A 115,343-nucleotide genomic window follows, 5' to 3' on the forward strand; every position below is an offset into this window, starting at 1 on the left:
AGCGTTGAAGAAGTGGAAAAAGGGATACGTGTTGTAGATGAAACCGGCCATGCTTTCAAAAGTATCAATACATTTTCAAGAACAGTGGAGGAGCAAATACAAGCGGTTATTGAAGCCATCAATACAATTTCTGAAGCAACTACTCAATCAATAAATTCATTTAATCCAATAGCTGAACTTGCAGTTAGTACATCTGCCTATTCACAAAGTGTATCTGCAGCAACTGAAGAACAACTCGCTGCGATGGAAGAAGTTGCAAGTAATGCAGAAAATCTATCAAAAATAGCTGATGAACTTCAACGATCCATTTCTAAATTTAAAATTGATTAAGAATGAAAAAAATCCCTCCAAATCAGGCTAGCCTGCTTAGAGGGATTTCTTCTAATATGATGATTACCCAATTGACCCTTCCATCTCGAACTTGATAAGTCGGTTCATTTCAACGGCATATTCCATTGGGAGTTCTTTCGTAAATGGCTCGATAAAGCCCATAACGATCATTTCAGTTGCTTCTTGTTCAGTTACACCACGGCTCATGAGGTAGAAGAGCTGTTCTTCTGAAACTTTGGATACTTTTGCTTCATGTTCAAGTGAAACATAAGGGTTCAAAATTTCATTGAATGGAATCGTATCTGATGTCGATTGATTATCCAAGATCAACGTATCACATTCGATATTGGAACGTGAATTGGTAGCTTTTTTACCAAAGTGAACAATACCACGGTAAGTTACTTTTCCACCATGTTTAGAAATTGATTTCGATACGATGGTCGATGACGTATTTGGAGCTAAATGAATCATTTTAGCACCGGCATCTTGGTGTTGGCCTTTACCAGCGATCGCGATCGACAAGGTATTACCTCGTGCGCCTTCACCTTTAAGGATAACGGCAGGGTATTTCATCGTTAATTTAGATCCGATGTTTCCATCAATCCATTCCATCGTGGCATTTTCATAAGCGACGGCACGTTTTGTTACAAGGTTATAAACATTATTTGCCCAGTTTTGAATGGTCGTATAACGGCAATAAGCGTCTTTCTTAATGATAATTTCAACAACCGCACTGTGTAGTGAGTTTGTTGTATAGACGGGAGCTGTACATCCTTCAACGTAGTGAACAGATGCCCCTTCGTCAACAACGATCAACGTCCGCTCGAATTGTCCCATGTTTTCAGAGTTAATTCGGAAGTACGCTTGGAGTGGGGTTTCACATTTAACTCCTTTAGGTACATAGATGAAAGATCCACCAGACCATACGGCTGAGTTGAGTGCCGCAAACTTGTTGTCTGAATAAGGAATAACGGTACCGAAATACTCTTTAAAGAGCTCTTCATTTTCACGTAGAGCGGAATCTGTATCTTTAAATACAATTCCCATTTCTTCAAGATCTTTTTTCATGCTATGGTAGACCACTTCTGATTCATATTGAGCTGATACACCAGCAAGGTATTTTTGTTCAGCTTCTGGAATTCCTAATTTATCAAATGTTCGTTTGATTTCTTCTGGTACCTCATCCCATGTTTTACCTTGACCTTCTGATGGCTTAACATAATAGGTGATATCGTCAAATTTGAGTTCATTTAGATTTCCACCCCATTGCGGCATGGGTCTTTTGTAAAATTGCTCTAATGATTTCAAACGATATTCTAGCATCCATTCAGGCTCATTTTTTCTTTTTGAAATATCTTCTACGATTTCTTTCGTCAAGCCACGTTCTGCACGGTATACTGACACGTCTTTATCGACAAAGCCATATTTGTAATCGCCAATTTCAGGCATTTGTTTCGCCATAGTGCAAATCCCTCCTTATGAGATGTGTATTATTTATGATTAACGCTTTTCTCCATTGCCTTCCATGCGAGTGTTGCACATTTGATCCGTGCTGGAAACTTACATACACCTTGAAGTGCTTCAATATCACCAAGGTCGAGTCCAAGCTCCTCTTCATCCACATCTTTTCCGAGCATCATATCCGAGAAATAATGGGACATTTTAAGAGCTTCTTCAACAGATAAGCCTTTGATCGCTTCAGTCATCATGGAAGCTGATGACATGCTGATGGAACAACCTTCACCTGTGAACTTAGCATCCGTAATTTTATCATTTTCCACTTGAAGATTTAATTGAATGCGGTCACCACAAGTGGGGTTATTCATATTAATGACAAGCTTATTCTCACTGTCCAATTCACCGCGATTTCGAGGATTCTTATAATGATCCATAATCACACTTCGATAGAGTTGATCGAGATTATTAAAAGACATGTCCAAAGAACTCCTTCGTTTTCTTAATCCCTTCTACGAGTCTGTCTATATCATCTTTTGTATTATACAAATAGAAGCTTGCACGAACCGTAGCAGATACATTCAAACATTTCATCAGCGGCTGCGCACAATGGTGACCAGCTCTTACAGCAATCCCTTCTGCGTCAAGCACCGTAGATACATCATGCGGATGAACCCCTTCGATATTAAAGGTTACGAGGCCGCCCCGTTTTTTTGGTCCGTAGATTGAAATACCTTCAACTTCCGATAAAACATCAAGAGCATAAGCTGCAATTTCATCTTCATGAGCATGAATCTTATCCATTCCGACTTGATTTAAAAAGTCAATGGCCGCTCCAAGTCCTATTGCCCCTGCAATTGTTGGTGTACCTGCTTCAAATTTCCAAGGGAGTTCTTTCCAAGTTGAGTCATATAAACCCACAAACTCAATCATATCTCCACCTGTTTCCACAGGCTCCATGTTTTCCAGGAGTTCTTTTTTCCCATATAAGACGCCAATGCCTGTTGGGCCGAGCATTTTATGACCCGAAAATGCAAAGAAATCCACATCGAGGTCTTGAACATCTACAGGCATGTGAGGTGTGCTTTGTGCACCGTCCACGACCACCACCGCGTGATGTGCGTGAGCTATTTTAGCTATTTCTTTGACAGGATTAATGGTACCCAGAACGTTTGAAACTTGTGTTACAGCCACAATTTTCGTTTGAGCTGTAATCGTTGCTTTAATATCTTCCAAGGTCAGTGTACCATCTTCTTGCATCGGAATATACTTAAGTGTTGCCCCTGTCAGTTTAGCCACTTGTTGCCATGGAATGAGGTTCGCATGGTGTTCCATCGGTGTGATCACAATTTCGTCACCCTCATGGACATTAGCTCTGCCATAACTTTGAGCCACTAGATTGAGTGATGTCGTTGTTCCCCGTGTAAAGATAACCTCTTCTGTCGATTCCGCATTGATAAACTGACGGACCTTTTCTCTCGCATTTTCATAACCTTCAGTCGCCATAGTACCTAGTGTATGAACACCGCGATGAACATTAGAATTATATTCTTTATAATATTTTGAAATAGCATCAATGACTGTATTCGGTTTTTGAGAGGTAGCCCCACTATCTAAATAGACGAGAGGATGTCCATTGACTTCCTGATCGAGTATCGGAAAGTGGCGTTTAATGAGCGCTTCGTCCATTAGCGAACTTTCCTTTCAATAGCTGCTGTGAGTTGTGCTTTGACACTTTCTATTTGGAGTTGTTCAACAACAGGTTCAAGGAACCCATGAATAATGAGACGTTCAGCTTCGGTTCGTGAAATCCCACGGCTCATCAAATAATAGAGCTGAACAGGATCGATACGACCTACAGAAGCTGCGTGACCTGCCATAACATCATCTTCGTCAATTAAAAGGATTGGGTTAGCATCCCCACGTGCCCCTTCACTTAACATCAAGACGCGCTGCGTTTGATCTCCATTTGATTTAGAAGCACCGTGTTCAATTTTCGTACGACCATTGAATATGGCTTTTGCTTGATCCTTTTGGACACCATGAATCAAAATATTGCTTTCGGTATTTGTCCCTATATGAACAATATAGTTATCAAAACTTTGTTTTTGATCGCCACGGCCAATGCTAACAGCTTTTGTATGAGATACTGCTCCTTCACCAATAAGCTCGGTGACATTCTCGGAGACCGTATTTCCATCATTCATTTGACCAAAGGCCCATTCAAGTTGTCCATAGCGCCCTACTCGACCTTGTCTATTCACATAAACAGTTACATCTTTTGAGAAGTAATCGACAGCCCCAAATTTCACTTGGGCATTGTCTTCAACGTATACTTCAGTTAAAAGATTAGCTACTCCTTCAATCGTTTCATGATCAGATACATAATTTTCAACATAAGTTAATGCACTTCCTTGATCTGCCACAAGGATTGAGTGATTAATTAACCCGAAATTCTCTGCATCTTGAAAATAAACCGTCTGTAAAGGCTTTTCTATAACAACGTTTTTAGGAATATAAATAAAAGTTCCAGAGTTTAAAAGTGCTGCATTCAATGCTGAAAGACGATGTTTGTCGACTTTACCCGCTTTGAAATAATATTTTTGAACGAGATCGCCATGTTCCCTGATCGCCGTTTGCAAATCCGTTATGATAACCCCTTTGTCTTGCAATTCTTTAGAGACCGAGTGGTAGGCTTTATGTCCATTGTGTTGAACAAGGATGGCTGCATATTGATCTTCAGCACCGACAACCTTTGCTGCCTCAGAAGGTAAATCATTGAGATTTGTGACCTCTCTGCCTTGCGTTTTATAATTAAAATCTGTAAAGTTCCATCCGATAATTCTTGTTTTTTCCGTTTTTGGTAAAGGCAACGTTTGAACAAGTTCGTATGCACGCATGCGGACATCCGTTAACCATTGTGGTTCATTTTGTTCTTTGGAAAAACTCTCAATATCGTTTGCATTATATTGTAGGGTTTTTAATTCGGTTGACATACTATTCCTCCTACCTCATCATTTATCCGTTTCAAACATCAGCATCATCTAAATATGAAAAAAGTTGGCTTTGAAAGTTCCCAAAGCCAGGTCTTTATTTATACTTTAAGAAAGTACAAAGATTCAAGGTATAAAGTATAAGTGCAACTAGGCCTCTGTATGCGCCTTAAGCCCCGCAATCGGCAAGTTTTCTTTATGCTTCTACCGTTTCGTCTTCAATACCCAATTCTTCTTTAATCCAGTCGTAGCCGTGGGCTTCAAGTTTTTCAGCTAATTCTGGACCACCCGATTTTACAATTCGTCCTTGCATCATCACGTGGACTTTATCTGGTGTAATGTAATTTAATAATCTTTGGTAGTGGGTAATGATGAGGCAGCCAAAATCGGGAGAACGCATGTCATTGACCCCTCTAGCCACAAATTTCAATGCATCAATATCAAGTCCGGAATCAATTTCATCTAATATGGCAAAATGTGGTTGTAACATCATCAATTGTAAGATTTCGTTCCTTTTTTTCTCCCCACCAGAGAAACCCTCATTTAAATAACGTTGAGCAAACTCTTGATCCATATCTAGAAGGTCCATGCGTTTATCTAATTGTTTGATAAACTTCATAAGTGGGATTTCATTACCTTCTTCACGTCTTGCATTAATGGCCGTTCTAAGGAAGTCTGCATTCGTCACTCCACTTACTTCGCTTGGATATTGCATGGCTAAAAATAGACCAGCACGAGCGCGTTCATCGACTTCCATATCAAGCAAATCTTTACCATCAAGCGTCACTTTTCCTTGTGTGACTTCATATTTTGGGTGACCCATTAGAGCAGAGGCAAGTGTTGATTTTCCTGTTCCGTTTGGTCCCATAACAGCGTGGATTTCTCCACCATTTATTTCAAGGTTAAAACCTTTAACAATATGTTTATCCTCAATGGATACATGTAAATCTTCAATTTTTAAATTAGGTACAGGCATTTTCTATAACCTCCATTTTATCTTCGTTCTTGGAATTATAATTTCATTCTCAATCTATTCTCATTATCATCTTATATCAAATCCAAAAACTTATCAACTGTTACCCATTACTATTTTAATATTAAAAAAAGGGTAAAAAACATCTCAAAGATGCATTCTGTTTTTTTGTTTTCGTTCATAAATAAGCAGCTAAACCACCTTTAATCTAGCTTTTCCTCAATAGAATTTTTCATCCACCTTCGATTAGTGAAATCTCTTCCTCTACTTAAAAAAAATCACCTTCAGAACCATGTTCTAAAGGTGATTTTCTTCTATTATTTAACAGGCAAGACTGCGCCTTTGTATTTTTCATTAATAAAGTTTTGTATGTCTTTTGAATGAAGAACATTGATGAGTTCTTTAATGGCTTTTTTCTTTTCATCGCCTTTATTAACAGCCACGATATTGGCATAAGGTGATTCAGAACCTTCAAGTATTAATGCGTCCTTATTTGGTGTAAGGTTGGCTTGTAAGGCAAAGTTTGTATTAATCGCAAATAAATCTGCTGTATTATTTTGATAGGCTTTTGGCATTAATGCAGGTGCAATGGGTGATAAGAATTTCAAGTGTTTGAAGTTATCAATATCTTTTAACGTGGCGGTTACTTTATCGACACCAGGTTTAATTTTTACAAGACCTTTTGACTCAAGTAACAAAAGAATTCGACCTTGTTCTGATTGGTTATTACTTATTTGAACGGTTGCGCCATTTTTAATGTCGCTTACGTTTTTATATTTTTTCGAATAAATACCAAATGGTTCAATGTGAATTTTACCAGCGTTCACCAAATTAGTTTTGTGTTGTTTGTTATATAGGTCTAAATAAGGGACATGTTGAAAATAATTGGCATCAATTTGTTTCGATGCTAAAGCTTTATTCGGTAGAACATAATCTTGAAATACTTTAACTTTCAAGTTAATCCCTTTTTTCTTAAGTAACGGTTGTGCCTTTTTCAAAATTTCAGCGTGTGGAACAGCTGATGCTCCAACAGTGAGTGTTGTTTCTTTTGATGATGATGATGAAGATTTTCCGCATGCAGCCATAACAAAAATTAAAGATAGGGATAATAGCACTAACGATATTTTTTTCAATGTAATCTTCTCCTTCTGTCTGTTTCGTTTTCTCTGTTTTTAAGTATTCGGTTAGTTATTCCTTAAATAACCTATTAACAACACATGATGAACACTCCCTTCAATCAGTAAGTTTTTCTTAAAAATACTATCTTTTATCTACTTGGCGGGTAATGATATCACCAATAAATTGAATGATAAATACGATAATCAATATAATAATCGTGGCAACTAACGTAATATCATTTTGATTCGCTTGAAATCCATCATTAAAGGCAAGCGTTCCAAGCCCCCCAGCGCCAACTACACCTGCCATCGCTGTATTACCGATTAAAGCAATCAGCGTTACCGTAATACCTGAAAGAAGAGCCGGAAGCGCTTCTGGTAACAAAACTTTCCAAATGATTTGCCATTTACTTGCTCCACCAGCTTGGGCGGCCTCTATGACGCCCTTATCAATTTCACGAAGTCCAATCTCAACTAAACGACCGTAAAATGGAGCAGCACCAATAATAATAGAAGGGAGTGCCGCAGAAGCACCGATCATGGTTCCAATAATCACCACGGTTAAAGGAATTAACAAAATGATGAGAATGATAAATGGAATCGCTCTAAATATGTTGACGATGGCCGATACAATCCGGTAGATAAAGACATTTTCATATAAACTTCCTTTGGCTGTTACATACAATAAAAGTCCTAATAAAAGTCCAAGGATAAACGTAAACACACCAGAAATGAGCGTCATATAAAGTGTTTCGCCTGTCGCTACCCACATGGCATTCCAATCAACATTAGGAAATAGCTGCGTCATGTTCAATCACCTCCACAAGCACACCTTTCGATTCAACAAAATCAATGGCTTTTTCGATATTTTGTTCTTGATCACTGTCAATATGAAGCACAAGTGTACCTAATGCTCCCTCTTGAGTATGTGAAATTTTCCCCCAGACAATGTTAATCGTTAAGGATGTATCTCGATAAATGTCATTGACAATCGGTTGTTCAGCTATGTCACCATTAAACGTTAATTTCACAACTTTTCCTGAACGATGAGTAGATATAATCTCTTCTATTAAAGAAGCCCATTCATCACTTTCATTTACTTGTTTAACGAATTCTTTTGTGATGTCTTCTTTAGGATGATTAAAAACATCCTTGACACGACCTTCTTCGACAATATGGCCATTGTCCAAAACACCCACACGATGACATATACTCTGAATGACATGCATTTCGTGAGTGATTAAAACAATGGTTAGCCCGAGATTCCGATTAATTTCAACAAGTAATTTGAGGATTGAATTCGTCGTCTTCGGATCGAGAGCAGAAGTCGCTTCGTCACAAAGCAGCACTTTTGGATTATTGGCTAGCGCTCTGGCAATGCCTACTCTTTGTTTTTGGCCGCCACTTAATTGTGATGGATAAGACTTTCCTCTTCCATCTAATCCAACTAATGTGATCAGCTCTTTCACGCGTTCCTTGCGAACTTTCTTAGGAACTCCCGCAATCTCAAGGGGAAACTCAATGTTTTCAGCTACGGTGCGTGACCAAAGGAGGTTAAAATGTTGAAAAATCATGCCTATTTTCTGCCGCTCTTTTCTAAGCTTTTTACCTGTTAGTTGAGAGAGGTCTTGATTATGAACCTTTATGGAACCAGATGTTGGCTGTTCGAGTAGGTTAATCAATCGAATTAAGGTACTTTTACCTGCACCGCTGTAACCAATGATGCCAAAAATCTCGCCTTCTTTGACATCAAGGCTGATGTCTTTCAAAGCTTCCACAGGACCATTACTTGTTTGATATATTTTGGTTATATTATCAAGTCTAATCATGGTGTCCTCCAATACATAACAAAAACGTATTAACGCTATTTTATCTAAATGGGCATGAAGCAGGATAAGACCTGATCCGCCTTAAACATGCCTTCATATGCTAGTTGAATTATATCTTAACTAATTAAATTAATAAACATACTCGGATTATTTCAAAATTTTTTTAAAACTACAAAAACAAACAATCTAAATTCATAATACTAATTTTGGATGCTTATCTTTACTTTTTTCTAATGCTTGATCAATGTCTTTCAATAAATCATTCACGTTTTCAATACCTACAGACAACCGAATAAGATCTTCCGTAACTCCCGCTTTGTTTAAATCATCATCATTTAATTGTTGATGGGTTGTTGATGCTGGATGGATAACGAGTGATTTAGCATCCCCGACATTAGCTAATTGTGACCAAAGGGACAACTGATCGATAAATGTTTTTCCAGCTTCTAAACCGCCTTTAATACCAAACACAACAATCGATCCATATCCATTTGAAAAATAACGGTTAGCCAGTTTATGGCTTGGATGATTTTTAAGTCCTGGATAGTTAACCCAACTCACCAGTGGATGTTGGCTTAAATGCTCCGCTATCTTTTTTGCATTATCATTATGTGCTTTAATTCTTAGATGGAGCGTTTCAAAACCCTGTAAAATTAAGAATGCGTTAAAAGGGCTCAATGCAGCACCAAAGTCTCTTAATAATTGTGTCCTAGCTTTCGTAATATATCCTGCTCTGCCTAGATCAAGTCCATATCTTAAACCGTGATAACCAGTAGGTTTTTTTATCATTCAAACGTGAACCCTCTTCGAATGACGTACGCTACCAAACAATAAAACTTTTAAAGGTGAAGACAAAACATCAAAGACTGTGAGAATTCTAGGCTCTAAAGAAATTTATGAATTCTTTAGGAGGAGAGGTGCCCTCACTTATCTTCGGCATTCTAAATAACGAGATGTGTTTAAAATGCTTTATATAAGTGAAAAAACCCCTCTGTTAAGAGGGGTTTTATGTATATAAACCGCACTCTTATCTGCCAAAAGTCTTCACTTTTGCAGGAATTAGCACCTTCCCAAATTACTTGAAGTAATAAGGGGGTTGCCGGGCATCACAGGGCCAGTCCCTCCGCCTCTCTGGATAAGAGATCTATTCTTTTTTGTTTGTTAATGTAGTATGAATACTAACACGGTTGTGACTCACTGTCAATTAGTATATTATTAAAATTACTAAAATTTAAAGGAGATGTGAGCTAGCATGTTTGCACCACAGTTTACTCTATTTGAACTACAATCAAGACAAAACGTCTCACTTTCTGACTTTCGAGGCATGCCAGTTATGTTAACTTTTTGGGTTTCATGGTGTCCTGACTGCCAAAGAGATATGCCAAATAAGGTTCAGTTTTATCAATCGTTAGATAAAAATACATTAGCATTTCTCACTGTCAATGTAACAGGTCGTGAACATTCTCCGGAATCAGGTCCACAATTTGTTTATGATCATCAGCTTCCCTTTCCAGTTTTAATCGATCAAGGAAGAGAGCTATATGATGCATTTGGGTGCACTGGCGTTCCAACGACCATCATCTTGGATAAAAACCATGAAATTGCTTATCAATTTGGTGATAAGGCCTCTTTTTATGATATATTACAAGCCCTATCTTCGGTCTTAAATCAGTAAAACAACCCATTGGTTTTTACAGCCTGACCTATCCATGTCCCTTATTAAGCAGCACACTTTACAAACAAGACACGTGTTAAAAATTAACTCGTCTCTTGTTTGTATGGTATTTTGTGCTTTGAATCAGAATGATTTATCCTACTACAAATAAAGTTATAAAAATAATAATAGCTAATACATAGGATTTTCTTATTGAGCTAACGAATAGTTCATCCCATTCTTTTGATCTAATTTGAAACTAGAAGAATCATCTTTCTCTTTTATTTGGAGATTTTCTTGATTCTTTTCTAACGGAGTTCCCATGCTTCTTAATTGTTGAAGCGGGATATTTTTGGCTTGATCAATCGTTATAGTATGATGATTACGCAAGGCATCTAAGTAAAACACATATTTTCCAGTGGAAAGGTGCTGACCTATCGCTTTTTTTCTCTCCTCTAATGATGCATCGTGCATTTGATAGTCATCATAGCCCAGTTTTACGAGTTTTTGTCGATTCGTTTCAAGTATATAAAGTAAATGAGTCTTTATTTTACTTATATCTGATTTACTCGCTGCCTGAGTTAATGTTGTTGTCACCATGAACATCGGATCTTTTTCCAAAGGATTAGATTTCCCCATCTGTGATATAAGCTCAGGAAAAAATGTTTTTAGAGACACATCTTTATCGCTCATATGATTGAGTAAATGTTCTGCTTCCTTATTAAAGGTTCGTGTTTGAATGACATTCAAATTTTTATTTAAACTAATTTCAAGACTCGGAAAAGCATCGATACTAATATAGGCCACCGTATCCTCACGCGTATTCATTCGATTCACCATCATTAATGAAAGACAAACAATCATCGCACTTATAATAAAAAGCGCCATAAGACGTTTCATGTTAATGAGTGAAAGATCATCGTGCAATACCCTTTGACCCACTGATAGATCCACAGTCTTTTTTAATTTAACAGATTTAAAACTTCCATCCTTTGTCAATACGACTGCACATCGTCCATCCTTCGATACAACAATACCTTGATCCAGGGTTCTTCCCCCCTCTCTTTAGGACACTGTTTCCGGTTCGATATAAGATTGCAATGCAGCAAATCCACCGATATAGATTAGCGCTAATGCTATAATATACTTTCGATTCCTCTCAATGGTTTTACGACTGCATCTGACATAAGTTAATAACTCCTGTATTGGTAATCGTTTCTTTTTTTGTAGAAATTGAACCATTTTATCATTGTTAACAAGTATTCTAGCCACAACTTTTGCATTTTCCCTGGCATCAACATGTTTCGGACAATGTTTACTCAATACATTGAATGTAATGCCATATTGTAATAACATTTGCTCATATTCTTCGATTTGAACCATACGTTCTTCAATCTGCTGCTGCTCTTCATAATGACTGATGGCTACTTGTTGTTCAATAAAGCTTTCTTCAAGTCCATTCTCGTCATTACTATCAACGTAATCTAGAAAAATGTGTTTTGCTTGTCTTGTCTCTTTTCTAATAAAGTCAATAATCCGACGTCTTATGACCATATCAGCAAAAGTCAAAAACTTACTTCCTTGACCTTTGCGGTATTGATTCATCGCTTCATTAAATGCGACAAGCCCAATACTAAATTCATCCATTGAACGGTCTATAAAGCGATTGCAGACTTTTGATACTACTTTTTTTATAAAAGGTTGATAGGCTTTAAGAATACGATTTCTAAGTGACTCATCACCTTGTTGGATTTTATATATATTATTTTCAAGTGTTAGGGTTTGACCGCCCTCAACAGTTAATTGATTTTTATTTAATGTATTTAAAGTATTCATGTATACGATTCACCTCTCGCATTTCGTTCTAACTTTGTTATATCACGAATGATGACGTTCTTTAATATTGTGAAATTTTTTTGTTAAGATGACCAAAATTGGGTCATAAAAAGTCATCACGATATCCGCCTATTCCTTTATAACACGAAATAAGAGATTAAAAAGATACAGTTACATAAAAATACAGGTCAAACGTTTAACAAATAAAGCAAAACGATAACAATATTACAGATATTGAATTTTTTATACACATGAATAAATAAGCTGCAATATAGTTGCAACCTTTTTAATGTCAGTTTTGTTGATAAAACTATTTTGACTCTTCGTATAAGGAAGCTCGTGTTTATTAACTTAGACTATTTTTACAAGTGACCGACTTTAGTAATTCATGTAGTTTTGTCACAGATTCAAAAGAGTAGATGACATTTTGAACTTTACGATGATGAAGGATAATTAAACAGGGGACACTTGATACTTTTTCATTCATAACAAAATGTGTCCATTCATTTACACGGCAATAATAAAGTTCTGGTGGCGTTTTTATCGCTTCCATAGCAATCAGAAGCATCCGTTCAGCTAATTGACATGTACCACAAAGTGGTGAAGTAAAAAAAAGGAGGATCAGCTGACCGTGATTAATATTCGGCAATGACTGTTCGTTTAATTCAATCATTCGATGCTCCTTTCCAATTTATAAGGATAAGTTATTACATTTAATTTTATCCAAATTATGGTCGTGATTCAAAATCAAGAAAAGACCATCAGTGGGGGTTTTCTTCATCCCCCACTGATGGTTAGCTGAACCAATTGGACCTTTACGGGCAGTTGATCCCCCTCCTATCTTCTTTGACTACTCAGAATCTTGAGCTGGGGGTCTTTACTTGCCGATAAGACGGGATAAAGCCTGTTAGTTGTCCTAACAGGCATAGAAAGACTTTCTTTATTCTTCACTGATCATTTTCTCATAAGCTTCTGCGTCTAACAATTTTTCCAACTCGGATGGATCTGATGGTTCGAGAATGATCATCCATGCCTTATCATACGGAGATTCATTAACAAATTCGGGTGAATCTTCAAGTTCCTCATTGATTTCAACTACTTTTCCACTTACTGGAGCATAGAGTTCAGAAACCGTTTTAACTGATTCAACACTACCAAATGGTTCATCAGCCTCAAGTTCATCGCCAACTTCTGGTAGTTCAACAAATACAATGTCACCTAACTCATCTTGAGCGAAATCAGTAATTCCGATTCTAACTTTTCCATCTTCTTTTTTTACCCATTCATGCTCTTCTGAATAGATTAACTCTTTAGGTACACCCATCCTTCATTCCTCCGTTTATATGTATTTACATTGTTATCTTATTATAACCATCCGTGTTCATCAAGGCGAATCGTATGATTATTCTTTTTCCCAAGTATGTTTAAATGTCTCCTCATTAAATCCTACAGTCACATGATTTTCATCTGTAACTAAAGGACGTTTGATTAACATCCCATCCGAAGCAAGTATGGATAACAGTTCGTCTTGCGTTGCCTCATTAATTTTATCTTTCAATCCTAACTCACGATATTTCTTCCCACTGGTATTGAAAAACTTTTTAATGGGTAGCCCGCTTCGCTCAACATAAACTTTTAATTCTTCTTTTGAAGGCGGTGAGTCAACGATATGGATATCGTGGTACTCCACTTTCCTGTCATCTAACCATTTCTTTGCTTTTCTTGATGTCCCGCATTTTGGATAGCCATAAAACGTGATCATGACGGTATCCCCTCCCCATTTTCATTCATCTTATAGTATAGACGATTATTTACATGAATACACACATCGTGATTTTCGTCTGATCACCTGTGTGCTTGTTATCTCATCCATTCCTAATCATTACAGAAACATATATAAAACCAATCTAATTCTAAATATTTTTAATATTGTTTTACCGGTGCTATGATTAATAGAAGAAAACGCCCGGATTAGGCAGGCATCTATTTGCCATTACCTATCTTACAAAATTTGAAATCAGATCAATCGAGAGGGGACTTCTCATGACGAAACGTACCATAACGACAAAAGATCTATATTCCTTTAAATATTCAGGTTCACCACGTTTTTCACCTGATGGAAATCATATCGTATATGTTGTCACAACGACTTCAGAAGAGAAGAACGGATACTCTTCTTCTCTCTATCTGTCTCTTAAACAACAACGTCCTATCGCCCTTACCCGCCCATACGCTGATAGGAACATTCAAGATCATTCTCCATTCTGGTCAAAAGACGGCAAATGGATCTATTTTCTCTCTGATCGAGATGAAAATCAGCAAGTATGGCGCATCGCCCCTTCAGGAGGAGAAGCAGAGAAAGTGACCACCTTTGAACATTCAGTTCAAAATTTTGCCTTATCACACGATGGGCATAAATTAGTTTGCCAACTATCTATTCCACACGAAGAGAAGACAGATAATGACGATGTCACGATCGTAACACAACTTCGCTACTTAGCTAATGGAACAGGAATAATACGAAAAAGCCCACAGTTATTTCTTCTCCAATTGACTAAGCCGACTGAAAAGCCAAAAGCTTTAACAAAGGTGGGCGAGCGACTCCATTCAGCCATTTTTTCGGCTGATGATAACGCCATTTTTTACTGCAAAGGGAAATCAAATCCCGAAAAACACGATTATCCATATTCACTCTATGAATATGATCTTCTGACCGATCAAGAAAACACATTATATGATGGAAAAGGCTCAATCTATAATGTCCAACCCTCACCTGATGGACAATATGTGGCTTTTTGTGGGCATGATGATGGTGAGGTGAGTCCACAAAATAATGGAATATGGCTATACTCTCTAACTAAACGAACATGCTCATGTATTACTCAAGAGGAGAAATTCTCCATTGGTCAGTATATTAGTACAGATGCTCGATTTGATAAAGGAAATCCAGATTTTGTTTGGAACGCTAAGAGTGATTCTCTAACGTATCTTGTCACCGTTCATGGAGGGACGTCTTTAAGAACCGTTGATCTTCATGGAAGGATTAGGTCAAATTATGAATCACCGGACGAAGTCATCACATCGTTTGATAGAGTTGGATCGGCTTTTACCTTTATTGCTGAGACTCGTACAACCATAGGCGATCTGTATTTCTTAAAAGATCATCATAAATCACAATTATCCGACCATAATAAACCCCTTTTTGATCAATTAATTATCTCAGAGCCTAAAGCCTTTCATTATAAGAGTGAAGATAATTGGGAAATAGATGGTTGGATGATTTCTCCTCCTCTACTGGATAAAAACAAAAAAGTGCCTGTTGTACTTGAAATTCATGGTGGTCCTGCTTCTGCGTATGGAAATACGTTTTCTCATGAATTTCAATGTCTTGCTTCAGAAGGTTACGCTGTTGTCTATACAAACCCACGGGGCAGCCAAGGTCGTGGTTCAGAATTTACAAGCGCTTGTTATGGAGATTGGGGTAAAAAAGATCGACTAGATATTTTAAATGGGCTAGATTATGCACTAGAACACTTTTCTTGGTGTGATAGAGAGAAGTTGTTTGTAACCGGAGGAAGTTATGGAGGATTTATGACAAATACCATTATTGGACAAACATCTCGTTTCAAGGCTGCTGTAACTCAACGTTGCATTAGCAACCTCTATAGTTTTTTTGGCACGAGTGATATAGGTTACTATTTTGGTTCCCGTGAACTAGGTAACGTTGATTTATGGGAAGATGAGGACAAAATTATGTCATTTTCACCCATTCGCTATGCCAAACAGGTCACCACCCCAACCTGTATAATTCATAGTGAAGAAGATTATCGTTGCCCAATCGAACAAGCAGAGCAATGGTATGTTGCACTTAAACGCCTCGGTGTAGAGACTCGATTTGTTCGAATAAAAGGTGAAAACCATGAATTATCAAGAAGCGGAAAACCAAAAAATCGAATCAGTCGATTACATGAAATCATTAATTGGTTTAATCGTTATGCATAATCTGTCTAAGCGACTTATTAATTAAGTCGCTTATTTCTATGGGTAACCTATTTATGCTTCGGATCATTTACACCACTCTAATGAACCGGGGTGAAAGTCGTATAATACTTGTTTAACCTACTTGACGGTCGATAAAAAAACTTATTGAAGCTTATTTTATACGAATGGGAAAAAATAGGTTAGGTCTTAATCTCTTACATAGCCTTTCTATTATATAGATACTCTTTCAATCTAATTTACATTTGTTTTTTTGGTTAATTAATCCACTTTTTCTAGTAAAATCAGGTAACTTTATTTTTACCCCTATTAACCCTCAAAAACTCCGAAACTTATGAGCACAAGGAGGGGGAAAGACAACATGAATAAAAAACTATTAAGTATCGCATTAACAGCAGGACTTATTTTACCAGGAGTAGCAGCAACACATGCCAACGCAGAAACTAAGCCGGTGAATTATAAAGTTTGTACAGCTTCTGACAAAGTTGTAAAATTCGAAAAGGTCAATCTCCAAGAATTGGTCAAAAAATACAACTTACCTGAGATTGAAAAACTTATCAAAGAACAGCAATCTAAAAAACAAGTAAATAATAATAAAGAAACAGCAACAAACAACAAACAAGCGTCTAACTCAAATTCTACTAATAAAAAACCTGCTGATTCAAATACAGAAAAACCAGCTAAGGTAGCAGAACAACCAACAAACCAAGAGAAGGTAGCACAGCCAACAAATCCAGAGAAGCCAGCAAACTCAGAAAATGTAAGTAAGCCTTCTACTCAGGCACCAGCAGCACCTGAACAACCAGCTTCAAATAATGAAAATAATCCAGCTTCAAATAGTGAAAATAAACCAGCAGAAAATCAAAGTAATTCAGCGCTCAATGCATATGAAAATAAAGTTGTTGAACTTACGAACCAAGAACGTGCGAAGCAAGGTTTAAAACCACTTCAAATTGATACAAAATTATCTAAAATGGCTCGTGACAAATCACAAGACATGAAAGATAAAAATTACTTTGATCACCAATCACCAACATACGGATCACCTTTTGACATGATGAAATCTTATGGTATTTCTTACTCTACAGCAGGAGAAAATATCGCAGCAGGACAAAAAACACCACAAGATGTCGTTAATGCTTGGATGAATAGTGAAGGTCACCGTAAAAATATCATGAACAGTAATTTTACGCATATCGGTGTAGGATATGTTGATGGCGGGGCTAAAGGAAGCTATTGGACACAAGAGTTTATTGGTAAATAAATAAGAATCTTATTTTAAACCTCACATTTTGTGAGGTTTTTTTATTGTTCACACTTATCCTATTTCATAAAGAAATGCCGTAGCAATCTCTTACCGATTGTTACGGCATTCTTTTTAGTGGGTAATTTCTGTTAAGTCCCTTACTAATACTTCTGCTTTGTTTTCTGGATGGTCAAGATAATTAACAATAACCGTGTCTTTCTTTTCGTGAATTTTTTCAAGAAAGACCTTTTCACCATTATATGTTACCGTAATCATTTCGGGCGAAGCAATAATCTTCTTAGCACGTTCAACACTAATCAAAGGGCATCCTCCTTTCCAAGTATCATTCCTATTATTTCTCTTTTTAAAAAAGCGTATACACACACCATTTTCAAATAGAGTAAAAACTTCCATCAGTGGGGATTCTCTTCATCCCCACTGATGGTTAATTGAACCAATCGGACCTTTACGGGCAGTTGATTACCCACCTATCTTCTTTGAATACTCAAAATCTTGGGTGGGGGTCTTTACTTGCCGTTAAGGTGGGGTAAATAAAAATGATAACCTTCGCATAGGATGTAAGTGTAAAGGGGGGACGGACTGCCATGAACAAATCTCGTCGCATTTCTTTTTTGTTTTTGGTCATTTTCCTCATAACCCTTAGTATTCTCATTTTTTATCTCATTAAAACTACTGCAAAGCATGAAGCAATTAATACTGTTAAAGAATTTTATCGAGAAGAGCAAAAAGGAAATTTTGGAACGTCTTGGGATCTGTTTCATCGTTCGATGCACCAGCATTTTACTAAAGATCAATATATTCAAAAACGGGCGCATGTTTTCATGCAAGATTTTGGCTCAAAAAGCTTTGATTTTACAATTGGAGAAGTCGTACATTTAAAGGAATGGTCGTATGATAAAGACGAAAGTCCTATAAAAGATGTATATCAAATATCCGTTAGTTTAACTTTTCATAGCGTTTTTGGTGTTTTTTCATTAGAACAAGACGTCTATGTCGCAAAACAGAAGGATGAGTGGCGTATTCTTTGGGAGTACAAATAGTGGCCCTGACACCTTCCCTACTTCATCCCCATATACTTATAGTGAGTATTCAAAAAGGTGACAAATTAGAAGCAAGAAGATAAGAGCGCGCAGTTCCTGAGGACCGGAATGTAGGTTCTTGCTACATGAGGACCGGCCTTCCACAGGATGTGGTGGCTTTAGGCGCCAGCCACAGGACGTGAGCGATTTTAGTTGAAGATCCTCTTGGCGGGCGCCGAGATTCGTAGCTTATCATTTGGTGACTTTTTGAACAACCACTATAATCGTGTTCAAAAAGGTGACAAATTAGAAGCAAGAAGGTCAAGGCGGCGCTGTTTTGAGGACCGGAATGTAGGTTTTTGCTACATGAGGACCGGAAAAACAAGCCAACGACGAGATTCGTAGCTTATCATTTGGTGACTTTTTGAACAACCTCTAATAGAAATGGGTATGTGGAGGTGAAACCCTATGGTCACGTTACCCTCTTCTCCGCTAAATTATGTTGCCATCGGTGATTCTTTAACTGTTGGTGTTGGTTCTACTATTTTTACTCCAGGTTTTGTGGAACGCTATAAAAAACTAACTGAACAAGCATTAAATAGGCCTCTAGTTGTCGATACTTTTGCCAAAAAAGGGGCCACTTCCTCTCAAATCTATCAAACGTTCGACTTTCCTCCTTTGCAATATGCCTTGCAGCATGCTGAACTTATTACGCTGACCGCTGGAGGTAATGATTTCATTCAAGCAGGTAAACAATTTTTAAGAACGAGGAATATTGGTTTCTTACACCATGCCTTAAACACAAGCATTGCAAATATTAACCGTATGATAATCGTTATTCATCAAATGAAACAGAATCAATATCATCCTGTTATTATTCGAATCTTAAATTTATATAATCCCTTTCCACAAATTCCAGAAATTAATGACTGGATCACTCGATTCAATCAACAGTTATTACTACTTACTAATCCACCCTATATACAAATTGCCGATATCTATCATGCTTTCTTAGGGCATGAACGCGAGCTTTTATTTATTGATCATATTCATCCTAACCCACGCGGTTACGAAGTTATGGCTCAAACGGTTGCCCAACTTGGATTTGGACCGCTTTTGTAAAGTAAAGCAGCCTTTTTAAAAAAGACTGCTTTTTCAATAGAATTTTAGGCTCTATGCTAGCTACACCATAACAGAAAGAAGAGCCCATAGTTAAAATGAAGTTTACAAAATACTAAATCTTACATAAAAAAATTCACCCAGTGCTTACCTGAACACTGGATGAAACTCTGTTAATCAAATCGTTTTTCTTTAGCAACTAGCAAAGTTGTGAAATACTTTCTTGCATCGGCAGATAGAACATGTAAAATTTGTGTTTCGACATTACGATTATCATGATCAATATAATCGAAATGAACATACGCACCACTTAGGTTTTCTTCTATCCCTGTGATTTTGTAGCCTTGTTCTACTAAATTATCGATTCTTTCTTTCTCTTCCATAAACAATTGATGTTCATGCAACTGACCATCACCTCACATAACATTAGGATAAAGTTGTTGGAACGGTATCGATTTCGACTTCGCCTTGGTTAAATTTTTTCCGTTTTAGATATTTTCCGCTTCCTTGTTTACCCACAAATTGTTTGTCTTTAATAACATATTCTCCGCGAACAAGAACAGAAATAGGTTCCCCAACAACCTTCATGCCTTCTAAAGCACTATAGTCCACATTCATATGGTGAGTTTCGGCCGAAATGACTCTCTCTTTATTAGGGTCAAAAAGAACTATATCGGCGTCGCTTCCTACCGCAATGGTTCCTTTTTGTGGGAATAGTCCAAATAACTTAGCCGCTTGAGTCGAAACAATATCCACAAATTGATTTAGTGTAATTCGCCCCTTTTTAACTCCTTCAGAATATAAAACACTAAAGCGATCTTCTATAAACGGTCCACCATTTGGGATTTTTGAAAAGTCGTTTCGACCCAGTTGTTTTTTTCCATTAAAATTAAAGGAACATTGATCGGAACCGAGTGTTTGCAATTGGCCTGCTTTAAGAGCATTCCAAAGGACATCTTGGTTCCATTTTTCACGTAGGGGCGGGGACCAAACATATTTTGCTCCTTCAAAATCAGGTTTCTCGAGATCGGTTTGATCAAGGAGCAAGTATTGCGGGCATGTTTCACCCCAAACTTTATAGCCTTTAGCCCGGGCTTCGGCAATTTTGTTTGCTGCTTCTGCACATGTTACGTGCACCACATACAATTGCGAGTCAGCCATTGCGGCAAGTTCTATCGCACGTCCCGTTGCCTCTCCTTCCGCTTGTGGTGGACGGGTTAACGCATGGTAGATTGGTTCTGTGTGACCTTCAGCAAGAGCTTTTGTGACAAGATAATCGATCACATCTCCATTCTCACAGTGGACCATGACGAGGGCGCCACTTTCTTTTGCTGTAACAAAGGTTTTAAAAAGTGTTTTATCATCGGCCTGGAATTCTTTTTTGTAAGCGAGGAATATTTTCAAAGATGTAATCCCTTCAGAGTCGATAATTTGTGGAAGTTCTTCTAATACAGCATCATTCGCGTCATTGATCATTAAGTGAAAGCCATAATCAATAACCGCTTTATCATCGGCTTTCTCATGCCACGTTTGTACGGCTTCTTTTAATGTTTTATCTGGAGTCGATAGACAAAAATCAACAATGGACGTTGTGCCACCATAGGCCGCTGCAATTGTTCCAGTTTCAAAATCATCGTCCGTCACCGTGTTATTGAAAGGCATATCAAGGTGTGTATGTGGATCTACGCCTCCTGGAAAGACATACATTCCTGTGGCATCGATAACTTCCGCCCCATCACTATTAAGATCGTATCCGATTTGAACAATTTTTTCATCTTCAATTAAAATATCCGCCTCAAATTTATCCGTAGCTGTAACGATTGTTCCATTTGTGATTATTTTCTTCATTTTCTTTCCTCCCTAATTTATAGATCTACTTATCTAAAATTAACGATTGACTTCCTCAACTCACTGTTTCTTCGCCAATGGTCATTTTCCCCAATAAGCTTTGACGCTCATTCCAAGTCATTTCAACTTCGCTCGGATATTCGATCATATCAATGGCTCCATCAACTGGACAAACGATGGAACAAAGATTACATCCCACACAATCATCTTCACGTACTTTTAAATAACTTTTTCCATTTGCATCAAGAAGTCGATCGATACACTGATGGGACGTATCCTCACAGGAAATATAGCACTTATTACAGTTAATACATTTATCAGGATTGATGCGTGCAGCGACTTTATAATTCAAATCAAGATCTCCCCAGTTTTGATACTTACTAACTGTTTGACCTACTAGATCCATCGCTCGCGCTAATCCTTTTTCATCTAAGTAATTGTTTAATCCGTCAATCATATCTTCAACAATTCGGAATCCATGATGCATCGCTGCTGTACAAACTTGTACGTTTGTCGAACCCATTAGCATGAACTCTATGGCATCTTGCCAATTCGATATACCACCAATTCCAGATATCGGAACGTTTATTTCTGGATGCCGAGCACATTCAGCGACCATATTCAATGCAATGGGTTTCACTGCTGGGCCGCAATATCCTCCATGTGTCCCCTTTCCACTGACATGTGGGATGGTATTCCAAGAATGGATATCCACTCCCATTAAACTATTAATGGTATTAATGAGACTGATAGAGTCAGCTCCGCCCTGCACTGCTGCATAAGCCGTTGCGGTGACGTCCGTTATATTTGGCGTTAATTTTACAATAACAGGCGTCTCCGCCACTTCTTTCACCCAATGGGTTTGTTTTTCCACAAGCTCTGGAACCTGACCAGATGCTGACCCCATACCTCTTTCAGCCATACCATGAGGACAACCAAAGTTAAGTTCTAAACCATCTACTCCAATGGCTTCTACCTTTTTCACTATTTCGTGCCATTTTTCTTGTTTTGGTTCAACCATTAAAGAGGCAACAATGGCATGATTGGGAAACTTCTTCTTCGTTTCATAGATTTCTTTTAAGTTCACTTCGAGCGGTCGATCCGTAATCAATTCAATATTATTAAAACCGGCTACTTTTTGACCATTAAAGGTACTTGCTGAAAAACGAGATGATACATTAATGACAGGATCCCCTAGTGTTTTCCATACAGCTCCACCCCAACCCGCTTCAAAAGCCCGTTGAACTTGATAACCCGAGTTTGTAGGCGGAGCAGATGCTAACCAGAATGGATTCGGTGACTTTATGCCTGCGAGATTAACTGATAAATCTGCCATCAGCATGCCTCCTCTATTTAGATTGCACAGGTACTTAAATAACTTATTTCCAACGTTTCACTTTGTTATCTACTAAGGCGACCTGTACATACAACAACCTCCTATAATAACAACTAAAATGATAGAGTCGGCTAAAAAACATTAGCAAGATAATTTTTTGTCTATGGCATACGCTGCACGTTTTCCTTGTTCAGCAGCACTGACAACCATGGCATCCCCATACTCTGTACTACCATATACCACATCACCCGCTGCAAAAATTTGAGCACTCGATGTTTGGTAGGTATCAGCATTTAGTTGTAAGACTCCTGAATCATGATTCAAGCCGAATGCGTTAAGAAGGTCAAGATGCCTTGACTGTCCAATCGCTCTCACTACAATATCAACATCCATTAAAAATGAAGAATCTTCAATAGGGACAGGTCGCCTTCTTCCAGATTGATCCGGTTGACCCAACATCATCTGAACACACTCTAATTGCCTAACATGTCCAGACTCATCTCCAATGATTTTCGTTGGTTGAGTTAACCATCTAAATTCAACGCCGTCTTGTTTGGCAAATTCAAATTCAAATGGATAAGCCGTCATCTCTTCTTCTGTTCTTCGATAGATAATCTTGACGTTACGTGCACCTGACCGAATGAGACACGTCGCAGCATCAATGGCCGTATTCCCTGCTCCAATGACAACGGCGCGTTTTCCAATAAACTGTTCTGTTAAGGCTTTTGTTTTTGTGTTTTCAACAAATTGAATAGCATCATAGACACCTGTTAGATCCTCACCCTCTATTCCTAGTTTAGGAACTTGACCCATACCTACCGTAACAAGAACGGCATCAAAGTCATTCTTTAATGTTTCAGGAGAAATATCTTTACCAACCGTACAGTTTGTCCGTATGTCAACCCCTAACTTTTCTACTTGCTCAACTTCCCAAAGCGAGACGGATTGAGGTAGTCGAAAGGATACGATGCCATATGTATCTAAACCACCTGCTTTTTCCTTAGCTTCAAAAATCGTTACTTCATGTCCTAATCTTCTTAGCTCCCGTGCTGCAGAAAGACCCGCTGGTCCACCACCTACAATGGCTACTTTTGTATTTTTAGGAACACCTGGTTCAAAAAGATCCACTTCATGTTCCATTGCCCAATTTGTCGCATGACGCTGTAAGTCACCAATACGAATCGGCATGGACACATCATTTAACACACAGGCACCTTCGCATAACTCACTAGTAGGGCAAACACGTGAACAGGTCGCTCCAACAGGGTTTGCATCCAAGATATCACGTGCGGAGCCTTTTAAATTTCCAGTCGCTATTTTTTTAATAAAAGAAGGGACATCAATACCTGTCGGACAAGCATTCATACAAGGTGCATCATAGCAATATAAGCAGCGATTAGCCTCATCAATGGCTTCTTTCGGTTTCATGTCCTCTTTTACTTCAAAAAAGTTACGCTTTAAATCGACAGCTGTTAATTGTTCGCTTTCCGCACTTTTCAAATAATCTCCTCCCACTACCTAAAATGACTTATTTTAATGAGGTGGTGGATGAAGCAGCCACCACCTTGTGACTAGACGACTAGACCTTTTCTTAACTACAGAGTAGCTGCACTTTCATCTTTGCTCTTTGGATCTGTAAACATGGTGATGGACTCGTACTCTCCTGGTTTCAATAAACTACTATCATTTCGCATGAGATACGTATAAACAGCGATGGCAATAAATAAACCAAAGGTCCAAGCATTATCCCATAGGAACCGAAGTCCAGGAGTGAAGTAACCAATAACAGGGATTAATATGCCAACAACTAAAGCAATAATACTATTCTTATTGAATCCTGATGAGTAATTGTACCGTCCATTGGGTTGATACAACTCTTGAAGAGCTAAATGTCTGCGTCTTACAATCCAATAATCAGCTATAGCGATACCATCAATCGGCCCAAGCAAAGCACCGTAGACCCCTAACCAACCAAAGATGTAGTTACCAAAGTTAGACATGATATACCAAGGTTGCATCAAGATGGCAAATAGTCCAGTAATAATCACACCGATCCCAAACGTAATGCGGCGAGGATAAATATTTTCAGCCGCCCTTGCTGGGGCAACTAAGTTAGCACCTACATTGATCGTCACTGACGCAATAACAATAATGATGGTTCCTAATAAAATCACAAACGGTGGAAATTTAGCTAATAAAGTCACGGGATCCCATAAAGCTTCACCGAAAATAACCACAGTCGCTGAAGTTACGAAAATACTAATAAAAGAGAAGAGTGTCATGGTCAAAGGCAGAGCAACACTTTGTCCAATCATTTGTGATTTTTGACTTTTCGCTTGACGAGCAAAATCCGGAATATTTAAGGCGAGAGTTGCCCAAAATGCAATAACCCCCGTTAAAGATGGGAAGAAGATTTTAAGGAATTCCCCTGCACTATGAAATTTACTTGGCTCAGTAACAATAGGACCAAATCCACCGCTAACATGCGTCATCGCCCAAATAAAAAGAATAATAGCTGAAATTCCAACAATCGGGCTTGCAATAATTCCGAGGACTTTAATAGCTTCTGGACCTCTATAGCCAATGGCTACATTAAGTAACCAGAAAAAAGCAAAAACAATAGCCGTATGTCCCGGTACATTTTCCCAACCCATTGAAGAAGAAAGTAACGTATCTATCGCCGTTGTTCCAATCCATGTATTAATACCAAACCATCCAGCGGATACAATTGCACGCGCCATGGTAGGAATATGGGCTCCTTTAGAACCAAACCACATTCTTGCAAATACAGGATATGGAATACCAAACTTCGTTCCTGCATGAGAGTTTAATAGAATAGGAATAAGAACAATAATATTACCAAGAAAAATGGTTAGAATGGCCTGCCACCAGTTCATGCCTAAGGAGATCATGCCACTCGCCATGGTATAAGAAGGGATACACAAACACATTCCAATCCAAAGCGTTGAAAAGTTCATGCCTGACCAAGAATGTTCTTTCTTCGTTGTCGGTCTCAAGTCTTCATTCCACATTTTACTTGACTCCAACTGGGCTGCAGCTTGGTTAGTTAACGTTACAATCCCATTTTCCTCAATTTGTGTTTTCATACGCAGACCTTCCTTCTCCAATTTACTTTGTTATAAAAATAAACGTGCACCTAAACTCAAGGTGTTCCCAAAATGGCGGTTTGTTCATCGTTTAACATAAATACATGTCATATTATCTTACTTTCTTCTAAAACATTATCAAGTATGAACCGAATCCCTTCCTTTCCGTTACTATTTTGTTTCTATGTACGTTACATTTTATAACATGAGAATTGGAATAGCATTTTACAAAATGTAAGTTTTTATCTTAGTTAATTTTATGTTTTGTAAAATTATAATATTTAGAATTTATTTATTATTGTAACTTCTATTAAGAGTATTTGTCAAAAAAACAGCATAGAACCCTCCATTCTATACCGTTTCTCTATTTCAATTTATTTGTGCCATAATTTGTGACAGCTGATGGGCGCGAATTGCAAATTCAATGGAAAGTCGCCTTTCCGTATTCATAAAGTCTCCTCCAAGTAATTCTTCAATCTTCTGAAGACGATGATAGAGCGTTTGTCTTACAACATAAAGTCGCTTAGCAGCTTCTTGTTTTGAACCCCCACAGTCTAAGTAAACCTTTAATGTTTGCAGAAGATTAGAACCCTTATCTTCATCATAAGCAAGGATGGCTCCTATGTAGTCATTAATAAAACTATCCATTTTATGTTCGCCTTGCATCATAAACAATAACCGAGCGACTCCAATGTCATCGTAGAAATAAGAATGTTCTCGCGTCTCTTCTCTTAACTTGAGTTTTTCCATATTGATAACAATCTGTGATTCCTTAAATCCAAGATGACTATCTAATAATTGATGTCTTTCTCTCCCAATACCAATAATAAGCGTTGTTCTATCTCTTCGCTTGCGCAAAAATCGTTCTATTATCTGATCGAGTGTACTCTTTAGGTGGTGTTTAAAATCGACATTTGAATTCTTTGTCATCACAATAACTATGATCTGGTTATTTTCCGTTGTTATGAGAAGTTGAAAACCATTTTCTTCAAATATCGTTCGTGTTAATAAGGAGATATAAATACGAAGCGATTCCTCTTCCTCCATGACTTTACCTTTTTTAAGATCGACCATCTCAATTACGCACACGCGAAAGCGAACACGCCCTTTTATGTCTAACCCGAGTCTTGCTTCCATTTGTCTTTGATCAATGGGCCGCTCATGAATGAGATCTTTTATCCACAATTGTTCATTGTGCAACTGTTTTTCTTCTACATATTTAATCCGAATGTTCTCTTGAGCAATACATAAAACAGCCCGTCCCATCACCAAAGTATCAAACTCAGAGGGTTTTTGCTGACCTACATTCATGCAAAGATAAGCCCATGTTTGTCCCATCGCTACAATGGCTTGTAAAATAAAAGTATTCTTATCCTCAGTCCATATAATAGGCTCACCATGTTTTAATTTTTGTCTATTCGTAGATAAAGCGATTTGCTTTCCTATCTGTTCTGTCATCTTATGACAAACGCTTTGTTTAAGTAATGGAATACTTGTCTCTCTTCCTTCATATGGAAGATAAAAAATTTGATGATTCAACCGTTTTTGAAGCAATTTCAAGATATTGTAAAGACCTGTGGTAGAGGAAAGGGTGAGTTGATGGAATTCTTTTGAGATTAATTCAAGTTGTTGCAACGTACGATAATGCGTATTGATTAAAAAAGTATGCAAATCCTGTGTAATTTCGATAAATTTGACTCTTTCTTCAAAAACAATGATGGGAAAATCGTTTTCATCAGCAATAGATATCAGATCTTCAGACACACGTGGAAATGAAGGACCCAATTCTATGCATAGACAGCTGGCCCCATGCTGAATGAGTGTTCGTAAAAAGTCTAATCGTTCCGAGTCCTTGTTGAACCCCACTCCGGTTGTCAAAATCAATTCTTCGCCGTTAATCAGTTGATCCATATCTAGAGTTTCAAGAACATGTGCCCAACGAACCCGACGACATACCCCATTCTCACTTGTCACTAATTTTGCCTTAGAAAAACAGGGTCTATTTAGAGCAGCTCTAACCGTTAAATTTACATCTGCATTCATTAATCCCACCACCCTTATCGTTTTCTATGTACTTTGGTAAAAGAATCTACCTCTTTTTAACGTAGAGTTTCTCTGAGTAATTTTACATTTTGTCTATTTCCTTAATAATAAACTTTATATTAACTAAATTAAAGAATTTTCTCAATATATTCAATACTTATTATACCAATGTATATTCGTTTCACTACATTCATATAACACACAAAAACCACAGCTTATAAAAGCTGTGGTAGATTTCATTAAATATTTACCCCGCCTTAACGGCAAGTAAAGACCCCCACCTCAAGATTCTGAGTATTCAAAGAAGATAGGTGGGGGATCAACTGCCCGTAAAGGCCCGATTGGTTCAGCTAACCATCAGTGGGGATGAAGAAAACCCCCACTGATGGAAGTTTCACTTTATTTTATGACCATGTTCTCAATCTATTATTTATGATTAGGCTCTATTGAAGCCGCAACTTTGTCATTTGCTCTATCGATCTCTTCATGTGATTTTTTCTTTCCAAGGATATTAAAAACCACATTTAAAATGACTGCTGTTAAACTCCCCGCAACAATACCATTGCTCGTTATGATCTGAATACTTACAGGCAGTTTTGCAAAAAGAGCAGGTTGAACCGTTACTCCAAGACCGAGACCAATCGAACAAGCAATTATAAGCAAGTTTTCATTTTTAGTAAAATCGACCCTACTTAACATACGAACGCCAGAAGCCACAACCATACCAAACATGGCAATCATAGCCCCGCCAATAACAGCACTTGGAATTAAGATGGTTAAGGCACTAATTTTAGGAATAAACCCTAAAATAATCAGAATAAAACCACAAACATAAATGACACGTCTTGATTTGACTTTTGTCATTTGAACTAACCCAACGTTTTGAGAGAATGTCGTATAGGGGAAGGCATTGAATAGACCACCAACAACAACGGCTAAGCCTTCGGAACGGTACCCTCTCGATAAGGCTTTTTTATCAATAGGTTCCTCGCAGATTTCGCTTAGTGCAAAGAAAACACCCGTTGATTCAATTAAACTAACAATGGCAACAATCGTCATTGTAATAATGGCATCCACATGAAAGGTTGGATAACCAAAACCAAATGGTTTTAACCCTTGAATCCACTGGGCTTGGGTTACGGAATTCAAATCAACCATACCCATAAACGCTGCAACAACAGTTCCAATAATGATCCCCAATAATATCGAAATGGAACGCATAAATCCAGTGAATAATCGATTAAGAATAATAATGATTGCTAAAACACCAAAAGATAAAATTAGATTTTTTACACTTCCAAATTCGGGTGAACCTTGTCCCCCGCCCATATTATTAATAGCAACTGGAATGAGTGTCACGCCGATAACGGTAACAACCGTCCCCATAACAACGGGTGGAAATATTTTAACCACGCGACTAAAGAACGGAGCAATAATAAGAACAATGAGACCCGATACAAGAATAGCTCCACAAATTCCAGCCATGCCATAGTGTTTACCAATAGCAATCATCGGCGAAACGGCCGTGAATGTACATCCCAAGACAACGGGTAATCCAATTCCAAAATAGCGAGTTTTCCATACTTGTAATAACGTCGCAATACCACTAGCCGCTAAATCAATCGATACAAGATAAGCCAAGTGTTTCTGATCCATCCCCATCGCAGCGCCAACAATTAACGGAATAAGTACGGCTCCCGCATACATCGCAAGAACATGCTGTATACCAAGTGACAGTGTTTTACCTGCTGTTTGTTTTCCTTGCACTTTTAAAAACCTCATTTCGTAGTTTTATCCCGCCTTAACGGCAAGTAAAGACCCCCACCTCAGGATTCTGAGTATTCAAAGAAGATAGGTGGGATCAACTGCCCGTAAAGGTCCGATTGGTTTGAATTTTGTACTTCCTCAAAGTATTGTCTGAGTAATTTTTAGAACAATATCAAAGGTGTTTTCCCTTCTTATTCTTGTAAAAATTCGACTCCCGTCTCGCTTAAAGAGGCAATTCGTGCAAGAGAATAAATAGGATAATCTAGTTGATCGAGTCGTTTTCTTCCATCTTGAAATGATTTTTCGATCACAATTCCGATCCCAGAAATCGTGGCATCTGCTTGTTTAACAAGATCGATGAGACCCATAACAGCTTCTCCCTTAGCTAAGAAGTCATCAATAATAAGTATGCGATCATCCGCATTAATGAAATCAGCCGACAGGTAGATCTTATTTGTCTCCTCTTTTGTATAAGAATGGACGACAGCCGTATAAGATCCTTTTCCAAGTGTTAACGATGGTTTCTTCCGAGCAAAGATAACAGGAACACCAAGTTTAAGTCCAGTCATGACGGCTGGTGCAATACCAGAAGATTCAAGAGTCACGATTTTTGTTATCCCCGCTTCTTTAAATCGTTCAGTAAATGCCTCACCGATCGCATCCATTAATACGGGATCAATTTGATGGTTAAGAAATCGATCAACTTTCAAAACGTGCCCATCTATGATGATGCCTTCTTCTCTAATTCGTTGCTCTAGTAATTCCATAAAATAAAAACCCTTTCCCTGCTTAGATACACAAAAACACTCCCATTCTATGAGTGAGAGTGTTCGTGCATGAAACAACACATATACATATGCAATCTCACTCGTAGTCGAATGTTTTTCGGTCATTTGGTAGAAACTTGCAGGCCGTATTCCTGCAATTATACGAGTAGCTATAATTTTTTTACAATTGTTAACAAACCAAGTATAATATAAAACTAGCAAAGAGCCAATATGAAATATCTGTAAAATAGTGCAAATTATATTTTTAATTATCTCAATTTCTTTTTTATGTCTCTTTTCGCTCGAATAAAGGCAACAAATTCATCACATTCTTCCTGATCCAAAACCATATGATCGATTGAAATCTTTTGTTTTCCTTGGAGTAACCGATCCGTTATATCGATGGTATGTTCTCTTGCTAGTAGATAATCTATTGAAACATCAAATAGGTTTGCGATTTGAATGAGGGCATGCAGGGGAGGTCGGCGATATCCAGATTCGTAGCCAGCATAAGTACTTTTGGCTATTCCTAATTTATCGGCTATATCTTGCAATGACCAGTCACGAGACTTTCTGAGTTCTTCCAAATTCTTAAGCACTTTTTGGCCTCCTATGAACTGTATTATAACATGATTTATTTACTCCTAAACTAAAAATTGTGCTCAATACGCGAACGATTATTGATTACTTATCGATAATGAGCGTATAATTAATAAAATAAAGACACAATTTGCGAACAACGAAGTGAGGTTAATCATGAAAAAAATTCTTTTACTAGCTACAGGCGGTACCATTGCTTCGGTCACAAGTGATGAGGGTCTAGTTCCCGGGTTATCCGCAGAAGAACTTCTTCATTACTCTCAATCTCCCCTGGATGTGACATGCCACATTCTAATGAACCGAGATAGTACGAATATGCAGCCAGAAAACTGGATCCAAATCGCTGATGCTATCACTAAGCATTATAACGAGTTTGATAGTTTCATTGTGACGCATGGAACAGATACTCTGGCCTTTACAGCAGCAGCCTTGTCTTATATGCTTCAAGGATTAGATAAGCCTGTTATTTTGACTGGTTCACAGGTGCCGATTAGTTTTAAGAAGACAGATGCCAAGAAGAATGTTCAGGACGCACTTCGTTTTTCACAGGAAGATATCGGCGGCGTCTTTGTGGTATTCGATGGCCGTGTCATTATCGGTACACGGGCCGTGAAAATGAGAACGAAAAGCTATGATGCTTTTGAAAGCATTAACCATCCTTATGTTGCTGAGATTAAGGGACAATCTATCGAATACTATTGGACTCCTGAAAAACCAACGGAAGCTTTCCATCCTGTGACAAATCTATGTACAGACATATTTTTAATCAAACTTTTCCCTGGAATGAATCCAGACATTTTTGATTTTATAAAAGAACATTATAAAGGGGTCATCATTGAAAGCTTTGGTAATGGGGGATTGCCTTTTGAAGGACGAAATCTTCTTCCTAAGATAAAAGAATTAACTGAAGCGGGCATTGTCGTTTTAATATCGACACAGTGTCTGGAGGAAGGCCAAGATATTTACCTATATGAAGTTGGAAGAAAAGTCACAAATTATAACATTCTTGTTTCTGGAGATATGAATACAGAGGCTATTGTTCCCAAACTCATGTGGACACTTGGACAAACCGATGATTTTAAAAAAGTGAAGGAAATCATAGAAAAACCAATCTGTTGGGATCTTTCTCCAGATTGGGAAGGGTAAAATAGTTAAAAACCTAGTACATTCTTGTACTAGGTTTTTTCGATTGGTTATATTGATGACTATTTTTTATCCAAGATACGCTTGAAGCATCCAAACATGTTTCTCTAAACTACCTTTAAGACCAATAAATAAATCTTGAGTAACATCATCCCCAGCTTCTGCAGCCGAGTTAATAGATTCTCCAAGTTCTCTACTTAGTAAAGTATAATCATTGATCAATTCTTTAACGAATTCATCCGCCTCTCGATTAACATCTGTCGATTCTTGCAAGCTAGCGTGTTCAAGATATTCTTTTAATGTAGAGTATGGAGAACCTCCGATCGTTAACAGACGTTCCGCTAAGTCATCAAATGCTGCTGTTGTTTCATCATACAATTCTTCAAATTTTGCATGTAACGTAAAGAATTGAGGACCTTTCACATACCAATGAAATTGATGCAATTTGATATAAAGCACGCCGAAATTGGCCACTTGTTTGTTCAATAATTCTTTAACATCTACCGTTTGTGTTGTTGCCATAATGATCGCCCCTTTTTTAAAAAAAATATATGTTATCTCCACTTATTATTATACGGGAATCCCACATTAAATCAAGTATTATTTTATAATAATTATAATTTATTTTTTAAAATTAAAAAGTAAACCGTGACATATATCACTAATTTTTTAGGTTTTTGTTTTTATACTGGTTAATTATTATCAATTAAAATTTATAAATGATAATAAATATTGGCTTTGATAATAAATTATGTTGATAAACACTATTTTTGACATAGCCAAAATAAAAAACTGTGCATCAAAGACTAGATTAATAATCTTTGACACACAGTTTGGTTATTTCGATATTAAGTTTTTTATTGAGGTTAATACAATCCTTCTTTTTCTTCTTTTAAACTAATGTAAATACTTTTCGTTTGTGTATAGGCGTCTAGCACGCTTTTATATGTTTCACGTCCTATACCAGATTTTTTATATCCACCAAAAGGAACACCAGCTGGCAGTTGATTATACGTATTTACCCACATACGTCCCGTTTCAACCGCACGTGCGACGCGAAGGGCTGTATTGATGTCGCGTGACCAAACCGCCCCACCTAATCCGTACTCTGAATCATTGGCTAACTTGATGACTTCTTCTTCTGTTTTGAATTTAATAACCGTAGCCACTGGACCAAAGATTTCTTCTTGAGCAATACGCATGTCATTTGTCGCATCTGCTAGAATGGTAGGTTCCATAAATACGCCGTCTGCCAAATCTTTTGTTTTCAATTGGCAGCCACCTGTAACGAGTGTTGCTCCTTCTTCTTGACCAATGGTGACGTATTCCAAGATTTTCTCAAGTTGTCGTTTGTTCACTTGAGCACCCATTTGTACGCCATCTTCCCAAGGAAGGCCCACTTTAACTTTTTGGAAGGCTTGTTTTAATTCGCTTACAAATTTATCATAAATACCTTCTTGAACGAAAATTCGTGATCCTGCACAGCAAACTTGACCTTGGTTAAACAAAATACCTAATTGAGCTCCTTCGATCGCTCTCTCCCATGGAGCGTCATCGAAGAAGATGTTTGCTGATTTTCCACCAAGTTCCAAGGTTGAAGGGATAATGCGTTTAGCCGCTTCAATACCTACTTCACGGCCAATGGCTGTTGATCCTGTAAAAGCAAGTTTACTAAATCCTTCATGTTTCAACATGTAATCACCAGAATCAGAACCTCGACCAGTGATAACGTTTACAACTCCAGCTGGTAAAACTTGATCTAAAAGTTTCGCTAATTCTAAAATACTGAGTGATGTAGCTGAAGATGGATGTATAACAACCGTATTACCAGCAGCGATAGCAGGAGCTATTTTCCAAGCTGCCATAAGTAAAGGAAAGTTCCAAGGAACGATTTGTCCAACGACTCCAAGAGGTTCTTTTAATGTAAGGGTCAACGTATCATCATCAAGATCTTTTGCAGTGCCTTCTTCAGATCGAATAACACCTGCAAAATAGCGGAAATGGTCACTGCTAGCAGGAACATCTACATTCATTGTTTCTCGAAGCGATTTCCCGTTGTCTAATGTTTCTACCAATGCCAAGTGTTCTGCATTTTCATCGATCAAGTCTGCAATTTTAAGAAGGAGACGGCTTTTTTCTTGAACACTGACTTTTTTCCAAGATTGGAATGCTTTTGTCGCTGCTTCCACAGCCGCGTCAACATCAGCATGACTTGCGTCGACGAATTCGGAAAGTTTTTCACCTGTACTAGGATTGTAGCTAGCTAATTTTTTACCTTCTGAACCTTCAACCCATTTACCGTTGATATAAAGTTTGTACTCTGTATCCACGGCATTTTCAATCGTATCGACAAGTTTGCTCATTGTAAAACCTACCCTTCGGATTATAATTATTTGGAAAAATTGACTACATATATATTGTAGTACTTAAAATTAAAAACAGAAATGAAAACGCTTTATTTTTTTATAAAATTTTTTTGGAAATGCTTAGCCAGTCGTTTTAGTCAACTTGATCATGACATTCATCACTTCCTTTCAAAACACTCTATACCCATGGTAGTCAGAACTAAAACAACTATATCTATAAAGTGGTAGAAAATCAGTGGGGATTTTCTCATCACCTACTGATTGAAAGCCTGAACTAATCGTGTGCGGGCTTTGTCCCCCACCTTATACCCTGAGGCGGGGTCAATACTCGCTGTTAATGAGGGTTATTGAGCTGATTCCTTTGCTTATTGAGCCGCTTCCTTTGGTTATTGAGGCACTTCCTTTGCTTATTGCCGCTTCCTTTGCTTATTGAGGCACTTCCCTTGGTAATTGAGCCGCTTCCCTTGGTAATTGAGCCGCTTACTCTGGTTATTGAGCCCCTTTCTTCGGTAATTGAGGCGCTCCCTTTGGAAGTAGTAAAAAGACGTCCATGGTTTGTTAAACCATGAACGCCTTTATTTAGTACACTTTATTTATTTCTTATAAACTTTCAAGATTTCTTCCCCAGAATTTTTTCCATCTAATTCTGGTACGATTGCTTCATACTCGTTTGTATTGGTGACAATGACCATCGTTGTTGTGTCATACCCAGCATTCTTAATTTCATCTCGATCAAATGTTGCGAGCAGATCACCTTTACGAACCTTTTGACCATTTTCAACTTTAGGTTCAAAGTGTTTTCCATTTAATTCAACCGTATTGATACCGATATGAATCAAAACTTCCACGCCATTTTCTGATTTAATACCATAGGCATGACCAGTAGGGTAGGCCACGATGATTTCTCCATCAACTGGAGAAACAACTTGATTTGATGAAGGTTCAATACCAAGTCCTTTCCCCATCGCTTCTGAACTAAAGACTGGATCATTCACAGATTTTAGCGGAACAGCTCGTCCACTAAGCGGGCTGAAAATGGTATCACTTAATGATAGGCCTGTTGTATCAATTTCTGGTTCAACAATTGTATCACTCGTCGTTGTCTCTTTCGAATCCATGCTTTTCTCGAGTTTTGCCGTTTTTTGTTCCGTTAGACTCTTTTTACCCGAGGTTACTTTGGCAAATAATTTCTCTGTATTACTTTCGTTGAAGCCCAATAGTAAAACAAGAATGAATGATAAGAGAAACGCCACAATTCCCGCAATGGCTGCCCAGACGATACTTGAGTTCTTACCAATAAATAACGGCATTTCAAAAACATTCATGATCGGTGTGTATTGGAAGCATTTAACACCTGCGGTACCAACAATCCCACCACCGACTGCCCCACCAATGAGGCCGAAGATAAATCCTTTTTTGTATTTTAAATTAATCCCGTATAAAGCCGGTTCGGTGATACCGAAAAACCCACTTATTGCAGCTGAAGCAGCTATTTCTTTATTTTTTACTTTTTTCGCCTTAAAGATAGAAGCAGTTACAGCACCAAATTGCCCAGCTACCGCACAAAACATCACAGCTAACAAGGTATCATAACCATATGTTTGAATGTTAATCAAAGAGATAGGAAGAATACCCCAGTGTAAACCGAAGATAACAAAGACCTGGAATGCCCCACCTAAAATAGCTCCAGCAATTAATGGACTTAAACCATATAAGAAGCTATAACCATAAGCAAGACCTGTACCTAATGCCGTACCAAGTGGTCCGATAACGACAAAAGTGAGAATTCCAGCCACAATCAATGTTAAAAATGGAACGAAAACCAATTGGGCGACAGCAGGTAGATGATTTTTAAACCATCTTTCAATATAACTTTCAAGCCAAATGGCGAGAATCGTCGGAATAACTGCACCACCATAGGTTTTAAAATTTATACCATAGTCACCTAAATGAGCAATATTGGGTATTGTATTGTCTGTTAATGGATAAATCATGGCCGCTGCTAATGCTACAGCAATAAATCGATTGGTATTAAATTTATCCGCAGCTGTAATTGCAATGAAGATAGGCAAGAGTGTAAAGACCCCGCTTGCGAGTGCATTTAAAATGATATAAATGGGCGATGATTCAGGTAATAAGTGCAAACTTGAAATTAAAATTGCAACCCCTTTTAAGACACCTGCCCCAGCCAAAACCGAAATAAAAGGAGTAAAAATACCAGATAAAACAGAAACAAATTTTTCAAACCAATTTTCTTTCTTCTTCTCTCCATCTGAATGATCGTCATCGGATGCAATTCCTGATTTCGTACCACTGTCACCCGCACTAAAGTGGTACTGATTCATAATGGATTCGAACACGGGTACAACTTCGTCTCCAATAACAACTTGATATTGACCACCTGCACTTACTGCGGTGAGAACTTTAGGTAGATCTTCTAAAACTTCTTTATTTGCTTTACTCGGATCTTTAAGTCTGAAACGAAGTCTTGTTGCACAATGAAGGAGAGAATTTACATTTTCTTTACCTCCGACATTAGCAACAATGTCTTGAGCTAACTGAGTATAATCTTTCTTAGCCATTCTTAAACCCCCTACTAAATCGTTTACCTACCTTTATATAACTTGTGTCATCACTAATAAATTTATAACGGTACATGGTATTTTAAGATAGTACACTTGCAATGTAAACGATTAAATTTAATCGAATAGTGCTTACCTTATCATCAGATTTATCTTAAATATCAGCCCATTATTAAGTAAACTATCTTATTCTCAATTATTATAGTGAGAAAGCGTTATCACTAGAGTTATGTTATACCAAAATAGAGTAAAAAGGAATAGTTTTTTATTAATTGACACATTTTTTTCTCATTTCTTCCCTTTACTCTCAAAAGTAAACCATTATAAAAAAGAAGGGCCATTATTGGCACCTTCTTTACCTTACTTACTCGTATAACTGACAATCGCATCCCTTAAAAACTCGGCCGCACCTTTTCCTGACTTATCATCATAATATTTCGTAAATCGATCGTCATCAACATACATTTGAGCAAGCCCCGCGTGAGCTTCTTTTGAATAGGACTCCCACCAATACGTAAGCCATTGTTTATGCATGGCTGCTACTTCTTGTGCTTCATTACTTTCTGGATCACCTGTCTCCATCGCTTTTTCCAACTTCGTCAATATATCCTGACCTAAACTTTCAACTAGTTGGTAGTCTTCTTGACTCATGCCTTTTAATTTTTGATTCGAACGGTTAACCGTATCATCACCGTATTTTTTGCGAATTTCTTTACCGTACTTCTTTTCATTTTCTTCTATCATTTTATCTTTAAAACCTTCGAACTTTTCTTTATCTGTCATCACTATCCGCCCTTTCTCTGAATCCATGGTTTTTTCCACGTTTTCAATGAGTTTGTCAAGTTTAGCTCTTTTCCTTAGAAGCTTTGTATGATGGTCCTTTAACGTTTCATAGCGATCAAAGTCAGGTGTCGATATCAGCTTTTGTATCGTATCTAAGTTCAAGCCGAGTTCACGGTAGAAGAGAATATGCTGCAGCTTATTAACCTCTTTTTGACTATAAATTCGATAACCAGATGAATTGACTCTTGCCGGCTTTAAGAGACCAATTTCATCGTAATATCTAAGCGTTCTCCCGCTTACACCTGCCATTTGAGCTAATTTCTGTACTGTGTATTCCATAGGACCCCTCCTGACAAAACTCATCTTACACCTTGACGTAACGTAAGGCTCAAGGGTTTACCCGAAAAAAATCGGAAAAAGGACGTTAAAACTTAAAGAGGTTGTGATCGCCCGCATATCTTAATCTCATATTTTATTGGTTAGGAAATTCCTTTTCTTATATCGATCCAGTCTTTTATAAATAATCGGATTCATATTGGCTAAGATCTTTCTATAAATCTTCCTCTAAATCCCTTGTAAATTAAGGCTATACTTAAACTCACAATAAAATACACAAGTAAAATGAGCACATCTTGAACAACAATATGTGCCACGATACCTCCTACCGATTCCCGAACCATGCTAATCGCATAGGTGAAAGGCAAAAATGGACTTAGTGTTTGAAAGAAGGACGGTGTCATGCTGACTGGAAAGGTTCCGCTTGATGCTGATATTTGTAGGACAAGGATAATAACCGATAATCCTTTTCCGATATTTCCAAATAATGAACATAGCGTATAGGTGATCGTAGTGAATACCAAACTGCTGAGAAGACAAAGTAAAAAGAATAAACCTTTATTAACAATGTAAGTTTTGATTAAAAAGATATCTCCTAAAGACACAACGGCTGCTTGGGCTAAACCAATACTTAAGAATGACAAAAGTCGTCCTAAATAGATTTGCCTAGGCGTGTACAGGTGCTTTTGATCTTCCAACCTCGTTGGTAAAGTGGAAATTAATATTGTCGCTCCAACCCAAAGCGCTAACACGGTATAAAAAGGAGACATAGCCGATCCATAATTAGGAATGGGGAATACCCTCTCCGTTTTCATTTTAATAGGATTCGATAAGAAATCACTTTGTGTTTGGGGATTATGTATGAGCATATTTATGACATCATTCAAATTCACTTTGTTTGAAAATTGGTTGATTTTATTAGATGCTGTGTGAACGTCTTTTTCAAATGTTGGCAAGTCATTTCTTGCAAAATTGGCCGCCTTTTTGATCACCTGTTCCACTTGTGGAAGCTTTGTTCGTACTAAATCTGATGCTCGACGTACATCCTGTTCAAATTTTGGTAAATCGTTCCTTACAAAGTAGGCCGCATGATGTATTTTCTGTTCCATCGTAGGAAGATCCTGCTTAATGAATTGTGAAGTTGATTGTAGCATACTTGCAGCATTTGTAAGTCGTTGGTCTAAGCCTTGATTGACCGATTGAATTTCATTTTTGATGTCTTGTAGTTCTGAGTATTGGCTTTCTAATTCCTGTTGATTTCCGATTATTTCTTGATTCGATTCTGTTATTTGTTGTAAACGACGAATTTCTTCATTTAGAGCTTCCGAGATTTCAGACAGGTTACCACTAACTTGATTGACTAAGCCAGCTGCACGATCCATGCTATCCACTTTGTTTTGGATCGCCATAATTTGATCTCCAGCTTCATGTATTAAAGGTAATTTATCTTCAACTTTTAAAATTGCATCTCCTGCTCTATCAATATCTGATAGTCGACTCTCTAATAAGATGACCTTTTGACCTTTCGCCTTGATTTCAGGTAACTTTTTTTCTAACAAAATGGCTTCTTGTCCCATTTTTTTAATTTGAGGAAGGGCATCTTCCAATTGATTTATTTGCTTTTTAGTACGTAAAAACAACGGCATATCTTGCTTTAACTCAAGCCCAACTTTGTTGAATTCCGTAAACAAGGCTCTTCCCACCATCTTGACAAAAGCTTGTCTAATTTCGGTCGTAATCGTCGTAGCGCCTGAAGTGGCCACTTTAGGTGTAATCGAATTGATTTTTTCATTCACGGCAAATTTTAGTTCTGGTTTATGTGGATGATTCTTAAGAATACTCGAGATATCTGTTGAGAAATTTTTTGGAATGAGAATGCTTGCATAATATGACCCTTCTTTAAGACCTTCTTCCCCCGTTTCACGATCTACAAATTCCCAGCCTAGTTTACGGTTATGTTTTAACTTATTGATGACTTCATCACCAACGTGGATGGTCTTGCCTTGAATCTTTGCCCCTTGATCTTCATTTATCACAGCTACTTTTATCCCAGATGTATGACTATAAGGATCCCATAAGGCTTTTATATTAATCCAGGCATAGGCGGATGGAAGAAAGATCAGTCCAAGGACCAAGACTAATACCGAGGGCGTATGACACATTTTTAACCAATCTGATCGATAAATATGTAAAATCTTACTCATTATAGTCTCCTAACGTCTTTTAGACTGCATCAATTTCTTATCGTTAGGGTTTGAAAATCATGGATAAATATACAAGAAGAAAATTAAAAATAGCTTACCTTTTAATTGATAAACTATTTTTGAATTTCTTCTATTATAAATTTGTTGATTCACCTCCATCTACATGAGGAATCTGGCCTGTGACAAACCTAGAATCATCCGAAACTAAATATACATATGTAGTGGCAAGTTCGGCTTCCTAGAAAACTCCTATAATTGGAGCCTTTTGTTTATTCTTTTATTACTAATGGCTCTTGTCATATCATCCAATAAACAGAGAGTGTAAAATATTTTGTGTAAATGAATAAAACAATGAAAAAGGAAGACCTTTTCCTGGTAGTATAAAGTCACCACAACTCATCCATAGAAAAGAGGTCTTCCCTATGAACCAGTTTACAACAGAAATCGTCGATACCCCTTATCCTTTTTACGGTGTCAGAGCTTCGCTTGTTATACGAGATCTTTATCCCAACCAGCCTAAATCATGTTTATTTAAAACAGGAAATGTATTATGGAAAAGCAATCTGTTCATTTGAAGTATTAAAAAAGAAATTGGAAGAGTATATCAACTATTATAATAACAAGCGTATAATGCAAAAATTGGCAAGCATGAGTCCGGTTCAATACCGTATCCACACCAGCCAATTAGCTGCTTAATATAAAACTCTAACTTTTGTGGGTCACCACATACTTAGCGTGTTTTTGTTTGTAGATATTCATAGCAAATTTTATTAACTTCATTTACTTTGAAATGACATATCGTAGTTTACGTCTGTCGAAGTTTATTATTTAGTAGTTCAATGACTATTGAAGTTACTTTTAATAGAATTTAATGCCACAGTTTAGTGACTCTGAATTTTATGTCTATTCTTTACAAAAATCTACAAATTTTTTTGCTTGTATTAAGGACATGCCTGTTTGTTCTCTCACAAACTTCACCGCTTTAATTTCACCGACGGACTTTATTTTTTCTTTTACTAAGGCAATCAGTTCCTCAGTATATATTTTAGTATAATCCATTTTTTCCAACCTCCTCTAATCTATAATATCTTATACGAATACTTTAATCTTTTTGGTTTCAAATATAAATTAATACAACTTAAAATTCGTCATATGTAAAACAACAATACCTACGAAAACAAGCTTTTGTAAAAATCGCTTTGAGGTGCCTGTCACCACCCGAAGTTTGTCGAATAATGTCGAATTACTAGGTGACTATATTAGGAGGGCGAACTAATGAAGTCTTTTAAAATAATTAAAGGTGATATTACAACTGTTAAAGTTGACGCTATTGTCAATGCTGCAAATACATCGCTGCTTGGTGGTGGAGGAGTAGACGGTGCGATACATCGAGCTGCGGGACCAGAATTGTTAGATGAATGTCGAACTTTGAATGGATGTGCTACCGGTGAAGCGAAGATCACAAAAGGCTATAAACTGCCAGCGAAATTTGTCATTCATACTCCTGGACCTATTTGGCAAGGTGGCCATCATCATGAGACTAGATTACTAAGAAATTGTTATGAAAACTGCTTGGAACTGGCTGAAGAATATAAATGTCAGACAGTGGCTTTCCCTTCAATAAGTACGGGGATCTATCATTTCCCGCTGGATCAAGCTGCTAGCATTGCCGTCCGTTGTATTCACAAATTCCTTTCCCGATCAGAGCAAGTGAAACAGATAATCATGGTCTGTTTTGATGATCGAACAAAAGAGGCTTATGAAAAAGCCAATGCAGTGCGATAATTATATATACTTACTAGTAAAAATTTATTTGCTATAAATAGCTGGTGATGCCAAAAATCAACATAAATTTCTTCCCGATCTTTTCTCATCCGTTAATGCCTTCTTTTGAGCTAAGAATAATGACCGTTTTACTTATCCATAATCTAAACTAGTCAGAATGAAATTTAATAAGTCGAACGATACCTTTTTCCTCAAATTCCGTCCCATCCGATAACTCAGTTTCTGTTCTGACTAGCCACCTTTCACTATTCTAAAATCAATATATTTCATACATTCCACCTTCTTTTCATCCTCTAATCGTTTGCTATTTCATAAAGCAATACCGTCATATTATGGAGCGATGGAGCGATTAAGTTATTGTTTGATTCCTCCACCTGTTAAGCTGTTATTCTACTTCAACAACAAACGTATAAGAAGCATTTCCATTTGGCCAATCTGCCGTAATTTCGATAACATGTTTCCCGGTTTCATTTGGTAATGTTAATGCATTGTTCTTAACAGATAATTCGTGTCTTTGGTCATCACTAACCCATTCATAAGCGCTGAGCTTGGGTTTTGAATGATCTTTAACCTGGATAGATGCTGCCGTATGATGTTTGATTTTGACTCTCTTCATATGCCCGGCTATGTCATAAGGCCCGGATGAATCTGCTACTACGCCCGTTTATTGAACCATCCACCTGTTTCCCACTCATAAGTCCCCAAATTTGTTTTAATCGCTTCATGATTTACACTTACTGATAGTTCGGGAGGTTTTTTTTCATTTGTACAGCCAAAGATTATGAACATAAAAAAATTAAAGGCTGCTGCTTTGTTTTCAAGTTTGTAGTCCCCTTAAATTTAAATAATGCATGCTATTTCTTCCACTTTTATAATAAACTAATAACTTTTCCAAGAATCGAAACCCTTCTATTTTATTAATCTATTAAATACTTTTTGCCATTTAATATTTTTATATCCCATGTCAAGATAAAATTGATGCGCTTTTTCTCGAATACCATTAGAACGAACTCTAATCTCTGAATATCCATGTTCCATGGCCCAAGATTCGCATTTTTTCATTAACATCTTCCCAATACCTTGTCGTCTGTGTTTACAGTCTACAACTAATCCTCCGATTTCGGCAAAAACACCTTCTAACAAATGTTTCCCAAAAATATGTACCCATCCAGAAACCAGTCCATTTTGATTCTCATATACAAAAAGGGCTTGATCCCTTTTTTCTATAATGAATGACAATCGTTCCTTAATATCCGTTTCGGTTTCTGCATAGCCCAATTGTAAGCATAGATTCGTAAGATCTTTGACATCAGACATTTCTGCACTTCTAATCATTATCTAATTACTCCTTTCTATTCAAAGAATAGTAGATATCTATTCAACAACACTGATTCTGATACATTTTATCTTGTCATTGTCAAGCTATTGATGTATTATAAGAACAAATATTCCTTTGGTTTGGAGGATGACCATGTCAAAAAAAAGGCATACTCATTATTGATGTACAAAAGATCGTTCAGTATGGGTTATGATGTAACTCTTGTTAAAGATGCGCATAGCACTTGGGATACAGTAGAATTAACAGCACAACAAATCATTCACCATCATAACCAATTGTTACAATGGTTTGCTGAGACAAAAGATTCAAATGAAATAGATTTTTAAGAAGGGAGCTTAATTGCTGCCTTTTTTCTTCATTATCGATATTTTTCGTTTTTAATGCATCTCTTTTAATAATCAAAAGTAAAACACAGAATTGGTTTTTAGTTATACTTGTATGTATTAAAAGCCATCGAATCTTTTGATATACTCATAAAAAAAATTACAAAAAAGAGGTTATTAGCTTGATAGAAGTGGTGTTTCTTTATCTTATCATTTTGAATATTATTGGTTTATTTGTAATGTATCTAGACAAGTACAAAGCCAAACATAGACAGTATCGAATTAGTGAATCAAAATTGTGGTTAGTAGCTTTCTTTGGGGGAGCTCTCGGTTCTACTTTAGGTATGCACTTATTTAGGCACAAAACAAAGCATATCAATTTTAAATTAGGATTTCCAATCTTAGCGATTCTTCATATTGCGATTGTTTTTTTCCTATTTTTAGGCTGAAATGATTATCTGTTGGATGTCTCTCTAGATAGTCCATCATGCCAACCGGCGTCCCGATGTCTTCTAAAGTTATACTTTTGTCTTCCCGGTGTCATCTTTGCCATTAACCAGTCTCGTTGACCTGATATTTTAGCAAATCACGAAAAGGAAATTCATTCAAAATGTCGAAAATTATAGTTAATGGAAAACAGAATAAATACTTGTACAAAATCATCACAGAATGAGTTACGATGATTTTTTAAGTTGGTTAGTTTCAAGACTTGGAGGAATAAATGTCAAAAGAAAATAAAGAACTCCGTATTAGACCTATCGTTGAATCAGATTTACAAAGACTATGGGAGTTAGCATACAAAGAAGAATCACCCGAATGGAAAAAATGGGATGCACCTTACTATCCGCATCATGTATTAACACTCGAAGAATTTTTGGAAAATAAAGAGCAATACATCAGCCAGAATTCTCGTTGGGCAATAGATATTAATAACACGATTGAAGGAACGGTAAGTTACTATTGGGAACATAAACCCTCTTTATGGTTAGAGATGGGCATCTGTATATACAATCCCAACTATTGGAATGGTGGATATGGAACAAAAGCCTTAAAACGATGGATTGACCATTTGTTCCAAACCCTCCCCCTTGTTAGAGTAGGGTTTACCACTTGGTCTGGTAATCATCGCATGATGAAGTTAGGGAAAAAATTGGGTATGACTTTAGAAGCTCGGCTGAGAAAATGCCGATATTATAACGGAAAATACTATGATTCGATTCGAATGGGGCTGCTTCGTGAAGAATGGGAGGACATGAATGAATGCCTTTAAAGGAAGTTATCATTCTATCTACATGCAAAAAGGAAAGAAGCACAGAAACTTAATTCCACGCATCTTTCCTTTTGAAAATTAAAACCTTCACTTGTTAAGCCTCTTGGTTTTCAATCTCCTTCTTCAAATCCTTCATTCGTTTTTTGCCCCATTCAAACATCATCTCTACAATAGGGAGAATAGTCATTCCTAACTCTGTCATAGAGTACTCCACTTTTGGCGGGACTTCTGGGTAAACTTCGCGATGGACGATGCCATCTTCCATCAGTTCACGCAATTGATTAGTTAACATTTTATGGGAGATCTTTGGAAAAAGTCTTTGGAGATCACTAAATCGATGAGGACCCTCCACTCCTAAATGCCATAGAATAACCACTTTCCATTTTCCACTCAAGATCGATAATGTTAGTTCTTTTTCACAATTAAAATCGCCATTGATGATTTTCTCTTTAATTTCTTTACGAAGTGTATCTGTCAAAACGCCCCATCTCCTTTCAAAAGTTACTCTTTGGTAACCTCCTTACAAAAAAGTGCATTCTTCACAGAACGATAGACCAAGAGTAAACTTAGTTGTGTGATAAAAAATATCCAGGAGGTTATATAGATATGAGTAAAAAAGCATTACTAATTATCCCCCCAGAACGATTTAACGAAGATGAATTATTCAAACCAAAAGCAGCTTTAGAAGAAGCTGGTATTGATGTCACCATTGCTAGTACGAAAACAGGTGAAATCACTGGAGATTTCGAAGGGAAAGCAACAGCTGAGGTTGTATTTACTGATGTAAATCCAAGTGATTTCGATGTTATCTCAGTCATTGGTGGATCTGGTACAAACGATTACCTTTGGGGAAATGAAGAATTACTCAGCTTTATTAAAAAAGCCTACGATCAAAAAATTCTTGTATCTGGAATCTGTGCAGGATCTGTTACCGTTGCTAAAACAGGACTTCTCACTGACCGAGATGCAACATGCTACCCGGTTGATGTTCAAATAGATCAACTCAAAGCAAATAATGTAAAATATGTTGGTGGTCATGTTGTCGCTTCAGAAGATATCATCACAGGCGACGGCCCAGATGGTGCTGAAGAATTTGGTAAAAGTCTCGTTAAAGCCCTAAACTAAATCTAATCCTATACTTAAGAGCCTTAGAATTTTCTAGGGCTCTTTTATTATAGTCGATAGAAATTCAGCATACAAAGAAAGGGCTTGCTGAATCAAGGAAGGGCTTATAGTGAATGAATTTATAATCTTGTTCAAACAGTGGGGTTTTCATCACCCAGACAGATTGAAAACCTGAACTATTCGGTCTTTTACTCGGCAATTATCCTCTACCTAGGTAGGCTCGTTTTCACTTGAGGTTGGGGTCTTACTGCCCGTTAATACAGGATAAAAATTCAAATATGAAAAAGTTAAAAAGCCAATTCTCTTTAATCTCTAATTTTCAAATACATCCCACACGGTAATTATCCCCAACAATTCTTCCGCTGGATCACCATGTTCCGTGATAAGTAACGCACTAATGTAGTTATGATTGTGTCTTGTTGTTAAAAGTCCAGAAGCAGAATAGACATCCATATCCTGACTTATAAATAGATAATTAATTTGATCCTCTTCAACAGCCAGAATATCCTTTAATGTTGTCTCACTCAGTGAAATAATGTCCTCATGAACATTTTGAGAAAGCCACATGGCAATCCCGCTGTCTGTGACCATTCCTTTAAACTCTTGTTGGTCATAAACGGGGAATTGGGTAAATCCAGTATCCCGTATGGTTTCAAGCATCAAGGCAAGCGAATCATTGACATCGAAGGTCGTAACTGGCCATTGAAACTTTGGAATCACTTTCGGTGGTGAAATAAGTTCCGTGGCCACTCGTTTAATGTGCAAATAAAGATCGTCAATAGGCTCAGATGTAATTTCTTCAATATCTACTTTTCCTATATTAATAGCATTATATATTTTAGAAAAATATAATAGATCACTTTCAAAATAATTGATAATGGCATTAATTTGTTTTTTTGCTCGAATGGTCTCTGCAAAAGTTTGGTAATTTGGATCCTTTATGTAAGATTCAATTTGTTTAAATTGTTGGTTGAAATCTTCCATTGTGATGTCCATTTTAGGAATTCCCCTTTATGCTGCTAATCTAGTGTATTATTTAGAGGTGTAATTCACACTTACTAAGTAGGATTTATTATAAACGATGGTCTAAGAACGTGTCAATTCACTTTAAAATACTTTAAATTATCTCTATTAACAATTTATTAAAAAAGTCAAAAAGTGAAAGATTCCGTTAATTTGATTTCAAAAATTAAAATATATAACTTAAAACTTTTTATTTTGCATATTGATATTTAAGAAAAGCTTCAACTTAATTTTCTTAACTTTCAATCTAGGTTGACTTTTGTTTTTCGAGGTGTTAGACTCAGTTCAATCCAATTTTACAAAAACAACACGACGATAAGGAATAGTACATTTCCGATAGAATCCAAGAGAGCTGCTGGCTGGTGTAAAGCAGCATTCCAAGGAAATCGAACTCGCCTTTGAGTGCCTTACTGAAATTAATGAGTAGGTAAAGCTGGCAGTCAGCCATTATCTTGACGAGATATTTTCATATCTCACTAAGTGATCCTTATCATTATGATAAGGGTAATTAGAGTGGTACCACGGAAGTTAATCCAACCTTTCGTCTCTTAAAAATTATTTAAGAGGTGGAAGGTTTTTTATATTCCTAAATTTAATACACACCCTTAATAAACAAAGATAAAAGGTGGCGTTTTACATGAACTATCAAAAATATAGACCCTATAAAAAAATCAAAAAGGCAAACCGTAGATGGCCTGATAATGAAATTACAAAGGCGCCGATATGGTGCAGTGTGGATCTAAGAGATGGTAACCAAGCTTTAGAAACACCCATGAACCTTGAGCAGAAAATTAACTTTTTTAACTACTTAGTGAAATTAGGTTTTAAAGAAATTGAAGTAGGTTTCCCTGCTGCTTCCGATACAGAATACACGTTTACAAGAACGTTAATTGACAATAAGATGATTCCGAAAGATGTGACCATTCAAGTCTTAACTCAGCTTAGATCACATATCCTAGAGCGTACCTTCGCAAGTTTAGAAGGTGTGCATAAAGCGATTGTTCATCTCTATAATTCAGTTTCTACTATTCAACGTGACGTTGTCTTCCGAAAAAGTAAGGAAGAAATAAAAGCCCTTGCTGTCGATGGAGCTAGACAGGCAAAGAAACTAGCAAAAAAGTATGGAGAAGAACGCTTCATCTTCGAGTACAGCCCGGAAAGTTTTCCAGGAGCTGAAGTCGATTATGTTGTAGAGGTTTGTAACGCCGTTCTCGATGAACTCAAACCTACATCTGAAAATAAAGTCATTATTAATCTACCAAATACCGTTGAATTATGCACGGCTAACGTCTTTGCCGATCTTGTTGAATACATTTGTGATCATCTAAAATACAGAGAAAATGTCATTGTCAGCCTTCATTCACACAACGACCGTGGAACTGGCATTGCAGCTTCAGAACTTGGCTTAATGGCCGGTGCTGATCGAATCGAAGGTACGTTATTTGGTAATGGTGAACGAACAGGCAATATGGATATTGTTAATTTTGCTTTAAACTTGCTTACACAGGGTGTGGATCCACAGCTTGATTTTAGCAACATGGATGAAATGATCAAAGTCTATGAAGAATCAACGAAGATGAGTATTCACCCTAGACATCCCTATGCGGGAAAATTAGTTTTTACCGCCTTCTCAGGTTCGCACCAAGATGCAATTAATAAAGGCATGACCCATATGGAAAAAGAAAAGTTAAATTATTGGGATGTCCCTTACTTACCGATTGATCCGAAAGATGTTGGGCGAAATTATGACGCCATTATTCGGATTAACAGTCAATCGGGTAAAGGCGGCGTAAGCTACATCTTAAAAACACATTATGACCTTCAACTTCCAAAAGCCATGCAGCAAGACTTTGGTCCAATTATTACACAGATTTCTGATCAAGGTAACAAAGAACTCACACCTACGGAGATTTATCAGGCTTTCATAAATGAGTACGTTGATATCGAGTCACCGCTTCAATTGATTAACTATGTAGAACAAGTAGATGATGACCATCAATCGGCTGTTCGTGCTAACTTCATCTTTGAAGGAAAAAAAGTGGCTATTGCTGGACATGGAAATGGTGTCATTGACGCCTTCTGCAAAGGATTGAGTGACTTAGTTGGACAAAAAATTGATATTGCTAGCTATAATGAACATGCACTAGAAAATGGTTCAACATCAAAAGCGATAACCTATATCCAAATCCATACAGAACAAGGCACCTATTCTTATGGATCTGGTATATCACCGAGTGTTACCCGATCATCTTTGCAAGCGATTGTGAGTGCTACAAATCGTGTCTTGAAAAAAGCCGTTGTTATGCAATAAAAATATTTCATGATTTTCTAATATAAAAAGGAGATGGATCGTAATGGTAGAAATCAAATGTCCACATTGTGAAGTTGTAGGAAAAGAGCATATCGTATCAACGGAAAGTATAGAAAAATGCAAAAACGGAGATGCTTGGTTTCACATAGCCTATTGTGATAAGTGCGGTCATGTCTATGGTACATTTACAAAAACGGTTAAACATCCCTCTCATAATTTGTATCCGATATTCTAAATAAAAGAGTAAAATTAAGATACTATTTAGTACCCTTTTCCGAATTGGAGAAGGGGCTTTTTTTCAATCATTTATACCTTTCTAAGACATCAATAATTTCATATGATATGTTGACTGACGACAAAGGAGGTGTATATAGATGGGATACGAAGATAACTCTTATGATTCTAATAACAAAAACAGTTTTGCTTTAATCGTCGTTCTTTTCATTTTGTTAATCATTGTTGGTGCCTTTTACTTCTAAGCTTTGAGTCAACCTACCCCCCAATTAAAATCAATTATTGCCAACGTCTTTTAGGGTACCAACTTTTGGTGCCCCTTTTTCCTTTTTCCTCTAATTCAAGAATCACCATTGCTAAGGGAACCTCATACAATATTCAAAAAAATGGAGTTGAACAAAATGGTGCAATGGATTGATGTATCAACCTCTCAACATAAATTAAAACTCATGGACGATAATACTCTGATAAAAGAGTACCCAATTGCTGTTGGAAAAATATTAACGCCAACACCAATCGGTTCATATACCATAATCAACAAACAACCTAACCCAGGCGGACCATTTGGAGTGTTTTGGATGGGCTTATCGAAACCTCATTACGGGATTCATGGAACAAATAATCCAGCTTCAATCGGTAAGGATGTCTCTCTAGGTTGTATTAGAATGTATAATCAAGATGTTCTAGAACTATCAACGAGAGTTCCTATTGGGACAAAGGTTGAAATCCATAAATGACATGGTGTTCAAGCTCTTTTAAAAACAAACTCAAAATTGAGCTGTTTTAGATATTTTGGAACATTAATATTTATATTGTCCTCTCACTCTTTAACCCCTCCACCTAGTACCTTTTTTGTTACATTAAGTTTTAATCATCTTAAAGAGATTGACTAATACTCTGGTATGAATAGTTAAATTCTATTATCATCATTCAATTTGTAGTGTGACGCCATTTGGATCTAGGGACTTTTTCAATTCTATATGACTGAATGTGGCTCTTGTGATGGTTGTTTTGTTTCCAACTGTTGAAATGATCTGGGGGATATCTACTTCGAATAGATTCATTAGGAATTGCGAAAGATTAGATGATTTTGTGGCGATTTCTAACTTGTTTATTTTAGTAGGACTATTTACTGATTCTACAGCATCCTTATGAGTTTGGAGTTCAATTCGAAAACCAAAAGGCGTCCCGATAAAGGTTCTTCTTTCATTCACTTGTACATTTAGATTCATTTTACGTGCCTTGTTAATGATCTTTTGATTGTCGTTATCTGACACCAAAAAGCCAATATGATCAAACATAACTTTCTTTCCATAACCAAAGGTAATATTAATGGAACCCTTTTTCATTTCAATAATTCGAAAGATAATAGTCTTATTTCTAAATTCATCCCAGTTTTGTGGGGGATTAAATGTTTGAAAATTGCCGTGATATCTTCCAATTCTTTGAAAAACACGAAAACCATTAGCTTTGTAGAAAGCTTCAGTTTCTTCAACAAAAGGTGTCCAAAAATGATAGTGAAATAGCATTTCAAAAACCGCCTTTTTAGTTAATCATACATTAATCTTGCAGACGATTGAAATGGTAGACACTTAACTATAACTGTTCACTCTTTATGCTTAATAATCCGCACTAGAAGTTCATTATTCATTTCTTTTTAGCATAATTTTTCACGTTCTTTTGAAATAAAGCACTTATACAAAATAGAAATCCAATGACCAATGTAATGAGACTATAATGAAATTTGTCGTTAATCATATAGGCAATCGAACTTGCTATAAAAATAACTGATGCAATTGCTTTAAACGTTCTTTTTTGATTTGGTGACATTTCTACTCACTCCATTCTTTGTCCTTAATGGGATAGTCATTTTATTAATAGACTTATTTTACCATATGTATACTTGGTTCAATCTATTGATTTGTGACAGATTCATGGAGTAAACTTGTCTTCTTTTTGAATTTATCGCGTAAAGACCTGCTAATTGAACACTTTATATGAATGGACATCCACACTTTAGGTTAGATTGCATACATACGTCATACCTTAATTGCACTTCCTCACACCTCTATTGCATCACCTCAGCAGCGAATTGCACCACCTGACTACCTAATTGCACCACCTCAGCAGCGAATTGCACCACCTCAGCACCGAATTGCACCACTTCAGCAGCGAATTGCACCGCCTCAGCAGCGAATTGCACCGCCTCAGCAGCGAATTGCACCGCCTCATCAGCGAATTGCACCGCCTCAGCAGCGAATTGCACCGCCTCAGTATCGAATTGCACCGCCTCATCAGCGAATTGCACCACCTCAGCAGCGAATTGCACCACCTCAGCATCGAATTGCACCACCTCAGCAGCAAATTGCACCACTTCAGCACCGAATTGCATCACTTCAGCATCGAATTGCACCACTTCAGCAGCGAATTGCACCACCTGTCATCCTATTTGCACAACCGTATAGACTTCCTACTAAAACAAAAACTGTGCACCTCATATTAAAGGGTGCACAGTCCTACTTATATTATTTTTGCAATTCTACATCAGAGAAGTCAAAGTCATCATCAGTTAATGGCTCAATGTTTAATGGTACAACATAATCCCCTTTAGTTGAGAAGAAATCGTGATTGACTGTACTTGTATCAATTCCATTTAATACGATCTGGCTGACAGGATCATGTTCATAGCGATCATCTTTTCCAAGGTTTTGTAATGCTCGGTTGGCATTGTATTTAACATAATCATAAACGTCTTTTTCTAGATTGATTTTTTTATAGATTTTTTCTGTATATGTTTTTTCAAGTTCAAGCAGTTGATCAAGTAGCTTGTAAGTTTCTTTATCCGCTTGTTCTTGTTCAGCTACAGTTAAGTCTTCGTTGTATAGGCGCTGGGCTACCATTCCTGTGAAACTTCCGTGAATCGATTCATCTTGAATGATTTTGCGAATGATTTCTCCACTTGCAATCATGCGACCTTGTCCTGATAGATAAACTGGATAGAAGAAGCCGCTATAGAATGAGAAACTTTCAAGAAAGACGGAAGCAACCATCGCCATATATCGATCAAACGACGTCACTTTAGGTGCTAAAAGTTTATGATACCAATAAGAGATAAGACGATATTTTTCTTGGAGTTCTGGCTGCTCATCTACCCATACGCCAAGATAATAATCCGTTTTACTCGAGGGAATCAGAGTTGAGAAAATATGTGAATAACTTTTTGCGTGAACATGCTCCATCATGGCCATCCATGAAAAGACGGCTTGTTCATGCATATTATCGTGGTGGTATCCGATTAAAGGCATGCCTTCATCGCCTTGTTCACGGTCAAGACCCGTTAATCCAGACAGCACTTCAACATAAGTGGTTTGTTCATCTTCAAGCATGTTATCCCAATCAGACAAGTCACGGGATACTTTGAATGCTTCCTCTGTCCAGAATTGATTTAAGTTTTGTTTCCAGTAAATTTTTGCGACTTGATTCGCATTTGTATTCCAATTGATAGCTTTCATCTATTGTAACTCCCCTCACACTGAGCAAGACGTACATTCTTCAGGTGATAATAGTTGCGTTCTTGTGTAGTAAAGTGATTTCAACCCTTTTTTATGGGCATAAGCGTACAGACGGGCAAGTTCACGTGTACTCGTCATGCTATCGACATAAAGGATGGTCGAAATCCCTTGGTCGACATGCTGCTGCGCTTCAGCAATCAAATCAATCACACGGTATTGATTCGTTTGAAAAGCTGATTTATAGTACCACATCGTCTGTGGAGATAAGAAAGGCATTGGATAGAACGTTTCACTATTGCCATATTTTCTGCGTTCAATAATATTAACGACAGGCATCACGGAACTTGTTGCATTTTGAACATAGCTAATAGACTGTGTTGGTGCGATAGCCAAACGATAGGCATTGTATAAGCCATTTTCCTTTACTTCGTCACTAAGATTGTTCCAGTCTTCTGGTGTAGGAATGGCAATACCTTTAAATAGCTCTTTGACTTTCTCAGTTCGTGGAGCAAAAGATTCCACTCGATATTTATTAAAATATGTGCCATCCGCATAGCTTGATTTTTCAAAACCATCGAAGGGTTTACCACGTTCTTTGGCAATCTCCATCGATTTTTCGATCGAGTAATAATTAACAATAGAGAAGAAGGTTCTGACAAAATCACGGGCTTCTTCTGACTCATAAGCGATTTGATTTTTCGCTAGATAGCCATTAAGATTCATGGCGCCAAGTCCGACGGAGTGAAGTTCATTATTTGCTTTTCGAACACCTGGAGCATTTGTTATGTCCGTCATATCACTGACTTGAGTTAATGCATCGATACCATCGTGAATGGATTCTTGTAGCTTCCCGCTTTCCATAACATTAACGATATTTAATGAGCCAAGATTACAAGAAATGTCACGTCGTATGATATCCTCTACGCCATAATCATTAATCGTAGACGTTTCTTGAAGTTGAAAGATTTCAGTACAAAGATTGGACATTTTGACTTGTCCAAGGCTACTTAGAGCGTGGTTTTTATTTGCATTGTCTTTAAAGAAAATATAAGGATAACCTGATTGCATTTGCATTTGGGCAATAATATTTAAAAACTCGCGAGCGTCCGCACTTTTCTTTTTAACGGCATCGTTTTGTACCAATTCATCGTACATCTCTTCGATATCCATATCATCAAGATGACGTCCATAGGCTTTATACACCGTGTAGGGTGCGAACATATAAAATGGTTCACCTTTCTCCGCGAGTTCGAAAAATTTCCCAGGTACGATAAGACCAATTGATAAGGTCGACAAGCGGATGTCTTCGTCAGCATTCTCTTTCTTTGTATCTAGAAATTCAGGTGCATCCCAGTGGAAAATGTTTAAATAAGCTGCCCCGGCACCTGGACGTTGACCAAGCTGATCAGCATAGGAGAAACCTAGTTGCAATTTACGTGCAACAGGAACAACTCCCTTTGCCACACCTTCAACGCCTTTGATCGATTCTCCACGCGCACGAATTTTAGAAAGGTTGATAGCCACGCCTCCACCGATTTTTGAGAGTTGTTGGGCTGTGCTCTCTATGTAGTTAATCGAGTTTAAGGAGTCATCCACTTCAAGTAGAAAACAAGACACCAATTCACCACGACGGGCTTTACCTGCATTTAGAAAAGTAGGCGTTGCTGGTTGATAACGTTGTTCCATCATCGAACGTGTAAAGGCCTCAGCTTTCAAGGCATTTCCGCGTGCAAGATAGAGAGCGACAATCGCCACACGATCGGCATAATGCTCAAGATAACGCTTTTTATCGTCTGTTTTCATCGCATAATCACGATAGAATTTGCTTGCTGCCATGTACGATTGAAACTTAAAGTTAAAGCTATTAGCCAATTCGTGGATATGTTGAACTTGTTCTTCTGTATATTCAGCAAAAACATCATAATAAAAATGTTCATTAACTAAATAATGAATCCGTTCTAATACACTTGAAAATTTGACCATTTTTTGATCCACTTCAACCATAAAAGCTTCAATCGCTTCTTTATCCTTCTCAAGACGATAAAACCCGTCTTCTCCTCTTTGCATCATTTCATTATTTAATTCAATGTGCGACTTTGTCATTGCTTCGATCAAATGCGTTCACCCTTTCACGAAATGTCATTACGTCTTGAAGCGTTCCACCCAACTCGAACTTATACAGAATAGGCACGTTGTATTTTGCCGAAATAACATCAGCAGAGTGTGCAAAATTTGGTCCCCAATTGCGGTTTCCACTTGCAGCAACGGCTCTTATAAAGTGACCATTATAAGATAAAAATTCAGTTACCGATTCAGGGGGCTGGCCGAATCCTATCGTATTTGTCACTAATATAAAAGGTTCATCAATGTGGGATTGACGATCAATCGGTTGATGCTCTAATCCTACTTTGTTCAAAAATCGTTTGACGTTTCCCGTCATAGTTTCATAGAGAATAAGCATGAAACGGTCACCTTTTCCTTGCTAATATTTCAGATTCATTGTTTTTTAGAGAGAACACGTTAAAAGAAGTGAGGTTATCACTTTCCTTAGTGTTTTTACTTCTATGTCTTGTAGTACTGATATACCCGTTTCCCGAACCAAATACTACATCTTGTTGTTAATATTAAACTTACCACAATATATTGTATTATTCAAGATAAAAGCAACGATATAACATTATCATTAATCAGTTTTAAATTGGATTGATAAAGACTCTCGAAATGGTTAAAAAGAGCAGAATTTCGAATTACAAATGAGGGAAAAAAAAGAATTGGTTAGAATTAAGACCCAAGGTAAAATAATAACATTCTATAAGCGGTTAATCAAATCGTGATTCATCAAACACCGACAATTTTCTTCACAAAAAGTACATATATTATATCAAAAATCTACATAAAAAGTGATAAAGAATTTTTTAGGACAGTTATTTTTTTACTAGATTGACACTCTTTTAATACCCTATTGAGGCAATCAGGTAAACTCCCGTATGGCGATTGTAGAAGAATGTACGGAAATTATCGCTTTGAACGTTTCTAACTCACTATTATTAGAAGCTTTGATTAGAAATAGCCTGGCCATTAAAATAATCCATATGTGTCTCTATATTTCTATTATTAATTATAAAACAAGAAACTGTAAACATCATCCATAAATGGACGTCGTCTACAGTCTGGGACTAGTTGCCTAGTCTAGTGTAGACCGCAGACTTAAGTCCACGGTCTTGCAAAACTCTTGATTGCTTAATATGGGTTCTCTTACATTTAGGTCATCAAGATTTAGGGATAGGACGCTTTGTATACATTAACTTTTGTTTAAAGTATGCCTTTAGAGTACTTCACTAATTCCACTTTTATATCTCTCATTTCTCCACTAACTTTAATTTTCCCAAAGTAGGGTGCATTAATTTTTAAAATCAAACGGTCAAGAGTAGGTTTTTTATGCCCTTCATTAACAAAAGTATAAACATCCATTTGATACCAACTTTGGAGTTGTTCACCTTTGCCAGCACCATTAGTCATTGAAGTAATGAAATCCACTTTAAATGGACTAACAGTCATCTTCTTACCATATTGTTCATCAACAATTCTCTGGATATCAGGTTCTAGTAATGCAATTAAAAGCTTTTCTGAAGTTGTGTATTGGGATAAAGATTGCTCATTTGCATTTATTTCAGGTATATTTTCCTTAGCAAACGCTTTGGGATTACTAGAAAACATTAATAGTACAACAAAGAATAGCAAACAGGTCTTTTTCAATTATAAATCCACCTCTATTACTTATTTGTTATTAGTTTGTGAATAGCGTCTTCTTTTATTCAATATATTTCAAAAAAGTATCCACTCAATTCTCATTCAAATTGGGAAAATTTCACTTAAAAATGAGCGATAAAATAAATAACTAAACAGTCGTTTTTGTTATGAAATGAACCTTCACCCTATACCCTAAAAAGAACTAAATTTTTTAAGGCTCTTTGTCATATGTGGTAGTGGTTACCACAAGTGACGAAAGAGCCAAAATTCAACCCCCCCCTCACCACTTTTAAATAGATCGTGAGGGGTTATCGTTATTTAAACAGAATGACCATGTAGATCCGTGAGCGCCTACATAAAAAAAGGATTTTGCTTCATCAATTTGTCATTTTCAACCTAATTCAAAGAAAATCTCTAGGATTAGTTTAGATTCACCTTTGATTTTGCTATTATTAACTTATAACAAATTATTGAGAGGTGAAGGATATGAACGTATTAGAAGCCATCCAGAATAGAAGAGAAGTCACAAATTTTCAAGATAAGAAGATTCCGGAAGAAACATTGGAAAAGGTATTGGAAGCAGCATTTCTATCTCCATCAGGGAATCATTTGCCTTCTAGGGAATTTATACTAACCGTAAAGCGTGAGACGATGGATCAGTTAGTCCATACTACCCCGTTCGTCCCGTGGTTACGAGAGGCGGCCGCTGCGATTGTCGTGACAGGACGCCCTGAGATCAGTAAATATTGGCTACAAGATGCATCCATTGCTTGCGGGTTCATTTGGTTGTCCGCAGTAGAACAGGGATTAGGTGCTGCGTTTGGAGCGGTCTATCATTCGGAAGACCCGAATGAATCAAAAAAACGTGAAAGTTTTGTAAGAAAACAACTGTTAATTCTTGATGACCGAAGAATTGTAGCAATTATGGGATTAGGATATCCCAAAGGAGAACCAAAGCCAAAGAAACTTTTGTCAAGGAACGAAATCATTCGTTACGACCATTTTTAAAAAGTAAGCAACTAATTACAGTCGAACAATGATGCCTCTTTCATTTGCTCTTTTAATTGGCTATTTTTACAAAAAAAATGAGCAAGCTCTGATATGTGATTATCAGGCTTACTCTTCTAGAAATCTTGCTTTAATTATTATTTTTGAACATGTGTGATGCGATTTTTAATTTCTTCTAAGAGACTTGCTTTAAAGTCTTCATATGAGACAGTATTAGACGCTTTTTCGCCGTATTTACGGACATTAACAGCGTTATTCGCAATTTCGTCATCCCCAATAACAAGCATGTATGGGATTTTGTGTGTTTGGGCTTCACGAATTTTGTAGCCCAATTTTTCTGTACGGTCATCCACATGGACACGAACGCCTTGTGCCTTAAGATCGTTTTGTAATTTGTAGATATAATCTAAATGAACATCGGCAACTGGAATAAGTTCAACTTGCACCGGAGCAAGCCAAGTTGGGAAAGCCCCACCAAAGTGTTCGATCAAGATTCCAAAGAAACGATCAACTGATCCATAGATCGCGCGGTGGATAACCACTGGACGAACCTTTTCATTATTTTCATCGATATAGGAGAGATCGAACTTCTCTGGCATTTGGAAATCGAGCTGAATCGTTGCACATTGATGGCTACGTCTTAAGGCATCTTTGATATGGAAGTCGATTTTCGGTCCGTAGAAAGCACCATCGCCTTCGTTCAAATGAAATGGCATATTAAGATCCTTAAGTACTTGAGTCAGTGATGCTTCCGCTTGTTCCCAAAGCTCATCACTCCCCATTGAATCTTCTGGGCGCGTTGATAGTTCAACCGTATAATCAAATCCGAATGTGTTATAGATCTTATCAATTAACGTAAAGATCTTTTTGATCTCGTCTTCAATCTGATCAGGTCTTACAAAGAGGTGAGCATCATCTTGGGTGAACGTACGGACACGAAGCATCCCATTTAAAGCTCCGCTAAATTCATGACGGTGGACTTGACCAAATTCCGCCATGCGAATGGGAAGATCTCTGTATGAATGTAGCGTATTTTTAAAGACGAGCATATGTCCCGGACAGTTCATGGGTTTCAATGCAAAACTCGTTTGATCCACTTCAGAGAAGTACATGTTCTCATGGTAATGATCCCAGTGTCCTGATTGTTCCCATAAACGTTGATTCATCATAAGCGGCGTACGAACTTCCTCATAGTCGGCTTGACGTTGAAGTTCACGAGAGAAATTTTCTAGCTCTGTACGGATCACTTGACCGTTTGGAAGGTAGAAAGGCATCCCTGGAGCTTCCTCAGAGAACATAAACAATTCAAGTTGTTTTCCTAGTTTACGGTGATCTCTTTTCTTTGCTTCTTCAAGAAAATGTAGGTGTTCATCAAGTTCTTTTTTATTTAGAAAAGCGACGCCATAAATTCTTTGCAACATTTGGTTATCACTATTTCCACGCCAATAAGCACCAGACACACTCATTAATTTGAATGCTTTAATTTTACCTGTTGATGGGATGTGTGGGCCACGGCAAAGATCAAAAAAGTCTCCTTGTTCATAAATCGTGATAACTGCATCTTCTGGAAGATCGCGGATCAATTCTAATTTTAAATGATCGTTAATTTCTGTAAAGATCGCGATGGCTTCTTCTCGACTGACTTGTTTACGAACAATAGGGATGTTCTCATTGACGATTTTTTTCATTTCTTTTTCAATGGCAGGAAAATCTTCCTTCGTTAACGTATGTTCCATATCTACGTCATAGTAGAAGCCATTTTCAATGACTGGTCCAATGCCTAATTTAACATCAGGATAAAGTCGTTTTAAGGCTTGTGCAAGCAAGTGGGCACAACTATGACGCATCATCTCTAATCCCTCATCTGAATTCTGCGGCACAATTTCAATTGAGGCACTGGCTTCAATAGGACGATTTAAGTCGACTAAGTGTCCATCGATTTTACCTGCAACTGATTTTTTCTTTAAGCTTGGACTGATAGATTGGGCCACTTGTTCTGATGTAATGCCTTTATCATATTCACGAACTGAACCATCAGGGAAAGTTAATTGAATGTTTGACATCTTTTATTTCTCCTTTTTAAAAATAAAATTTCAAATTCGACTTTTGGCTTCGCTTACCAAGTCATTGAAACAATCGGACAGATTCGCCGTTATGCGGAAAAAATAAAAAACACCCGTCTCAATAAAGAGACGAGTGTTGTATACTCGTGGTTCCACCCTTGTTCCATCGCTCGTAGCGATAGCACTTTAATTGAGATAACGGCGTTCTGCCGTCAGCGACTACTGATCGTTCACCGCTGAAGTTCCAAGGTGGTAAGATATCTTTCCGTACTAGGAAGCTTTCACCTTTATCTTCCCTCTCTAAAAGTCGTGTAGGATACCTCATGTCCTTTTCCTAACTGATCAACATTATTTATATACACTTATTATAGAGACTTAAAAACAGAATAGCAAGGGGGAATCTATTGGTTATAGATATTAATATTCTTATTATTTTTTGACTCAGAATAAGTCACTACATAAAATCCATTTTCCTTTGACCATTCTGCACAATAGATATCATCTAACTTCTCATATCCCTCTTTCTTCAAACTTGATATTAACCATTCTTTATTTTTACCCTTTGTCTTCAATTCCGTTTCCTCTATTTCCCCTTCATCAACAAAAAGACTTGACGGTTCGGCAAATTTATCTCCATGTTTCATGACACTAAGTGTCCCGTTTGTTTCTAATAACGCATAACGAACTTCTTTTATTGAGAAGATCCCTTTACTACGCAGCATCTCACGGAATTGTTCAACTTCTAATAGATTTTTTCGGAAAGACTCTACGAGCAGTTGTCCATCCCAAACAAGAGGCGATGGAACACCGTTCAACACTCTTCTTGATTTATCATTTTTTTGTACAAGGATTTGAATAACATAAATCAGGACACCCCAAACAGCCAGAGACAATAACATATCAATGATACTAATTGAACTACTGTAAACCGCATTTCCTATTATTTCACTTAAGATAATGGCATATATGAAATCAAATGGAGTAACTTGTACCATTTCTTTTTTCCCTAGCAATCGAACAAGAATCAGTAATCCGATTAATCCCAAGAAAAGCTTTAAAGCAATTATTCCTATGCCCATGCCTCTCATCACCTTTCTAATTTGGTTCCTTACAGACCAATTCCCATGGCTTCTTTTAATAAAACAACCACATTTTTACAAAATAAAAACTCGTATCGTTTAGTTAATTAACTAACGATACGAGTTTGTTTTTTTGTTCTCTTATTACTGAATTAATAGTATAAAACTTTAGTGGCCACTAGCTGCCAATTTTTTATCCAGATAAAGATCAACGGCACACGCTGCTTTTCTTCCTTCTTGGATAGCCCAAACAATAAGGCTTGCTCCACGTCTAGCATCACCACAAGCAAAGACGCCATCTGTACTTGTTTGATACGTTTTGTTGTCTGCTTTTATGGTTCCACCGAGTTTTTCAACTCCCATGTCTTCAAAGACTGCATCTTCAACGCCTTCAAAACCAATGGCAATTAAAACCAAGTCGGCATCCCAAGTTCGCATTTCTGACTTTTCACCTTGTTTAAAGGTATCTGTTGTGAGAGAAACCACATGTCCATCTTCGTTGCCGATAAATGCGTTTGTTGCAACATAGTATTCACGAGGATCTCTTCCTAAGACTTCTTTTGCTTCTTCATAAGCATAATCTAAAGAGAAAATTCGTGGATTCTCAGGCCAAGGATTAGAAGTTGCCCGTTCTTTTGGAAGTTCACCATGTTTACCAAATTGAACAACACTTGTGCAACCTTGTCTAAGTGCTGTTGCAACACAATCCGCTCCTGTATCTCCACCGCCAATAACAATGACATTTTTGCCTTTTGCATTCAAGTCATCATCAAGGGTAAACGATGGATCAAGAAGATGTTTTGTGCTCGCTGTTAAATAAGACATAGCTGGATGAATCCCTTTAAGCTGTCTTCCTTCAATCGAAAGTTCACGATGTTTTCCAGCACCTGTTGCAAGTACAACCGCATCAAAGGTCTGATGCAATTCTTCCATTGTTACATCTTTTCCAACATTAACATTGGTTTTAAATTGGATACCTTCTGCTTGAAGCAGCTTAACACGACGTTCTACAGCATATTTTTCAATTTTCATATTTGGTATACCGTACATGAGTAGGCCGCCGATGCGGTCGTCACGTTCATATACAGTGACAGAATGTCCAATTTTGTTTAACTGGTCAGCTGCTGCTAAGCCAGCAGGACCAGACCCAATAACTGCAACGTGTTTTCCTGTGCGTCTAAGAGGAGGTTCAGGTTTAACCCAACCCTCATCGAACGCTTTATCAATAATTGCTTTTTCGATAGACTTAATTGATACCGGATCACTCACTAGACCTGCGGTACATGAACCTTCACACGGTGCTGGACAGGCTTTTGATGTGAATTCTGGGAAGTTGTTTGTTTTTATTAAACGTTGATAAGCTTCCTGCCATAAGCCTCGATAGACAAGGTCATTCCATTCAGGAATAAGATTGTATAATGGGCACCCACTCGTTGAGCGATTAATTTCCACACCCATTTGACAATACGGTGTCCCGCAGTCCATACACCTAGCCGCTTGATCTTTCAATTCTTGTTCTGGAAACGGTAGTTTATATTCATTCCAGTCATTAACACGTTCAGAGCCTTTTCTTTCTTTTTGTTTCTGTTTATCTATAGTTACAAAACCCATTAATTGCCCCACGGTAGTAATCCTCCTCCTTCAGTTTCACTGTCCCTTTACGCCGGTTGATAGTTTGGGTCTCCATGATCTACTGTGATGTGTCCACTTTTTTTTAGTTCAAAAGCTTTTTGAGCGGCTTCATCATGTGATAATCCTTGTGATTCAAGTTTCTTAATTGTCGACAACATGAGCTCATAATCACTCGGTATGATTTTCACAAACTGAGTAACAGATTCTTCCCAATGAAGAAGGATTTTTTCTGCTTTCGGACTTCCCGTATAATGAGCATATTTCTCTATGAGCTCTTTCACTTCTTTTTGTTCATCGAGATCAATAATGGTTTCAATATTCACCATTTCTTGGTTAACTTTATTTGCAATTTGGGAAATGTCCCCGGATTCATTGAATAGGTATGCCGTGCCACCTGACATTCCAGCAGCAAAGTTCTTTCCAATATGCCCAAGAACAATGGCTGTACCACCGGTCATGTATTCACAACCGTTGTCACCGATCCCTTCAATGACCACTTTGGCACCGCTATTTCGAACACAGAATCTTCCGCCTGCTGTTCCTCGAACGTAAGCTTCACCACTTGTCGCACCAAAGAAAGCCACATTCCCTATAATCGCTTGATTATCATCTGGGGTACCCTCATTTTCATTTGGTTTAATAATGAGTTTTCCTCCAGAAAGTCCTTTACCGACATAGTCGTTGGCATCTCCGGTAAGTGTCATGGTGATCCCTTTTGGTACAAATGCACCAAAGCTTTGACCTGCATAACCATTGAATTGGAGTTCTAGTGCATCCTCTTCAAATCCTACACCATTTGTAGATGTCGTAACCGTATAGCCAAGTGTTGTTCCTGCAGAACGATCAGAGTTTTTAATATTAAAGTTAAATTGTCCTGTTTCCCCACGCTCAACAACCGCTTTTGTTTGAGGCAATACCTCACGGAAATCAAATGTTTTATCTAATTCGTGATTTTGAGGTGTAGTAAAGTTACACTTCTCGCCTTGTTCAGCTGTTTGAACTAACATTTTTGATAGATCTAAGTGGCTCGCTTTTGAATGATTTTGTACGCTATCTCTGACTTTTAACAATTCAGCGTGTCCAACGACTTCTTCTAATGAACGAAATCCATTTTGAGATAAGGTTTCACGAATGTCTTCAGCAATAAAATGCATATAGTTGACAATGTGATCAGGGCTTCCCGTGAAATTCTTACGCAATTCGGGATTTTGTGTCGCAATCCCCACTGGACATGTATCTAAGTGACATGCTCTCATCATGACACAGCCCAATATAGCAAGTGGAGCCGTTGCGAAACCAAACTCTTCCGCACCAAGACAAGCAGCTACTATAACATCTTTACCTGACATTAATTTACCGTCAACTTCTAACGATACGCGATTACGAAGACCATTTAACAGTAAAGTCTGATGTGCTTCAGCTAGACCGATTTCCCAAGGAATTCCGGCATGAGCAATACTCGATTTTGAAGCTGCTCCTGTTCCGCCATCATGACCACTGATTAAGATGACATCAGCTAACCCTTTAGCTACTCCAGCTGCAATGGTTCCAACGCCTGCTTTTGCTACAAGCTTCACACTGATTCGAGCCGTTGGATTTGCACGTTTCAAGTCATAAATAAGTTGAGCTAAGTCTTCGATCGAATAAATATCATGGTGTGGAGGAGGTGAAATTAATCCAACGCCAGGCGTAGCACCACGGACTTCGGCAATCCAAGGATAGACCTTGTGTGCTGGTAATTGACCGCCTTCACCAGGTTTTGCGCCTTGTGCCATTTTGATTTGAATTTCATTAGCTTCGGATAAATAATGGCTCGTTACGCCAAACCGGCCTGATGCCACCTGTTTGATTGCACTTCTTCTATTATCACCATTCGAATCTAGTGTAAAGCGTTCAACTTCTTCTCCGCCTTCACCACTATTACTCTTACCGCCGATTCGGTTCATGGCAATGGCTAATGCTTCATGTGCTTCCTTACTAATCGATCCATAAGACATCGCACCTGTTTTAAATCGTTTAAATATCGATTCAACTGGCTCTACTTCGTCTAATGGTACAGGCTGACGATTACTTTTAATTTCTAAAAGACTTCTAATCGTTGAGTAAGGTGAATCATCTACTAACGTTTTATATTCTTGGTATAATCCATAGTCATTTTTACGTGCTGCTTGTTGAAGCTTGTAAATAGCCATTGGGTTAAATTTATGAAACTCGCCTTCTTGACGCCATTGAAGATCACTCCCTGGATCAAGAGGGGATACACGCTTAGATACCCATTCTTTCGTAGCAGTGGTATGGCGTTTCAAGGTTTCATCTGCAATTTCTTCAAGGCCGATCCCATCAATTTGAGAAAATGTTCCTGTAAAGTATTGATCGATGACTTCTTTTGAAAGACCAAGTGCTTCAAATGTTTGGGCCCCGCGATAACTTTGGATGGCCGATATTCCAACCTTAGACATTACTTTAACAATACCGCCAACGAGGGCTTTAATATATTTCTGACTTGCTTCAGCTTCTGATTTATTTAGGTGTCCATCCTTAATCAAATCTTTGATTGCTTCAAAAGCCATATATGGATAAATGGCATCAGCACCAAATCCAAGTAAAGCAGACATATGATGACTATCTCTAGGTTCAGCTGAATCAACAACGATACTAGCAGACGTCCTTAAGCCTTTTTTGATGAGGTCATGGTGAAGCCCGCTAACAGCAAGAAGCGATGGGATTGGGGCATGCTCAGCATCCACATCACGATCAGACAGAATGATCAATTGATGTCCGTTTTGAATGGCAGCTTCTGCTTCTTGGAATAAGGCATCCAAAGCTTGTTTTAATCCGGCTTTTCCATCATTTACATTAAATGTTAAACTTAATGTCGCTACAGGTAGTAAGCCATTTTGAATCGTTTCAAATTGACTTTCATCCAATATTGGATGTTCTAACTTAATTTGTTTCGTATCACTGTTTGTCGGTTCCAAAATATTTGGCTGCTTACCTAACCATGTCACTTTGGAAATAACATGTTCTTCACGAATCGCATCAATTGGTGGATTCGTAACTTGAGAAAACCATTGTTTAAAATAGTTAAAAAGTAATTGTGGACGTTCCGACAAAACCGCAAGTGGTGCGTCGTATCCCATTGATCCAACAGGTTCTTTTCCTGTTTCCGACATCACTTGAATCCCTTTAACAACTTCTTCGTACGTATAGCCATTCACTTTTTGTAGATAAAGTCGATCTAATCGATCACGATAAGATGTCGACTGATGTTTATCTAATGAAGATTTCACAAAAGTTATCGACTTTTCTAATAACTTAGCGTATTCGTTTGTCTCGCTTATCTCTTTTTTCAACTGGTCGCTTGGAATGATTTGGCCTTTTTCCGTATCAACAAGAAGAACATGACCTGGTTTTAAATGACGCTTTTCCTTGATTTGTGAAGGATCAAGGTCCACCACACCGACTTCTGATGAATAGATTAATCGGTCATCATGTGTGACATAATAACGTGCAGGTCTTAATCCATTACGGTCCATAATCGCTCCTGCTTGTTTTCCATTTGAGAATCCAAGTGCCATTGGTCCATCCCATGGCTCCATAAAGCGACTGTTATATTCGTAGAATGCTTTCAATGAATCTGGCATATCTTGGTCTTTTTCCCATGGTTCAGGAACCATGAGCATAATAGCATGAGCTAAAGGAACACCATTCATTGTTAAAAATTCTAATACATTATCAAATATTGCCGAGTCACTGCCGTCACGGTCAATAATTTGGTTACTATAGTCTTTATCTAATGTTTTTGCACGCGCATTAAACCAGTTTGCATTTCCACGTATCGTATTAATTTCACCATTATGAACGATCATACGGTTTGGGTGAGCACGTTCCCAACTTGGGAACGTATTCGTACTAAATCTTGAATGGACAAGAGCGATAGCTGAAACAAACTGCTCATCCTTAAGATCTGTGTAATAACCAGACACTTCTTCAGCACAAAGCATCCCTTTAAATACGATGGTCTTACTAGATAAACTAGCGATGTAAAGTTCTTTTCCTATACGTTGTTCAAGTGTTTTTCTCAATGTATAAAGTTGATAGTCTAAACTATCAGAAAGCTGATCGTTACCACCAACAAATAATTGAACAATATGAGGAGCCTCTTGTCTAGCTATAGGTTCTATAGATTCAGCTAAAACTGGCACTTCACGGATGCCGTAAAACGTATAGTTCTTTTCTTTAATAATATTTTTAACAGTTTCTATAATATTCTGACGTTTTGAATGATCTTGTGGTAAGAATAACATACCAACGCCATATTGACCTGCTTCTGGAAGTGAGAACGAGCATACAGAGTTAAAAAAGTCATGTGGAATCTGAACTAAAAGTCCAGCTCCATCTCCCGTTCCATCACTGCCTTTACCGGCACGGTGATCAAGTCTTGCTAACATTTCAAGTGCCGTTTTCACGATGTCATGTGAGGGTCTGCCTTTGATATCAGCGTAAAGACCTATACCACAAGCGTCATGTTCAAATTCCGATTGATATAGCCCGTTTTGTCTTAAAAGATCCTTCATTACAGCATCCTTCCTTCTGTCGTATATTTAAGAAAATCTCTACCTTCGTAAGTTAATGGAATTGCAAAACAGATAAGTGGATTTTACGCTCGCCTCTTCTTATATGTTTAAGACTGCGAATCCTTTTTTAAAAGCCATTGTTTTTATTTATATATATGGTCCACTTATATAAATTTGTCCTGTTTTTTCCGAAAAGTATGGTAATTAGATTTTACTCTTTATTCATTTATCTATACAATATATAGTTAAGAATGAATTGTTCTCAATATTAGAACGTTAGGGTGACGACAAAATGGAATTTAGACAAATTCTTTATTTTATAGAGGTAGCTAAGCGTGAACATGTCACGAAAACAGCTGAAGCTCTTCATGTTGCGCAATCAGCGATTAGCAGGCAGATTTCGTTACTGGAAGCAGAACTTGGCGTTTCATTATTTACTCGTGAAGGTCGAAATGTAAAGTTAACTCACATGGGGAGACTATTTTTGAAGCATGCTGAACGAGGATTGAAAGAGTTTGATAAAGCTAAACAAAAAATCCAGGAACACCTTAATCCTGAAATTGGAAAAATCCATCTCGGCTTGTCAACAAGTTTAGCCATTCACACTTTGCCGATCGTCCTTTCACAATTTAATATGGATCATCCAACCATTCAGTTTCAGCTGCACCAAGGGACTCTTTCTTACCTCACTCAATTAATTGAAAATGATGGTATAGATATCGCCTTTGCCTCTCCTCTTCCAAAGGAACATTCTCTTGTTGATAGCCATGTTTTATTTAAGGAAAAAATGGTAGCTGTTCTTCATTCCGAACATCATCTAGCCAATCAAACATCTATATTATTAAACCAACTCGCTGAGGAGCGATTTATTACCTTTCGACGTGGAATGGCTTTGCAAGAGTTATTTCGTGATGCGTGCCAGCAAGCTGGATTTAACCCGAGCATTTCATTTGAGGGTGAGGATATGGATACAATCAAACAACTTGTTTCAGCTGGATTTGGTGTGGCTATATTACCGGAAAATACGGTGACTTATAATTTGCCTCCAGACGTGGTCACTGTTTCCCTCGAGGATCCTAAAGTGGTTCGTACTGTCGGTCTTTTAATGCCCAAATCGAGAGAACTTGCGCCTTCCGAACAGCTTTTCTTTAACTTTGTTATTGAGTTCTATGAGCGTTTCACTTGATTTAAACACGCATTAAAAGTAAAAGCCACTCTAAAATTAGAGTGGCTTTTATTATTTCATGGAAATGTACGTCATGTAAATGGTAGATTTAAGTATTCTTATTTAAATTCTGGATGTTGTTTTTGTTTACTTTTGGCTGCTTCATTTACTTGTTCATCGGCGTGATAAGATGAGCGGACAAGAGGACCTGCCTCACAATGACGGAAGCCTTTTGCTAGAGCTATTTCTTTTAGCTCTGCAAATTCATCTGGGTGATAGTAGCGAACCACATCAAGATGTTTTCGTGTTGGCTGGAGATATTGCCCGATCGTTAATATATCTACGTTATGCTTAAGAAGATCGTCCATCGCTTCCATTAATTCTTCTTTGGTTTCACCAAGACCAACCATAATACTAGACTTCGTTGGCGTATTTGGGCTCAATTCCTTAACACGCTTTAATAAATTTAGAGAGCGGTCATAGGTCGCAATCGCACGAACACGCTTCGTCAAACGACGGACTGTTTCAATATTATGATTAAAAATATCTGGTTTAGCATCCATTAGGGTTGTTAAACTTTCGTCGTCGCCTTTCATATCTGAAGGTAGTACTTCAATCGTACAGAAAGGTACTTTTCGGCGTATCGCTCTAACCGTTTCTGCAAAAACACCTGCCCCACCATCATTTAAGTCATCACGTGCAACAGCCGTAACCACCACGTGGCGCAATTGCATTTGCTCTACGGAAGTTGCCACGCGTTCAGGTTCAAGTAAGTCAAGTTCAGTCGGACGACCCGTCTTCACCGCACAAAAACGGCATCCCCGGGTACAAGTATCACCAAGTATCATAAATGTCGCTGTTTTACGTTCAGCCCAGCATTCATGAATATTCGGACATCGTGCTTCTTCGCATACGGTGTGTAAATTACGACTACGCATCATTTTCTTTAAGCCTGTATATTCTTTGTTTGTATTTAATTTTATTTTTAACCAATCAGGTTTTCTAAGGACTTCTTTTTCTTTTTTAGCCATGTCTTCACTTCCTTTTAGCGGGTATAGTTCCAGGCATCTGTCTTATATTTGTTATCAGCGAGATCTTCAATTTTTTCTAACTGTTCTTTAGTTAATTTATAGGGTTGTAATTGAATATGTAAGCCATCCTCGAACCCACGGTAAAAGGCTGATTTCACTTCATCCAATGTCACCTTTTTATCCATCAGGTGGTTGATCGCAATCGCTTTATCTTTAAACGTGCGTTTCGCTCGTTCTTTGACTCGATCATTTGGGTAAAGAAAGCATGAAAAGAGTTCATTTTCGTTAATGGAGAGCGGAATAGATCCATGCTGCAAGATGACCCCTTTTTGACGTGTTTGGGCACTGCCTGCGGCTTTCCTGCCATCAACAATAAGTTCATACCATGATGGCTCTTCAAAACATACTGCGGAAGACGTTTGGCCTGTTTTCCCTTCAGGAATAGCAAAGTCAGCCTGTAAGCCGAGATTTCTAAATCCCTTAAGTAATCCTTCAGAAATGACACGATAAGCTTGCGTTACAGACTTAGGCATCTCTGGATGGTCTTCTGAAACAATCACACTATAAGTTAATTCATCATCATGTAAGACAGCTCTTCCACCCGTAGGACGCCGCACAAGCCTAAATCCATTCTGCTCTACCGCTTCCTTGTCTATCCGTTTTTCTACTTTTTGAAAATAACCGACCGATAAGCCAGGTGGATTCCATCCATAAAATCGGATGATAGGAGGCAATTCACCTTTACTATGCCATTCTAACAAGCATTCATCCATAGCCATATTATATTCGGGTGTATTTATTCCTGAGTCAATAAATGCCCATGTCTCGCGACTCATTCATTCCTCCCCCTTCTTATATATATCTATTAATCTTATGTATATTGTATGCGAAATCAAAAAGAATTAAAGCGCTTTATTAAGTTACATTCTATCGTTGTTAGACTTAAAAATCAAATGTTAATGGAAACAATCCACCTATTACTCTTGAAATTTTTATAAAAAGAGAGATTAAGGGAGGAATATGAACACATTTCTTCTTAATCTCATTCTTTAGTTTAGATTGTTGTATGTGTCATTTCTTGTAGGTTGAATGAGCAAGCCCGGTTCGTAAAATCTGAATGGTACGCCGAGCGGCACGTTCTAAGTAACGAGGCGCTTCTTTCATGGCATGGTCAAGAGTCGTTACTTCATCGATAATAGGTATTATTGATGAAATACCTTCTTTGTATGCTTCTGATAAATCCCCTTCTGCTTGTCCTGTAAAGACAAAGACAGGGACATGATATTTTTTAGCGATCCTGCTTACACCAATTGGTACCTTTCCGTATAAAGATTGCGAGTCGATTTTTCCTTCTCCAGTAATGACGAGATCAGCCTTTGATATCTTTTCTTCTAAGTTGGCTTTCTGACAAATAAGATCAAAACCGCTTCGAAAGGTACCTCCAAAGAAGGCATACAAAGCAAAACCAAGTCCTCCAGCCGCACCGGCACCTAAAGTTTCTGATTCGTCGCGTCCGAGTGTTTCCTTCACTAGACGTTGATAATGATCCATGGCTTGATCAAAAGATTCCCTATGTTGGCTTTTTAAGCCCTTTTGAGCACCAAAGACGTAAACCGCTCCTTTTGGTCCGACTAACGGATTTGTTACATCAGAAGCAATAAACAAATGTTTGTCTTTAAGTCGCCTATCCATACGATCTATATTAATAGAAGAAATTTTTTCCAAGTGGATATCTCCTAAAGGAAGTGCCGTACCATCTTCAAGGTAAAAAACAACACCTAATGCTTGAAGAAAGCCAACACCACCATCGATCGTTGCACTACCACCTAATCCAATAATGATGTCTGTGGCACCTTGATCAAGGGCATCTTTAACTAATTGGCCTGTTCCATACGTTGACGTTCGATACGGGTCACGCTCTTCATCAACGAGGAGCGGAAGTCCAGATGCCGCAGCCGTTTCAATAATAGCTAACTTAGACTCTTCTATCCAACCGTAATCTGCCTGTATTGGACGATGAAGGGGGTCTAGAACCTCGACTCTCTTACGAACTCCACCTAAAATATGTAGAAAAGCATCAACTGTTCCTTCGCCACCATCAGCCAGCGGCAACATGACAACATCTTCTATATTTTGCTGCTTACATACAGTCTCAATCACTTTACCGCCCTCGATGCTCGATAGCGATCCCTTAAACGAATCAATAGCAATAACGACTTTCATCGATTTCCCTCCAATAACGGTTACTTTTGGTATTACCCGATAGACATTTCCTTTTCATTGTACTCTTATTTTGAACGTGATAGGATATAGTTTACAGAACACATTGATTAGTCCGATCAGCGATTTCAGATTGACACTTAAGGGAGGCGATTTGTAATGGACGAAAAAAACAAAAGTAAATTTGATATCTATCTTATAGCCACACTTCAGTGGACCTTGAATACCCTCTTAATTATTTTATCCGTTATTTTAGCTATTTCCCTTATTAAAGAAACATTTAATTTTATTCATTATTTATTTATAGACGAAAATCAATCCTACTACTATTTACTAGAAGGGATCTTGGTTTACTTTCTCTATTTCGAATTCATTGCCCTTATCGTTAAATACTTTCAGGCAAAATACCATTTTCCACTGCGATATTTTATTTATATAGGCATAACGGCGATTATAAGACTGATTGTAGTCGACCATGAAAATCCCATCGACACCCTTATTTATACAGGAGCCATCCTCGTCCTCGTTGTGGCCTTATTCCTTGCCAATACTAAACTACTTAAACGTGAATAGAAATCCTCTGTTCGTAAAATAGTTAGAGTGCTTGTTCAAAAAGGCGACAAATTAAAAGCAAGAAGGTCAAGGCGGCGCCGTTTTGAGGCATTCCACAGGATGTGGTAGCTTCAACGCCAGCCACAGGACGTGAGCGATTTTAGTTGAAGATCTTCTTATTTTTACTACATGAGGACCGGCCTTCCACAGGATGTGGTGGCTTCAACGCCAGCCACAGGACGTGAGCGGCTTTAGTTGAAGATCCTCTTGGCGGGCGCCCGAGATTCGCAGCTTATCATTTGGTGACTTTTTGAACTTCCTCTTATAATTCCCTCATTAGACATGGGGGTTTTCTTTATTAACCTTTTCTCTTCAACTTTTTAATATGATATAATAATTTATTAACACTTTTTATTAAACTGTCTAATCTGTCATACATCAGGTGTGATGACACTTTTTTAAAGGAGTTCCTATGACAACACATATTCAAATGACTTTCGTTCCAAATGCAAATCAAGATCAACGTTTTTTCATGTTTTTAACTGATGAAGAAGATAACATTGCGACCAATTTTCGATTACTTAATGTCATTGAATATCATCCATTATTGAATGAGTCTCTTAATAACTATACTCAAGAAGCTGATTTATCCATTCAGTTAAATCAAAGGAATCAAACAGTTCATGGCTGTTATGTTCCCATGGATTCCGTATTCAACTTGATGATAGATCCTCGAATAAACCAACAAGTGCCCCCTTTCCGTTTGGGGTCAACCTTATTATTTCTAAAAGAAATCTCTGCTGCTTTGCACATTTTAGCCGAAAATGGACAGTTTTTTCCCTTTATGTATCACGTAGACAAATATGAAGAAACTTATTATTTTAGTCATTGGCTACCTAATATGAAACTCATAATTGAAAGTAAGTTACTAGAAAAATGGAAACAAGAACTGCCAAATTTAGTCTTAACGCTTGGAACAGAGTGGAACACAGACCAAGGGTTGAACCTACTCATAACCCTTTGGATGGATCATCTCGTTCGGAGCCAGATTCATGTTTCCAATTTACCTTTTTTAGATAACTGGTCTCAATTTGATCATGAGACTCCTTTAGCTCACTGGTACGAAAATTTAAGTCATTTCAATGACAGACCCTTTTTTATTGCCAATCATGAGAGTGATGTAAGAAAACTGGAGCAATATGAACACGATATACATGATTGGACAGAAGATTTACTTCATGCCCAGTCACCTGACATGATTCATGATCTTATTTCTTTTCGTTCTTATTATATTGAGCCTAAATATACGCCTGAAAAGATCGAACTCCATTTAGATCCGATGAATCCTGATCAACCTTTTCATTCTGAAACACGTTGGTCTTGTCAGATTATGATTTCCGGATATCAACAGAATGAGCGAAAAAAGATAAGTATCATCGACTTTATAAATAAAAGTCATCAAGCCTTAGAATGGTTTGGATCCAAATTATATCGAGTATCAGATCTCATTCCATATTCCTTATTTAATATTCACCAAACAACGTCAAGTTCTATTGTGGTATCGCCGGATGAAGTGATTCAACTCTATCAAGGAACATCCTTCCTTTTAAGTCATGATATCGCTATTCACTTACCCGAATGGCTTAATATAACCGAATCGAATTCTGATATAGATGTTCAGTTGGAACTGGAAGCTGGAGATTCATTATTTGGCCTCTCATCTTTAATCAATTACAATTGGCGCATATCAGTTGGAAACATTAATTTAACGGCTGCTGAATTCAAACAACTTGTAAAACAAAAACAACCCTTTATTAAGCGAGGAAATGAATGGATCCATCTTCCTCTAGATAAATTGATCAATGCTTATGATTCATTTGATGAAACGAGTTCTGTTCTAGGACAACAACCAAAGTTGGCAGATGCTTTAAGACTTCAAACGATCGCTAAGCGAAAATCAAAGAAAAACCCAATGTCGATTAATACGACTCAAAGTTTGGATGAGTACTTCGCTGGATTACTGAAGAAACCAAACAAAAACATACCTATACCCAAGGGGTTTACTGGAAAACTTCGTCCTTATCAAAAGAGGGGGTATACTTGGCTTTCGAATCTGCGTGATAAACAAGTAGGTGGGTGTCTAGCCGATGACATGGGGTTAGGTAAAACCATTCAAGCCATTTCTTATATCACTCATACTCTTGAATTGAAACAAAAGGACCATAATACAACCTTAATCATTTGTCCGACGTCTCTTCTTGCCAACTGGAAGCGAGAATTTCAAAACTTCGCACCTGACTTGACGATTTACGTCCACCATGGCCCCAATCGTTATCCTGCCAAATCGATTGATCGTTATTTGAAAGATGTCGATGTTTTGATCACGAGCTATACCATTTTTACACGTGAAAGTGAAGAACTTGAACACTACACTTGGGCAAGTGTTATTTTAGATGAAGGCCAAGCTATCAAAAATCCCAATACAAAAAAAAGCCGCGCCATGCGTCGTATAAAAGCAGACCATCGGATTATATTAACTGGAACACCAATGGAAAATAGATTAGAGGAATTGTGGTCAATCATGGAATTCTTGAACCCTGGTTACCTTGGGCCTCTGCAAAAGTTTCGTGAAGCTTTTGTTCGCCCAATCGAAAAACGTCAAGACAAACAGAAATCAAAAATGCTAACAAAAATGATTCAGCCGTTCCTACTAAGACGAGAAAAAACCGACCAATCCATTATTCAAGACTTGCCTGATAAAATTGAAACGAAGGAAACGTGCCTTTTAAATAAAACTCAAGCCTCTTTATACCAATCCATTGTCGATGAACTGGCTCATCGAGTCATAACGACAGAAGGGATTGAGAGAAAAGGTCTCATCTTGTCTACATTAACGAAACTTAAGCAAGTTTGCGACCATCCACTTCTTCTATCTAATGAAGATCTAAATCTAGATGAGTCAGGTAAAATAAAACGATTTCTAGACATTCTTGAGCCAATTTTTGAACACCGTGAAAAAACACTTGTTTTTACGCAATACGTTCGAATGGGTCATATCTTAGAAAATTGCATTAAGAAACATTACTCGGATGCAACGGTCCTTTTCTTGCATGGAAGTCTTACAGCAGAAAAACGTCAGGCTTTAATTGAGTCATTTCGTTCAGATCAATCCGGTAAAACTGTCTTTATCTTATCCTTAAAAGCTGGCGGTGTAGGACTTAACTTGACAGAAGCCACCCATGTTATCCACTTTGATCGATGGTGGAACCCAGCCGTAGAAGAACAAGCCACGGATCGTGCTTATCGAATTGGTCAACATAAAAATGTTCATGTCTATAAATTAATGTGTGAAGGGACACTCGAACAACGGATTGATGAGCTTATCGAGAAAAAGAAAAATCTGACCAATCAAATCATTGGTAATGGTGAAGGCTGGTTGACGGAACTTGATGATAAAGAAATTTACGAGCTTGTTCGTTTAAGAGAGAGGGTATTCTGATGCGAGATGGATTATTAGTAAAAGATGCACAACTAAAGGATTGGCTAGACGAATTCTTCAGTTATACGCATCATTTGCGTCTAAATAGAGGAAAGGATTTGTTCCGCAGGCACGCCGTTAACCAATTTCATATCCATGAAGATGGTTTTACGGCAGAGGTTGAGGGAACCAGGCCAAAGCCCTATCATGTCGAAGCTACATTTGATCCTGAAATGGCAGGCGATTTACCGGATCCAGCGGAAATTTGGTTAAACTGCACTTGTCCAGATAACACCGAACTATGCAAACATGCGATCTGTGCAACAATCTATTGGATCACACGATTGGATCGTGCTCGTCTTCCTCTTGGACATGATCTACAAGAGCAGCAAATTTTTGACCTACTTAAGACTAATGAGACAACAACGATTCCTGACGCCCCAAGTCTTGAGAAATTAAATCAACTTAGCAGACGATCTTTGCCTGCTTATTTACAATTTAAACCTCAACACTTTTGGAATCTTAAACCAAATCTCGATCGACTTATGGAACGAAATTATAGTCTTATACAAGAACGAATGACAAAAGAAAGGAAACGATTTAGATAAATCATTGCGCAGTATCCAAAAAAAGTGTACGGAGTTAACCGTACACCTTTTTTGGTCTTGAATGCTTTGCAATAGTGCTAAAGTAAGGTAAGCGATCTAAATCGACGTTTCCCCCACTTACAACTAAACCAATATGTTGACCAATATGCTGTATCTTCCCTGAAAGAACCGCCGCAATAGCTGCCGCACCAGCTCCTTCAACAAACATTTTTTGTCTCTCTAACATCAAAATAATGGTTGAAGCAATTTCTTCATCTGATACGGTTACGATTTCATCAACACAGCATCTTATAATTGGGAACGTATTGACTCCCGTCTTCTTCACTAAGATACCATCTGCGATGCCTTCTACGTGTTTTAATACAGCATCACCCTTTTGATAAAATCGATTGTAGGCTGCACTTGCCCCTTCCGATTGAACGCCAATAACTTTTATCTTTGGGTTTAATTGTTTTATAGCTGACGCAACCCCAGCAATTAATCCGCCACCACCGATTGGAATAACCACAGCATCAAGGACAGAACATTGTTGAAGCATTTCTAAGCCAATGGTTCCTTGTCCAGCCATAACGACCGGATCATCATAAGCATGAACAAATGTTGCTCCAAATTCTTTCTGATAGTCACACGCTGCTTCATAAGATTCTTGATAAGATTCACCAGTCAAGACGACTTTAGCGCCATAGGCTTCTGTCGCATTAACTTTGGCCTTCGGTGTATGAACAGGCATAAATATGGTTGACGGTATACCTTTTTTCGATGCCGAGTAGGCGACGCCTTGAGCATGATTTCCAGCAGAAGCGGCAACCACACCTTTATCTTCCTCTTGAGCTGACAAATGAGAAATTTTATTTAAGGCGCCTCGTAATTTAAAAGATCCCGTTCGTTGCAGGTTCTCCATCTTAAAATATAATTGCTTTCCAGCTAGTCGATTGAACGTCGACGATTGATAGACGGGTGTTCGATGAATGAACGGAGCGATATGCTCTTGTGCTTCTGTCATTTGATTTATTTGCAAGTAATCCCCAAGGGGTTCACCTTCCTATTTTTAAATATTTTTTATTGCCTATTACGAGTGGTAAAGTATCCCTTTTTCATTAACGCGTTTGTTCATATGCTCTTATTTCATCTTCTAACTTTAATGTAACAGCGATCTCATCAAGACCCTCTAAAAGCATTTTCTTTTGATATGCATCGATGTCAAATGGTATCGAAAGCCCATCACTGACAACCACTTGATTAACTAAATCAACATCTAAATAGAAGGATTCTTGTTGAGCTTTTTGCATTAATAACTTTACATTATCTTCATCAAGTTTTATGAGCAATAAGCCATTCTTTTGACAGTTATTATAGAAAATGTCGGCAAAGCTTGGTGCTATGATCACTTTAAAACCGTAATCTCCTAAAGCCCATGGTGCATGTTCTCTTGAAGACCCGCAGCCAAAATTTTCACCGGCAATTAAAATCGAAGCCCCTTTATACTTTTCTTTATTTAGTACAAAGTCTTGTTTTTTATTCCCTTCATCATCAAAACGCCAATGATAAAATAGACATTCTCCAAACCCTTGTCTTTCGATTCGTTTCAAAAACTGTTTTGGGATAATTTGATCTGTATCGACATTCCTTCGATCAAGTGGACAAACTAACCCACGATGCTTTTTAAATGGTTCCATATCGATCACTCCTTTATTTACATCAAATTCTGTGTTAGTGATGAACCGTTTCAAGTTCACGAATATCAACAAAATGTCCATTGATCGCTGCAGCTGCGGCCATGGCTGGACTTACGAGGTGCGTCCTAGATCCATTACCTTGTCTGCCTTCAAAGTTACGATTTGATGTTGATGCACAGCGTTTACCCGCAGGGACCACATCATCGTTCATGGCAAGACACATACTGCAACCTGACTGACGCCATTCAAACCCGGCTTCCATAAAAATTTTATCCAATCCAAGTTCTTCTGCTTGAAGTTTAACCAATTGCGAACCAGGCACAATAAGAGCCCGAACGCCTTCTTTCACTTTCTTTCCTTTTACAATACTAGCTGCTTCCTGCAAATCACTTAATCTAGCATTCGTACATGAACCAATAAAGACATAATCGACTTTAATGTCTGCTATCGGCATTCCTGGCTCAAGTCCCATATACGTGAGTGCTTTCTCAATGGATTCCTTTTCCTCGACGTTGTATTGAGCATCTGGATGTGGAAGCGTCGCACTAATCGGTAAACACATCGATGGATTTGTCCCCCAAGTCACTTGCGGTTCAATCGAAGCAGCATCGATTTCAATGGTTTTGTCGTATGTGGCTCCTTCATCAGTTGCTAAAGATAGCCATTCTGAAGCCAATTCATCAAAGCGATCATTATCCACGAATTTTCTACCTTTTAAATAAGCTACCGTTGTTTCATCAGGACTAATTAATCCCGCTCTGGCTCCTGCTTCAATGGACATATTACATACGGTCATACGTTCTTCCATGGTTAGGCTTCGAATCGCTTCTCCTGTGTATTCCACAATGTAACCTGTACCAACTGAAAAACCAAATTTACCAATGATGGCTAAGATGAGATCTTTCGCACGAACACCACGTCCTAGCTTCCCATTTACCTTAATTTGCATGGTTTTTGGTTTCCTTTGCCATAATGTTTGAGTAGCTAAGACATGTTCTACTTCACTTGTACCAATACCAAAGGCCATAGCACCGAATGCCCCATGTGTCGATGTATGACTATCTCCACAGACAATGGTTTTTCCTGGTTGAGTTAAACCTAATTCCGGCCCAATAATATGAACAATCCCTTGGTTTGGATGACCGATATCCATCAATTCAATCCCGTTTTCTTGACAATTTTTCTCAAGTGTCGACATTTGTTTAATGGAAATAGGATCTTTCGATACACGGCTCGGAGTCGTTGGAATATTGTGATCTACTGTCGCAAAAGTTAAATCTGGACGTCTGACCTTTCGACCATGTATACGAAGTCCTTCAAACGCTTGCGGAGAAGTTACCTCGTGAATTAAGTGAAGATCGATATAGAGGAGATCTGGCTTCCCTTCCTCTTGGTGAATCAAATGTTTATCCCAAATTTTTTCTATAATTGTGCGTGGTTTCATCACGTTCGCCTCCTTACAAAATTTTATTTTGATATAGATGATGGCATGTATTTAGCCATGTGTTTAATCACTTGATCGACCATCTCTTGTGTACCAACACGTTTTGCGTTGGATCCATTTACTGAAAGATCCGCCGTGTGATAACCAGAATTTAATGTATCCGTTACAGCTCTTTCAATAACAGAAGCTTCTTCATGTAGATCAAAGGAATTTCTTAGTAAAAGAGCAGCCGACATAATCGTTGCTAAAGGATTGGCTTTGTTTTGACCTGCGATATCAGGCGCTGAACCATGGGCTGGTTCGTATAGACCTAATTTATCCTCTCTTAAACTAGCAGATGGAAGCATCCCAAGCGATCCTGTTAAAACCGACGCTTCATCACTTAAAATATCTCCAAACATATTCTCTGTGACGATGACATCAAATGAAGCAGGCTCCGTAATTAATTTCATCGCAGCAGCGTCAACAAGAACATGTTCTAACGTGACCTCAGGGTATTTTTGTGCGACTTTCTCAACAATTTCTCGCCATAGTTTACTTGATTCAAGAACATTTGCTTTATCTACAGAGGTCACTTTTTGTTTTCTTGTTTTTGCTAGTTGGAACGCTTTATCTACAATTCTTTCGATTTCTTGCTCACTGTAAACAAGTGTGTCTACGGCGACATCCCCGCGGCGTTCGCTTGGTTCACCAAAATAAAGACCGCCCGTTAATTCACGAACAATAATAAAGTCAACGTCCGTTACGCGTTCCCGTTTTAATGGAGAAGCATCCAACAAAGCGTCGAATGCCGTGACAGGTCTTAAATTAGCAAACAGTTCCAATTCTTTTCTTATCGCGAGTAGACCTTTTTCTGGTCTAAGATGGGCCGGCAAGGTATCGTACTTTGGTCCTCCTACCGCACCAAGTAAAATAGCATCGCTTTTTTTACAAATAGATAACGTCGATTCAGGCAGTGGATGACCTTCCGCTTCATAACCTGATCCGCCAATATTTCCTTTAACAAAAGAAAAGTTGTGTCCATACTTTTGCGATAGTGTTTCCAATACTCGTACAGCGCCCGATGTAACCTCTGGTCCAATTCCATCACCAGGCAATACAGCAATTGTTTTTCCCATATCCGAATCTCCTATTCATTAACTATATTTCTAGATCATTACTTCAGAATTGAGACAAACTATGATTTTCTGGTTAAATGTTAGTAATGACTTTTCATTTAAATGCACGAGCTGAGGGGTGTTCAAACGTTTTATTTTAAAAAAATCGAATAAAAATATGAATCATGCGCTTAATCAAAAGTCATCTAGACAACGATTCTAACTAATGACCTATCATCGACTTGGTAAATGGTTATACTTTAGTTTATATAACTAGATGAGGAAGCAAGGGAATAGTCCCTATCTTCCAACATCACACCTAGCTATACTTTCTCTATATGTTCCGTTTTAGTTTCACACCTGGCGATGTTCAACTGTTAAGGATGTCTAAAGTTTTTCCAAAAAGGGGCTTACTTTTGGACAAGAACTTCATCTTCTTTTTTAGGTTTAACAAATGGCATCAAAGCTCTAAGTTCAGAACCTACTTTTTCAAGTGGATGTTCTTTTTCTTTACGATCAATAGATGTATAAACAGGACGATTGGTTTGATTTTCAAGAAGCCATCCTTTAGCAAATTGACCTGATTGGATATCGTTAAGAACTTCTTTCATTCTTGCTTTTGTTTCTTCATTAACCACGCGTGGTCCTGATACGAAATCTCCCCATTGAGCTGTATCTGAGCAAGAATATCTCATGTTGCTGAATCCACCTTCATAGATCAAGTCAACAATCAATTTCATTTCATGTAGACATTCAAAGTAAGCAAGTTCAGGTTGATAGCCCGCTTCTGTTAACGTTTCAAAACCTGCTTTAATGAGTGAAGTTAACCCACCGCAAAGGACAGCTTGTTCACCGAAAAGATCTGTTTCTGTTTCTTCTTGAAATGAAGTTTCAAGAACACCAGCACGGCCAGCGCCAATCGCTTTCGCATAGGCATAAGCTGTTGCTTTTGCTTCACCTGTTACATCTTGGAATACACCAACAAGGGCTGGAACACCTGCTCCTTCTTTATAAGTACGTCGAACAAGATGACCTGGGCCTTTTGGTGCGACTAAGAAGACATCAACATCTTCAGGTGGAACGATTTGATTGAAGTGAATGTTAAATCCATGAGCGAAGGCAAGGGCGTTACCTGCGCGTAATCCTGCTTTAATTTCTTCATTATAAGATTTTGTTTGCAATTCATCTGGTAAAAGAACCATGATGACGTCCGCTTCTTCACTTGCTTCTCTAACTGATTTTACTTGAAAGCCATCGCGTTCAGCTTTATCAAATGATTTACCTTGTCTAACACCCACAACAACATCAAAACCACTGTCGCGTAAGTTTTGAGCGTGTGCATGTCCTTGTGAACCATAACCAATAACAGCGATTTTTTTACCTCTCAATACATCATCTTGGATATCTTTGTCGTTATAAACTTTTGCCATGTTAAACTCCCCTTTTTTGTTTGTTTTTAATTTAAAGCTAAGCTACACTCTTTAGCACTTGAATCTTCTTGGTCATTTCTTATAAATGCCACTGCACCAGTTCGACTAACTTCTTTAATGCCATAAGGCTTAACTAACTCGATAAAAGCGTCAATTTTTTCTGATTTACCAGTCAATTGAAAAGTTAATGCATCACGACTAACATTTATAATGGATGCTCTAAAAGGTTCTGCTAGACTGATCACTTCACTTCGTATGTCACTTGGACTTGCAACTTTCACCAGCGCGAGTTCTCTGGCAACACCTCCTTTAATGGTAAGATCCTTCACCTCGACAACGTCGATTAATTTATCGAGCTGTTTAATAAGAAGAGAGGCTTCTTCTTCACGTTTTAGATCTGTGACTAAAGTGACATTGGAGAAATCAGGATTAAATACATCTGAAGTGACAGATAGACTCTCTACATGACATTGACGTTTAGATAGAACGCCGAGAATTCGACTTAAAGCACTGCTTTCATTATTCGTTAGCAATTGAACTACCTTTTTCATGCTTTAACCCCCAACATTTCATTTAAACCTTTTCCTGGTGCAACCATTGGATAGACGTTTTCTAACTTCTTCACTCGACAATCAATGACAATAGGTTCATTATTCGTCATGGTTTCTGCCAGAACTTGTCTAGCCTCTTGTTCTGATTCCACTCTAACGCCTTTGATACCATAACTTTCGGCAAGTTTAACAAAATCGGGTTGAACAGGAATTAAGGATTCAGAATAACGTTCTTCATAAAATGCTTCTTGCCACTGTCTGACCATTCCTAAAACTTCATTGTTTAAAATGACCACTTTAAGTGGAAGATTTCGTTCTTTCACAACGGCAAGTTCTTGCAGAGTCATTTGAAATCCACCATCACCTAGAACAGCAACAACTTTTTTTTCAGGTTCTGCAATCTGTGCACCAATAGCGGCTGGGAAACCAAATCCCATCGTTCCAAGACCTCCAGATGTCACAAATCGATTAGGTTTCGTAAATGAATAGTATTGAGCGGCCCACATTTGGTGTTGTCCTACATCTGTGACAACGATGGCCTCTCCTTTTGTATAATCATGAAGCCACTCGACCATCTGCTGAGGAAGAATTTGATTATCTTCTATTTTATATTGCAGTGGGTACGCCATTTTATTTTTTGCTGTTAGTTTGCGCCAGTCCTCAGTATCTGGTGACGGGTATGACCCCATTAACAAACTGTTTAGAACAGCTTTTGCATCTCCTTCAACAGGAATGTCTGTTTTGACATTTTTACCAAGTTCTGATGGATCAATGTCAACATGGGCGACTTTTGCATTAGGGGCGAATTTAGCTAGATTCCCTGTTAGACGATCATCAAATCGTGCACCAAAGTTAACTAAAAGATCACATTCTGTTATCGCCACGTTTGCCGCATACGTGCCATGCATGCCACCCATGCCTAAAAATAGAGGGTGATCAGCTGGAAATGAGCCTAATCCAAGTAACGTATTGACCACTGGAACATTAAATTTTTCAGCAACTTCCAATAATAGTTCACTAGCCTTGGCATGTACGACGCCAGCACCAGCCAAAATAACAGGTCTTTCTGAGGCAGACAAGGCTTCTCCCAATCTTTTCACCTGTAACAAATCAATATCTAAATCATCCTTCACGCGGTATCCTGGTAGATTCATTTCCTCATCAGGAACTTGCTCGACAACCTGACCAGCAAGATCTTTGGGAATATCCACAACAACAGGGCCTGGTCGACCCGTTGTTGCAATATGGAAAGCCTCTTTAACAATACGCGGAATGTCAGATGCGCGTTTTATCTGAAAACTATGTTTTGTTGTAGGTGCGGTAATACCTAATACATCTGCTTCTTGAAACGCATCAGTACCTATGAAACCACTTGCTACCTGCCCTGTGAATACGACAAGAGGTAATGAATCCATCATGGCGTCCATCAAACCAGTGACGACATTGGTTGCGCCTGGTCCTGAAGTTACAATTACAACCCCTGGCTTTCCAGAAACTCTCGCAAAACCTTCTGCAGCATGGACAGCTCCTTGTTCATGTCTAGTCAAAACATGTTTTAATTTTCCACCATATAAAGCATCATAGATTGGTAGCACTGCACCGCCTGGATAGCCAAATATCGTATCTGTACCACTAGCTAAGATTGATTCAATGAGTAGATCTGCTCCAGTTCGTACACGCATCACGGTTTTATCATCATTTCGCATCGTAACACCCACCTTAATTCCTCCATTTTTCATATATTCTTCCATGATAGATTATAATAATAATCGACCATTACATATAAAAAAGCCCTCTCATCCCACACCCATATTCACGTTAACGCTAATACAGGATTTGTAGGGATGAAAAGGCTCCTTTTCATGGTACCACCCAACTTCTTGATGCCCTCACGAACACCAACTTGGCAACAATCGTTTCTGCTTCAATAAACGAAGCGTGACTCCGATTGTTTATTTTGATAACGAGTGATGTTTCACTCGACCTATCCTACTAAAGAAAACCTTTCAGATAGGCGCTCAGAGGGGATGTCATAATAAGGGGCATCATTGAGGTTCCACCAATCCCCAACTCTCTATAGACTGCACTCCTTATTATTTTTTCCTCGTCAACACTTTTTGATTTGTTCCTATTTTCATAACCCCGCCGGTATTGGCTGACGTGACAAGTGCTGCGTAACGGGCAAGCCAACCGCGTGTGATTTTTGGTTCTGGTTGAACAAAATTACGTCTTCTTTCTTCGAGTTCCTCATCTGAAACATTGAGGTTAATCGTTCGGTTAATCAAATCAATGAAAATTTCGTCACCATTCTCGATAAGAGAAATTGGGCCACCTTCAGCTGCTTCTGGCGAGATGTGACCAATGGAAATACCTCGTGTTGCACCTGAGAAACGTCCATCTGTAATTAGAGCCACTTCTTTAATTAATCCACGGCCTGCAATAGCGGATGTTGGTGCTAACATCTCTGGCATACCTGGTCCGCCTTTTGGTCCTTCATAACGGATGACGACGACATGACCCGCTTGAACGGTGCCATTATCAATACCTTCTTGTGCTTCGTCTTGTGAATTAAAGACAATTGCTTCACCAAGAAATGTTTTAATAGAAGGATCCACACCACCGACCTTGATAGCTGCACCGTTAGGAGCGATGTTACCAAATAAAATGGATAAACCTCCTACCGGACTATATGCGGTCTCTTTTGTTCTAATAACTACGTTATCTAAAATTTCAGCATCTTTGACGTTTTCATAGACTGTTTTTCCAGTTATCGTCAATCGGTCTCTATCGATAAGATGATGCTTACATAGTTCGTTAATGATAGCGCTAATGCCACCCGCTCTATGAATATCTTGCATCGAATAATTTGAAGACGGCATAACTTTTGCTAAATAAGGTGTTCGTTTAGCCACTTCATTAATACGATTAAGATCATAATCAATGCCCATTTCATTTGCAATAGCCAGAGTATGAAGAACGGTATTTGTTGAACCACCCATGGCCATATCTAGCGCAAATGCATCATCAATGGCACTCTCAGTTATAATGTCGCTTGGTTTAATGTCTTTCTCTATGCAATTCATAAGATGTTTTGCTGCTTCTTTAATTAATCGGTGTCTTTCCTTAGATGTCGCAACAATGGTTGCATTTCCAGGTGGTGTCACCCCAAGCATTTCCATCAATGAATTCATTGAATTCGCTGTAAACATCCCTGAGCATGATCCACATGTTGGACACGCTGAATTTTCTAGTGATGTAAGTTGATCTGCTGAGATTTTCCCTGATTTATAAGCACCTACACCTTCAAATACAGATGTTAGTGAGAGATTCGATCCATCTTCAGCGACGCCTGCTTCCATCGGACCACCTGTCACAAAAACAGAAGGGACATTCGTTCTAGCCGCTGCCATCAACATCCCTGGCGTAATCTTGTCACAGTTAGGAATATAAAATACTCCATCAAACCAATGGGCGTTAATGACTGTTTCTGCGCTATCGGCAATCAATTCACGACTTGGAAGCGAATATCGCATTCCACTGTGCCCCATAGCAATACCATCGTCAACACCGATTGTATTAAATTCGAACGGTACCCCACCAGCTTCTCTAATAGCTTCTTTTACGACTTCCGCAAACTTATTTAAGTGTGCATGACCTGGGATGATGTCAATATAAGAGTTACAAACCCCGATAAATGGTTTATTTAAATCCTTTGTTTTGACCCCAGCTGCATGGAGTAAGCTTCGGTGTGGCGCACGGTCTATTCCTTTTTTGATCATATCACTTCTCATGCAAGCCACTCCTTATTCTTTTCTATTGGCACTTCTTGCCACAAACGATTTTAATAAAATACAAAAATCGTTTAAACATAATTTTCAAACAATTTTATTTGAAGGAAATTAAGGCTAAACAATTAATCTCCCAAGTGATAAAAATGATGAAGATTGATTGGTTGTTGAACATCATACGTCTTTTAAAAAATCTGGTCAACCCCAAAACTTAATTTACCTGAGCATTCTTAAAACTTCAAAATTGCAAAATGAATCTTTTTTTATTCATTAAATAAAAATGTTTAAACTTAAGAACCTCTTTTTCTTTCATTTTAAATAGTTAATGTAAAAAATAACTATTTCAATGTTAGTTAAAAATTTTTTAAAAAATTCTTTGTAAGCCCCTATCATTTTGATAGACTCCACTTTTTCTATTTATCGTGTATATCGTTGCTTAAATTACCAATTGAAATTATCTATCTTTAGCATAGAAAGTTAAGAGATGGATAGAGGCGACTTTTTATAAAGTGAAGCTTCCATCAGTGGGGATTTTCTTCATCCCTCACTGATGGTTAGCTGAACCAATCGGGCCTTTACGGGCAGTTGATCCCCCACCTATCTTCTTTGAATACTCAGAATCTAGAGGTGGAGGTCTTTACTTGCCGTTAAGGCGGGATAAAATTGGTGTAACTTTCTACTAATAGTTGAATGTTCAAAAAGGTGAAAAATTTGAAGCAAGATGGTAAGAGCGTGCAGGACCGGCATTCCACTGTATCTGATAGCTTTAGGCGTCAGCTGTGAGCGATATTAGTTGAAGATCCTCTTGGCGGGCGCCGAGACTCGTAGATTATCATCTGGTGAAGATGAACTTAAATCTAATGGCCAAATATGTTTAAATAGACTTTAAGTAAGTGAGAAAATCATCATTTGGTTATTTTCATTTCCCTCTTGTAGATTACTAGGGAACAACGTATAATGTCTTTTACATGAGGACATCTGTTTATTAGCAGAGAACAATGACATAAGGAGTGAAACAGTATATGAAAACAGTTGGTGTGGGATTACTCGGTTTTGGGACAGTTGGAACAGGTGTCATAAGACTTTTAAACCAAGATCAGCCGCAAGTTGAACAGAGTACCGGCTATCACATCTCGATTGAGAAGGTGCTCGTTAACAATTTAAATAAAGAAAGAAAAATCAATATTGATAAACATTTACTTACGATAAATCCAGATGATGTTTTAGATAATCCAAATATTGATATCATTATTGAAGTCATGGGTGGCGTTGAGCAAACACGCAACTATTTACACCGAGCTTTTCAAAACAAAAAACACGTCGTAACGGCAAATAAAGATTTATTGGCTGTTTATGGTCCTGAACTATTACAAGCAGCAAAAGATCACGGCTGCGATTTGTATTATGAAGCAAGTGTAGCCGGTGGGATTCCGATTCTAAGAAGTTTGACGGATGGCCTTGCTGCAGACCGGATCCAAAAAATTATCGGTATCGTTAATGGCACAACGAACTATATCTTAAGCAAAATGTCCAGAGAGCCTGTTTCCTATGATCAAGCACTTGGAGAAGCTCAATCATTAGGCTTTGCTGAGGCCGACCCAACTTCTGATGTAGAAGGTCTCGATGCTGCAAGAAAAATGGTTATTCTTAGCCACCTAGCCTACTCAATCCCAGTAGACTTAGATGATGTCACCATTGAAGGGATTACAGGTGTTGAGAGAGAAGATATTTTGTACAGCCAAAAGCTGGGATATGCGATAAAATTAGTTGGGGTTACTGAGACCACGAATGGTCAAATTGATATTCGTGTATCGCCTACATTGCTTCCGTCCACGCACCCACTCGCAGCTGTTGAAAATGAAAATAATGCTGTCTATGTTTATGGAGAAGCTGTTGGGGAAACGATGTTTTACGGCCCAGGTGCTGGTGAATTACCAACTGCCACAGCCGTTGTTTCCGATCTTATCTCAGTGGTAAGAAACCTATCATTAGATGTCAATGGTCATCACATTTTTATACCTTCCAAAGAAAAACAATGTGTATCTAGCGAAACGATTGTCAGTCGCTTTTTCTTCCGGTTCCATGTCAAGGACGAAAAAGGGGCTTTCTCAAAAATCTCAAACTTACTCAAGGACCATGGCATTAGCTTAGAAAAATTAATTCAAGAGCCATTATCCGACCAAGTTGCCGAAGTAGCGATCATTACACATGAAGTAAATAAAGTATTATTTGAAAAAGCACTTAGGAAATTAGAAGCATTAGATGTTATGATAGATGTGAAAAATTATTATCGTGTTGAGGGGATGAAAAGATGAGCTATCAAGGACTTATCGAACAATATAAAAATTATTTACCAGTTACAGACAAAACACCTAAATTAACCTTAATGGAAGGTAACACACCACTTATTCCTTTGGAAAACTTATCAAAGGAGTGGGGTTGTGAGATTTACGTTAAATATGAAGGATTGAATCCAACGGGTAGTTTTAAAGACCGAGGAATGGTATTCGCCGTTGCTAAAGCTAAAGAAGCAGGTAGTAAAGGGGTTATCTGTGCATCAACAGGAAATACAGCCGCTGCAGCTGCCGCTTACAGTGCAAGAGCCGGAATGAAATGTCTGATTGTTATACCAAAAGGAAAAATTGCTTTAGGTAAATTAGCTCAATCCGTCATGTATGGTGCTCAAATTATTGAAATCGAAGGAAACTTTGATCAGGCTTTGGAAATGGTTCGCTTCACGGCTGAAAATTCGGACTATGCCCTTGTTAACTCCGTCAATCCATATCGCTTAGAAGGACAAAAGACAGGTGCATTTGAAATTTGTGAACAACTTGGAGAAGCACCTGATGTTTTAGCTATTCCAGTAGGAAATGCAGGAAACATCTCAGCTTATTGGAAAGGCTTTAAGGAATATCGTGAAAAACACCATACGTCTCTTCCACAAATGCGTGGTTTTGAAGCTGAAGGATCAGCTGCCATTGCAAAAAACACCGTGATTGAAAACCCAGAAACAATTGCAACGGCGATTCGTATTGGAAACCCAGCAAGCTGGAACTTAGCTGTAGCTGCAGCAGAAGAATCGAAAGGTAAAGTTGACTTCGTAACAGATGAAGAAATCCTTGAAGCTTATCAAACGATCGCCCGAACAGAAGGTGTCTTTGCTGAACCCGCCTCTTGTGCGTCGATAGCTGGAATTAAAAAGCAACTCGCCACTGGAGAAATCAAAAAAGGATCAAAAATAGTCGCTATTCTAACTGGTAACGGATTAAAAGACCCTTCGACTGCGATGGAATTCCTAAGCATTAAACCAACTTTATTAAAACCTGGTAAAACAGAACTTGTGGATTATTTAAAACAGGCGGTAAAGTAAGATGAACCAAGGTCATTTTGAACTTATTGTTCCGGGAAGCACAGCCAATCTTGGATCAGGTTTTGATTCCATTGGCCTTGCTATAAACCGATATTTAAAGCTTAAAGTTAAGCCAAGTAAGGAATGGGCCTTTCATTATCCCAATGGTTTTGAAATGCTATCAGACTTAGAAAATAATCTTATTTACAAAGTAGCTGAGAAAGTAGCCAAACAATATGGACGATCTTGCACATGCTATGACATCACTGTTTCAAGTGATATTCCACTAGCAAGAGGACTTGGAAGCAGCGGGGCAGCGATCATTGCTGGTATTGAACTTGCGAACATTGGACTCGATTTACAACTCAAAACAGAGGAAAAAGCAAAGATTGCCTGTGACATAGAAGGGCACCCAGACAATGTAACAGCTTCTCTCTATGGTGGCTTGACGATCTCATCCTACCTAGACGGCAAACTTGTGACTTTAACGTCACCTTTACCAGATGTCTCATTATGTACACTTATTCCTGAAGTTGAATTAAAAACAGAAACGGCACGTCATGTCCTACCTGAATCACTTTTGCATAGTGAGTCTGTACAAGCTAGCAGTGTTTGTAATGTCATGATAGCCGCTTTACTACAACAAAATTGGACGATTGCTGGTCAAATGATGGAAAAAGACCTATTTCATCAACCTTATCGAACGGCTCTGATTCCCGATTTACCCATCATTACCCGAGCAGCTCGAGAATTGGGTGCCTATGGCACATTTTTAAGTGGTGCAGGACCCACTATCATGAGTTTTGTTCCACATAGTCAGAGTGAGGACATCATTCATCATTTACAAAGCAAATTTCCTAACTACCAATGTCAGGTTTTATCCCCTGTCATTCATGGTCTTCAAATAAGGAGATAAAGTGAAACTTCCATCAGTGGGGTTTTCTTCATCCCCCACTGATGGAAAGCCTGAACCAATCGGACCTTTACGGGCAGTTGATCCCCCCTATTTTCTTTGAATACTAAGAATCTTGACGTGGGGGTCTTTACTTGCCGTTAAGGCGGGATAAATGATCAATAAGGCAACCACATTTAAGGGTGGTTGCCTTATTTTTTGTATAAATGTATGTTCTTTTATCTTTTAGCACATTATAGGAATAACTTTCCCTTTGAGTCATGATTGAAGGAGGATTTAACATGAAGTCATGGATGGAATCAAAAGTATTTTGGGGTTTAATTTTTGCAATTGTGATTGTATTTCTCGTGGGGTATATATTTTATATGAGCATTGGGTGAAAAAACTTAATGCCATCAATTTTCGACTTTCTCTGATGGCTTTTTTCACTTGCATCATTCTCACAATAGTCCCTTTCTTTAATTGTAACTTTATATGATCTATTAAATTTCGTTTATAGCTGTATGATGCTGTTTAGGGGATAAAAAAATGACACCACATTGGGTGTCATTTTTTATAACGTATGACGTTAATACTCAATTAAATACATTTACACAAGGATTGATGGCCTTCATAAATGAATCAAATTGCTCGAAGTTCATTTGTTGTGCAGAATCCGAAAGGGCAACAGCTGGGTCTGGATGAACTTCAGCCATGACGAGGTCTGCTCCAATCGCAAGAGCTGCTTTTGCTGCAGGTAATAGTAGATCTCTTCTACCTGTCGAATGAACGACATCAACAGCTACAGGTAAATGTGTTTCTTTTTTCAAGATAGGCACACTGGTAATATCAAGGGTATTTCGAGTGGCTTTTTCATACGTACGAATTCCACGTTCACAAAGGATAATTTGATCATTACCTTTGGACATAATATATTCGGCTGCATAAATAAATTCCTCAATGGTTGCGGCTAAACCACGTTTTAGTAAGACCGGTTTATTCGTTTTTCCAACTTCCTTGAGTAGATCGAAGTTTTGCATATTACGTGCCCCAACCTGAATGACGTCCACATAATCGAGTGCTTTTTCTACATCACTTGGAGTCATAATTTCGCTTATTACTTTCAAATCAAAAGCGTCAGCTGCATTTCTTAATATTTCAAGACCTTCAAATCCTAATCCTTGGAAGTCATATGGAGATGTTCTTGGTTTAAATGCTCCACCACGAATTAATCCAATACCATGTTTTTTCACTTGTTCGGCTACTTGGTAAACCTGATCATAACTTTCTACAGCACATGGACCCATGACGAATTGTTGCTTGCCATCCCCAACTTTAATGCCGTTGATATTGACAATGGTATCTTCAGGTTTTTTCTTACGCGAAACAAGTAAAGCTGAACGATTATCATCTTTTTGCAATTCTAAGCTGACTTGAAAAATTTGCTTAAAAATTTGTTGTAGGGCTGTTGTTGAAAAAGGGCCCTCGTTATTTTGGGCAATTCGATCAAACAGTTGCCTTTCACGTACGGGATCGTAACGTTTTGTACTTTGTGTTTCTTTAACCTTCCCAATACTTTCTACAATTTTAGCTCGTTTGTTTAATAGGATTAATAATTCTTCATCAATTTTATCAATTTTCCCACGTAAAACATCAAGTTGACTTTCTGACATGGTGCTCTCTCCTCCTAAATATTTGTAATAGCCCTAAATTTGGCTAGAATAAATCATGCAAATAAAAAAAGCTCGGTTAATTTCCAAAGATACTCAAGAGATCGTTTTTTGTCAATATCTTTTTATGAAAATTGTCATTTATTAATACATGAATCTAACGTCTTAGATATAGTTTAAATCAGTATAATCGCGAAATCCATGCTTTTTCTGAGTGTTAGTGGATAAAGTGATAAATTATTGACATTTCAATTAGTCATTGATATTGAAATAATTTTTATAATGCATATTTTCTTTACAAATCACCTTAAAACATGATACAACATAAGTAACAAGTTAAATTACACATGTTATGATGGGAAATTAGTAATTTATCATTTTGTTTGTTAGAGAGCTGATGCTTGGTGAAAATCAGTACAAAATGCTAAATGAATTTCGCTCCTTGAACTTCTTTTTTGAACCATAGTGTTTGCTATGCAAGTATAAAAAGACGGACTAAAGCCGTTAACCTTTTATAGAGTGATGAACACAAAGTTTGTTCATAATTTGGGTGGTACCGCGATCATATCGTCCCTGCATTTGCAGGGACGTTTTTTGTTTACATGACATTCTAGTTTCACTATCTGAATGCTTGTCGAATACAAATAGAGAGAAACATTTCTTTAATTCAGAATTTTTTAACCGACATAACCATGTACACGTGCTAATTCATCAAAAGGAGATTTAAGCTATGGGAAAACCACAATTATTAGCAATGACAGCCTTCGACCCGGGTCAATCGATTGAAGAATTAAAACGTATCTATCACTTAGATAAAATCATTAAACTTGATACGAATGAAAATATATATGGGGCAACTCCAATGCTCATGGAGAAAGTCGCAGATGCCATTCGTGATTTATCTAACTATCCAGATTCTAAAGCTACTAGTCTCCGCGAGGCTCTTGCTAAGAAATATCATGTTTCACCAAACTCGTTGCTGTTTGGTTCAGGACTTGATGAAGTTATCCAAATCATTAACCGAACGTTTCTCGATAATGGAGATAACATTGTCGCAGCCGATCCAACGTTTTCAGAGTATTATATTCAAGCAACGATTGAAGGAGCAGAAGTTAGAAAGGTACCCACGGTAGAAGGAAAACACGATTTAGCGGGGATGCTCCAAGCCATTGACGAGAACACACAACTCGTCTGGATTTGCAACCCAAATAACCCAACAGGGACCTATTTAAATGAGCAAGAACTTAGCCAATTTGTTTCTTTAGTACCTAAGGATACGACCATTGTCGTAGATGAGGCATATATTGAATACGTTTCAGCTACAGATTTTCCAGATACTTTATCCCTGCTCAAACAACATAAAAATATGATCATTCTTCGGACCTTTTCAAAAGCTTATGGTCTTGCTAGCTTCCGAATTGGCTATGCTATCGCCGATGAATCACTTATCAAAAAACTTGAGATTGCAAGGCTACCTTTTAATACATCAAAAGTTAGTCAACTGGCCGCCTATGCAGCGCTTGAGGATCAAGAATTTTTATTGTCCTGTGTGAGAAAGAATCAAAAAGCACGAGATTTCGTTGTTGATTATTGCCAATCTCATGACATTCCCTGTTTCCCATCTCAAACAAACTTTGTTTTTGTCACACTAGAGGATCCTAAATTAGCTCATGAAGCCCTATTAAAAGCAGGTTTCCTTACTCAACTTCATTCAAACGGATTAAGAATCACTATGGGAGAATACCGTGATATGAAAGATCTTTGTCAGCTGCTTTCTGATCATCTTAGCAAAGAATTAATCTAATACTTATCAATGACAGTTTTATAGATCAAGGTCTCATATATTCTAAATTCTTCAAAAAAATAGAAATAATGGCTGTTATGGATTTGATTAACAAACGATTTTAAGCAATATTTTAATTTTTGCACTTTACAAAATTAAAAATCGTTGTTAGAATTTCAATACACTCTATTAAATATACGACCTGTGATGACGAAGACGGTACGCTGAAATGGCTTAAGAGAGCCGGTGGTTGCTGAAAACCGGTGCCCTTTCATCTTCTACCTAGCCCTTCTGAACTGATTGACTGAAAGATTGTTAGTAGGTTAGTCCGGCGAAAGTCGTTAAAATACTGAAGGTTATTCTGACAGGATGCGTTCGAAAAGGAAACAAAACGGCAACAGCTTTTCCAAACTTTTTGAGCACATTGGGTTAGTGATAACGAATGAGGGTGGCACCACGGTTAGAGTACGTCCCTCATAACAAAGCAACATGCTATGTTATGAGGGGCGTTTTTTATACTCGTCTATTATAACCTGAGATTGTCATATTTTGTTTAATCCGAACATTTTCGTTAATATGATAAGAATGCCTGCCTTACTTCATCATGCGATTGCATCACAGGATTTTAAGGAGATGATATTCTTTATTTAAGACAAGGATAGAAAAATGATATGTTTGGAATTAACGAATCTTTGTTATCGAATTGAATGTATGTCTATTTGCAACTAAACCTAAATCCCAGGAGGTATTGGAATTATTATGTATAAAGTACTCGTAAGTGACCCAATTAGTGACACAGGTATTAAAGCATTAACAGATCATCCTGACTTCTTAGTTGAAAAGCAAACAAATCTAACACCAGATCAATTAAAATCCATTATTGGAGAGTATGATGCTTTAATCGTACGGAGTCAAACCACTGTGACAGCTGAAATTATTCAAGCCGCTGATCGTTTGAAAGTGATTGCGCGTGCTGGAGTTGGTGTCGATAATATCGATATTCAAGCGGCTACTCGTAAAGGGGTTATTGTCGTCAATGCCCCAAATGGTAATACCATTGCTGCAACAGAACATACTTTAGCAATGATGCTTTCACTTGCGCGTCAAATCCCACAAGCTTATATTTCAATGACAGAAGAGAAATGGGATCGAAAAACATTCAAAGGTGTTGAACTCTTTGAAAAAACGCTTGGTGTCATCGGAACAGGACGTATTGGAACTGAAGTGGCTAAACGTGCCAAAAGTTTTGAAATGAATATCCTTGCCTATGACCCATTTTTAACAGAAGAGAAAGCCAAAAAACTTGGATTTACAAAAGCGTCACTTGACGAGATTGCTGAACAAGCTGATTTCATTACGGTCCATACTCCACTAACAAAAGAAACAAAAGGTTTAATCGATGCAAACTATCTCAGCAAAACCAAACCTGGCGTGAGAATCGTGAACTGTGCCCGCGGAGGAATCATAGATGAAGCTGCCTTAGCCGAAGCAGTACAATCTGGCCATGTAGCTGGTGCCGCTCTTGATGTGTTTGAACATGAACCATTAGATAATGAAACATTCCGTCATCATCCAAACATTATCGTTACACCTCACCTTGGTGCATCGACGGCTGAAGCACAGGAAAAAGTGGCCCAATCTGTCAGTGAAGAAATTATTGATATCTTTACTTCTCAGAATATTCAACACGCCATCAATGTGCCACGAATGTCAGCTGAAGTTCAACAAAAAATGAAACCTTACCTCGAACTGGGTGAACAAATTGCACAATTGATCATTCAATTATTTAAAAAAGCACCAGACAAAATTACGGTTGATTATTATGGTGACTTAACTGAAGAAGACACTGGCCTTTTAACTCGCACGCTTATTAAAGGTATTTTGTCTTATCACTTAAGTGATTCTGTCAACATTATTAACGTTCTTCAGTTATTGAAAGAACAAGGTTTAACTTATACAGTCCAAAAAAATGCCTCTCGTCATGGCTTTGCTAACTATATGTCACTTACGCTTCATCATGGGGCTGAAACGGCCACCATTGGTGCGACTGTATTAAATGGATTTGGTGGTCGAATTGTCAATATAAACGATTACCGTATTGACTTAATTCCAGAACGTTATATGCTTTCGATTAGACATTTTGATGTTCCTGGTATGATTGGTCGAGTTGGATCCATCCTTGGAGAAAATGGCGTTAACATCGGTAACATGCAAGTTGGTCGAAAAGCTGTCGGTGGTGAAGCCATTATGATGCTTACAGTAGATAAGCCTGTTAGTAACCAAGTTATTGATAAATTATTGACATTACCAGACCTTGAACATGTCCAGTTGGTTGAAATTAAAAATGGAGACACAACGAAAAATACGGAAGAAGCCGTACATTAACTTTTTCCATAAGCTTTTAGACAAGTATCTGTCCTTAGATACTTGTCTTTTTTTAGCTTATCTTAATATCGTTAAACAACTATTTTGAAATAGTTAGAAATAGGGTATATGATTTTACTAATGATACATACATAATAAGGAGGAACCCAATCATGATAGGTTTTATTGGACTCGGCATTATGGGTAGCCGAATGGCAAACAATCTTATTGAAGATGGTCAGGAACTCATTGTGTATAATCGCACAAAAGAAAAAGCACAACCTTTACTTGATAAAGGAGCAAAATGGGCTAATTCACCTATCGAACTAGCGGAACAAGTGGATGTTATATTTACTATGCTTGCTAAACCAGAAATCGTTCAGCATGTTGCTATTGGCGATAACGGGTTTTTACCTGCTATGAAAGACGGTTCACTTTGGGTTGACTGCAGCACAGTTGGACCTGTATTTTCACGAAAAATGGCTGAAGAAGCATTAAGCCGCAATATTCGTTTCGTTGATGCTCCGGTACTTGGATCAAAAATTCCAGCTGAAAAAGGTGAACTGGTCTTTGTTGTTGGAGGTCATCAGAAAGATATAGAAGCCATACAACCTTATTTAGATGTAATGGGAAAAAGTGTAAAATATCAAGGTGAGCATGGTCAAGGCAGTAGTATGAAACTCGTTGTTAACTCCATGCTAGCTCAAACAATGATTGCTTTTTCAGAAGCTATCGCTTTAGGCGAATCATTAAATCTTGGAAAAGAAAACGTTGTGGATACCTTATTAAACGGTCCAACGACAGCACCGTTTTTAAAGGCCAAACGTAGCCATATTATGGGCGAATCAACTGATGTAGAGTTTGCAATAGACTATATCCAAAAAGACCTTCATTTGGCTTCGCTAATGGCTTACGAAGAATCAACTGCCCTCCCTTTCATTAATTTAGCTAAAGAATTATATGCTTTAGCCAAAGTTCAAGGAAAAGCGAAAGAAGATATGTCTACGATATACCAAGCGTTGTATCCTAATCATGAATAATCCCTTACTTCCATCACGTAAGAAGGGATGTTCATGGTCTAAGTTAAAAAATATCATCAACTTCACAATCAATAGGTTTTAGTAAATTAAAGTTAAAGCTTTAAAATGAGTTCGTCAAGATTAAAACCTAATTTTTTATCCCGCCTTAACGGCAAGTAAAGACCCCCACCTCAAGATTCTGAGTATTCAAAGAAGATAGGTGGGGGATCAACTGCCCGTAAAGGTCCGATTGGTTCAGCTAACCATCAGTGGGGTAGAAGAAAACCCCCACTGATGGAAGTTTCACTTTATAAAACGATTCAACTTTTCTATTATTCATTTCAACTTTCGAATAATTCGTGCTGGATTCCCTGCAACAACAACATTATCTGGAATATCCTTAATAACAACAGATCCAGATCCAATAACAACATTATCCCCTATGGTTACACCAGGATTGATAATAGATTTTCCGCCGATCCAAACATTATTCCCTATAGTGACTGGCTTTCCAAACTCAATGCCGCTAATACGTTCTTCAGCATCTAAGGGATGTGAAGCTGTATAAATATGTACACCTGGCGCTAACATACAATTGTCACCAATTCTGACTGGGCAAACATCTAATATTGTACAATCAAAGTTTGCGTAAAAACGCTCGCCAACATGAATATTATATCCATAGTCACAATGAAAATTTGACTCCATGTATATTTTCTCACCCGTGGAACCCAAAAGTTGCTTAAGTATATTGGTCCGCTGTTCAACATCACTCTCAGAAATATGATTAAACGTTCTTAAGAGCTCTCTCGCACGTTTATTATCAGCTACAAGTTCAGGATCTCCAGCTCTATAGTATTCCCCAGCGATCATTTTTTCCTTTTCACTCTTTATTGCCATAGATTGCACCCCTCATTTACTTCAATTTTCTTCCTCTAAAATCTATTTTATGAGTATACCACATTCCAATTCTGCATAAAAAAACACGGTCTACTCGTTTGAGAAGACCATGTCTAGATATTCTATAATTTATCCCGTCTTAACGGCAAGTAAAGACCCCCACCTCGGGGACTCTGAGTAGTCAAAGAAGATAAGGTGGGGGATCAACTGCCCGTAAAGGTCCGATTGGTTCAGCTAACCATCAGTGGGGATGAAGAAAACCCTCACTGATGGAAGTTTCACTTTATTTTGCGACTAATTCTTTAATGAGTTTCTTAACATCAACAACGGAGTCTAAAATATAATCGGCTTCGTGCTCTTCAAATTCACCACGAGCAGCTTGTCCAGACAACCCCGTTAACACAGCTGCAAATTGACATCCAATTTGTCTTGCTGCGAGTAAATCCGCTAATGAATCGCCCACTACAAGAACATCTTTTCCATCTTCTAGTGGTTTTGGATCCGTTATGAACGCATCATAAGGATGGTCCTTTCCATAATAGGCTTGAAGATACGTATAAGGATGTGGTTTTGATAAGGAATGATCTGAACCACTTGCTTTTTCTGTTTCTGCCACATCATCAGCCGTTACAATATGATTGGTATCTAAATGATCCAACCACTTTAAGTAAGTAAACGGTTCATGTGTTTCAAGGCGTGGTCTACCAGTTCCAATACCGACTTTAATTCCCTCTTGATTAAGGAAGTTGAAAAGTTCAGCAATGACTTCTGGTTCCGCAAGCGTATCTTCTTCACTCAAGAAACCTGCTTTACCCGTTTGAACAGAAGGGCGTCCTGTTGATTGCAGAATATTCTTATCCCCAACGTACCATTCTTGAGAAGCGTGTTCACCAACACTCCATAAGGCACTTTTCTTTTTGAATATCGATGTTTTTACGCCTAGTTTCTGTTCTGTTAACGTATTTAGATAATCGACTAGTCCCTGCTTTGTTGCATTCGTTTGTTTATAATCGTCTAAGAATACGTCAAAGTTTAATGAAACGGACTGATTCTTTAATGCCTCACGTATTTCACTTAACGTATCATAATTGATATCTTGGCTAAACCATTTCGTTATTTCTTCACTGTATTGGTCCTTGACTTGTTCAAGAAGATGAATCAATTGATAGCTAAATGCAATATAAATCATATCCCAGTTAGCGTTCAGACCACGAGATTTCATAAAATTAAGAACTTGGTCATCTACAAATACGGTTTTTCTGATCTTCTCTATTTCATCATTACGATAGGTCGTTTTAAAGCTTTCAGGATTGAGTCCTAAGTAGTTTTTACTGTTTAATAACTCCCATACCGTTAATGCCGAAGCATCGAAATAGCGTTCTTCACTTAAAAATACCCCATCTACGTCAAATAGTACTGTCTTAACCATCGTTGCCTCCCAAATAAACTGGTTTTTCTAGTAGTGTAGCATACCTTGGATCCTTTTTGTCACTAAAACGTGAAATAGTTAAAAAAGTGAGTTATTTCCCACCATTGAGACCTTGTCCTTTTTTGGCCAAGATGATCCAGTTGGTTCCATAGTTGTCTGTTTTAAAGATATCATTTCCTTTGGTTACAACAACTATTTCTTTCTCATTCTTTGGATTTTGAATGATATGAGTAATGATGTCCTCTTTTACCGTTGATAAATCTACAGGTACTTGCAGCCTTGATTGAGTATTCGTTCTAAGTAATGTTGATTTTCCCTCTTTAGAAGCTGCAATGACCTCATCATTTTTCCCATACGTTAAGCTCGTAATATGTTTATTATTTACGATTTTGTTGAACTGTTTCCCTTTATTTTGAGAAAAATAGATACCGTCCGAGGTCAAAATAACTAACTTGTTACGATTCTCTGGTGCTATAGCTAATTGTTTGATTTTTCCCTTTAAACCATTTGGTTGAACACTCTTCCAGTCTTCATTATGGCCATCCGTATAAAACAAAGTCGATTTGTTATTCATTAAATAAACCCTTTTCGTATCATATCCGGCAGCCATCAAATCTATAGATTCATCAGGTAATGACACGTTGTTTGTGATTTCACCTTTACTATTCTTTGTAAGCAAATGACCTTCAGCTAATTCATAATATCCCTGACTTGTGACAACAAAAGGATGGTCATGATGTGTTTTCTTCCGATGCCACTTTCCAGATGAGTATTGATACGTTCCATTCTTTGATAAAAGAACAAGCGTCTTACCATCATTTAAATACCCACTCGATGTGATACTCGTCATTAGGGTATCTTTATTAACATGGAGTGACCGCTGGATCATGATGGCAACGAGCACAAGAATGCCACCCAAAATAATACAAATGAGGAGTTTTGCAAGGAATATATACGTTACAAATTGAAAGCCTTTTTTTCGAGAATCTGATTCTTGATTTGATTGAGTCTTCATACATGTGTCCCCTTAAATTAGTTCTACCATTATTGTAACGGTAATTGGGTTTGACAACAAATAATCACTCTAAGAGGTTTTTGACTTACTATTTCTTTTTTTATAATACGACGTTTAATATAAACTTTTGAAGATTAAAAAAGAACCATTTCTGGTTCCTTTTTGACTTGTATTACTTATTACGAGTACTAAAGTGCTGACTTAATCGCCATCAAACATTCTAAAGATACCACCGAGTGCACTACCTTCATCTGAACTTCGTCCGACTGGATTCTGCGGCATCGCACTAAAGACACGACTAGCTAGTCGACTAAAAGGTAAGGATTGAACCCAAACCGTTCCTGGTCCTTGCAAGGTGGCAAAAAACAATCCTTCTCCGCCAAATAAGGCCGTCTTAACACCTTTCACAAATTCAATATTATAATCTACATCTTTAGTCATTCCAACTAAACAGCCCGTGTCAACCCGTAATTTATCAGTAGAAGATAAATTCAACTCTCGGATCGTTCCTCCAGCATGAACAAAAGCCATGCCATCTCCTTCAAGTCTTTCCATAATAAATCCTTCACCACCAAAGAAACCCGTCCCGAGTTTTCTTTGAAAAGCGATCCCGACTGAAACGCCCTTGGCCGCACAGAGAAAAGCGTCTTTTTGGCAAATGATTTCGCCACCATGTTCACTTAAATCGAGTGGAATAATTTTTCCTGGATAAGGTGCTGCAAATGAAACGTGCTTCTTTCCGCGCGCTTCGTTCGTAAAAGCCGTCATAAATAGACTTTCACCTGTTAATAAGCGTTTGCCTGCACCGAACAATTTACCCATTAATCCTTTACTTTCAGAACCATCCCCAAAAATCGTCTCCATCCCAATGCCTTCTTCCATCATCATCAAGCTTCCAGCTTCAGCAATGGTTGTTTCACTAGGATCAAGTTCGATTTCCACGAATTGCATATCATCGCCATATATTTTGTAATCTATTTCATGATTATTCATTTGTTTTCCTCCCCACTTTTATAAGTTATATTCTTTATTATAATTTGTTTTTGGGGAAGTTTATATGATTTTTTTGATCTTTCTTTGATGATACTTCGCTTTAATCCACAAAAAAGACCCCGAACAAACATTCAGGATCTTGTTTATGTAAAGTATGTGTTCAAAAAGGCGACAAATTAGAAGCAAGAAGGTCAAGGCGGCGCCGTTTTGAGGACCGGAATGTAGGTTTTTACTACATGAGGACCGGAAAAACAAGCCAACGCCGAGATTCGTAGCTTATCATTTGGCTTTTTGAACATCCTCTTATGTTATAAACGTGTTGCCCTCTGTAAACTAAGATGTATTCGTTTATCGAAAAATACAATAAAATAGCCCATACAAAGGAAACTGATGACTGTTCCAATATTAATGCCAACGATATTGTGATTAATAAGGCCAATGCTAAGTCCGATACATAGTGGCACACCTAATGATAAACGCTGTGCAACGACGGTATTTCCTTTAAAATACTTTTCTCTTAAAATTTTCAACATATCATCAAATGGATGAAGCACAACATTAAGGCGTAAATAAATTGAAAGAGCGCAACCGATGCACATGATGCCGAATACACAAACAATCAGCCTAAATGCAAAGAGATTGACGTGAAATTTTGTTAAGGCAACAAGCCAAAAATCAATAAAGTATCCAAAACAAAGTAAATATAAGAAGTTATAGATATCTTTCATTTTATTCCACTTTTTCCTTAATATGTCATCAACAATTAAGGCTACTAATCCTAATAGTATCAGAGCATTTCCGACCGTAATATGGAGTAAATTTGAGATATTTAATCCCGCTGCTGTCCAAGGTGCTGATCCTAATGCCGCTTTCACGGTTAGAGCATTTCCAAATGCATTTAACAAAATGGATAAACAAAGGAGTGCGATGTTTTTTTTCATACTCTCTTTCGTTCCCTCCTAAAACCTTATTCCCTTTCTAACCATTCTTTTACCCTTTATATCCTAAAGAATTTAATCACTCTATTAACCGATCATCTCATTTTAAACATTCACTTTTTAGGTTACAACAAACTCCAAAAGGATTTCAACAATTCTGCTTAAATGAAAATTAAATCACACTTTAGCGTATTTTAATACCCTTAATTTGTTCTTTCTTACGTTAATATTTTGTCCTTAAGTCACGATTTACTTGTAAATTCATAGGATACATTGTTTCGTTCTGTAAGAAAGGAGATTATCCATGTTTTTACTTACCATCGCCTTTATTGGTATCGCCTCTAATTTAGATAACTTAGGTATCGGTTTCTCATATGGAATTCAAGGAAAAAGAATCTCCATATCTTCGAATATGATGATGTCCCTTATGGGTACCCTATTTTCTTTTCTGTTCGTTTGTTTTGGCCATCTCCTCAGTCAATTTATCCCCCCATCTTTTTCAAACTATCTTGGCGGATCCATCATCATGTTGATTGGATTGTGGTCCATTATCACTGAATTCCAACAAAAAGCGCATCGTGCTTTTAAAAAAACAATGGAAAATCCAGATCATGTCGATAAAGACCATAATAATATTATCTCTATGAATGAAGCCTTTATTTTAGGCATTGCTCTCTCTTGTAATGCCATAGGAATTGCCTTTGGAGCAGGTATCGCTGGTGCAAATGCGTATCTCGTCGCTATAGCTATTGGACTCTTTTCTTATTTAAGCATCGATTTGGGAACCACCATGGGGCTCAAGCTTCAACAATCTAGGCTTGCCTATTACGCCGGTTATGTATCTGGTTTTCTACTCGTTCTCATTGGAATATTTGATATCATTCATTGATTTCTTTACCATTCTTCAATTTATATCTATCTTCATTCATATATTACTATTTTTCGGGAACACTACACCTTAAACCATACCAAATCGTTTCCAAGAGGGTGGGCAAGATGGGACTGTTTAAGAAAAACAAAAAAGAGCAAAAGCCTAAACAACAAGAGCAACAGCAACAACATGAAAATGTGATGAATGGTGAAGAAGTCAATTCGACTTCATCTGACCAGATTTCTCGATCATTGAAGATCAATAAACAACGTATATTAGATGTTTACTCAGATTGTTCAGATCTCATCACGCGATCCTTTTCAATTGGTAAACAATCAAAAGATAATGCCTTTTTACTCTATATAGAAGGAACATCCAATTCCGAAGAACTCGATAAAGTAGTTTTAAAACCGCTTTTGTCCATTTCTGAATGGGACCACAGTTTAGAGAAGGTCATTGAAAGCATTTCTGTCGGTCAATTAAAACAACTCACAACTTACGAAGACATTTATAATCAGCTGTCTAATGGGAATCCCATCTTAATTCTTGACCAAATTCCTGTTGCTTTATCTTTCGGATTAACAGCATGGGTCACAAGAGGCATCGAAGACCCTACATCCGAAGTGGTCGTTCGAGGTCCTAGAGAGGGGTTTGTAGAATCTCTTCGGATCAATACGTCACTTATCAGAAAACGTCTTCGTACACCTCAACTTAAAATTAAATCAAAAGTAATGGGTGAATATTCAAAAACTCAAATTGCGATCGCCTATCTTGATGGCGTTTGCGACCCAGGACTATTAAAAGAAGTTGAAAATCGCCTTAATAAAATTAAACTTGAAGGTGTCTTGGAGTCGGGTGTCCTAGAAGAGTATTTACAGGATAATCGGTATTCACCGTTTACTCAACTATTATCAACTGAAAGACCCGATACGCTATGTGGTAACTTGTTAGAAGGTCGTGTGGGTATCTTAGTTGAAGGGACGCCCTTTTGTTTAGTTTTACCGACGACATTTACTGCTTTTATTCAAGCCGCAGAAGATTATTCTCAAGGATTCTATATTACAACTCTTCTTCGAATTTTACGTTTTTTATTCTTAGGTATCGCACTCCTTGGACCATCCTTTTACATTGCCGTCATGACGTTTCATCAAGAGATGGTTCCGACAACACTGCTTCTTACGATTGCTCAAACGAGGGAGCAAGTCCCGTTTCCAGCCTTATTTGAAGCCTTATTAATGGAAGTGACATTTGAAGCTTTAAGGGAAGCCGGGGTTAGATTGCCTAAACAGGTAGGGTCTGCAGTCAGTATAGTTGGCGCGCTCGTTATTGGACAAGCGGCCATTCAAGCGGGACTTGTTTCACCCACTATGGTTATTGTTGTGGCCTCTACTGGGATCGCCTCTTTTATGATTCCACATTACAACGCTGCAATAACCATACGTATGCTGCGATTTCCAGTGATGTTTATTTCCAGCTTCTTAGGTTTTTTAGGCCTTATTATGGCTGTCATCGTCATCATCATTCATCTCTGCTCTCTAAGATCATTTGGGGTTCCTTATCTTGAGCCTTACGCACCTTTTAAGAAATCTGGATTTAAGGACTCTATCATAAGAGCGCCTACATGGAAACAAAAAAACCGACCACATTTTACAGGAAATGTTTGGAATAAACAACGTAAGGAGTGAAGAAGTTGTTTCTTCTTCCATATCTGTTGAAAATAAAAAAAGTTTTATTCATCGTTTCGTTATTCTGCTCATTTTCAGTTATGACGGGTTGCTGGGATCAAAGGGAATTAAATACCCTAGCTCTTGTAACCGCATCAAGCTTTGACTTAGATGCGAACAATAACGTCATCGCCACAGTTCAAATTTTCACTCCACAAGGTACGTCTTCTTCTGGAGGTTCTGGAGGTTCTGGAGGTTCTAGTGGGACGGGCGCACAAGGATCTAACCTAGTTATATCAGGTAAAGGTTCGACCATTTCTGATGCCGTTAACAATATAGAAACAAGAGTCTCCCGTCACCTTTTTAGAGGGCAAAATGCCGTCATCGTGTTTGGTCATGACTTTGCCAAGAAACGCTTAAAAGAAGGATTAGACTATGCCGCACGATTTTATGAGATTAAAGAACGAACCCTAATTTATGTTGCCAAAGATCATGGTGTTGATCTTCTCCAATATCGACCAAATATTGAGAGAAACTCAGCTGATGTCATGGAATACTTGACAGAAAAGAACGCGAATCTAGGTATGTCATTAAAAGATGTCATCTTAATGCGTCTTGGACCAAATAAACCTGTCATTCTACCGATCATTGGAGTAAAACAATTACGTGTTAAAGGAAATCCTGAACATATGTTTCTCACTTTAGGTTCTGCCATCTTTGCGAATGATCGGCTGGTTGGGACGATAGATCACCATGATACTTATGGACAAAGGCTTATCTACAATGAGTTTAATCAGACGGTGTTCCCACTTCATCTAAAAGGGCATTCTGGTCAAGTCTCCTTAAACATTCAAAGCGTTAAAACAGCGACCCATTCTGCTATAAAAGATGGAAAGTGGATCATAACCGTAAAAGTTTCCGGAAAAGGCATTGTCTTTGAAAATACAACCAATCAATCCCTTTTCAAGGTTAAAACTGAACATAAGATTGAAAAAGAAGTTAACAAACGTCTACGTTCGATCATAAAACATTCGGTTAAACAAACACAGCACATGAACAGTGATGTCATGAATTTCCACGGTGTATTTTATCGCGAACATCCAGATGAGTACAATAAAGTAAGTCATAATTGGGAAGATATCTACCCCCGGATTGATGTAAAAGTCAATGGGCATATTAATGTTTATGATCCTGGTATGATTGAGTAAATAAGAGGTGAGTGGAATGAAATGGATGAATCTTATAGGATATAGTGTTGTTCTTTATGGCTTCTATCTCTTTGAAAAAAAAAACTTGCAAAAGAAACATGATAGGATCGTATTTTTTATGTTACTCGGTATTTGTTGGACTGTTATGTTCTCCTTTTTATTCTTTCATTCTCTTTTAAATCCAGCTCGACTCATGCTTTTTCTTTTTAAACCACTAATCCCTATTTTAGGTAAGTAGGCGGTGAAAGAACTTTGAAAGAAAAAACGACCAGTTTTCAATTATTAATCACACTCTATATTGGAATTATAACCACTGGAATGCTTATGATGCCTAGACAACTTTACCGTATCGCGAGCCTTAATTTATGGTTATCCATCATGATTGGTTCCTTACTTGGTTACTTTTCCATTATCGTTATAACCCTTTTTCTTCACACTTTTAAAAATAAAACATTGACAGAAATTACCGAAGAAACATTGGGTCCATATTTAGGGCGGGCTTTGACGTTTATATTTATTTTTTTGACTTTTTACTGCGAAGCGTATTTTGTTCGACAGTACACGAATTTTATTTCAACAAATTTTTATCCAAAAACGCCGAATTACATTATTATCGGTAGCCTGGTCATGGTGTGTTGTTTCGCCGTTTATCATGGGATAGAAGTCATCTGCCGATGTGCGTTAATTGCACTTCCATTTATCTTACTGTTTTTTTCTCTTGGAAGTCTCTTATCTGTTCCAGGGATATCATTTGTAAACCTTTTACCAATTTTAGACAAAGGGCTTGTTCCACCTCTGAGCGGAGCTTCGGTTTCCTTAGCCTGGTTTAGCGAATTTATGCTCCTATCGATGTGTACACCTTTTATTCGTCACTCAAAAACGTTCTTAAGAGATGGATTTAATATGGTGACCATCACCCTCATCACACTGCTGATTTTGATTGTTTCGATTTTGTTATTGTTAAGTGCTTTTACAGGTGTTCCATTATACCCCTACATAGTGAGTGTGAGCTATATCTCTATTGGTCGTTTCTTTGAACATATTGAAGCTTTGGTTATGGCCATATGGATTGTTGGTGCTTTTGTTAAGATTTCCTTTTATCTGTTCGTGATTGTCCATAGTTCAGCCTCTTTCCTTCGACTTTCATCTTATAAATTGAATGCTTTACCGATTAGCTTTTTATTATTTCTATTTAGTTTATGGATTTATCCAAGTGCCCAAAGTCAAATTAAAATAGGAAGTCCTTTAATTAATACAATCACCATTCTAGTTAATCTTTTTTATCCTTTGTTAATATTGGGCTTTGTTCTATTCAAAAAGAAAAATATGGCTTATTAACTCTATATGGATTTGTGAGGTGATTTAAGATGAACAAAATGGTAAACATTACGTCCTTTCAAATGGGGCTAGTCCTATATATAGACACGGTTACAACTGGAGGTCTCATGCTCCCTTACGGTGTATTTGAATTGGCTAAGCAAGATCTTTGGTTTTCATTTCTCATAAGTTCATTATTTGGTTACTTAATGGTTATAACCATCGTTATATTAAATAATACATTTCCTGGTAAAACTTTCATAGAAATAATGAAAAAAGAAATGGGTATTTTGGGTTATGTTCTTTCTCTCTGTTTTTTATTATTTTTTCTCTATATTACAGTTTATATTTTTAGAGAATATTGTAATTTTATTGTGACACATTTCTATCGATTCACGCCCCAATTCGTTCTAATCGGTATTATGGTAATCGTGAGTGCCTACGCTGTTAAAAGCGGCATTGAAGTCATTTGTAGAACAGCTACTTTCTTTTTTCCCCTTTTATTTTTTAGCGTCTCACTCAGCACTTTGCCTTTAATTCCAGATATGCATGTTGACTTTTTACTACCGATGTTTCCCAATGGATTAATCCCTGGTTTAAAAGGATCGGTCATCGCTATGGGATGGCTAAGTGAATTTGTTTTTCTTTCTATGTTCTTACCCTTCGTATCTGCAAGAAAAAAGATTCTCCATGCAGGTTATATTAGTTTAACGTTAACCACTTTGACGATCATTTTTATCACACTTTGTGATTTTTTCGTCTTGGGTCAATCCTTTAATAAATGGTTTTTCCCCTATGTAGTAAGTACCCGTTACGTTTCACTTGGCAGATATTTTGAACATATTGAAGCCATTGTTATGGCTATTTGGATTGTTGGCATTTTTATTAAAATTGCTTCATTTTCGTTTATGTTCGCATATGTTTTGAAGCAATTTTTGGGCGGACCAGATTATCGCTCTCTCGTTTTACCGATTTCTTTTATGTCCTTTTTCCTGTCGCTATGGATATTCCCAAGTTTAACGGATTTTTTCCAAAATGGTGGATCGTTGACAAATACATTAGATACTTTAGGAACGATCTTGTTCCCTTTATTCATTTTATCTTTTATATTCATTAAAAAGTTAATAAAAAAAAGCTAGTACCAACGATGAAAAATGGTACTAGCCAATATTAAGGGGGTTTTGATAGTTATATTATATGCCCTAATAAGCTATTAAGAAGGAATATGTGATATTTTATACAATTTTTTGTATGGATAGGTTGGTTCAATGTCATATGTAAAAAATCTAGATAAGGTTTCAAACCTTATCTAGATTTTTATTTTAGCCTTCTGTTTTTTTCATTTCAGCTTCCATCTCAGGACGATTAAGGTTGGCGTTTAAAAATCCTTCATCTTGTGGAAGATGTAATTTCATTTCAGGCTTTTTATTAATTTGAATCGTACAATTGTCAATCGCATAGTCAAATACATGACCACCGCTAGTTCTATTTTCATCAATAAAGTGAAGGTGAAAACCGCCGACAGCAATTCCATGAGCGTACATTGGAGTCCAAAAACCAACCATCGTCCCCTTCACATTGTTGAATGTGAAAATAGGTTGTGATTCTACGGCTTCTGACATCGGCACATATGGTTTTTCTTGATAGACAACGGTGCGCGTTTTGACTTGTTTAAACACTCCATCAAATCGAACAGCATAAAATAAATTTTCGCTCGGAACAAGATCCATGATTAATTCTTCAATTTCCCTCTTACTCATCGTTTGTTCCACTTTATGTGTGATTTCTGGTTTGAAATACGTCATCGAGCAGAACGGACTTCTATCGGCATCAACTAGGGGCGTTGCCGTACCATCTCCTCTGACGCGGTAAAATTCATTATCGAAACCAATGAGTTCACCGTCGAGTCGATCAAAAGTTCCGATACCGAAATCACCATGATGTTTCAAATCCCCAAATGTTGTTTCCCCTTCATAGACCCCATCAAGTAAAGACAACATGGTGGAAACTTGATAAACCGTATCATATGATTTCTTTAAAACGTTAGTCGTCTGATCATGTTTTACAGATGTACTCATTAAGGAGCCCCTTTCATAAAATTAGTTTAATGCGTTAGGAATCAATTTTTTCGCTAGGTCGATGTTTTCACTATAATCAATAGGCACATCAACAATAACTGGTCCATCTTGGTAAGCAAGTGCTTCTTTCATAACATTTTTTAATTCACTTGGTTTATTCACGCGCATGCCTTTTGCACCAAAACTTTCAGCATATTTCACGATATCGACTGATCCAAATTCAACACCAGCCGTTCTTTCATATTTCATCACTTGTTGGAAGGCAACCATGTCATACGTTCCATCTCTCCATACAAAGTGAACTATAGGTAATTTAAGACGAACCGCTGTTTCCAATTCGTTAGCTGAGAACAAGAATCCACCATCACCAGATATAGATACCGTTTTTTCTTCAGGGTGAACAAGGGCAGCCGCCATAGCCCAAGGAAGAGCTACGCCAAGTGTTTGCATTCCATTACTGAATAATAGACGATGTGGTTCATAAGAACGGAAATGTCTTGCCATCCAGATATAGTGAGAACCTACGTCACAAGTAACCGTCACATTGTCATCAATTAAATCGCGTAAATCACGAACGAATTGTAATGGGTGGACAAGATCGGAATCTTCACGTGCAGGTGGTTCATCTCGATCAACGATTTTTTGACGTAATTCATCCATCAGTTTCAAACCTTCATCAGAAACATTCAAGTGAGTTAATTTCTCTTTAATGCTATCTACTGTAGCACCGATATCACCGATAAGTTCGATCTCAGGTTGGTAATCATGATCAATATCAGCATGAAGTTCATCCAAATGAATTAATTTACGATCTCCGACAGAATTCCAGAATTTCGGATCATATTCAACTGGATCGTAACCAATCGTTAAAAGAACATCGGCATTTTCAATAAGAATATCACCAGGTTGGTTACGGAAGAGGCCAATACGACCGTAGAAATGTTCTTCGAGATCTCTTGAAATTAATCCGGCAGCTTGGAACGTTTCAACAACGGGTAAAGAGATTTTCTTAAGTAATGAACGTACAGCAGCAACGACTTTACGTTTGCTTGCTCTTTGACCGACTAAAATGGCAGGAAGTTTGGCATTTTGAATCGCCTCAACCGCTTTGTCGATTGATTCAGTTGCAGCAGGACCCATTAATGGTTCAGGAGATGGTGCAACTGCTCTAGCTGTCGTAGAGTTAGCCGTAACATCTTGAGGTAAGCTTACAAAAGCTGCACCTTGTGGACCAGATGATGCTTCTCTAAAAGCATTGGTCAAAACTTCTGGAATGTTATCGGAGTCAACAACTTCTTTACTGAATTTTGTAATAGACGAGAACAAGGCCGCATTATCCATAGATTGGTGAGTTCGTTTGTTTCTGTCAGCTCTTATAACTTGACCGCCTATGGCAACAACGGGATCATTTTCCACATTAGCTGTAACGAGGCCTGTGGCAAGGTTAGACACCCCAGGACCTGAAGTGACTAAAACAACACCTGGTTTACCCGTTAAACGTCCCATGGCAGCAGCCATAAATGCAGCATTTTGTTCGTGACGGCAAACAATTAATTCCGGACCGCGGTCTTCTAAAACATCGAAAACGGAATCAATTTTTGCACCTGGAATACCAAAAACGTACTTAACACCTTGTTGAATTAACGTATCAACAACTAAATCTGCGCCTTTTGCTTTTTTAATTTTGTCTTGTTTTTTTTCAGTTTTGCTCACTTTTAGTAATCCTCCTTTTTAGTATATAAATCGATCAGAGTACCATTTAAAATAGGAGTCAAATAATCATGAAACTCTGATGAATGAAACTTATGGTTAGTATCTTCTCCCCTAACAATGGTCAGAGTTTAGATATAAATGAATCCTATAATTAATTTCATCTTTACTTTACAACGGCTATGGTATTGCGTCAAATATATCATTGTATTACTATTAATACGTAGTGCGACTTAATCGCGCGAGCTTTATCTTTTTTTGTCAAATTAAAGGTCTGATGATCAGATTTATTATATATTTTTTACAGATTTAGATTTATATTAATATTAAGTAAAAGTTTACCTTAATAAATTTGTTGCAATTTTTAATAAAGGATGTTTCGTTTCAAGGGTATGATGATAAAGAACCTTTAAAAGGTTGTTTAAAAAAATATTTATTTAAGTCTCAAACATAGTGTTTACTTTTTTTGAATTTATCTTTCGTAACAACTTATACCATATAGAAACACACTAGGAGTGTAGGACATGGAATTACGGCACCTTCATTATTTTATTATTGTTGCTGAAGAACTTCATTTTGGGAGAGCAGCTGTGCGATTACAAATGACTCAACCACCACTAAGTCAACAAATCAAGCAGTTGGAAAATGAAATTGGTGTTGATTTATTCAAACGAACAAAGAGACATGTAGAACTTACTACAGCAGGAAAAATGTTTTTAAATGATGCAAAACAAGCCTTGTCAGTACTGGACCAAGCAGTTGATACAGCACAACGTGCACAACGAGGGGAAATAGGGCATATTGCAGTTGGCTTTGTAGGTTCTGCAACCTATGACATCCTTCCAGATATCGTCCGTGAATTCAGGCGAAAATTTCCTGATGTTTCTATTGAACTTCAGGAATTATCGACTCCAGATCAAATCAAAGCCTTGCATGACGGTTATTTAGATATTGGTATGGTACACCCTCCCATAAACAGTTCCATGATTACTACAGAAATTTTACTACGTGGGAAATGTGCCTTATCAATGCCAAAAAATCATCCACTAGCTAAAAAAGAAGCCATTTATCTCAAGGATCTTGTCGATATACCATTCATTGTTGTGTCTCGTGATATTTGGCCCGCTTTGTATGATGATTTTGTTTCTCTTTTTCAAGATGCTGGGTTTACACCTAAGATTGTTCAGGAAGCAAATGAATATCAAATGGTTCTTGGACTTGTTTCCGCTGGTATTGGCATAGGCGTTGTTCCAAGCACTGCAGAGAAAAATTTTAATTTAGACGTCGTGTATAAGGAAATTGAGGATTATCCTTTAAATGCAATTCTTTCTGTTGCTTATCGTAAAACAGACGAAAACCCATCTCTAAAACGTTTCATTGATATTTCAAAAGAAATTGGGCAAAAATATATGATCGATTAAGTCTTTTTAAAGTAAAGGAGGCTGACATTAAAACGTCAGCCTCCTCATTTTTATTCTTCAATAGCTTTCTTTTTCTTACCTTTACGATGACTCATTTTCATTAAAAATTCATAGACAATAGGGACGACGACAAGTGTGAGTAATGTTGAACTCGTGATACCACCGATAACCGTCACACCAAGTCCTTTGGATATAAGTCCGCCACTTCCTTCTGCTCCAATGGCAAGTGGAATGAGTGCACCAATGGTTGCAATGGCTGTCATTAAGATCGGACGTAAACGTGTCGCACCAGCTTCTAGTAAGGCTTCTCTTGTTGATAAACCTGCCTTCTCCATATGAATGACTCGATCAATTAATACAATCGCGTTTGTTACGACAATACCGATCAACATGAGTACACCGATCATAGCCGATACACTAATGGTTTCACCTGAGATAAAGAGAGCTAATAAACCACCGATTATAGTGAACGGTAAGGAGAAGAGAATGGCGAATGGTGCAAGTCCGCCACCAAAAGTGACAACAAGGACAAAGTAGACAATGGCTATAGCAGCTAAAATGGCCATCCCTAATTGTGAAAACGATTCATTCATTTGCTCTGTGACACCGCCAAATGAAATACTTGCTTGATTCGGTGTTTTGATTTTATCTACTTTTGCTTTCAAGTCGCTTGTCGCTTGGCTCACATCAGCCGATGTCACTTTGGCAGATACTTGCGCACTAAATTTACCATTACGTTTCGTTAATGAATTCGCTGTTTTTCCTTTTTCTACTTTTACAACATCCTTTATTGGTACTTCCCTGCCAAGTGGTGATGTCAATGTTTTAGCCATCACATCATCAATATCTTTATAGGATGATTTAGCGTTTTTAACGTAGACATTAAGTTCTTTACCATTTTGTTTAATCGTTGTTAATGTCTGGCTCTCTCCTGTATTTGCCAAGGCCCCCGCAACCTGCCCGGCTGTTAAACCTAATTGACTTAGTTTATCTTTATCCACGACAAGATTAAATTGACTATAGGCTTGTGTGAGACTCGAATCAATATTTGTCAGGTTCTTTTGCTGTTTCATTTTTGATTCGACTTGCTTCACAATTGGCTTAATTTGTTCCATGGAATCGCCGTAGACATAGAGCGTTAACGTATTGTTGCTTCCGCTCGTGCCCCCACCCATGTCTTCTTGACCCCATTTGCCTTTATTGGATATCTTAGCAAGATCTTTCATGGTTTTATCAGCTAATTTATCGAAGTTAGGGGTATCTTTCTCATACATTACATAGAATAAGGCTTGATTAGAAGCTGCAGGATTCATTGGATTTTCTCCACCGACTGAATACTGCATTTTTGTCATGTGTTTATTATCTTCTAGGTATTTCTCGGCTTTTAAAGCAACAGCTTCAACATCGCTTAAACGTTGACCTGGATTAGGGCTATAGGTGATCGTCAACATTTTTTCTGAATCTGATGCTAAGAAACTAAAACCAATCTTAGGGACTAAAAACAAACTTCCAACAAGAGCTAAAACTGCAATCCCAAAAGTGATCAGCTTATGATTTAAAGCGCCATTTAAAACACGTTTATAGAATGACGATAACTTTCCTATTTCTTTATGTTCTTTGGCTTTTTTTACCCCATTTTTAAATAATGAATCAGCTAACATTGGAACGATCGTTATGGCAACAAGTAAAGAGGCAAGCAGTGAACACACAATTGTTAAGGCAAATGGCAAAAATATTTGTCCAACAACACCACTCACTAAGGCCATAGGCAGGAACACGGCAATCGTTACGATGGTCGATGACATAATTGGGATGAACATCTCGCGTGTGGCTTCACGGATTAATTCCGTGCCTTTAAGTTTCTCAGTTGATAAGGTTAATCGCCTGTAAATGTTCTCGATAACCACAATAGAGTCATCCACAACACGGCCAATGGCTACCGTCATCGCACCGAGTGTCATGATGTTTAATGTGACATCCATTTGTTTGAGAACGATGAGTGCCATTAAAAGGGATAATGGAATCGAAAAGATGGAAATAATCGTTGATCGAATATTTCTCAAGAACAACATGATAATAATAACGGCAAAAATGGCACCAAGTATGGCCTTTTCAATCATTGTTTTAACCGAATCTTGGATTGGTTTTGCCTGATCATACATATTAACGGTGTGAAT

The 115,343-nt window shown here is 37.8% G+C and carries 99 protein-coding genes, 4 pseudogenes, 2 riboswitches and 4 other annotated features (2 of these 109 running past the window's edge); of the genes and pseudogenes, 36 read left to right on the forward strand and 67 right to left on the reverse strand.

All coding sequences use genetic code 11. From position 1 onward, the window contains the following. Positions 1–330: the 3' end of a methyl-accepting chemotaxis protein gene (locus GMB86_RS01465; protein WP_230458960.1), read on the forward strand. The gene continues 1,653 nt to the left of window position 1, outside the view; only the last 330 of its 1,983 coding nucleotides appear in the window; its start codon lies off the left edge, out of view; the stop codon is at positions 328–330. Between the two features lie 63 nt (positions 331–393). On the opposite strand, the gene sufB is transcribed toward GMB86_RS01465, so the two are convergent. From sufB to GMB86_RS01510, 9 genes and pseudogenes are all read right to left on the reverse strand, one after another. Further along, positions 394–1,791, reverse strand: coding sequence for a Fe-S cluster assembly protein SufB (gene sufB, locus GMB86_RS01470; RefSeq protein WP_155216107.1), 1,398 nt, complete (start codon positions 1,789–1,791; stop codon positions 394–396). A 29-nt stretch (positions 1,792–1,820) separates the two neighbouring features. Continuing rightward, entirely contained in the window at positions 1,821–2,264 is a 444-nt protein-coding gene (gene sufU / locus GMB86_RS01475; protein WP_155216109.1) for a Fe-S cluster assembly sulfur transfer protein SufU, read from the reverse strand. Further along, positions 2,254–3,474 (reverse strand): cysteine desulfurase, encoded by a 1,221-nt coding sequence (locus GMB86_RS01480; RefSeq protein WP_155216111.1) that lies wholly within the window; start codon positions 3,472–3,474, stop codon positions 2,254–2,256. Before GMB86_RS01480 ends, sufU begins: the two co-directional genes overlap by 11 nt. Then, a complete protein-coding gene (gene sufD / locus GMB86_RS01485; RefSeq protein WP_155216113.1) occupies positions 3,474–4,781 on the reverse strand; it encodes a Fe-S cluster assembly protein SufD in 1,308 nt (435 codons plus the stop codon). Before sufD ends, GMB86_RS01480 begins: the two co-directional genes overlap by 1 nt. A gap of 193 nt (positions 4,782–4,974) precedes the next feature. Further along, positions 4,975–5,754, reverse strand: coding sequence for a Fe-S cluster assembly ATPase SufC (gene sufC / locus GMB86_RS01490; protein WP_155216115.1), 780 nt, complete (start codon positions 5,752–5,754; stop codon positions 4,975–4,977). Positions 5,755–6,068: 314 nt separating this feature from the next. Next, positions 6,069–6,884: a MetQ/NlpA family ABC transporter substrate-binding protein gene (locus GMB86_RS01495; protein ID WP_155216117.1), complete on the reverse strand. Its 816-nt coding sequence runs from the start codon at positions 6,882–6,884 to the stop codon at positions 6,069–6,071. A gap of 127 nt (positions 6,885–7,011) precedes the next feature. Continuing rightward, on the reverse strand, positions 7,012–7,677 hold the full coding sequence (locus GMB86_RS01500; RefSeq protein ID WP_155216119.1) for a methionine ABC transporter permease: 666 nt from the start codon (positions 7,675–7,677) through the stop codon (positions 7,012–7,014). Beyond that, the gene (locus tag GMB86_RS01505; RefSeq protein ID WP_155216121.1) at positions 7,658–8,698 is read right to left on the reverse strand and encodes a methionine ABC transporter ATP-binding protein; all 1,041 of its coding nucleotides are present in this window, start codon (positions 8,696–8,698) and stop codon (positions 7,658–7,660) included. The genes GMB86_RS01500 and GMB86_RS01505 overlap by 20 nt, the downstream gene beginning before the upstream one ends. A gap of 192 nt (positions 8,699–8,890) precedes the next feature. Then, positions 8,891–9,466: pseudogene (locus GMB86_RS01510) on the reverse strand (PLP-dependent transferase); the annotation flags it as partial. 256 nt (positions 9,467–9,722) lie between these two features. Further along, a riboswitch (SAM riboswitch) is annotated at positions 9,723–9,840 on the reverse strand. A 110-nt stretch (positions 9,841–9,950) separates the two neighbouring features. Between GMB86_RS01510 and GMB86_RS01515 the strand changes: the two are divergent. Further along, positions 9,951–10,373, forward strand: a complete 423-nt coding sequence (locus GMB86_RS01515; protein WP_155216125.1) for a TlpA family protein disulfide reductase — start codon at positions 9,951–9,953, stop codon at positions 10,371–10,373. Positions 10,374–10,562: 189 nt separating this feature from the next. On the opposite strand, the gene GMB86_RS01520 is transcribed toward GMB86_RS01515, so the two are convergent. The 5 genes from GMB86_RS01520 to GMB86_RS01540 all read right to left on the reverse strand — a co-directional run bounded on the left by GMB86_RS01520 (position 10,563) and on the right by GMB86_RS01540 (position 13,950). Further along, positions 10,563–11,399 (reverse strand): anti-sigma factor domain-containing protein, encoded by an 837-nt coding sequence (locus tag GMB86_RS01520; RefSeq protein WP_456243316.1) that lies wholly within the window; start codon positions 11,397–11,399, stop codon positions 10,563–10,565. Between the two features lie 18 nt (positions 11,400–11,417). After that, positions 11,418–12,188, reverse strand: coding sequence for an RNA polymerase sigma-I factor (gene sigI, locus GMB86_RS01525; protein ID WP_155216129.1), 771 nt, complete (start codon positions 12,186–12,188; stop codon positions 11,418–11,420). Positions 12,189–12,534: 346 nt separating this feature from the next. After that, positions 12,535–12,861 (reverse strand): thioredoxin family protein, encoded by a 327-nt coding sequence (locus GMB86_RS01530; RefSeq protein ID WP_155216131.1) that lies wholly within the window; start codon positions 12,859–12,861, stop codon positions 12,535–12,537. A 267-nt stretch (positions 12,862–13,128) separates the two neighbouring features. Further along, the gene (gene gcvH, locus GMB86_RS01535) at positions 13,129–13,512 is read right to left on the reverse strand and encodes a glycine cleavage system protein GcvH (protein WP_155216133.1); all 384 of its coding nucleotides are present in this window, start codon (positions 13,510–13,512) and stop codon (positions 13,129–13,131) included. A gap of 78 nt (positions 13,513–13,590) precedes the next feature. After that, positions 13,591–13,950: an arsenate reductase family protein gene (locus tag GMB86_RS01540; RefSeq protein ID WP_155216135.1), complete on the reverse strand. Its 360-nt coding sequence runs from the start codon at positions 13,948–13,950 to the stop codon at positions 13,591–13,593. A gap of 281 nt (positions 13,951–14,231) precedes the next feature. Here GMB86_RS01540 and GMB86_RS01545 point away from each other — a divergent pair, with 281 nt between their 5' ends. Together GMB86_RS01545 and GMB86_RS01550 are read left to right on the forward strand one after the other, a co-directional pair. After that, positions 14,232–16,190, forward strand: a complete 1,959-nt coding sequence (locus GMB86_RS01545; RefSeq protein WP_155216137.1) for a S9 family peptidase — start codon at positions 14,232–14,234, stop codon at positions 16,188–16,190. 358 nt (positions 16,191–16,548) lie between these two features. Further along, positions 16,549–17,451 carry a CAP domain-containing protein gene (locus tag GMB86_RS01550; RefSeq protein WP_155216139.1) on the forward strand — a complete coding sequence of 301 codons (903 nt, stop codon included), beginning with the start codon at positions 16,549–16,551 and terminating at the stop codon, positions 17,449–17,451. 114 nt (positions 17,452–17,565) lie between these two features. Here the strand turns inward: GMB86_RS01550 and GMB86_RS01555 are convergent, their stop codons facing one another. Continuing rightward, positions 17,566–17,754 carry an H-type small acid-soluble spore protein gene (locus tag GMB86_RS01555; RefSeq protein WP_230458950.1) on the reverse strand — a complete coding sequence of 63 codons (189 nt, stop codon included), beginning with the start codon at positions 17,752–17,754 and terminating at the stop codon, positions 17,566–17,568. 284 nt (positions 17,755–18,038) lie between these two features. Between GMB86_RS01555 and GMB86_RS01560 the strand changes: the two genes are divergently transcribed. The 3 genes from GMB86_RS01560 to GMB86_RS01565 all read left to right on the forward strand — a co-directional run bounded on the left by GMB86_RS01560 (position 18,039) and on the right by GMB86_RS01565 (position 19,595). Continuing rightward, entirely contained in the window at positions 18,039–18,494 is a 456-nt protein-coding gene (locus GMB86_RS01560) for a hypothetical protein (protein WP_155216143.1), read from the forward strand. 246 nt (positions 18,495–18,740) lie between these two features. Further along, positions 18,741–18,878: a hypothetical protein gene (locus GMB86_RS15430; RefSeq protein WP_230458951.1), complete on the forward strand. Its 138-nt coding sequence runs from the start codon at positions 18,741–18,743 to the stop codon at positions 18,876–18,878. A 63-nt stretch (positions 18,879–18,941) separates the two neighbouring features. Continuing rightward, a complete protein-coding gene (locus tag GMB86_RS01565; protein ID WP_155216145.1) occupies positions 18,942–19,595 on the forward strand; it encodes a GDSL-type esterase/lipase family protein in 654 nt (217 codons plus the stop codon). A gap of 170 nt (positions 19,596–19,765) precedes the next feature. Here the strand turns inward: GMB86_RS01565 and GMB86_RS01570 are convergent, their stop codons facing one another. The 9 genes from GMB86_RS01570 to GMB86_RS01610 all read right to left on the reverse strand — a co-directional run bounded on the left by GMB86_RS01570 (position 19,766) and on the right by GMB86_RS01610 (position 31,059). Next, a complete protein-coding gene (locus tag GMB86_RS01570) occupies positions 19,766–19,996 on the reverse strand; it encodes a hypothetical protein (protein ID WP_155216146.1) in 231 nt (76 codons plus the stop codon). A gap of 22 nt (positions 19,997–20,018) precedes the next feature. Next, a complete protein-coding gene (hydA, locus tag GMB86_RS01575; protein ID WP_155216148.1) occupies positions 20,019–21,440 on the reverse strand; it encodes a dihydropyrimidinase in 1,422 nt (473 codons plus the stop codon). Positions 21,441–21,495: 55 nt separating this feature from the next. Next, positions 21,496–22,776 carry an NAD-dependent dihydropyrimidine dehydrogenase subunit PreA gene (preA, locus tag GMB86_RS01580; protein WP_155216151.1) on the reverse strand — a complete coding sequence of 427 codons (1,281 nt, stop codon included), beginning with the start codon at positions 22,774–22,776 and terminating at the stop codon, positions 21,496–21,498. Between the two features lie 141 nt (positions 22,777–22,917). Next, positions 22,918–24,276, reverse strand: a complete 1,359-nt coding sequence (locus GMB86_RS01585) for an NAD(P)-dependent oxidoreductase (RefSeq protein WP_155216153.1) — start codon at positions 24,274–24,276, stop codon at positions 22,918–22,920. 95 nt (positions 24,277–24,371) lie between these two features. Continuing rightward, positions 24,372–25,883 carry an NCS1 family nucleobase:cation symporter-1 gene (locus tag GMB86_RS01590; protein WP_155216155.1) on the reverse strand — a complete coding sequence of 504 codons (1,512 nt, stop codon included), beginning with the start codon at positions 25,881–25,883 and terminating at the stop codon, positions 24,372–24,374. A gap of 369 nt (positions 25,884–26,252) precedes the next feature. Next, positions 26,253–27,926, reverse strand: coding sequence for a PucR family transcriptional regulator (locus tag GMB86_RS01595; protein WP_155216157.1), 1,674 nt, complete (start codon positions 27,924–27,926; stop codon positions 26,253–26,255). A 426-nt stretch (positions 27,927–28,352) separates the two neighbouring features. After that, the gene (locus tag GMB86_RS01600) at positions 28,353–29,693 is read right to left on the reverse strand and encodes a nucleobase:cation symporter-2 family protein (protein ID WP_329602702.1); all 1,341 of its coding nucleotides are present in this window, start codon (positions 29,691–29,693) and stop codon (positions 28,353–28,355) included. Between the two features lie 191 nt (positions 29,694–29,884). Beyond that, positions 29,885–30,460 carry a xanthine phosphoribosyltransferase gene (locus tag GMB86_RS01605; protein ID WP_155216161.1) on the reverse strand — a complete coding sequence of 192 codons (576 nt, stop codon included), beginning with the start codon at positions 30,458–30,460 and terminating at the stop codon, positions 29,885–29,887. 84 nt (positions 30,461–30,544) lie between these two features. Then, positions 30,545–30,646: riboswitch (purine riboswitch) on the reverse strand. A gap of 83 nt (positions 30,647–30,729) precedes the next feature. Beyond that, positions 30,730–31,059, reverse strand: coding sequence for a helix-turn-helix domain-containing protein (locus GMB86_RS01610; RefSeq protein WP_329602703.1), 330 nt, complete (start codon positions 31,057–31,059; stop codon positions 30,730–30,732). Positions 31,060–31,216: 157 nt separating this feature from the next. Between GMB86_RS01610 and GMB86_RS01615 the strand changes: the two genes are divergently transcribed. Further along, complete coding sequence (locus GMB86_RS01615) at positions 31,217–32,206, forward strand: asparaginase (RefSeq protein ID WP_155216163.1); 990 nt, start codon at positions 31,217–31,219, stop codon at positions 32,204–32,206. A 66-nt stretch (positions 32,207–32,272) separates the two neighbouring features. Here the strand turns inward: GMB86_RS01615 and GMB86_RS01620 are convergent, their stop codons facing one another. The 6 genes and pseudogenes from GMB86_RS01620 to GMB86_RS01645 form a co-directional block, all read right to left on the reverse strand. After that, positions 32,273–32,725, reverse strand: coding sequence for a Dps family protein (locus GMB86_RS01620; protein ID WP_155216165.1), 453 nt, complete (start codon positions 32,723–32,725; stop codon positions 32,273–32,275). Positions 32,726–33,069: 344 nt separating this feature from the next. Further along, a complete protein-coding gene (locus GMB86_RS01625) occupies positions 33,070–34,566 on the reverse strand; it encodes an aldehyde dehydrogenase family protein (protein ID WP_155216167.1) in 1,497 nt (498 codons plus the stop codon). Between the two features lie 596 nt (positions 34,567–35,162). Beyond that, entirely contained in the window at positions 35,163–37,151 is a 1,989-nt protein-coding gene (locus GMB86_RS01630; RefSeq protein ID WP_155216169.1) for a beta-glucoside-specific PTS transporter subunit IIABC, read from the reverse strand. A 360-nt stretch (positions 37,152–37,511) separates the two neighbouring features. Beyond that, on the reverse strand, positions 37,512–38,273 hold the full coding sequence (locus GMB86_RS01635; RefSeq protein ID WP_155216171.1) for a MerR family transcriptional regulator: 762 nt from the start codon (positions 38,271–38,273) through the stop codon (positions 37,512–37,514). A gap of 200 nt (positions 38,274–38,473) precedes the next feature. Beyond that, positions 38,474–40,474, reverse strand: coding sequence for a YhgE/Pip domain-containing protein (locus GMB86_RS01640; protein WP_155216173.1), 2,001 nt, complete (start codon positions 40,472–40,474; stop codon positions 38,474–38,476). A 133-nt stretch (positions 40,475–40,607) separates the two neighbouring features. Next, positions 40,608–40,706 (reverse strand): annotated as a pseudogene (locus tag GMB86_RS01645) (SDR family oxidoreductase); the annotation flags it as partial. A 190-nt stretch (positions 40,707–40,896) separates the two neighbouring features. Between GMB86_RS01645 and GMB86_RS15645 the strand changes: the two are divergent. Continuing rightward, complete coding sequence (locus GMB86_RS15645; protein WP_230458964.1) at positions 40,897–41,049, forward strand: hypothetical protein; 153 nt, start codon at positions 40,897–40,899, stop codon at positions 41,047–41,049. After that, positions 41,006–41,170, forward strand: a pseudogene (locus GMB86_RS15650) (IS3 family transposase); the annotation flags it as partial. The gene GMB86_RS15645 and the pseudogene GMB86_RS15650, both read left to right, overlap by 44 nt. 207 nt (positions 41,171–41,377) lie before the next feature. Here GMB86_RS15650 and GMB86_RS01655 read toward each other — a convergent pair. After that, entirely contained in the window at positions 41,378–41,533 is a 156-nt protein-coding gene (locus GMB86_RS01655) for a hypothetical protein (protein ID WP_155216177.1), read from the reverse strand. 216 nt (positions 41,534–41,749) lie between these two features. On the opposite strand from GMB86_RS01655, the gene GMB86_RS01660 reads away from it, so the two are divergent. Next, on the forward strand, positions 41,750–42,259 hold the full coding sequence (locus GMB86_RS01660; RefSeq protein ID WP_155216179.1) for an O-acetyl-ADP-ribose deacetylase: 510 nt from the start codon (positions 41,750–41,752) through the stop codon (positions 42,257–42,259). Positions 42,260–42,290: 31 nt separating this feature from the next. Here the strand turns inward: GMB86_RS01660 and GMB86_RS16125 are convergent. The 3 genes and pseudogenes from GMB86_RS16125 to GMB86_RS01675 all read right to left on the reverse strand — a co-directional run bounded on the left by GMB86_RS16125 (position 42,291) and on the right by GMB86_RS01675 (position 43,594). Continuing rightward, a pseudogene (locus GMB86_RS16125) lies at positions 42,291–42,529 on the reverse strand (DUF3977 family protein). 115 nt (positions 42,530–42,644) lie between these two features. Then, a complete protein-coding gene (locus GMB86_RS01670; protein ID WP_155216181.1) occupies positions 42,645–42,875 on the reverse strand; it encodes a hypothetical protein in 231 nt (76 codons plus the stop codon). A gap of 293 nt (positions 42,876–43,168) precedes the next feature. Beyond that, positions 43,169–43,594 carry a GNAT family N-acetyltransferase gene (locus tag GMB86_RS01675; RefSeq protein ID WP_155216183.1) on the reverse strand — a complete coding sequence of 142 codons (426 nt, stop codon included), beginning with the start codon at positions 43,592–43,594 and terminating at the stop codon, positions 43,169–43,171. Positions 43,595–43,759: 165 nt separating this feature from the next. Here GMB86_RS01675 and GMB86_RS01680 point away from each other — a divergent pair, with 165 nt between their 5' ends. The 3 genes from GMB86_RS01680 to GMB86_RS01690 all read left to right on the forward strand — a co-directional run bounded on the left by GMB86_RS01680 (position 43,760) and on the right by GMB86_RS01690 (position 45,191). After that, the gene (locus GMB86_RS01680) at positions 43,760–43,924 is read left to right on the forward strand and encodes a cysteine hydrolase family protein (RefSeq protein ID WP_230458952.1); all 165 of its coding nucleotides are present in this window, start codon (positions 43,760–43,762) and stop codon (positions 43,922–43,924) included. Between the two features lie 188 nt (positions 43,925–44,112). Next, on the forward strand, positions 44,113–44,370 hold the full coding sequence (locus GMB86_RS01685; RefSeq protein ID WP_329602712.1) for a DUF1294 domain-containing protein: 258 nt from the start codon (positions 44,113–44,115) through the stop codon (positions 44,368–44,370). Positions 44,371–44,642: 272 nt separating this feature from the next. After that, positions 44,643–45,191 carry a GNAT family N-acetyltransferase gene (locus GMB86_RS01690; RefSeq protein ID WP_155216187.1) on the forward strand — a complete coding sequence of 183 codons (549 nt, stop codon included), beginning with the start codon at positions 44,643–44,645 and terminating at the stop codon, positions 45,189–45,191. A gap of 94 nt (positions 45,192–45,285) precedes the next feature. Here GMB86_RS01690 and GMB86_RS01695 read toward each other — a convergent pair whose 3' ends face one another. After that, positions 45,286–45,669: a winged helix-turn-helix transcriptional regulator gene (locus GMB86_RS01695; RefSeq protein ID WP_155216189.1), complete on the reverse strand. Its 384-nt coding sequence runs from the start codon at positions 45,667–45,669 to the stop codon at positions 45,286–45,288. 128 nt (positions 45,670–45,797) lie between these two features. Between GMB86_RS01695 and GMB86_RS01700 the strand changes: the two genes are divergently transcribed. Then, positions 45,798–46,316, forward strand: coding sequence for a DJ-1/PfpI family protein (locus GMB86_RS01700; protein WP_155216191.1), 519 nt, complete (start codon positions 45,798–45,800; stop codon positions 46,314–46,316). Between the two features lie 312 nt (positions 46,317–46,628). Here the strand turns inward: GMB86_RS01700 and GMB86_RS01705 are convergent, their stop codons facing one another. Then, entirely contained in the window at positions 46,629–47,312 is a 684-nt protein-coding gene (locus GMB86_RS01705; protein ID WP_155216193.1) for a CBS domain-containing protein, read from the reverse strand. Positions 47,313–47,642: 330 nt separating this feature from the next. Then, positions 47,643–47,891: a binding site (T-box leader), on the forward strand. A gap of 85 nt (positions 47,892–47,976) precedes the next feature. Here GMB86_RS01705 and leuA point away from each other — a divergent pair. The 4 genes from leuA (at position 47,977) to GMB86_RS01725 (ending at position 50,621) form a co-directional block, all read left to right on the forward strand. Next, positions 47,977–49,650, forward strand: coding sequence for a 2-isopropylmalate synthase (gene leuA / locus GMB86_RS01710; protein WP_155216195.1), 1,674 nt, complete (start codon positions 47,977–47,979; stop codon positions 49,648–49,650). 43 nt (positions 49,651–49,693) lie between these two features. Next, positions 49,694–49,885 (forward strand): transcriptional regulator, encoded by a 192-nt coding sequence (locus tag GMB86_RS01715; RefSeq protein ID WP_155216197.1) that lies wholly within the window; start codon positions 49,694–49,696, stop codon positions 49,883–49,885. Positions 49,886–50,024: 139 nt separating this feature from the next. Next, entirely contained in the window at positions 50,025–50,129 is a 105-nt protein-coding gene (locus tag GMB86_RS01720; RefSeq protein ID WP_155216199.1) for a YjcZ family sporulation protein, read from the forward strand. A 156-nt stretch (positions 50,130–50,285) separates the two neighbouring features. Beyond that, entirely contained in the window at positions 50,286–50,621 is a 336-nt protein-coding gene (locus GMB86_RS01725) for a L,D-transpeptidase (protein WP_155216201.1), read from the forward strand. A 189-nt stretch (positions 50,622–50,810) separates the two neighbouring features. On the opposite strand, the gene GMB86_RS01730 is transcribed toward GMB86_RS01725, so the two are convergent. The 7 genes from GMB86_RS01730 to GMB86_RS01760 all read right to left on the reverse strand — a co-directional run bounded on the left by GMB86_RS01730 (position 50,811) and on the right by GMB86_RS01760 (position 57,152). Further along, complete coding sequence (locus tag GMB86_RS01730; RefSeq protein ID WP_155216203.1) at positions 50,811–51,413, reverse strand: hypothetical protein; 603 nt, start codon at positions 51,411–51,413, stop codon at positions 50,811–50,813. Between the two features lie 118 nt (positions 51,414–51,531). Then, positions 51,532–51,714: a hypothetical protein gene (locus GMB86_RS01735; RefSeq protein WP_155216205.1), complete on the reverse strand. Its 183-nt coding sequence runs from the start codon at positions 51,712–51,714 to the stop codon at positions 51,532–51,534. Between the two features lie 238 nt (positions 51,715–51,952). Continuing rightward, the gene (locus GMB86_RS01740; protein ID WP_155216206.1) at positions 51,953–52,318 is read right to left on the reverse strand and encodes a hypothetical protein; all 366 of its coding nucleotides are present in this window, start codon (positions 52,316–52,318) and stop codon (positions 51,953–51,955) included. Between the two features lie 91 nt (positions 52,319–52,409). Further along, on the reverse strand, positions 52,410–53,396 hold the full coding sequence (gene nrdF / locus GMB86_RS01745; RefSeq protein ID WP_155216207.1) for a class 1b ribonucleoside-diphosphate reductase subunit beta: 987 nt from the start codon (positions 53,394–53,396) through the stop codon (positions 52,410–52,412). 15 nt (positions 53,397–53,411) lie between these two features. Next, positions 53,412–55,499, reverse strand: a complete 2,088-nt coding sequence (gene nrdE, locus GMB86_RS01750) for a class 1b ribonucleoside-diphosphate reductase subunit alpha (protein ID WP_155216409.1) — start codon at positions 55,497–55,499, stop codon at positions 53,412–53,414. Then, positions 55,480–55,857 carry a class Ib ribonucleoside-diphosphate reductase assembly flavoprotein NrdI gene (gene nrdI, locus GMB86_RS01755; RefSeq protein ID WP_155216209.1) on the reverse strand — a complete coding sequence of 126 codons (378 nt, stop codon included), beginning with the start codon at positions 55,855–55,857 and terminating at the stop codon, positions 55,480–55,482. The genes nrdE and nrdI overlap by 20 nt, the downstream gene beginning before the upstream one ends. Before the next feature lie 851 nt (positions 55,858–56,708). After that, positions 56,709–57,152 carry a DUF3888 domain-containing protein gene (locus GMB86_RS01760; protein WP_155216211.1) on the reverse strand — a complete coding sequence of 148 codons (444 nt, stop codon included), beginning with the start codon at positions 57,150–57,152 and terminating at the stop codon, positions 56,709–56,711. A 480-nt stretch (positions 57,153–57,632) separates the two neighbouring features. Between GMB86_RS01760 and GMB86_RS01765 the strand changes: the two genes are divergently transcribed. Continuing rightward, positions 57,633–58,154: a nitroreductase family protein gene (locus GMB86_RS01765; RefSeq protein ID WP_155216213.1), complete on the forward strand. Its 522-nt coding sequence runs from the start codon at positions 57,633–57,635 to the stop codon at positions 58,152–58,154. Positions 58,155–58,291: 137 nt separating this feature from the next. On the opposite strand, the gene thrS is transcribed toward GMB86_RS01765, so the two are convergent. The 4 genes from thrS to gltB all read right to left on the reverse strand — a co-directional run bounded on the left by thrS (position 58,292) and on the right by gltB (position 67,505). Continuing rightward, positions 58,292–60,217, reverse strand: a complete 1,926-nt coding sequence (thrS, locus tag GMB86_RS01770; RefSeq protein ID WP_155216215.1) for a threonine--tRNA ligase — start codon at positions 60,215–60,217, stop codon at positions 58,292–58,294. Between the two features lie 122 nt (positions 60,218–60,339). Next, positions 60,340–60,562, reverse strand: a binding site (T-box leader). A gap of 56 nt (positions 60,563–60,618) precedes the next feature. After that, positions 60,619–61,296 carry a DUF421 domain-containing protein gene (locus tag GMB86_RS01775; RefSeq protein ID WP_155216217.1) on the reverse strand — a complete coding sequence of 226 codons (678 nt, stop codon included), beginning with the start codon at positions 61,294–61,296 and terminating at the stop codon, positions 60,619–60,621. Positions 61,297–61,464: 168 nt separating this feature from the next. Further along, on the reverse strand, positions 61,465–62,919 hold the full coding sequence (locus tag GMB86_RS01780; protein WP_329602704.1) for a glutamate synthase subunit beta: 1,455 nt from the start codon (positions 62,917–62,919) through the stop codon (positions 61,465–61,467). Between the two features lie 35 nt (positions 62,920–62,954). Next, on the reverse strand, positions 62,955–67,505 hold the full coding sequence (gene gltB / locus GMB86_RS01785; protein WP_155216219.1) for a glutamate synthase large subunit: 4,551 nt from the start codon (positions 67,503–67,505) through the stop codon (positions 62,955–62,957). A gap of 292 nt (positions 67,506–67,797) precedes the next feature. On the opposite strand from gltB, the gene GMB86_RS01790 reads away from it, so the two are divergent. Continuing rightward, positions 67,798–68,691 carry a LysR family transcriptional regulator gene (locus tag GMB86_RS01790; protein WP_155216221.1) on the forward strand — a complete coding sequence of 298 codons (894 nt, stop codon included), beginning with the start codon at positions 67,798–67,800 and terminating at the stop codon, positions 68,689–68,691. Positions 68,692–68,789: 98 nt separating this feature from the next. On the opposite strand, the gene lipA is transcribed toward GMB86_RS01790, so the two are convergent. The 3 genes from lipA to GMB86_RS01805 all read right to left on the reverse strand — a co-directional run bounded on the left by lipA (position 68,790) and on the right by GMB86_RS01805 (position 71,924). Continuing rightward, positions 68,790–69,701 carry a lipoyl synthase gene (gene lipA / locus GMB86_RS01795; RefSeq protein ID WP_155216223.1) on the reverse strand — a complete coding sequence of 304 codons (912 nt, stop codon included), beginning with the start codon at positions 69,699–69,701 and terminating at the stop codon, positions 68,790–68,792. Between the two features lie 14 nt (positions 69,702–69,715). Next, complete coding sequence (locus tag GMB86_RS01800) at positions 69,716–70,537, reverse strand: lipoate--protein ligase family protein (RefSeq protein WP_155216225.1); 822 nt, start codon at positions 70,535–70,537, stop codon at positions 69,716–69,718. Between the two features lie 235 nt (positions 70,538–70,772). After that, positions 70,773–71,924 carry a glycerate kinase family protein gene (locus GMB86_RS01805; protein WP_155216227.1) on the reverse strand — a complete coding sequence of 384 codons (1,152 nt, stop codon included), beginning with the start codon at positions 71,922–71,924 and terminating at the stop codon, positions 70,773–70,775. Between the two features lie 156 nt (positions 71,925–72,080). Between GMB86_RS01805 and psiE the strand changes: the two genes are divergently transcribed. The 3 genes from psiE (at position 72,081) to GMB86_RS01820 (ending at position 76,559) form a co-directional block, all read left to right on the forward strand. Continuing rightward, positions 72,081–72,494: a phosphate-starvation-inducible protein PsiE gene (psiE, locus tag GMB86_RS01810; RefSeq protein WP_155216229.1), complete on the forward strand. Its 414-nt coding sequence runs from the start codon at positions 72,081–72,083 to the stop codon at positions 72,492–72,494. Positions 72,495–72,945: 451 nt separating this feature from the next. After that, a complete protein-coding gene (locus tag GMB86_RS01815; protein WP_155216231.1) occupies positions 72,946–75,972 on the forward strand; it encodes a DEAD/DEAH box helicase in 3,027 nt (1,008 codons plus the stop codon). Then, a complete protein-coding gene (locus GMB86_RS01820; protein WP_155216233.1) occupies positions 75,972–76,559 on the forward strand; it encodes a hypothetical protein in 588 nt (195 codons plus the stop codon). The genes GMB86_RS01815 and GMB86_RS01820 overlap by 1 nt, the downstream gene beginning before the upstream one ends. Positions 76,560–76,593: 34 nt before the next feature. Here GMB86_RS01820 and ilvA read toward each other — a convergent pair whose 3' ends face one another. The 8 genes from ilvA to ilvD all read right to left on the reverse strand — a co-directional run bounded on the left by ilvA (position 76,594) and on the right by ilvD (position 86,548). Next, a complete protein-coding gene (gene ilvA / locus GMB86_RS01825) occupies positions 76,594–77,562 on the reverse strand; it encodes a threonine ammonia-lyase (protein WP_155216413.1) in 969 nt (322 codons plus the stop codon). Between the two features lie 94 nt (positions 77,563–77,656). Then, positions 77,657–78,235, reverse strand: a complete 579-nt coding sequence (gene leuD / locus GMB86_RS01830) for a 3-isopropylmalate dehydratase small subunit (RefSeq protein ID WP_155216235.1) — start codon at positions 78,233–78,235, stop codon at positions 77,657–77,659. A 34-nt stretch (positions 78,236–78,269) separates the two neighbouring features. Further along, positions 78,270–79,679: a 3-isopropylmalate dehydratase large subunit gene (leuC, locus tag GMB86_RS01835; protein ID WP_155216237.1), complete on the reverse strand. Its 1,410-nt coding sequence runs from the start codon at positions 79,677–79,679 to the stop codon at positions 78,270–78,272. Between the two features lie 23 nt (positions 79,680–79,702). After that, a complete protein-coding gene (gene leuB / locus GMB86_RS01840) occupies positions 79,703–80,797 on the reverse strand; it encodes a 3-isopropylmalate dehydrogenase (protein WP_155216239.1) in 1,095 nt (364 codons plus the stop codon). Between the two features lie 389 nt (positions 80,798–81,186). Beyond that, positions 81,187–82,206 (reverse strand): ketol-acid reductoisomerase, encoded by a 1,020-nt coding sequence (ilvC, locus tag GMB86_RS01845; protein ID WP_155216241.1) that lies wholly within the window; start codon positions 82,204–82,206, stop codon positions 81,187–81,189. Positions 82,207–82,232: 26 nt separating this feature from the next. Beyond that, a complete protein-coding gene (gene ilvN / locus GMB86_RS01850; protein ID WP_155216243.1) occupies positions 82,233–82,757 on the reverse strand; it encodes an acetolactate synthase small subunit in 525 nt (174 codons plus the stop codon). Beyond that, positions 82,754–84,463 carry a biosynthetic-type acetolactate synthase large subunit gene (gene ilvB / locus GMB86_RS01855; RefSeq protein ID WP_196220100.1) on the reverse strand — a complete coding sequence of 570 codons (1,710 nt, stop codon included), beginning with the start codon at positions 84,461–84,463 and terminating at the stop codon, positions 82,754–82,756. The genes ilvN and ilvB overlap by 4 nt, the downstream gene beginning before the upstream one ends. Positions 84,464–84,594: 131 nt before the next feature. Beyond that, positions 84,595–84,877: a binding site (T-box leader), on the reverse strand. After that, positions 84,851–86,548 carry a dihydroxy-acid dehydratase gene (gene ilvD, locus GMB86_RS01860; protein ID WP_155216248.1) on the reverse strand — a complete coding sequence of 566 codons (1,698 nt, stop codon included), beginning with the start codon at positions 86,546–86,548 and terminating at the stop codon, positions 84,851–84,853. It overlaps the preceding feature by 27 nt. A gap of 1,019 nt (positions 86,549–87,567) precedes the next feature. Here ilvD and GMB86_RS01865 point away from each other — a divergent pair. From GMB86_RS01865 to thrB, 3 genes are read left to right on the forward strand one after another with little or no spacing between them, the layout of a single operon-like run. Beyond that, positions 87,568–88,860 (forward strand): homoserine dehydrogenase, encoded by a 1,293-nt coding sequence (locus GMB86_RS01865; RefSeq protein ID WP_155216250.1) that lies wholly within the window; start codon positions 87,568–87,570, stop codon positions 88,858–88,860. Beyond that, the gene (thrC, locus tag GMB86_RS01870; protein WP_155216252.1) at positions 88,857–89,915 is read left to right on the forward strand and encodes a threonine synthase; all 1,059 of its coding nucleotides are present in this window, start codon (positions 88,857–88,859) and stop codon (positions 89,913–89,915) included. The genes GMB86_RS01865 and thrC overlap by 4 nt, the downstream gene beginning before the upstream one ends. A 1-nt stretch (position 89,916) precedes the next feature. Then, complete coding sequence (thrB, locus tag GMB86_RS01875; protein ID WP_155216254.1) at positions 89,917–90,810, forward strand: homoserine kinase; 894 nt, start codon at positions 89,917–89,919, stop codon at positions 90,808–90,810. Between the two features lie 572 nt (positions 90,811–91,382). Here thrB and GMB86_RS01880 read toward each other — a convergent pair. After that, on the reverse strand, positions 91,383–92,459 hold the full coding sequence (locus GMB86_RS01880; protein ID WP_155216256.1) for a bifunctional 3-deoxy-7-phosphoheptulonate synthase/chorismate mutase: 1,077 nt from the start codon (positions 92,457–92,459) through the stop codon (positions 91,383–91,385). A 340-nt stretch (positions 92,460–92,799) separates the two neighbouring features. Continuing rightward, positions 92,800–93,034: a binding site (T-box leader), on the forward strand. Positions 93,035–93,186: 152 nt separating this feature from the next. Between GMB86_RS01880 and hisC the strand changes: the two genes are divergently transcribed. The 3 genes from hisC to GMB86_RS01895 all read left to right on the forward strand — a co-directional run bounded on the left by hisC (position 93,187) and on the right by GMB86_RS01895 (position 97,643). Next, positions 93,187–94,260 (forward strand): histidinol-phosphate transaminase, encoded by a 1,074-nt coding sequence (hisC, locus tag GMB86_RS01885; RefSeq protein ID WP_155216258.1) that lies wholly within the window; start codon positions 93,187–93,189, stop codon positions 94,258–94,260. A gap of 738 nt (positions 94,261–94,998) precedes the next feature. Next, positions 94,999–96,624, forward strand: a complete 1,626-nt coding sequence (serA, locus tag GMB86_RS01890) for a phosphoglycerate dehydrogenase (protein ID WP_155216260.1) — start codon at positions 94,999–95,001, stop codon at positions 96,622–96,624. A gap of 152 nt (positions 96,625–96,776) precedes the next feature. Next, the gene (locus tag GMB86_RS01895) at positions 96,777–97,643 is read left to right on the forward strand and encodes an NAD(P)-dependent oxidoreductase (protein WP_155216262.1); all 867 of its coding nucleotides are present in this window, start codon (positions 96,777–96,779) and stop codon (positions 97,641–97,643) included. 315 nt (positions 97,644–97,958) lie between these two features. On the opposite strand, the gene GMB86_RS01900 is transcribed toward GMB86_RS01895, so the two are convergent. From GMB86_RS01900 to GMB86_RS01920, 5 genes are all read right to left on the reverse strand, one after another. After that, on the reverse strand, positions 97,959–98,522 hold the full coding sequence (locus GMB86_RS01900; protein WP_155216263.1) for a sugar O-acetyltransferase: 564 nt from the start codon (positions 98,520–98,522) through the stop codon (positions 97,959–97,961). A 283-nt stretch (positions 98,523–98,805) separates the two neighbouring features. After that, on the reverse strand, positions 98,806–99,951 hold the full coding sequence (locus GMB86_RS01905; RefSeq protein ID WP_155216265.1) for an HAD family hydrolase: 1,146 nt from the start codon (positions 99,949–99,951) through the stop codon (positions 98,806–98,808). Between the two features lie 91 nt (positions 99,952–100,042). Continuing rightward, the gene (locus GMB86_RS01910; RefSeq protein ID WP_155216267.1) at positions 100,043–100,966 is read right to left on the reverse strand and encodes a beta propeller repeat protein; all 924 of its coding nucleotides are present in this window, start codon (positions 100,964–100,966) and stop codon (positions 100,043–100,045) included. 201 nt (positions 100,967–101,167) lie between these two features. Then, the gene (locus tag GMB86_RS01915; protein WP_155216269.1) at positions 101,168–101,959 is read right to left on the reverse strand and encodes a TIGR00266 family protein; all 792 of its coding nucleotides are present in this window, start codon (positions 101,957–101,959) and stop codon (positions 101,168–101,170) included. Positions 101,960–102,267: 308 nt separating this feature from the next. Continuing rightward, complete coding sequence (locus tag GMB86_RS01920; RefSeq protein ID WP_155216270.1) at positions 102,268–102,900, reverse strand: YczE/YyaS/YitT family protein; 633 nt, start codon at positions 102,898–102,900, stop codon at positions 102,268–102,270. A 301-nt stretch (positions 102,901–103,201) separates the two neighbouring features. Here GMB86_RS01920 and GMB86_RS01925 point away from each other — a divergent pair, with 301 nt between their 5' ends. The 5 genes from GMB86_RS01925 (at position 103,202) to GMB86_RS01945 (ending at position 109,096) form a co-directional block, all read left to right on the forward strand. Next, positions 103,202–103,786: a manganese efflux pump gene (locus tag GMB86_RS01925; protein WP_155216272.1), complete on the forward strand. Its 585-nt coding sequence runs from the start codon at positions 103,202–103,204 to the stop codon at positions 103,784–103,786. A gap of 107 nt (positions 103,787–103,893) precedes the next feature. Beyond that, entirely contained in the window at positions 103,894–105,453 is a 1,560-nt protein-coding gene (locus GMB86_RS01930; protein ID WP_155216274.1) for a spore germination protein, read from the forward strand. A gap of 26 nt (positions 105,454–105,479) precedes the next feature. Then, positions 105,480–106,640, forward strand: a complete 1,161-nt coding sequence (locus GMB86_RS01935; protein ID WP_196220094.1) for a Ger(x)C family spore germination protein — start codon at positions 105,480–105,482, stop codon at positions 106,638–106,640. Positions 106,641–106,892: 252 nt separating this feature from the next. After that, positions 106,893–107,978 (forward strand): GerAB/ArcD/ProY family transporter, encoded by a 1,086-nt coding sequence (locus tag GMB86_RS01940; protein WP_155216278.1) that lies wholly within the window; start codon positions 106,893–106,895, stop codon positions 107,976–107,978. 29 nt (positions 107,979–108,007) lie between these two features. Beyond that, a complete protein-coding gene (locus GMB86_RS01945; RefSeq protein ID WP_155216280.1) occupies positions 108,008–109,096 on the forward strand; it encodes a GerAB/ArcD/ProY family transporter in 1,089 nt (362 codons plus the stop codon). Between the two features lie 183 nt (positions 109,097–109,279). Here GMB86_RS01945 and budA read toward each other — a convergent pair whose 3' ends face one another. Both budA and alsS read right to left on the reverse strand, forming a co-directional pair. After that, positions 109,280–110,035 carry an acetolactate decarboxylase gene (gene budA / locus GMB86_RS01950; protein WP_155216282.1) on the reverse strand — a complete coding sequence of 252 codons (756 nt, stop codon included), beginning with the start codon at positions 110,033–110,035 and terminating at the stop codon, positions 109,280–109,282. Positions 110,036–110,056: 21 nt separating this feature from the next. Further along, complete coding sequence (gene alsS, locus GMB86_RS01955) at positions 110,057–111,748, reverse strand: acetolactate synthase AlsS (protein ID WP_329602706.1); 1,692 nt, start codon at positions 111,746–111,748, stop codon at positions 110,057–110,059. 521 nt (positions 111,749–112,269) lie between these two features. On the opposite strand from alsS, the gene alsR reads away from it, so the two are divergent. Further along, entirely contained in the window at positions 112,270–113,166 is an 897-nt protein-coding gene (gene alsR, locus GMB86_RS01960; protein ID WP_155216284.1) for an acetoin biosynthesis transcriptional regulator AlsR, read from the forward strand. Between the two features lie 50 nt (positions 113,167–113,216). Here the strand turns inward: alsR and GMB86_RS01965 are convergent, their stop codons facing one another. After that, positions 113,217–115,343 carry the 3' portion of an efflux RND transporter permease subunit gene (locus GMB86_RS01965; protein WP_155216287.1) on the reverse strand. The gene runs 1,005 nt beyond the window's last position, so 2,127 of the gene's 3,132 nt are visible here — the last part of the coding sequence; the start codon falls outside the window, past its right edge; it ends in the stop codon at positions 113,217–113,219.

This window comes from Terrilactibacillus tamarindi, from assembly GCF_009718825.1.
Taxonomy (GTDB): Bacteria; Bacillota; Bacilli; order Bacillales; family Sporolactobacillaceae; genus Terrilactibacillus; species Terrilactibacillus tamarindi.

Bases quoted from the DNA above. Each gene is read 5' to 3' on its own strand.
- GMB86_RS01895 (WP_155216262.1), top strand. From the start codon at position 96,777: ATGATAGGTTTTATTGGACTCGGCATTATGGGTAGCCGAATGGCAAAC.
- GMB86_RS01880 (WP_155216256.1), bottom strand. From the start codon at position 92,459: ATGTCAGAAAGTCAACTTGATGTTTTACGTGGGAAAATTGATAAAATT.
- ilvD (WP_155216248.1), bottom strand. From the start codon at position 86,548: ATGAGAAGTGATATGATCAAAAAAGGAATAGACCGTGCGCCACACCGA.
- thrS (WP_155216215.1), bottom strand. From the start codon at position 60,217: ATGTCAAACATTCAATTAACTTTCCCTGATGGTTCAGTTCGTGAATAT.
- thrB (WP_155216254.1), top strand. From the start codon at position 89,917: ATGAACCAAGGTCATTTTGAACTTATTGTTCCGGGAAGCACAGCCAAT.
- leuB (WP_155216239.1), bottom strand. From the start codon at position 80,797: ATGGGAAAAACAATTGCTGTATTGCCTGGTGATGGAATTGGACCAGAG.
- GMB86_RS01660 (WP_155216179.1), top strand. From the start codon at position 41,750: ATGAAGTCTTTTAAAATAATTAAAGGTGATATTACAACTGTTAAAGTT.
- sufU (WP_155216109.1), bottom strand. From the start codon at position 2,264: ATGTCTTTTAATAATCTCGATCAACTCTATCGAAGTGTGATTATGGAT.
- GMB86_RS01920 (WP_155216270.1), bottom strand. From the start codon at position 102,900: ATGAAAAAAAACATCGCACTCCTTTGTTTATCCATTTTGTTAAATGCA.
- GMB86_RS01815 (WP_155216231.1), top strand. From the start codon at position 72,946: ATGACAACACATATTCAAATGACTTTCGTTCCAAATGCAAATCAAGAT.
- ilvB (WP_196220100.1), bottom strand. From the start codon at position 84,463: ATGCGAAATGATGATAAAACCGTGATGCGTGTACGAACTGGAGCAGAT.
- ilvC (WP_155216241.1), bottom strand. From the start codon at position 82,206: ATGGCAAAAGTTTATAACGACAAAGATATCCAAGATGATGTATTGAGA.
- GMB86_RS01715 (WP_155216197.1), top strand. From the start codon at position 49,694: ATGGTAGAAATCAAATGTCCACATTGTGAAGTTGTAGGAAAAGAGCAT.
- GMB86_RS01515 (WP_155216125.1), top strand. From the start codon at position 9,951: ATGTTTGCACCACAGTTTACTCTATTTGAACTACAATCAAGACAAAAC.
- GMB86_RS01720 (WP_155216199.1), top strand. From the start codon at position 50,025: ATGGGATACGAAGATAACTCTTATGATTCTAATAACAAAAACAGTTTT.
- GMB86_RS01735 (WP_155216205.1), bottom strand. From the start codon at position 51,714: ATGTCACCAAATCAAAAAAGAACGTTTAAAGCAATTGCATCAGTTATT.
- sufB (WP_155216107.1), bottom strand. From the start codon at position 1,791: ATGGCGAAACAAATGCCTGAAATTGGCGATTACAAATATGGCTTTGTC.
- GMB86_RS01690 (WP_155216187.1), top strand. From the start codon at position 44,643: ATGTCAAAAGAAAATAAAGAACTCCGTATTAGACCTATCGTTGAATCA.
- serA (WP_155216260.1), top strand. From the start codon at position 94,999: ATGTATAAAGTACTCGTAAGTGACCCAATTAGTGACACAGGTATTAAA.
- leuA (WP_155216195.1), top strand. From the start codon at position 47,977: ATGAACTATCAAAAATATAGACCCTATAAAAAAATCAAAAAGGCAAAC.
- GMB86_RS01640 (WP_155216173.1), bottom strand. From the start codon at position 40,474: ATGAGTAAGATTTTACATATTTATCGATCAGATTGGTTAAAAATGTGT.
- sufC (WP_155216115.1), bottom strand. From the start codon at position 5,754: ATGCCTGTACCTAATTTAAAAATTGAAGATTTACATGTATCCATTGAG.
- GMB86_RS01910 (WP_155216267.1), bottom strand. From the start codon at position 100,966: ATGAAGACTCAATCAAATCAAGAATCAGATTCTCGAAAAAAAGGCTTT.
- GMB86_RS01820 (WP_155216233.1), top strand. From the start codon at position 75,972: ATGCGAGATGGATTATTAGTAAAAGATGCACAACTAAAGGATTGGCTA.
- GMB86_RS01540 (WP_155216135.1), bottom strand. From the start codon at position 13,950: ATGATCACGTTTTATGGCTATCCAAAATGCGGGACATCAAGAAAAGCA.
- nrdI (WP_155216209.1), bottom strand. From the start codon at position 55,857: ATGCTTATTCTCTATGAAACTATGACGGGAAACGTCAAACGATTTTTG.
- GMB86_RS01670 (WP_155216181.1), bottom strand. From the start codon at position 42,875: ATGAAGAGAGTCAAAATCAAACATCATACGGCAGCATCTATCCAGGTT.
- preA (WP_155216151.1), bottom strand. From the start codon at position 22,776: ATGGCAGATTTATCAGTTAATCTCGCAGGCATAAAGTCACCGAATCCA.
- GMB86_RS01705 (WP_155216193.1), bottom strand. From the start codon at position 47,312: ATGGACATCACAATGGAAGATTTCAACCAACAATTTAAACAAATTGAA.
- GMB86_RS01675 (WP_155216183.1), bottom strand. From the start codon at position 43,594: ATGATTAGAAGTGCAGAAATGTCTGATGTCAAAGATCTTACGAATCTA.
- gltB (WP_155216219.1), bottom strand. From the start codon at position 67,505: ATGAAGGATCTTTTAAGACAAAACGGGCTATATCAATCGGAATTTGAA.
- ilvA (WP_155216413.1), bottom strand. From the start codon at position 77,562: ATGACAGAAGCACAAGAGCATATCGCTCCGTTCATTCATCGAACACCC.
- GMB86_RS01725 (WP_155216201.1), top strand. From the start codon at position 50,286: ATGGTGCAATGGATTGATGTATCAACCTCTCAACATAAATTAAAACTC.
- thrC (WP_155216252.1), top strand. From the start codon at position 88,857: ATGAGCTATCAAGGACTTATCGAACAATATAAAAATTATTTACCAGTT.
- GMB86_RS01655 (WP_155216177.1), bottom strand. From the start codon at position 41,533: ATGGATTATACTAAAATATATACTGAGGAACTGATTGCCTTAGTAAAA.
- GMB86_RS01500 (WP_155216119.1), bottom strand. From the start codon at position 7,677: ATGACGCAGCTATTTCCTAATGTTGATTGGAATGCCATGTGGGTAGCG.
- GMB86_RS15645 (WP_230458964.1), top strand. From the start codon at position 40,897: ATGAACCAGTTTACAACAGAAATCGTCGATACCCCTTATCCTTTTTAC.
- GMB86_RS01805 (WP_155216227.1), bottom strand. From the start codon at position 71,924: ATGAAAGTCGTTATTGCTATTGATTCGTTTAAGGGATCGCTATCGAGC.
- lipA (WP_155216223.1), bottom strand. From the start codon at position 69,701: ATGGCTAAAAAAGAAAAAGAAGTCCTTAGAAAACCTGATTGGTTAAAA.
- leuD (WP_155216235.1), bottom strand. From the start codon at position 78,235: ATGGAACCATTTAAAAAGCATCGTGGGTTAGTTTGTCCACTTGATCGA.
- sufD (WP_155216113.1), bottom strand. From the start codon at position 4,781: ATGTCAACCGAATTAAAAACCCTACAATATAATGCAAACGATATTGAG.
- sigI (WP_155216129.1), bottom strand. From the start codon at position 12,188: ATGAATACTTTAAATACATTAAATAAAAATCAATTAACTGTTGAGGGC.
- psiE (WP_155216229.1), top strand. From the start codon at position 72,081: ATGGACGAAAAAAACAAAAGTAAATTTGATATCTATCTTATAGCCACA.
- GMB86_RS01775 (WP_155216217.1), bottom strand. From the start codon at position 61,296: ATGGGCATAGGAATAATTGCTTTAAAGCTTTTCTTGGGATTAATCGGA.
- hydA (WP_155216148.1), bottom strand. From the start codon at position 21,440: ATGAAGAAAATAATCACAAATGGAACAATCGTTACAGCTACGGATAAA.
- GMB86_RS01915 (WP_155216269.1), bottom strand. From the start codon at position 101,959: ATGAATAATCATGAAATAGATTACAAAATATATGGCGATGATATGCAA.
- GMB86_RS01565 (WP_155216145.1), top strand. From the start codon at position 18,942: ATGGTCACGTTACCCTCTTCTCCGCTAAATTATGTTGCCATCGGTGAT.
- GMB86_RS01550 (WP_155216139.1), top strand. From the start codon at position 16,549: ATGAATAAAAAACTATTAAGTATCGCATTAACAGCAGGACTTATTTTA.
- GMB86_RS01945 (WP_155216280.1), top strand. From the start codon at position 108,008: ATGAACAAAATGGTAAACATTACGTCCTTTCAAATGGGGCTAGTCCTA.
- GMB86_RS01630 (WP_155216169.1), bottom strand. From the start codon at position 37,151: ATGGCTAAGAAAGATTATACTCAGTTAGCTCAAGACATTGTTGCTAAT.
- budA (WP_155216282.1), bottom strand. From the start codon at position 110,035: ATGAGTACATCTGTAAAACATGATCAGACGACTAACGTTTTAAAGAAA.
- GMB86_RS01865 (WP_155216250.1), top strand. From the start codon at position 87,568: ATGAAAACAGTTGGTGTGGGATTACTCGGTTTTGGGACAGTTGGAACA.
- GMB86_RS01560 (WP_155216143.1), top strand. From the start codon at position 18,039: ATGAACAAATCTCGTCGCATTTCTTTTTTGTTTTTGGTCATTTTCCTC.
- GMB86_RS01595 (WP_155216157.1), bottom strand. From the start codon at position 27,926: ATGAATGCAGATGTAAATTTAACGGTTAGAGCTGCTCTAAATAGACCC.
- gcvH (WP_155216133.1), bottom strand. From the start codon at position 13,512: ATGGGTGTACCTAAAGAGTTAATCTATTCAGAAGAGCATGAATGGGTA.
- GMB86_RS01625 (WP_155216167.1), bottom strand. From the start codon at position 34,566: ATGAGCAAACTTGTCGATACGATTGAAAATGCCGTGGATACAGAGTAC.
- GMB86_RS01620 (WP_155216165.1), bottom strand. From the start codon at position 32,725: ATGGCAACAACACAAACGGTAGATGTTAAAGAATTATTGAACAAACAA.
- GMB86_RS01900 (WP_155216263.1), bottom strand. From the start codon at position 98,522: ATGGCAATAAAGAGTGAAAAGGAAAAAATGATCGCTGGGGAATACTAT.
- GMB86_RS01905 (WP_155216265.1), bottom strand. From the start codon at position 99,951: ATGGTTAAGACAGTACTATTTGACGTAGATGGGGTATTTTTAAGTGAA.
- GMB86_RS01800 (WP_155216225.1), bottom strand. From the start codon at position 70,537: ATGAGTCGCGAGACATGGGCATTTATTGACTCAGGAATAAATACACCC.
- GMB86_RS01615 (WP_155216163.1), top strand. From the start codon at position 31,217: ATGAAAAAAATTCTTTTACTAGCTACAGGCGGTACCATTGCTTCGGTC.
- GMB86_RS01605 (WP_155216161.1), bottom strand. From the start codon at position 30,460: ATGGAATTACTAGAGCAACGAATTAGAGAAGAAGGCATCATCATAGAT.
- GMB86_RS01925 (WP_155216272.1), top strand. From the start codon at position 103,202: ATGTTTTTACTTACCATCGCCTTTATTGGTATCGCCTCTAATTTAGAT.
- nrdE (WP_155216409.1), bottom strand. From the start codon at position 55,499: ATGACAAAGTCGCACATTGAATTAAATAATGAAATGATGCAAAGAGGA.
- GMB86_RS01790 (WP_155216221.1), top strand. From the start codon at position 67,798: ATGGAATTTAGACAAATTCTTTATTTTATAGAGGTAGCTAAGCGTGAA.
- hisC (WP_155216258.1), top strand. From the start codon at position 93,187: ATGGGAAAACCACAATTATTAGCAATGACAGCCTTCGACCCGGGTCAA.
- leuC (WP_155216237.1), bottom strand. From the start codon at position 79,679: ATGAAACCACGCACAATTATAGAAAAAATTTGGGATAAACATTTGATT.
- alsR (WP_155216284.1), top strand. From the start codon at position 112,270: ATGGAATTACGGCACCTTCATTATTTTATTATTGTTGCTGAAGAACTT.
- GMB86_RS01680 (WP_230458952.1), top strand. From the start codon at position 43,760: ATGTACAAAAGATCGTTCAGTATGGGTTATGATGTAACTCTTGTTAAA.
- GMB86_RS01480 (WP_155216111.1), bottom strand. From the start codon at position 3,474: ATGGACGAAGCGCTCATTAAACGCCACTTTCCGATACTCGATCAGGAA.
- GMB86_RS01930 (WP_155216274.1), top strand. From the start codon at position 103,894: ATGGGACTGTTTAAGAAAAACAAAAAAGAGCAAAAGCCTAAACAACAA.
- GMB86_RS01530 (WP_155216131.1), bottom strand. From the start codon at position 12,861: ATGATTGAATTAAACGAACAGTCATTGCCGAATATTAATCACGGTCAG.
- GMB86_RS01505 (WP_155216121.1), bottom strand. From the start codon at position 8,698: ATGATTAGACTTGATAATATAACCAAAATATATCAAACAAGTAATGGT.
- ilvN (WP_155216243.1), bottom strand. From the start codon at position 82,757: ATGAAAAAGGTAGTTCAATTGCTAACGAATAATGAAAGCAGTGCTTTA.
- GMB86_RS01590 (WP_155216155.1), bottom strand. From the start codon at position 25,883: ATGAAAACACAAATTGAGGAAAATGGGATTGTAACGTTAACTAACCAA.
- GMB86_RS01700 (WP_155216191.1), top strand. From the start codon at position 45,798: ATGAGTAAAAAAGCATTACTAATTATCCCCCCAGAACGATTTAACGAA.
- nrdF (WP_155216207.1), bottom strand. From the start codon at position 53,396: ATGAAAGCTATCAATTGGAATACAAATGCGAATCAAGTCGCAAAAATT.
- GMB86_RS01635 (WP_155216171.1), bottom strand. From the start codon at position 38,273: ATGGAATACACAGTACAGAAATTAGCTCAAATGGCAGGTGTAAGCGGG.
- GMB86_RS01545 (WP_155216137.1), top strand. From the start codon at position 14,232: ATGACGAAACGTACCATAACGACAAAAGATCTATATTCCTTTAAATAT.
- GMB86_RS01765 (WP_155216213.1), top strand. From the start codon at position 57,633: ATGAACGTATTAGAAGCCATCCAGAATAGAAGAGAAGTCACAAATTTT.
- GMB86_RS01730 (WP_155216203.1), bottom strand. From the start codon at position 51,413: ATGCTATTTCACTATCATTTTTGGACACCTTTTGTTGAAGAAACTGAA.